Genomic DNA, 114,283 nt, shown 5'->3' with positions numbered 1-114,283 from the left:
TTGGTTTTTTTGAAAGTGAAGAAAGAGATGGGAGAGATAATCCTCGATTGAAATGGATTGCTCTCTTTCAAAGAGGTGATGGAAGAGGCCGCGGCAAAGTTCGTCCAGAAGTAGTTCCTTACTCTCATAGTGACAGTAAAAGGTGGATCGTCCCACATCTGCGAGATCAATGATATCCTGAACGGTAGTGGATTCGTACCCCTTATCGTTTAAAAGTTGTAGAAAAGCTTGATAGATGGCTTTTTTTGTTTTGCTGATACGGCGGTCAATGGTAGTCATATGGACACTTGAGGCAAATTGTTCAGAACTGAATAAAGCTGACGTTTTGCTTCTATCCTTTCTTTGAGTTTTAGTGGATAATGAACAAGGTGTTCATAAATCTATTATAACAAAGGAATGAGAAAGATGAAGGCAAAATATACTGTTTGGGTAGCTTTTTTCTTAAATTTAAGCTATGCTATTGTTGAGTTTATCGCAGGAGGAATCTTCGGTTCAAGTGCTGTTCTTGCTGATTCTGTCCATGACTTGGGAGATGCTATAGCAATCGGCATATCGGCCTTTTTAGAAACAATCTCAAATAGAGAAGAAGATAGGCAATACACCTTGGGTTACAAGCGATTTAGTCTTTTAGGGGCCCTAGTGACTGCTGTGATTCTTATCACAGGATCCATTCTAGTGATCTTGGAAAATATAACTAAACTTTTTAATCCACAGCCCGTTGATGACGAAGGCGTACTCTGGCTAGGAATCATTGCAGTCAGTATCAATGTGCTAGCTAGTCTAGTAGTTCGTAAGGGAAAGACAAAGAACGAGTCAATTCTGAGCCTGCACTTTTTGGAAGATACTCTAGGTTGGTTGGCTGTCATTCTAATGGCGATTATCCTCCGATTTACAGATTGGTATATCCTTGATCCGCTCTTATCGCTTGTCATTTCCATCTTCATTCTAACAAAAGCTATTCCTCGATTTTGGAGCGCACTCAAGATTTTCCTGGATGCTGTGCCAGAAGGACTAGAGACGGGTGATTTGGAGAAGGATTTGGAGGCTCTGACCAATGTCAAAAGTGTCAATCAACTTAGCATTTGGTCCATGGATGGTCTAGAAAATAATGCTATTATCCATATCTGTTTAGAGGATTGGGAGGAGATGACGGAAACAAAGAATCAAGTACGTCAGCTCTTAGAAGAAAGAGGTGTGCAGAATATTACTATCGAAGTGGACACCAGTCAAAGCAATCATGCGCAACATAAGCGAAAGGTAACAGCCTTAGAGCAAGCCCATGGGCATCAACACTAGAAAAAGCAGCTGGGACAAAACTTAATTTCAAGAGAAAATGAAGTAATTCTTCACACATAAAAACGCATAGTATCAAGGTTTCTAAGCATTTGATACTATGCGCTTTTTGCTTTTAAATACGCTTTCCCCAACCTCTTTCTTTGCTTGATGAAAAGGTATGCTGATAAGAGAACTAATCATTAAAAAATGTTCTTCGATTTGGTGCAAAATGCTTGACTTGGAGTCAACTCAAAGTTATATAATGAGATAAGTGAGTTCGAATAGCTTAAACTCAGTAAATAAAATGAGAGGAGGTTAGCCTATGAATATTAAATCTGCCAGTGATTTGTTGGGAATTTCAGCGGATACGATTCGGTATTATGAACGGGTTGGTCTTGTGTCACCGATTACTCGTACCGCAACAGGGATTCGTGATTTTCAAGACCAGGATATCGAAGCGTTGGAATTTATTAAGTGTTTTCGTTCGGCGGGTGTCTCTGTAGACAGTTTAGTTGACTATATGTCGCTCTACCAAAAGGGGGATGAAACGAGAAAGGAGAGGCTTGGTATTTTAGAAGAGGAAAAGAAAAAATTAGAGGAGCGCTTGTCTCAGCTACAGACAGCTTTAAATCGTTTAAATCTCAAAATTAAACTTTATAAGGAAGGAAAATATTAAATGAAATCAGCAGTATATACAAAGGCAGGCCAGGTTGGACTTGCTAGCATTGAACGTCCGCAAATTATAGAAGCAGATGATGCAATTATCAGGATAGTACGTACTTGCGTTTGTGGTTCAGATCTCTGGAGTTACCGGAATCCCGAAATCGAAGAAGGACATAGAAATAGTGGTCATGAGGCGATCGGGATTGTCGAAGAAGTTGGTGAGAACGTCACTACAGTAAAATCTGGTGATTTTGTCATTGTCCCGTTTACACATGGATGTGGTGAGTGTGATGCCTGTCGTGCAGGCTATGACGGGACTTGTGATCGCCATATTGGTAACAACTGGTCAGATGGTGTCCAGGCGGAATATATCCGATTCCATTATGCAAACTGGGCGCTGGTTAAAATCCCTGGACAACCTTCTGACTACACAGAAGGTATGCTAAAGTCCCTCTTGACTCTTGCAGATGTTATGCCGACAGGCTATCATGCGGCGCGTGTTGCTAATGTTCAAAAAGGGGATAAGGTTGTGGTCATTGGTGATGGTGCTGTAGGTCAATGTGCTGTCATCGCGGCGAAGATGCGTGGTGCGTCGCAAATTATCCTCATGAGTCGTCATGAAGATCGTCAAAAGATGGCTCTGGAGTCGGGTGCGACAGCTTTTGTAGCTGAGCGAGGTCAAGAAGGTATTGCCAAGGTGCGTGAAATTCTCAGTGGCGGAGCGGACGCAGCACTTGAATGTGTTGGTACGGAGGCTGCTGTAGAACAGGCGCTAGGTGTCCTTCATAATGGAGGGCGTATGGGATTTGTAGGAGTCCCACACTATAATAATCGTGCTCTTGGTTCGACATTTATGCAAAATATCTCTGTAGCAGGTGGGGCAGCTTCTGCGACAACATATGATAAGCAATTTTTACTAAAAGCCGTCCTTGATGGTGATATCAATCCAGGCCGTGTCTTTACTTCAAGCTATAAATTAGAAGATATTGATCAAGCTTATAAAGATATGGATGAACGTAAGACCATTAAGTCTATGATTGTGATGGCCTAAAAAAGAAAATCCTAATGGAGATTTGAGACTCTCTATTAGGATTTTTTGTCATTTTTAATTTGTGGAGTTATGGCAGAGTACTCTCTCTCAGAGTCAGTCTGGTTCCCAGCATGGTCAGGCTAGGGATTTTGCGACCGTGGAGTACTTCTTTATTAAGAATATCCATGCCTGCTCTGCCCATTTCTTCGGTATAGACGGTGATGCTGGAGAGGGGAGGATAGACTTGCTTGGTCAGGCTGGTGTCGTTAAAGGAAATAAGACTGACGCGGTCTGGCAGGTTGATTCCAGCTTCTTGGAGGGCACGGAGGGCACCGATAGCTAAACTATCGCTAGCTGCAAAAAATGCTGGTGGCAGTTGGTCTCCCAAACTCTGAATAGCCTCCTTCATCAAGTCATAGCCAGACTGGGCAGTAAAGCTTCCTTGAAAGACCAGTTCATCATGATAGATTCCCTTTGCTTGACTGTAGTTTCTAAAATTTTCCAGTCGCTTATCCTCAATGATTTCTTCTTGGTCGGTTGTTTCTTCAAGGCCTGTTAGAATCCCGATGCGGTCCATCCCTTGGCTGAGAAAATAATCGACAACCTGTTTCATGGCAGTGTAAAAGTCTGTGATAATGCAGGTATGTCCCAGGGAAAGTGTATCGCTGTCTAGAAATACAAGAGGCTTTTGGTATTCTTCAAAGGCAGAAATCTGAGCTCGGCTAAATTTTCCGATGCAGAGAATCCCAATTACTTCCTCGCTTAGGGTAAAAGGATGGTCATTAAAATAGCGCAAGATATCGTAGTCCAACTCTTGGGCTCTTTTTTCTATGCCTAGGCGAATCTGGTAGTAGTAGAGGTCGTCCAGCTCCCCTTGTTCGCTGACCCATTGGATAATGGCAATCTTTTGCTTGGGCTTGTGGGACTCGCCTGTCTTGAGATGCTTAGTGTAGCCCAGCTCTTCAGCAACGGTTAAAATACGGTGTCTCGTTTCTTCTGTAACAGATAGGCTCTGGTCGCGGTTGAGGACACGGGATACGGTCGCGATAGAGACAGAGGCTAGCTGTGCAATGTCTTTTAAGGTAGCCATAAATCCTCCTTCTTTAAGGTTAGTATATCATATTTTTCTGCTTTTTTACTGACAGTTTAGTAAAATTTTAGTAAAAAGGATTGACCTTGGGAAATCCCTTGGATACAATAGAAGAAAACGATTACACGTTAAGGTGACTTAACGGACAGTAAAAGGAGAATTCATATGACACAACATCTTACTGCTGAAACTCTTCGCAAAGATTTTTTTGCTGTTTTTGGTCAAGAAGCAGACCAAACATTCTTTTCACCAGGTCGTATCAATTTGATTGGTGAGCACACAGACTACAACGGTGGGCACGTTTTTCCTGCTGCTATTTCCTTGGGAACTTACGGTGCAGCTCGTAAGCGTGACGACCAAATTTTACGTTTCTACTCAGCTAACTTTGAGGAAAAGGGCATTATCGAAGTGCCTTTAGCGGATCTCAAGTTTGAAAAAGAGCACAACTGGACCAATTATCCAAAAGGAGTTCTTCATTTCTTGCAAGAAGCTGGGCACGTGATTGACAAAGGTTTTGATTTTTATGTTTATGGGAATATTCCAAATGGTGCTGGCTTGTCTTCTTCAGCATCCTTGGAACTTTTGACAGGAGTCGTGGCAGAGCATCTCTTTGATTTAAAATTAGAGCGTCTCGATTTGGTTAAAATCGGCAAACAAACAGAAAATAACTTTATCGGAGTCAATTCTGGTATCATGGACCAGTTTGCTATCGGAATGGGAGCGGACCAACGTGCTATTTACTTAGATACTAACACTTTAGAGTATGACTTGGTGCCACTTGATTTGAAGGACAATGTCGTTGTTATTATGAACACCAATAAACGCCGTGAATTGGCGGACTCTAAATACAATGAACGTCGTGCTGAGTGTGAAAAAGCGGTGGAAGAATTGCAAGTTGCCTTAGATATTCAGACCTTGGGTGAATTGGACGAGTGGGCCTTTGACCAATACAGTTATCTGATTAAAGATGAAAATCGTTTGAAACGTGCTCGCCATGCTGTGCTTGAAAACCAACGTACTCTCAAAGCCCAAGTAGCCCTTCAAGCAGGAGATTTGGAAACATTTGGTCGCTTGATGAATGCATCTCACGTTTCCCTAGAGCATGATTATGAAGTAACTGGTTTGGAATTGGATACTCTTGTTCACACAGCTTGGGCACAAGAAGGAGTTCTCGGTGCTCGTATGACAGGGGCAGGTTTTGGCGGATGTGCCATTGCTTTGGTGCAAAAAGATGCTGTTGAGGCCTTTAAGGAAGCTGTTGGTAAATACTACGAGGAAGTAGTTGGCTACGCTCCAAGCTTCTATATCGCTGAAGTTGCAGGTGGCACTCGCGTCCTTGACTAGTCAAAAGGAGGCTTTATGGTGACCTTAGTAGATAAATTTGTAACATATGTCATTTCTGAAAGTTCATTTGAAGAAATGGATCGAATCTACCTGACCAATCGTGTCTTGGCTCGAGTGGGAGATGGTGTTTTGGAAGTTGAGACGGATCTGGATAAAGTGATTGACCTCAAGGACCAGCTGGTTGAGGAAGCCGTTCGATTAGAGACGATTGAGGATAGTCAGACTGCGCGTGAAATCCTTGGTGCTGAACTGATGGATTTGGTGACCCCTTGTCCGAGTCAGGTCAATCGTGACTTCTGGGAAGCTTATGCCCACTCTCCTGAGCAAGCGATAGAGGATTTTTACCAACTCAGTCAGAAAAATGACTACATCAAACTCAAGGCTATTGCTAAAAATATAGCTTATCGTGTTCCATCTGACTATGGAGAACTTGAAATTACCATCAATCTCTCTAAGCCTGAAAAGGATCCGAAAGAGATTGCGGCTGCCAAGTTGGTGCAAGCTAGTAATTATCCACAGTGTCAGCTTTGTCTAGAGAATGAAGGCTACCATGGTCGGGTCAACCACCCAGCTCGCAGCAATCACCGGATTATCCGTTTTGAAATGGCTGGTCAGGAGTGGGGCTTCCAGTATTCGCCCTATGCTTATTTTAATGAGCATTGTATTTTCTTAGACGGCCAGCACCGTCCCATGGCCATTAGCCGGCAGAGCTTTGAGCGTTTGCTGGCTATCGTAGAGCAGTTTCCAGGCTATTTTGCTGGCTCTAATGCCGACCTGCCGATTGTGGGTGGCTCTATTCTAACTCATGACCACTATCAGGGAGGCCGTCACGTATTTCCTATGGAATTGGCTCCCTTGCAAAAGACTTTCCGTTTTACTGGTTTTAAGCAGGTCAAGGCTGGAATTGTTAAGTGGCCAATGTCAGTGTTGCGTTTGACTTCGGCTTCCAAAGAGGATTTGATCAACTTGGCTGATAAGATTTTGCAGGAATGGCGTCAGTATTCAGACCCTGAAGTGCAGATTTTGGCTGAGACTGATGGGACACCGCATCATACCATCACACCCATTGCCCGTAAACGCGATGGACAGTTTGAGTTGGACTTGGTCTTGCGAGACAATCAGACATCGCCAGAGCATCCTGATGGCATCTATCATCCCCACAAGGATGTCCAACATATCAAGAAGGAAAATATCGGCTTGATTGAGGTCATGGGCTTGGCAATCTTGCCACCACGTCTAAAAGAAGAGGTGGAGCAAGTCGCTAGCTATCTTGTAGGAGAAGCTGATACAGTTGCCGATTATCATCAGGAATGGGCAGACCAACTCAAAGTCCAACATCTAGACCTAACAGATAAAGAAAAAGCCCTTGAAATTGTCAAGGACTCTGTTGGTGCTATCTTTGCACGTGTACTTGAGGATGCAGGAGTCTACAAGCAAACGGAACAGGGACAAGCAGCCTTTATGCGCTTTGTGGAGCAGGTCGGAATTTTGCCAGACTAGGAGCTTTCTCCTTGCACAGTCCTATAAAAAGTAGTATCATAGTGTCGTTTGAAATATCAGGAGGAAACGATGAAAGATTTTCATTTTGACGCTATATCTGCCTTTGAAAATTATGAAATTGAAAAAATGAGAGATGGTCACGTTGTGGTGACGACCAAAGTAGTGGACTCGTCGCTCAACTACTATGGCAATGCCCATGGTGGCTATCTCTTTACCCTTTGCGACCAGATCAGTGGTTTGGTGGTTATCTCGCTGGGACTTGATGGGGTGACACTACAATCCTCTATCAACTACCTCAAGGCAGGAAAACTCGACGATGTGTTGACTATTAAAGGAGAATGTGTCCATCAAGGTCGCACAACCTGTGTCGTGGATGTGGATATTACCAATCAAGAGGGCAGAAATGTCTGCAAAGCAACCTTTACCATGTTTGTCACGGGTCAGCGGTCAGAAGAAAGACAGGTAAGGATATAGAGAAACAAAAAAAAAGAGGCTTACACCTCTTTTTCTTATTTCTTTTTATGATTTAATACAGCATTGAGTACAATGGCGAGTAGGCTGGCTACGACGATTCCGTTTGAGAAGAACATTTGGAAGGCTGTCGGCATGCTGACAAAGAGATTACTGTTATTTAGACCGACACCTGCAGCGATTGAAACAGCTGCAATAAGGAAGTTATGTTCATTGTTAGCAAAGTCAACACGAGCGAGAATTTGCATCCCTTGAATGGATACAAAACCAAACATCACCAGCATGGCACCACCGAGGACAGGGCTTGGAATGATTTGGGCAAGGGCGCCAAACTTAGGAAGGAGTCCAAGGAGAACCAGGAAACCAGCTGCGTAGTAGATTGGCAGGCGAGTCTTGATACCTGATAATTTAACCAAACCAACGTTTTGTGAAAATCCTGTGTAAGGGAAGGTGTTAAAGATTCCTCCGAGAAGTACGGCCAAGCCTTCTGCGCGGTAACCGTTGCGAAGGCGTGTGCTGTCGATTGGGTCTTTCGTGATATCAGACAAGGCTAGGTAAACACCAGTCGACTCAACCATAGACACCGTTGCGATGATACACATCATGACAATAGATGAGATTTCAAAGGTTGGCATCCCAAAGTAGAGTGGAGTTGGGACATGGACGAGCGGTGCTGCCGCAACAGGAGAGAAATCAACCAAGCCCATGCTAGCAGCAATGGCAGTTCCAACAACCAGACCAATCAAAATAGAGATAGATTTGATAAATCCTTTGGTAAAGATGTTAATCAAGAGGATAATCAAAACAGTGATAGCTGCAAGCAAGAGACTTTGACCAGTTGGCTCTGGAACGTTATTTCCCATATTTCCAATAGCGACAGGAATCAAGGTTAAACCAATCGTGGTAATAACAGATCCTGTTACGATAGATGGGAAGAGATTGGCAACTTTTGAGAAGATGCCTGAAACAAGAACCACGTAAATCCCTGATGCGATAAGGGCACCAAACATAGCACCACTACCATGGCTTTGCCCAATCATAATCAAGGGAGCGACGGATTGGAAAGCAACTCCAAGAACGACTGGGAGTCCAATTCCAAAGTATTTGTTGAGTTGGAGTTGGAGGAAGGTTGCCACCCCACACATGAAGATATCTGTGGAAATCAGGTAGGTCAACTGCTCAGTTGAATAGCCAAGGGCTGTCGCAATCATGATGGGAACCAGGATAGATCCTGAGTACATGGCTAGTAAGTGCTGCAAGCCAAGAACGGCTGCTTGTGAATGTTTTTCTTGAGTTTGCATTAGAGATCTGCCTCCTTAAATACGACTTGACCATTTTCAAAACGATCCAAACGAGCGAGTGATAGGACAGGATAGCCTGCTTTTTCAAGCAAATCACGGCCATCTTGGAAGGATTTTTCAATCACAATACCGATAGCTTCGACTGTGGCACCAGCTTGTTCGATGATTTGAATCAAGCCTTTAGCAGCTTGGCCATTAGCAAGGAAATCGTCGATAATCAAGACCTTGTCCTCTGGTGAGAGGAATTTTCCAGCGATAGAAACGGTACTGGTCACTTGCTTGGTAAAGGAGTAAACTTCGGCAGTTAAGATTCCTTCGTTCATAGTGATGTTTTTAGCTTTTTTAGCAAAAATCATGGGAACGTTTAAGACTTCAGCTGTAAAAATGGCTGGGGCAATACCTGACGCTTCAATGGTCACGACTTTGGTAATACCAGCAGAAGCAAATTTTTCCGCAAAAACCTTACCAATCTCTCGCATCAAGCTAAAGTCAACTTGGTGGGTTAAAAAGGAATCCACCTTGAGGATGTTATCACCCAAGATATGCCCATCCTTGAGGATGCGCTCTTCTAATAATTTCATAAGACCTCCTAAAGTCTAAAAGCCAATCCATTTGCTTGTTTATGGTTTCTAGCAAGAAATAGAAAAAGAACTTACTTAATCTCTAAGCAAGTCCCCCAAATAGGCATGGCAAAAACGGCCATACCTCACTCTGACTTACTTATTGTTAGGTGTTCCGGCACCTTGTAGAAACGTCGTGCCAATTCACGACATAAACAAGTAAAATGATATTCAATTTTAAATAGGCTTGAGCCAATGTTTTTATTTTACACTAAATAACTTTAGAAATCAAATATTTTGTTAGTGTTTTGGTTTTAAAAACGAACAAATATAATAAAAATAGGCAAAAATCAACTTATTGGCTAACATTTAGAAGGTTTTTCCATCATAAAAGGCATATTATCAAGTTTTTAAACACTTGACAATATGTCTTTTTTACTTTAAAGACTTTTTCCAAATCTTTATTATTCTACTCGCTAAATCTTAAAAAATAGCCATCTGGATCCAAAATCGCAAATTCATGGGGATATATAAAGCTATCTCCTACTCGAAATTCTCTTTTTGTCAGGGGACGATGGATAGGATAGTCAGCTTCCAGCAGTTTTTGGTGGAGCTGAGGAACATCTGCAATGCCAAAGGAAATATTGACACCGCGCCCGAAAGGATAGGTCAGCTGAGCTAATTCTTTTACGCTGCCTTCTTCTAGCATAAGTTGGCAGTCTTCAAGCGAGAGGAAGAGAAATTTCTCCTCTGGACGCTCGTATTCGACAGAGAATCCTAGCAGGTTGCAGTAGAAGTGGCGTGATTTTTCGATGTCAGATACTACAAATTCAGGAATGACAGCTTGATAGTCCATTCGTTTTCTCCTTAGAGTTCAATCTCCATGACAATAGGTGTATGGTCTTGGCGAGCTCCCGAGTCGATCATATCAGACTTAGTCACCTTGTTAGCGATGCGGTTACTTGTGAGCCAGTAGTCAATTCTCCAGCCAGTATTATTGATTTTAGAGGTCTTGCTGCGCTGTGCCCACCAAGTGTAGCGTTCTGGAACATCGCCGTGAATGTGGCGGAAGGTATCAGTAAATCCAGTTGCTAAAAGGTTGGTAAATCCAGCACGCTCCTCGTCGGTAAATCCTGGTGAACGGCGGTTGCTAGCAGGATTTGCAAGGTCAATCTCATTGTGGGCCACATTGTAGTCACCGGTTGCAAGGACTGGTTTTTCTTTGTCTAGTTGAGCCAAATACTCAGCATATTTGACATCCCATACTTGACGTTCTTCCAAGCGTTTGAGGCCGTCTCCAGCGTTTGGAGTGTAAACTTGGGTCACGAAAAATTTATCAAATTCTAGAGTGATGATACGACCTTCCAAGTCCATGGTAGAAGGGGCACCGATTTCTGGGAAAGTGACAGTGGGTGTGAGTTCTTTCTTATAGAGGAACATAGTACCAGCATAGCCTTTACGGGCAGGTTCTTGGGAAGAGCGCCACGTGTTTTCGTAGCCTGGGAAGAGTTCTTCTAAAATTTCCAAGTGTTTCTTTGTAGGGCCTTTGGCAGAAAGCTTGGTTTCTTGGATAGCAATGATATCAGCATTTTCAGCGACCAAGGTTTGTAGGACTTCTTGGGACAATTTGGCACGAGCTGAGTCACTAGTTAGGGCTGCATTGAGGGAATCAATATTCCATGAGATAAGTTTCATAAAGTTACCTTTTTCATTCAGATTATAGATTTTATTATACCAAAAAAAGGTCTATTTTCCCAACGTATGGTTTGAAAAATCACCCTCTTTCGTTTATAATAAAGAATGATTTTATGAAAGGGAGTGAAAATAAATGAAATTTTACTCATATGACTATGTGCTTAGCCAAATCAGTCAACAAAATGGAATCATGATTGGCTTTGGGATTGTGCTCCTAGCTATCACAGGATTTTTTGCTTTTAAGGCTTATCGAGATAAAAAGGGGACTAAGTTTCGGGAATTGGTCATGATTTTGGCCTTGACCTTGGTAGCCATGCTTTTGGTAACAATCTCAAAATACCAGACCAATCAAGCCTCTAACAATCAATTTCAAACCTCACTTCATTTCATAGAGGTTGTTTCCAAAGACTTGGGGGTGGATAAATCAGAAGTTTACGTTAATACTTCAGCTGCCACTGATGGAGCGCTTGTCAAGGTAGGTCCAAATTTCTACCGCGCCATGAACGGGAGCCAACCAGACAAGTATCTTTTAGAGAAATTAGAATTGAATCAAACAGACGCTATTGAATTGGTGGAGGTAAACAAATGACACTCAACTATATGGAAATTTTAATCAAACTGGCCTTGGGTCTTTTCTCTCTTGTTTTTGTTATTAATGTGACAGGAAAGGGGAATCTAGCACCTAACTCTGCTACAGACCAAATTCAGAACTATGTTCTTGGTGGTATCATCGGTGGGGTAATTTACAATAGTTCAATCAGTATCCTGCAATACACAGTGATTTTGATGATGTGGACGATTTTGGTTTTGACCCTAAAGTGGCTCAATAACAATGTTCGCTTTGTCAAACGCTTGATTGATGGGAAACCAACTCTCCTCATCAAAAATGGGCAGATTGACCCAGAAGCCTGTCGTTCAGTTGGCTTGTCTGCATCGGATGTAGCCCTCAAACTTCGTAGCCAAGGGATTTTCCAGATGAAGCAAGTTAAACGAGCTGTGCAAGAACAAAATGGCCAACTCATCGTGGTTCAAATGGGAGATGAAAATCCTAAGTATCCAGTTGTGACTGACGGTGTGATCCAAGTCGATGTCTTGGAATCGATTGGTCGTAGCGAAGAGTGGCTGCTTGATAATCTCAGCAAGCAAGGGCATGACAATGTAGCCAACATCTTTATCGCTGAGTATGACAAGGGTGCTGTTACAGTCGTAACCTATGAATAAGAAAAACCTGGGGTCTTGTACTCTTCAAAAATCAAATTCAAACTGCGTCAACGTCGCCTTGCCGTACTCAAGTACAGCCTGCGGCTAGTTTCCTAGTTTGCTCTTTGATTTTCATTGAGTATTGGCCTCAGGTTTCCATTTGCAATCAGAAAGGGATTTTATGTCCATTATTCAAAAACTTTGGTGGTTTTTCAAGTTAGAAAAACGCCGTTATCTAGTCGGGATTGTGGCCCTGGTCTTGGTTTCCGTCCTCAATCTCATTCCACCTATGGTCATGGGGCGGGTCATTGATGCCATCACATCGGGGCAATTAACCCAGCAGGACCTCCTTCTTGACCTATTTTACTTGCTCCTTGCAGCCTTTGGGATGTATTATCTGCGCTATGTTTGGCGTATGTATATCCTCGGAACCTCCTACCGTTTGGGGCAGATTATGCGGTCTCGCTTATTTGAGCATTTCACAAAAATGTCTCCAGCCTTTTATCAGACCTATCGAACGGGAGACCTGATGGCACACGCTACAAATGATATCAATGCCTTAACCCGTCTGGCAGGCGGCGGTGTTATGTCTGCGGTGGATGCCTCCATCACAGCTTTAGTGACCTTGCTAACCATGCTTTTTAGCATCTCATGGCAAATGACCTTAGTTGCCATTTTGCCCCTGCCTTTCATGGCTTATGCGACCAGTCGTCTAGGGAGAAAGACCCACAAGGCCTTTGGTGAATCACAGGCTGCCTTTTCTGAACTCAATAATAAGGTGCAGGAGTCTGTATCAGGTATTAAAGTGACCAAGTCTTTTGGGTATCAGGCGGACGAGTTGAAATCCTTTCAGACAGTCAATGAATTGACCTTCCAAAAGAACCTCCAAACCATGAAATACGATAGTCTCTTTGACCCCATGGTTCTTTTATTTGTTGGTTCCTCCTATGTTTTAACGCTCTTGGTCGGCTCCTTGATGGTTCAGAAAGGGCAGATTACAGTTGGGAATCTAGTTACCTTTATCAGCTATTTGGATATGCTGGTCTGGCCTCTTATGGCCATTGGCTTCCTCTTTAATATCACTCAGCGAGGGAAGGTTTCTTACCAACGGATTGAGGATCTTTTGTCTCAGGAATCACCTGTACAAGACCCTGAGTTTCCTTTAGATGGCATTGAAAACGGGCGCTTGCAGTACGATATTGATAGCTTTGCCTTTGAAAATGAGGAAACATTGACGGATATTCACTTTAGTTTGGGAAAAGGGCAAACCCTGGGCTTGGTTGGTCAGACAGGCTCTGGAAAAACGTCCTTGATCAAGCTTCTCTTGCGTGAGTACGATGTGGATAAGGGAGCCATTTACCTAAACGGTCACGATATTCGCGATTATCGTTTGACAGACCTTCGCAGTCTCATGGGCTACGTCCCTCAGGACCAGTTCCTCTTTGCGACTTCAATCTTAGACAATATTCGCTTTGGGAATCCTGATTTAACACTTTCAGCTGTCGAGGAAGCTACTAAGCTAGCCCAAGTTTACCAAGACATTGTAGCCATGCCTCAGGGATTTGATACGTTGATTGGCGAAAAGGGAGTCAGTCTTTCTGGAGGTCAAAAGCAGCGTCTGGCCATGAGTCGGGCTATGATTTTAGACCCTGATATCTTGATTTTGGATGATTCTTTGTCAGCCGTGGATGCCAAGACGGAGTATGCGATTATCGACAACCTCAAGGAGACGCGAAAGGACAAAACAACCATTATCACTGCCCATCGCCTCAGCGCGGTTGTCCATGCAGATTTGATTTTAGTCCTGCAAAATGGTCAAATCATCGAACGAGGCAGGCACGAAGACTTGCTAGCTTTGGATGGCTGGTATGCCCAAACCTACCAGTCTCAGCAGTTGGAAATGAAAGGAGAAGAAGATGCAGAGTAAGAAAGAACAATGGACTGTATTGAAGCGCTTGATGTCCTATCTCAAGCCTTACGGCCTCCTGACCTTTTTGGCACTCAGTTTTCTCCTAGCGACGACGGTCATTAAAAGTGTCATTCCTCTTGTGGCCTCCCACTTTATCGACCAGTATCTCAGCAATCTCAACCAACTCGCTGTGACCGTTTTGCTGGTCTACTATGGCCTTTATATCCTTCAAACTCTGGTCCAGTATGTTGGCAATCTTCTCTTTGCGCGGGTATCCTACAGCATCGTTAGAGATATTCGTCGCGATGCCTTTGCCAATATGGAGAAACTCGGCATGTCTTATTTTGACAAGACGCCAGCAGGCTCTATCGTCTCTCGTTTGACCAATGATACTGAGACCATCAGTGATATGTTTTCGGGGATTTTATCTAGCTTTATCTCAGCAGTTTTCATCTTTCTGACAACTCTTTATACCATGTTGGTGTTGGATTTTCGTTTGACTGCTTTAGTCTTGCTCTTTCTCCCCTTGATTTTCCTTTTAGTCAATCTCTATCGGAAAAAATCAGTGAAAATCATTGAGAAAACCAGAAGTCTCTTGTCAGATATCAATAGCAAGCTGGCAGAAAATATCGAAGGAATCAGAATAATCCAGGCCTTTAATCAAGAGAAGCGCCTGCAGGCAGAATTTGATGAGATCAACCAAGAACACTTGGTCTATGCCTACCGTTCTGTAGCCTTGGATGCCCTCTTTTTGCGCCCTGCTATGAGTTTACTGAAACTCCTAGGCTATGCTGTCTTGATGGCCTACTTTGGCTATCGTGGCCTTTATCTGGGAATAACGGCAGGAACCATGTATGCCTTTATCCAGTACATCAACCGCCTCTTTGATCCCCTAATTGAGGTGACGCAAAACTTTTCAACTCTGCAAACGTCTATGGTTTCTGCAGGCCGTGTCTTTTCCTTGATTGACGAGAGGACCTATGAGCCCCTTCAAAAAGATGGGCAAGCCAAAATCCAAGAAGGCAATATTCGTTTTGAACATGTGTGTTTCTCATATGACGGGAAACACCAGATTCTGGATGACATTTCCTTCTCCGTTAACAAGGGTGAAACCATTGCTTTTGTAGGGCATACGGGTTCTGGGAAATCTTCGATTATCAATGTCCTCATGCGCTTTTATGAATTCCAGTCAGGGCGAGTTCTTTTAGATGGTGTGGATATTAGAGACTACAGTCAGGAAGAGCTAAGGGAAAATATCGGGCTAGTTTTGCAGGATCCCTTCCTCTATCATGGAACCATTAAGTCCAATATCGCCATGTACCAAGACATTAGTGATGAGCAGGTCCAGGCTGCTGCAGCCTTCGTCGATGCAGATTCCTTTATTCAAGAACTTCCTCAGGGATATGACGCCCCTGTTTCTGAGCGTGGTTCGAGTTTCTCTACTGGTCAGCGTCAGCTTCTTGCCTTTGCCAGAACAGTCGCTAGTCAGCCTAAAATCCTGATTTTGGATGAAGCGACAGCCAATATTGACTCTGAAACAGAAAGTCTGGTTCAAGCTTCACTGGCTAAGATGAGACAGGGACGAACAACCATTGCCATCGCCCATCGTCTTTCTACCATACAAGACGCCAACTGTATCTATGTTTTGGACAAGGGGCGCATTATCGAGAGTGGAACCCATGAGCAACTCTTGGCTCTGGGAGGAACCTATCACAAGATGTATAGCTTGCAGGCTGGGGCCATGTCCTAATACTCTTTGAAAATCTCTTCAAATCCATGTCAGCTTTATCTGCAACCTCAAAGCTGTACTTTGATTTTCATTGAGTGTAAGAAGGAAATCCTTCAAATTACAGATTTCTTTCACCGCCTTTTCCATTTTGTGGTATAATGAAAAATGTTGACAAATAGTATAATAAAAACAAAGGAGAAACAGCATGCTGAAATGGGAAGACTTGCCCGTGGAAATGAAATCAAGCGAGGTTGAGTCTTACTACCAGCTTGTCTCTAAAAGGAAGGGTTCGCTGATTTTCAAGCGTTGTTTGGACTGGGTTTTGGCCTTGGTTGTACTGGTTCTGACCTCTCCCATCTTTCTCATCTTGAGCATTTGGATCAAGTTGGATAGCAAGGGGCCAGTGATTTACAAGCAAGAGCGTGTGACCCAGTACAATCGACCTTTCAAGATTTGGAAGTTCCGTACCATGGTGACGGATGCAGACAAAAAAGGAAGTTTGGTGACTTCTGCTAACGATAGTCGCATTACCAAGGTTGGCAATTTCATCCGCCGTGTGCGTTTGGACGAACTGCCTCAGCTGGTCAATGTCCTTAAAGGCGAAATGTCCTTTGTCGGTACACGACCTGAAGTGCCACGCTACACAGAGCAGTATAGCCCTGAAATGATGGCGACCTTGCTTTTGCCAGCAGGGATTACCTCTCCAGCCAGCATCAACTACAAGGATGAGGACACTATCATCAGTCAAATGACGGAGAAAGGTCTGTCGGTTGACCAAGCCTATGTCGAACACGTTCTTCCTGAAAAGATGCGCTATAACCTCGCCTATCTCCGAGAGTTTAGTTTCCTTGGAGACATCAAAATCATGTTTCAAACCGTGTTTGAAGTGCTAAAATAAAGTAGTCATGAGAGAATGAGTACAGATAAAAGGAGCAAATCAATGCCAAATTACAATATTCCATTTTCACCACCCGATATTACAGAAGCAGAAATTGCTGAAGTAGCGGATACCCTGCGTTCTGGTTGGATTACAACAGGTCCCAAGACAAAAGAACTGGAGCGTCGCTTGTCTCAATACACACAGACGCCCAAGACTGTCTGTCTTAACTCTGCGACTGCCGCGCTTGAGTTGATTTTGCGCGTCTTGGAAGTTGGACCTGGTGATGAGGTTATCGTTCCAGCCATGACCTATACAGCTTCATGTAGTGTTATCACTCACGTAGGGGCGACACCTGTCATGGTGGATATCCATGCAGATACGTTTGAGATGGATTATGACTTACTTGAGCAAGCTATCACTGAGAAAACTAAGGTTATCATCCCAGTAGAGCTTGCAGGGATTGTTTGCGACTATGACCGTTTGTTCCAAGTTGTGGAGAAGAAACGTGACCTCTTTTCTGCATCAAGCAAGTGGCAAAAAGCCTTTAACCGTATCGTGATTGTCTCTGATAGTGCCCATGCTTTGGGATCTACTTATAAAGGACAGCCAGCTGGTTCGATCGCGGACTTTACTTCCTTCTCATTCCATGCCGTTAAGAACTTTACAACGGCTGAGGGAGGAAGTGCCACTTGGAAAGCCAATCCAGCGATTGATGACGAAGAGATGTACAAGGAGTTCCAAATCCTTTCCCTTCACGGTCAAACAAAGGATGCTCTTGCCAAGATGCAATTGGGTTCTTGGGAATACGATATCGTAACACCAGCCTACAAGTGCAACATGACGGATATCATGGCTTCGATTGGTTTGGTACAATTGGACCGTTACCCTGGTTTGCTACAACGTCGTAAGGACATCGTGGACCGCTATGATCGTGGTTTTACGGGTACTCGTATCCATCCACTGGCACACAAGACTGATACTGTCGAATCTTCACGCCACCTCTACATCACCCATGTAGAAGGAGCAAGTTTAGAAGAACGCAACCTCATCATCCAAGAATTGGCCAAAGCAGGAATTGCAAGTAATGTACACTACAAACCGCTTCCTCTCTTGACAGCCTATAAGAATCTTGGTTTTGATATGGAAGATTATCCAAGAGCCTATGCCTTCTTTGAAAATGAAATTACGCTTCCTCTTCATACAAAATTAAGCGATGAAGAAGTTGATTACATCGTTAAGACTTTGGTGAGAATTTCCGAAGAAATCCTCGGTTCTGGAAAAAAATCATAAAAAAATCTTGACAAAAAGCGGACAATAGCATATAATATTCTCAACAAATCAGAAAAGTAACTATGTTTGATCTTCAGGGAGCCTGTGGTGATTGTGAACAGGTGGTTGAAAGTAGTGAAAGTGGGCTGATTTTAAAAATGAATTTGAAACAATGAAAATTCGGTGCGCACACCTTACAGTGCAACTTGTTGTTAGACAAGGTAGAGATGTAAAGGGAATAGTCCCTTTATAATTGAGGTGGCACCGCGTTACCAACGCCCTCACACAGAATCCAATCTGTGTGTGGGCTTTTTCTTTCGGTCATTTTGTTTATTTTTATTAGGGCGTTAAGTCGCTTTGATGAACTTGAGTTCTATCTGCAGCTCCTTGCCTACTACTAAAAGCAAACAAAAAGCCGAATTAATATGGAAAGAGGAAAAATTTATGACAACTAAAGGTTATTTTGGACAATTTGGTGGTAGTTTTGTACCGGAGCCGATTCAGGCTTTGTTGGATGAGTTGGAAGTGACATTTGACAAATACAAGGATGATCCAGAATTTTTGGCAGAATTTCGCCATTACTTGAAGGATTATTCAGGTCGCGAAACACCGCTTTATTTTGCGGAAAGTTTGACAGACCACCTAGGTGGAGCTAAGATTTATCTCAAACGCGAAGACCTTAACCATCTGGGTTCTCACAAGCTCAACAATGTTTTAGGACAAATTCTTCTTGCCAAACGTATGGGCAAAAAACGAGTGATCGCAGAAACAGGAGCTGGTCAGCACGGTGTTGCGACAGCAGCTGCTGCAGCTAAGTTTGGTATGGCCTGTGATGTCTACATGGGGGCAGAAGATGTGGAGCGTCAACGTCTCAATGTCTTCCGTATGGAGATGATGGGAGCGACTGTTCACGCAGTTGAAACGGGGACACGAACTCTTAAGGATGCGGTTGATGCAGCCTTTGGAGCATGGATGAATGACCTTGAGGCCTTCTACGTTTTGGGATCTGCTGTAGGACCTCATCCTTATCCTACAATTGTTCATGAATTCCAAAAAGTCATCAGTGAGGAATCTCGTCGTCAAATCTTAGAAAAAGAAGGACGCTTGCCAGACTACGTTATTGCCTGTGTAGGTGGTGGTTCCAATGCCATCGGTGCTTTTTCGCAGTATGTGGCTGATGAAGAAGTCAAATTGGTTGGGGTTGAAGCTGCTGGGCATGGACTTGATACAGACAAGCACGCAGCAACTATGACAAAAGGTAGTGTCGGAATTGTTGACGGAATGAAGACCTATGCAGTCTTTAAGGAAGATGGAGAGCTGGCCCCAGTTTACTCTATCTCAGCTGGTTTGGACTATCCAGGGGTTGGCCCAGAACATGCCTACTTTAAAGATTCAGGCCGTGTAGAATACGTAGCAGCGACAGATGAAGAAGCTGTTCAAGCCTTGCTCCTTCTTAGTAAGACAGAAGGGATTATCCCAGCGATTGAAAGTTCGCATGCTATCGCAGAAGCGGTTAAACGTGCACCGAAACTAAGTAAAGATGAGATTATCATCATCAATGTCTCTGGTCGTGGAGACAAGGATGTAGCTGCTATTGCAGACTACCTAGAAGCTAAAAAATAAAAGATGGAAAAATTACAGTCTTTTCTCTCACAGAGAGCTTGTGGTTGCTGGAAACAAGCAGAGAAAGCTGTAAGGTTGGGTCCATCTGAAACGAGAGAAGAAAACATAATTCTCAAGGGAGTGCCCTTTATCGCACAGCCTGTTATAGGAAAGTTCTGAGACAGGAATGAGAGATAGGAGAAATCCTATAATTGAGGTGGCACCGCGAATTTCGTCCTCACGCAAGTTATTTTGCGTGGGGATTTTTCATACAGTCGCCACGGACTAGAAGTAGAACTGAAAGGGAAATTACAATGGAACGAATCATTCATGGAGATGTCTTATCACCAATCTTGGCTTATATGCGCTTAAAAGGGCAACACAAGGTGATCTTAGAAAGTATTCCGAGAGACAAGGAAACCGCTCGTTTTTCTATCCTAGCCTATAATCCTGTTTTTGAGATTAAGTTTGAAAATGGAGTCCTCTATCAAAATGGTCAAGTGATTGATCGGGATCCTTTGGATTTCCTTTATCAAGTGACTCATAAGAGCCAGCACCATTCAGACCTCCCTTTTGGTGGGGGAGCCATTGGCTTTGTGGGTTACGATATGATTTCGCTCTATGAAGAAATCGGTCAAATCCCTCAAGATACCATTGGGACACCAGACATGCATTTCTTTGTCTATGAGAGCTATATGGTTTTTGACCACAAGAAGGAAAAAATTCATGTCATAGAGGATGCTCTCTATAGCGATCGCAGTCAAGAGGATTTGGAAAAAGCCTTGAAGCAAGTGCTTGAGGAATTACGCATTCCTGCTCCAAATGAATTTGAAGACTTGGATTTATCTCCGCTAGACTTCAAACCGCACATCGCTCCTCAGAAGTTTGAGCAAATGGTGGAAACCGCTCGTGACTTGATTCGTAATGGTGATATGTTCCAATGCGTGCTCAGTCAGCGTTTCTCAGCAGAAGTTACTGGAAATCCTTTTGACTTCTACAGAAATCTCCGCGTGACTAATCCTTCTAATTACCTCTATTTCTATGATTTTGGGGATTATCAAATCATCGGTGCCAGTCCTGAAAGTTTGGTTTCTGTCAAAAATGGCATCGTGACAACCAATCCGATTGCAGGTACGCGACCAAGAGGGGCTACGGATGAAGAGGACAAGGCCTTGGCGACTGACCTGCTTTCTGATGAGAAGGAAACAGCAGAACATCGGATGTTGGTAGACTTGGGGCGTAACGATATTGGTCGCATCTCTGAAACTGCTAGTGTTCAAGTCACCAAGTATATGGAAGTGGAGCTCTTCCGCTATGTCATGCATTTGACCAGCGTGGTCAAGGGACGTTTGCTTCCAGAACTCACTGCCATGGATGCTTTGAAAGCTACACTTCCAGCTGGAACAGTTTCAGGAGCACCAAAGATTCGGGCCATGAGACGCATCTATGAACTGGAAACAGAAAAACGTGGTGTATACGCAGGAGCAATCGGCTACTTGTCTGCGACGGGTGATATGGATTTCGCTATCGCCATCCGAACTATGATTCTCAAAAATCAAACAGCCTATGTGCAGGCTGGGGCAGGGATTGTCTATGACTCCATCGCCCAAAACGAATACCAAGAAACCATTAACAAGGCTAAATCTATGACTAGAATTGGAGAACTAAGACCATGATTTTATTGATTGACAACTATGATTCTTTTACCTATAATTTGGCGCAATACATTGGGAATTTCGCAGAAGTACAGGTCTTGAGAAATGATGATCCTAAGCTGTATGAAGAAGCTGAAAAAGCAGATGGTCTGGTCTTTTCTCCTGGTCCTGGTTGGCCGGTTGATGCTGGAAAGATGGAAGACATGATTCGTGACTTTGCAGGTAAGAAGCCGATTCTAGGTATTTGTTTGGGTCACCAAGCCATCGCAGAAGTCTTTGGTGGGAAGCTAGGCTTGGCTCCAAAAGTCATGCATGGGAAACAGAGCAATATCAGCTTTGAAGCGCCATCTGTTCTCTATCAAGGCATTGAGGATGGTCGTCCAGTCATGCGTTATCATAGTATTTTGATTGAAGAAATGCCAGAAGAGTTTGAAGTGACAGCTCGTTCGACTGATGACCAGGCTATTATGGGAATTCAACACAAAAGCCTGCCGATTTATGGCTTCCAATACCATCCAGAGAGTATCGGAACGCCAGATGGCTTGTCTTCTATTCGGAATTTTATCGAGAAGGTTGTAAAGTGAGGAAACTAGGATGAAAGAGATTATTGAAAAACTAGCAAAATTTGAAAATTTATCAGGTGTGGAAATGACGGATGTCATTGAGCGTATCGTAACTGGGCGTGTAACCGAAGCGCAGATTGCTTCTCTTCTCTTGGCCCTTAAGATGAAGGGGGAAACACCTGAAGAACGCACAGCCATTGCTCAAGTCATGAGAGGGCATGCCCAACATATTCCAACTGTAATTCATGATGCTATGGACAACTGTGGTACAGGTGGGGACAAGTCTTTTAGTTTTAATATTTCCACAACTGCAGCCTTTGTCTTGGCTGGTGGCGGTGTTCATATGGCAAAGCACGGTAACCGCTCGATTTCTTCTAAATCTGGTTCTGCAGATGTCCTAGAAGCCTTGGGCATCAACCTAGACCTCAAACCAGCTGAACTAGGTAAGGTCTTTGATAAAACTGGCATCGTCTTTCTCTTTGCTAAAAATATGCACCCAGCAATGAAATACATCATGCCAGCTCGTTTGGAATTGGGAATTCCAACGATCATGAACTTGACTGGTCCACTGATTCACCCAATGGCTTTGGAAACACAGCTTCTTGGAATTAGTCGTCCAGAACTTCTAGAAAGTACAGCTCAGGTTTTGAAAAACATGGGTCGTAAACGTGCCATCGTGGTTGCTGGGCCAGAAGGATTGGATGAAGCTGGTTTGAATGGAACAACCAAGATTGCACTTCTTGAGAATGGCGAAATCACCTTGTCAAGCTTTACTCCAGAGGATTTGGGGATGGAGCGCTACGCTATCGAAGATATCCGTGGTGGCAATGCTCAGGAAAATGCAGAAATTTTGCTCAGCGTTCTTAAAAATGAACCAAGTCCATTCTTGGAAACGACAGTTTTAAATGCTGGTCTTGGTTTCTATGCTAATGGTAAGGTAGATAATATCAAGGATGGAGTTGCCTTAGCTCGTCAAGTCATTGCTAGTGGCAAGGCTCTTGAAAAACTCAGACTGTTACAGGAGTACCAAAAATGAGTCAGGAATTTTTAGCACGAATCTTGGAGCAAAAGGCGCGTGAGGTTGAGCAGATGGAGCTGGAGGAAATCCAGCCCCTGCGCCAGACCTATCGCTTGGCTGACTATCTAAAACAACACCAAGACCGTTTACAGGTAATCGCTGAGGTCAAGAAAGCTAGCCCTAGTTTGGGAGATATCAATCTCGATGTGGATATTGTGCAACAGGCCCAGACTTATGAAGAAAACGGCGCAGTGATGATTTCGGTTTTGACAGATGAAGTCTTCTTTAAAGGGCATTTGGATTATCTAAAAGAGATTTCCAGTCAGGTAGAGATTCCGACGCTCAACAAGGACTTTATCATCGATGAAAAGCAAATCATCCGCGCCCGCAATGCTGGTGCGACAGTCATCTTGCTCATTGTGGCAGCCTTGTCCGAAGAACGCCTCAAGGAACTTTATGACTATGCGACAGAGCTTGGTCTGGAAGTCTTGGTGGAAACTCACAATCTAGCTGAACTAGAGGTAGCTCACAGACTTGGTGCGGAGATTATTGGTGTTAATAACCGCAATTTGACTACCTTTGAAGTTGACTTGCAGACCAGTGTAGATTTGGCTAAACATTTCAAAGATGATTGCTTGTACATTTCTGAATCTGCTATTTTCACAGGGCAGGATGCGGAACGAGTAGCACCATACTTTAATGGAATTTTAGTTGGGACAGCTCTTATGCAGGCAGAAGATGTAGCCCAGAGAATCAAGGAGTTGCAGATTGACAAAGGTTAAGATTTGTGGACTATTTACCAAAGAAGCGGTAGAAACAGCCGTTTCAGCAGGGGCAGACTATATCGGTTTTGTCTTCGCACCCAGTAAAAGACAGGTGAGCTTGGAACAGGCTGTTGAGCTGGCAAAGCTTATTCCTGCAGATGTCAAAAAGGTTGGTGTATTTGTTTCACCAAGTCGGGCAGAACTGCTAGAAGTCATTGACAAAGTTGGCTTGGACTTGGTTCAAGTTCACGGTCAGGTGGCAGATGATTTGTTTGCGGATTTGCCTTGTGCCAGTATTCAGGCTGTGCAGGTGGATGGAGAGGGTCATGTGCCCAATTCTCAGGCAAACTATCTACTCTTTGATGCCCCTGTGGCTGGGAGTGGTCAGACCTTTGACTGGGCTCAACTGGATACGATTGGACTAACTCAGCCTTTCTTTATCGCAGGTGGGCTTAATGAAGACAATGTCGTAAAAGCAATTCAACACTTTACTCCCTATGCAGTCGATGTATCAAGCGGAGTGGAGACAGACGGACAAAAAGATCATGAAAAGATTAGAAGATTTATAGAGAGGGTAAAGAATGGCATATCAAGAACCAAATAAAGATGGATTTTACGGAAAATTCGGCGGACGTTTTGTCCCAGAAACATTGATGACAGCAGTTTTGGAGTTGGAAAAGGCTTATCGTGAAAGTCAGGCAGACCCAAGTTTCCAAGAGGAATTAAACCAGCTCTTACGCCAGTATGTGGGGCGTGAAACTCCTCTTTACTACGCAAAAAACTTGACTCAGCATATCGGCGGAGCCAAGATTTATCTCAAACGGGAAGACCTTAACCATACAGGGGCCCACAAGATTAACAATGCCTTGGGACAAGTTCTTCTGGCTAAACGCATGGGCAAAAAGAAAATTATCGCTGAAACAGGTGCTGGTCAGCACGGTGTGGCAACTGCAACTGCTGCAGCCCTCTTTAACATGGAATGTACTATCTACATGGGTGAGGAAGATGTCAAACGCCAAGCCCTCAATGTGTTCCGTATGGAGCTTTTGGGAGCCAAGGTTGAGGCAGTGACAGATGGTTCGCGCGTGCTCAAGGATGCGGTCAATGCAGCACTTCGTTCATGGGTAGCTAATATCGATGATACCCACTATATCCTTGGTTCTGCCTTGGGGCCTCATCCTTTCCCAGAAATCGTTCGTGACTTCCAAAGTGTCATCGGTAGAGAAGCTAAACAACAGTACCGTGACTTAACAGGTCAAGATTTACCAGATGCCCTAGTAGCCTGTGTTGGTGGTGGTTCTAACGCTATCGGTCTCTTCCATCCATTTGTAGAAGATGAGTCAGTAGCTATGTATGGAGCTGAAGCAGCAGGACTTGGTGTGGATACGGAGCATCATGCAGCTACCTTGACCAAGGGTCGTCCTGGTGTTCTTCACGGTTCTCTCATGGATGTGCTCCAAGATGCCCATGGTCAAATTCTTGAAGCCTTCTCTATCTCAGCAGGTTTGGACTATCCTGGTATCGGTCCAGAACATTCTCACTACCACGATATCAAACGTGCCAGCTATGTCCCTGTGACAGACGAAGAAGCCTTGGAAGGATTCCAACTCTTGTCTCGTGTGGAAGGGATTATCCCAGCCTTGGAATCTAGCCACGCTATTGCTTTTGCGGTGAAATTGGCCAAAGAACTTGGACCAGAAAAGTCTATGATTGTCTGCCTATCAGGTCGTGGGGACAAGGATGTGGTTCAAGTCAAAGACCGCTTGGAAGCAGATGCAGCAAAGAAGGGAGAAACTCATGCCTAAGACACTAACAGAAAAATTAAACGCTATTAAAGCAGCTGGAAAAGGAATTTTCGTTCCCTATATCATGGCTGGAGACCATGAGAAAGGTTTGGATGGACTTGGGGAAACGATTCACTTTTTAGAAGATTTAGGTGTTTCGGCCATTGAAGTGGGTATTCCTTTTTCAGATCCTGTCGCAGATGGACCTGTTATCGAAGAAGCTGGTTTGCGTAGTTTAGCCCATGGGACTTCGACACAAGCTTTGGTTGAAACCTTGAAAACTATTGAAACAGAGGTTCCGCTGATCATCATGACCTACTTCAACCCCCTCTTTCAGTACGGTGTGGAGAACTTTGTCAAAGATTTGGAAGATACAGCGGTTAAGGGCTTGATTATTCCAGACCTGCCTCATGAGCATGCCAACTTTGTAGAACCATTTTTGGCAGATACAGACATTGCTTTGATTCCTTTAGTAAGCTTGACAACAGGGATTGAGCGCCAAAAAGAGTTGATCAAGGGAGCAGAAGGCTTCGTCTATGCTGTTGCTATCAACGGGGTGACAGGGAAATCAGGCAATTACCGCGCAGATTTGGACAAGCACTTGGCACAACTTCATCAAGTGGCCGATATCCCAGTCTTGACAGGATTTGGCGTATCTAGTCAAGCTGATGTAGAACGTTTCAATGCGGTGTCAGATGGCGTTATCGTCGGTTCGAAAATTGTAAAAGCTCTCCACCAAGGAGAGCCGATTCAGGACTTTATCACACAAGCAGTAGCTTACCAAAAATAATCACACAAGCAGCAAACAAGAGGAAAGGCACGAAAGGAAGTCTTTCCTTTTTCTTTTGCAGGAGAAAGGCTAGAATTCCCATCGTAGAAGCAAACTGAATCAAGATGAGTAATTCGGTCGCACTAAAGACGAGAGCGCAAGAAGCTAGAAAGAGAAAATCCCCTGCGCCCATGCGAATATTGATAAAATGAGCCACAATTCCAAGGACAAGGAAGAAGACCATGACCAGATTCCAGCCAGATCCGGCCATTAGGATTAGGTGGAAAGTCATCCAGACTAGTAAGGGATATTCCTGATGGCGAAAGTCGTAGATGCCCAAGGTCAAACCAGCGGTGATTAGGACGACTTGCCCCAAGGAAAGCAATTCCCAAGACCAAGCCAGAAAGAGGAGTCCTAAGCCCAATTCAAAAAGGGCATACCAGACAGGATATGTAGCCTTGCAGTAGCGACAGCGAAAGCGATTGAAGACCTGTGAGAGAATCGGAATCAAATCTAAGGGAGGCAAGCGAGTCTGACAGGAATCGCAGTGACTAGCAGGTTGGATAATGGATTGCTCTGGAAAACGGTCAATGACCAAACCAAGAAAGGAAGCGAGAATGCTCCCGACAAGAAAAAAATAAAAATCAATCATACTTATCTATTCGTAAAAAATAGGAGAAGTAGTATAATGGAGAAACATAGATAAGATTGTGAGGCAAAGATGATAATTCGTTTTGAAGAAAAGGTGAGCACAGAAAACGCTCAGCTTGTATGCCAATGGTCCAACTCCCTTGGCAAATCCTTTCAAGAACAATGGATGGGACCAAGGATTCCTTTTCCCTTGACCATTCAAGTTTTGCAAGATTTGGAAGGAATCTTTTCAATCTTTGAAGGACAAGAGTTTGTGGGGCTTATCCAGAAAATCAGGCAAGAAGACAGCAATCTTCATATTGGACGCTTTTTTATCAATCCCCAGAAACAGGGACAAGGCTTAGGTAGGCAGGCTTTAAGGAAATTTGTTAGTTTGATCTTTGAAAATGGAGACATAGGTAGTATTTCTTTAAATGTCCTCGAAGCAAATCAAGCAGCCCAGCACCTTTATCAAAAAGAAGGATTTGAAATCGTTCAAATGGTTGAAGCACCTGTACGAAAATACATCATGAAAAAGAGTAGATAGAAAGTAAAAATCCTTGAAATCAATGTTGACTGCGATTATGAACCTGAATCAGCTCCTCAAAAGGGACTGTATATGAATGAACGTTACCAGTGTTTAAAAACTAAAGAATATCAGGCATTTTTATCTTCCAAGGGTAGACAAATTTCCGCTAAACGTAAGATTGATATGAAATCTGTCTTTGGGCAGATAAAGGTTTGTTTGGTTATAAGAGATGTCATCTGAGAGGTAAGCGTAAAGTGAGAATTGACATGGGATTCGTACTCACGGTCAACAACCTGCTGAAATATAATAAGAGAAAGAGGTGAAATTAAAAAGCTAGAGTTCCGCAATTGGAAATCTCTAGCTTTTTGTTTTCTGAGAATCATCTTGACTCAGACTCTTTTGACTAATGTTACTAAAGAGATAAAGTAACTTTTAGCCTTATTTATTGTCGCCACTCAACATGTTTTTGATACCTTCTACAGCACCTTCTACAGCGTCTTTGGCATCTTCAGCAACTTCTTTTACTTTAGAAACAACTTTTTCAGCTGCTCCTTCTTTTTCCATTTTTTCATCACCGATGACTTTCCCAACACCTTCTTTAATAGAACCTTTAGCTTGATTTAATTTTTCTTCTACTGACATGATAATTTCTCCTGTTATATTTATTTTATCTTAGTTTACACGAGTTTTTTCGTGAGATACTACACCAGTTGCTGCACCTTTAACAGCTTCTACACCTTCGCTAACTTTTTCTTGAACAGTTGAGAAACCAGATCCAAGACCAGATTTAGCTTTTTCGAATTGTTCTGAAGCGAATTCTCCTGTTGATTCAGCAACGTCAGATACGCGATCTTGAAGGCTTACTGAGTCTGCTTCATGTTGTTCTTTAGTTTTGATGTCGACAACGTTTACGTTGATTTCAACAACTTCCAAGTCAGTCATTTTAGCAACTTCTGAAGATACGATTTCTCTGATTTCTGAATATAAAGCTGGAACATTTTTTTGGTACTCAACAATAACGTTTAAGTCAACTGCAACTTGTGTTTTACCAACTTCTACGTTGACACCACTTGTTACGTCATCGCTGTTAACGATTTTTTCTTTAAGATTTGAGAAGAAACCACCGTCGATTCCCAAAAGACCTGAAACGTTTTCTAGTGACAGACCAATGATTTTTTGGATAACTTTATCTTCGTAAGTAAGTTCTCCTTTGATTTCGTGAGCTACAGCAGTAGCATCTTTCTTTTCTACGTTAGTGTTAATGTTTTTTTCGTTTGACATATGAAACTCCTTTAATTAAATTAGTAATTTTTATTTTTTTTATTTATCTATATAGTTTTTTTCGATATATAATCCAGCTGCAACTCCCAGTGCTCCTAAAATCAATACAAATATTGTTTTGAAGAAGCCAAAGGAGACAATCAAACAAGCGAGAAATACGCCTATGAGACCTGCGATTATTGGATATCGATATTGTTTAAGCCATTCCATTTTTACTTCCTTACTTTACACGACTAGCAGTTTTTTTCTTTTGAGCTTTAGGCTGTGGCTGATAGTCTTTTACCAAGACGTCCAATTTCACCTGACGCTCAATACCAAAGAATTGCTTTAATCCATTAGCTATTTCATTTTGAATTAGTTGGCATCTGTCAGCGATGTTGTCCGAAGGAAGAATTTTACCTTCTACATGAACGAAACATTTATTTTTTCGTAAATTTACATGAACAGTTGGGTTCTTGATCAATCCATGATCACTCACCAAACTTCTAACAAAACCTTCGATTGCTGAATTCTTTAATTTCAATGTATCGTTTTTAGTTTCAAGTTGAATTTCCAAATAACGTTTAGGATAAAACAACACAACTAACATCGATAACAAAACTAAAGTTGATAGAGCCACTATCCCCCAGAATATATATCTAGAGAGATAGAATTCAACGAAATGATTCTGTCTCCAGCTAAATAGCTGAATGCCTAGATCACTAACTTGATGATAATCTATCAAAACAGGAAGGAAAATTGTCAAGATTAAAATACAGAAAATAATTAAACATATTTTCTTTGCTTTTGACATATACAATCCTTTCGATTTAACATTAAACTATTTTTACCCGTCTAATCTATTTAAAAATAGTTTATTCTACAAGTAATTATTTTTTACCTGTAAAGAATGACACTACAGTAATCACAATAGCTGCACCTACAATAGATGGGATCAAAGCCATTCCAGCGATTGATGGGCCCCAACTACCTAAAAGGGATTGTCCTACAGATGCCCCGACTAAACCAGCGAATACATTTGCGATGATTCCCATAGAACTACCTTTTTTAGTGATTTTACCTGCCAAGAGACCAATAAGACCTCCTGCAATAATTGACCACAACATTGCTTACCCTCCTTTTTTATTTTAATCTCAAAAAATCAATTTTTTTGATTGTTGCTATTATATAATTTTTAAAATTAAAAATATAATCTTTCGACTTGAATTTGATTCTGTATTCACGCCCTCAATAGACGCTAAAATAAGAAAATTGTTTATATATTGCCTCCGTAGTGTTATTATACGAGATAAAGGATCTTAGTAAAAGTCGTTATAGCATGCTATACCTTTTCTTTGTGGTATAATTGCAAGAGGTTTAATCCGATAATTTATAAAGAGAGAAAGACATTCATGAGAGATTTATTATCTAAAAAAAGTCATAGGCAATTAGAATTATTAGAATTATTATTTGAACATAAACGATGGTTTCATCGTTCTGAACTAGCAGAGTTACTAAATTGTACAGAACGTGCAGTCAAAGATGATCTATCCCATGTTAAATCTGCTTTTCCTTACTTGATTTTTCATTCTTCTACTAATGGTATACGCATTATTAATACCGATGATAGTGATATTGAAATGGTTTACCATCATTTCTTTAAACATTCAACTCATTTTTTGATTTTAGAATTTATCTTCTTTAATGAAGGGTGTCAAGCTGAGAGTATTTGTAAAGAATTTTATATCAGTTCTTCCTCTCTTTACCGTATCATCAGTCATATTAATAAAATTATTAAGAAACAATATCGTTTTGAAATTAACCTTAATCCAGTTCGAATCACAGGAAATGAGATTGATATCCGTTACTTTTTTGCTCAGTATTTTTCAGAGAAATATTATTTCTTTGAATGGCCTTTTGAAGATTTTTCAGTAGAACCTTTGTGTAAGCTGTTAGCACTGGTCTATAAAGAAACAGCATTTCCTGTCAATTTCGCAACTCAAAGAATGCTAAAGTTGCTCCTCGTTACGAATTTATATCGAATAAAGTTTAGTCATTTCTTGGAAGTTGAGAAAAATTCTTTTAACGACCAAAGTTTGAATGCTTTGATGCAGGCAGAAGGAATAGAAGGTGTTGCACAGAGTTTTGAATCAGAATACAATCTCTCTTTAGATGAAGAAGTTGTTTGCCAATTATTTGTGTCTTACTTTCAAAAAATGTTTTTCATAGATGAAAGTCTCTTTATAAAATGCGTAAAAAATGATAGCTATGTTGAAAAATCTTACCATCTATTGAGTGATTTTATTGATCAGATTTCAGTCAAGTATCAGATTGAGATTGAGAATAAGGATAATCTGATTTGGCATCTGCATAATACCGCACATCTGTATCGTCAAGAGTTGTCCACTGAGTTTATTCTATTTGATCAAAAAGGGAATACAATCAGGAATTTTCAAAATATTTTTCCTAAATTTGTTTCAGAGGTGAAGGAAGGAATTGAACATTATCTAGAGGTTTTAGGTATGGATTGTAATTCGATGAAAGTCAATCATTTGTCCTATACTTTTATCACCCATAGCAAACACTTAGTTCTAAATCTTTTACAAAATCAACCTAAATTAAAGGTTTTAGTCATGAGCAATTTTGATCAGTATCATGCAAAATCAGTAGCGGAAACACTTTCTTATTATTGCAGCAACAATTTTGAACTGGAAGTTTGGAATGAATTAGAGTTATCACTTGAGTCTCTAAAAGATTCACCTTACGATATCATTATTTCTAATTTTATTATTCCTCCTATTGAAAATAAGAGACTAATCTATTCCAATAATGTCAATACAGTCGCTCTCATCTCTTTGCTTAACGCAATGATGTTTATTCGATTAGATTAGTAACCTAAAATAACAAAAAAACGCTATTTAGCGTTTGAACTGTACCTCAAAAGTTAGACAGAAAAAATCTAATTTTTTGGGTGTTTTTGTTAAGAAAATACCTTCAATCATTTAAGCAAAATGTACATCTAGATTCATAGCCCTCTAAAACTCTTGCTTTTTTGTAGAAGATACGAAAAAAGCCATGAAACCAAGGCTTTTCCTGTTTTATGTAGATGTTTACACATGAAAATTGAAGTATTTTCAAAAGCTAATTGGAGTGATTTTATTAATGATGGGATAAATGATCTGGCCAAAAATGATTGAGAAATAGTTGCCAAAAAAACGTTTGCATGATACTATATATTGAAAGGAGGTGATAATATGGTAGAACGAAAAAAATCAATTACCATGAAAGATGTTGCTTTAGAAGCAGGAGTTAGTGTTGGAACAGTTTCACGTGTGATTAATAAAGAAAAAGGCATTAAAGAAATAACTTTAAGGAAAGTTCAAAGGGCTATAAAAACATTGGACTATATCCCTGATAATTATGCTCGAGGTATGAAAAAGAATAGAACAGAAACTATCGCTTTGATTATTCCGAGCATATGGCATCCATTTTTCTCGGAGTTTGCCTATCATGTTGAGAAAGAGTTATTAAAATATAATTATAAATTATTTATTTGTAACGCTGATAGTGATTCACAAAATGAAATCGAATATATCGAAATGTTGAAACAAAATAAAGTGGATGGAATTATTGGTATTACATATTCTGATATTGACAAATATATTTTATCTGATTTACCGTTTGTAAGTATAGATAGACATTTTTCGGAAAATGTATGCTATGTTACTTCAGCAAATTACAAAGGAGGACAAACTGCAGCAGAGGAACTGGTTAGAAGGGATAATAAGCACCTTGCTTTTATTGGTTCAATTAATATGTATGAGAATGAGACTATACTCAGAAGTAAAGGATTCAGAGAAAAAGCTAAGGAATTAGGAGTAGATGTCTATAATTTTGAAATGAAAGAACCTTTAATAAATCCTGAAGATCAGATAAGAATTTTTTTGCAATCTCATAAAGAAATTGATGGTATATTTACAATAAATGATATGATGGCTCTGAGAGTTATTAGTATTATGAAGGAACTGGGGAAAATAGCACCTGATGATTACCAGATAATTGGGTTTGATGGTTTAAAAACTTCTGTCGATCAATCTTATCTAGTGTCTACAATAGTTCAAGATATTGGTATGATGGCAAAAGAATCTGTTGCAATGATACTGAAAATGATTAAGCGAGAAGAGATTCTAGAAAAACGAATCGTAATTCCCACATATTTTTGGGGAGATAAAACAACAAAAAAAATTTAAACAGCACTTGACAAATAATGAAAGCGCTGTTATAATATAAACTATAAATGAAACGTTTCAAAAACAAGTTGAAAAACTTGTTTAAAAATAAATAAAAAATGAAACGTTTCAAAAAGGAGGAAAAATATGCGTAAAGGTACAATGTTATCTGTTGTTGCGGGGCTATCGTTAGCTATACTTGCAGGTTGTAGTGGAGGAACTAACTCAAAACAAGCGAGTTCTTCAAATGATATTAAAGTCTGGGTACAATTCTCTGACGAAACCAATGAAGGAAAAGCTTGGCAAAAAGTTGTTGATAACTTTAATCAATCAGGAAAAAGTAAGTACAAGGTTGTAACTGAGTATATTCCTCGTAGTGGTAGTGGTGGAGGATATGAAGACAAGGTTAATGCTGCTATCACGACTAATAGTCTTCCAGATGTTATTACCCTTGATGGACCAAATACGGCAGCTTATGCAAAATCTAAAGTGATTACTCCGCTAGATGATTATCTAAAAGATAATAATATGGATGATGTTTTGGACAGTATTAAACAACAAGGAACTTATGATGGCAAATTCTATGCATTTGGATTTTCTGAATCGAATGTTGGTGTTTATTACAACAAAAAAATGTTCAAAGAGGCCGGAATTGCGGAATCAGAGCTTCCAACGCTAGAAAAGCCATGGACATGGGATGAATTTAATACGATTGCTAAAAAATTGAAAGATCATTATAACAAACCGGCAATTGATTTTCGTATTAATTCAAACGATGAAATGTTACCATATGCTTATATGCCGTTGATTTGGTCAAATAATGGTTCTGTCGTAAACGAAGATGGAACAAAGGCAGAAGGATACTTCAACTCAAAAGAGAGTGTAGAAGCAGTTCAATTCATTCAAAATCTTGTAAAAGAAGGTTACACAACTGTTAGTCCAGTCGAAAAAGGTTTTGAAACAGGAGAGTATCCAATGCTTTTGAGTGGTTCTTGGACGATTGCTGACATGAATACAAACTACAAAGATATTGATTTTGGTATCCTTCCTTACCCAGTATCTAGTAAGACGAAAAAATTAGTATCCCCTTCAGGTAGTTGGCAATTAGCTGTTACGACAAAATCTGATAAAAAAGAGGCAGCATCTGAATTTGTTAAATTTGCTACAAATACAGAATCAAGTGAAATTATTAGCTTGGGGAATTCGGTCCTTCCGATTCGTAAATCTACAATTGAAAATATCAAAGATAAAGTGTCCGAACCAATGCGTTTCTTGATGGAACAAAATTCAAAAACAGCTCATGCTCGCCCAGTTGTCGTAGCATATCCTCAGGTTTCTCGTGCTTTTCAACAAGCAATGCAAGATATTAGCTATTATGAAGAAAATCCAAATGTGCAAAAAGTCTTGGATACTCGTACAAAAGAAATGCAAACTGCTATTGATCAGTCGCTCAAATAATCTGTAAAAAGGAAGGAGGAAGGAAAATGTTTGGAACTACCTTCCCCTTTCTTGTTAATAGCCTAGTTTGATATATATGATTAAAGGAGATGGATATGAGTAAAGAAACTGTTGTGGATACAAAAAGACGTGAAAAAATAAAGGATAACATACTAGGTTATAGTTTTTTAGCTCCAGCTTTAATTTTATTAGGTATCTTTTTAGTAATTCCAGTTGGAATGGTCATTTATTACGCTTTTACAGATTATTATTTGTTGACACCAGATGAAAGAAAATTTGTTGGACTTGAAAATTTTATTCGATTAATAAAGGATCCGATTTTCTTAAAGAGCTTCTTGAATACGTTGAAATTTGTTGTTTGGATTATTCCAGTTCAATTGGGAGCAGCCTTAGGAATGGCTTTGATTGTTAATAAAAAGCGCAAAGGGAATATGTTTTTTAAAGTGGCTTTTTTTGCTCCAGTTGTCATGTCCTTGGTAGTTATTTCTATTCTTTGGCTTTATCTTTTAAATCCAAATAGTGGCTTATTAAATGCTATTTTAAATAAGGTAGGTATTGCTTCTCAACCTTTCTTGACTAGTCCTAAACAAGCTATGTATGCAATTGTTTTTGTTTCTGCTTGGCAGGGTGCAGGTTATCAGATGCTTTTATTTTTAGGAGGAATGCAGAATATTCCACAAGATGTCTATGAAGCTGCTGAATTAGATGGATTCTCAAAATGGGCTCAGTTTCGTTATATCACGATGCCTCTACTAAAACCAACAGCCCTGTTTGTATTGTTAACAACTTTAATTTCTGCTTTTAAGCTGATTGTACAACCAATGGTTATGACGCAAGGTGGGCCATTAAACTCAACAATTACTATGGTGTACTATATTTATCAACAAGGTTTTACTGATCGTCTTGTAGGATATTCTAGCTCAATCGCTTTAGTATTTACAACGTTAATTGGTATGATTAGCTTAGTACAACGTCGCGTTCTGAAGGAGGATGACTAAGATGAAACGATTTAAACCAACAACAATCTTAGAATATATTCTGTTAACTTTATTGGCAGGACTCTTCCTTTTTCCTATGGTTTGGATGGTAGTTTCAGCTATGAAGCCAGAAGCGGATGTTTATAAAAATTTGACTAGTTGGCAAGCCTTCTTACCAAGTTTAAATCCCGCTGATTGGTTTAAACCTTATCAGGAAGTATTTGAGCGCTTTAGTATTTTTACATATCTAGGGAACAGCATTTTTTATGCTGGAACGTTTGCTATTGGTTCTATTATTGTCAATGCACTGGCCGGTTTCGCTTTTGCAAAAGTAAATTTTTCAGGTAAGAAAATTTTGTTTGGTTTCTTACTTGCTTTACTTATTATTCCAGTAGAAACTGTGTTAATTCCACAATTTACCATTATCAATTCCTTAGGTTTGGTCAATAATCGTCTTGCAGTTATTATTCCAGGATTGGCGAGTGTATTTAATATTTACTTATTTAGGAATTTCTTTATTGCAATTCCAGAAGAGATTCTTGAGTCTGCAAAGATGGACGGAGCAAGTATCGTTAGAATTTTCTTTAGAATTATGCTTCCAATGTCTAAACCTGCAGTTGCTACAGTTGGTGTTTTATCATTTATTTCAAGCTGGAATGATTATATTTGGCCATTGATGGTTTTGACAGATTCTTCTAAATTTTCAATGCAGGTTGCAATTACAACTATTAATACAACTCAACCAGTTTATATCAATCAGGTAATGGCTGTATTAACTATTTCAACGATTCCGTTGATTTTGGTCTATGTAGTCGCTCAGAAATATATTGTTCAAGGTCTGGGTGGTTCCGGAACTGGAATAAAATAGGATATACTTATGATAAATAAAACATTTACAGTAGAAAAAGCCAATCGTTTTATAGCAGAAAATAAACATCTCGTAAATACTCAATATAAGCCTGAAGAACATTTTTCAGCTGAGATTGGTTGGATCAATGATCCAAATGGATTTGTCTATTTTCGTGGAGAATACCATCTCTTTTATCAATTCTATCCATATAATAGTGTTTGGGGGCCTATGCACTGGGGACATGCTAAAAGTAAGGACTTGGTGACTTGGGAGCACTTGCCAGTGGCACTTGCTCCTGACCAAGATTATGACCGAAATGGTTGCTTCTCAGGCTCTGCCATTGTCAAGGATGATCGCCTCTGGCTCATGTACACTGGACATATCGAAGAAGAAACAGGTGTTCGTCAAGTTCAAAATATGGCATTTTCAGATGACGGGATTCACTTTGAAAAGATTGAACAAAATCCAGTCGCAACTGGAGCAGATTTGCCAGATGAGTTGATTGCTGCTGATTTCCGTGATCCAAAACTCTTTGAAAAAGATGGACGCTATTACTCCGTAGTAGCTGCCAAACACAAGGATAATGTAGGCTGTATCGTTCTACTAGGGTCCGATAACCTAGTAGAATGGCAGTTCGAATCCATCTTTTTAAAAGGGGTAGAACATCAAGGCTTTATGTGGGAATGCCCAGATTACTTCGAGTTAGATGGGAAAGATTGCCTTATTATGTCACCCATGCGTTATCAGCGTGAGGGAGACTCATATCATAACATCAACTCATCGGTTTTGTTCACGGGTAAGGTAGATTGGGGAGAAAAACGTTTTATCCCAGAATCAGTTCAAGAAATTGATCATGGTCAAGACTTCTATGCGCCTCAAACATTGTTGGATGATCAAAATCGTCTTATCCTGATTGCTTGGATGCAGACATGGGGGCGTACCCTTCCAACCCATGACCAAGAACACAAATGGGCATGTGCCATGACTTTACCTAGAATTCTAAGATTGGAAGATGGCAAACTAAGACAATTCCCTGTTAAAAAAGGCCAATATCAAATCCAAATAGATAAAAATTGTCATTACCACTTAGGAAATGATACAGATTATCTTGAATTTGGTTATGACAGTAATGCGCAGCAAGTTTACATTGATCGTAGCCATCTTGTTCAAAAAATTCTAGGTGAAGAAGAAAAGGACACTAGTCGACGGTATGTAGATATTGAAGCTAAAGAATTGGAAGTTGTTCTAGATAAAAATTCCATCGAGATTTTTGTCAATCAAGGTGAAGCAAGCTTGACTGCAACTTATTACTTAACAGTGCCAGCTGAGCTATCACGAATTGATTAAAAATTAAGTTATTTCTCCTAAAGAAAAAGTTCTCTTTCTAGCAAAATGGAAAGAGAACTTTTTTCTAATTAAGCAGAGCAGATTTCTGTTTAAATAACTCAATTTTATCATCACAGTAATCGATTAAATCTCGAGCTTTCTCAAAAGTATAGCCTTTTTCAGATACAGATTTCACTTTCTTCTCATCAAAATAATAGCCTGTCAAACCAGTGACTTCTTCTGATAAGGTGAGGTAGTAGCCTGTTTTAATTCCCTAGTCTAGATTTTTGGAAAATGACTTCATCAAGCGTCCAAAGAGAGACTTTTTCGTCTTTTCATCACTGGAATCATTCCCTAAGTTGGTTGAAATCAAGCCAGGATGGTAAGAATTGACGGTGATGCTTGAACCACTTAAAAAGAAGTCTCTGGACAGATAACGTGTCATCCAAATAGTGTAAAGTTTGGAATTATTGTAGGCCAATCCGGGATTATAGTTGTTCTCAAATCCAAAGTCTAAATCCTTGACCTTGGCAAAATGATGCATATAGGAAGAAGTATTAATGACACGGCCGTCAGCCGCTTTTTCTAACAAGGGACTTAGCTCAGTTGTTAAAATATAAGGAACCAGAACAGATAGCATAAAAGTCAACTCGACATTTTCAGCACTCGCTTTTCGTTCTTTTCCGGCATACAGGCCTGCATTGTTAAACAAGACATCAATACTTTGAAATTCTCTCTTGATTTCCTCTACAAATCGATAAACATCGTCTAATTTTGAAAAATCTGCCAAGTAGCTAGAAACTCTCCCTCTCAAGGAAACTGCCCGAACCTCTTGAAGCACCAGCTCAAGTTTTTGGGGATTTCGACCATGGAGGATGACATGATGCCCTTTACTGGCCAATTTCTTTGCCAAATGTTTACCGATACCGTCAGTAGCACCTGTAATCAGAATCGTTTTGACCATATTAGTCCTCCAAGAAAGCCAGTAGTTCTTTTGAAAATTCGTCTGCATATTGGAAAATCGAACCGTGGCCAGCATTTGGATAGATGATGAGTTTACTATTTTTGATTTTTTCATGCATGTGATAAGAATTTTCCGTTGGAACCTGCATACCCTTATCCCCGTTGACGATTAAGGTTGGTTGGGTGATGAATTGAAGGTCGTCCTGCGAATCTTTTCCCCAACGTTTAATAGCTTTGAGTTGAGTTAGGAATCCTGGTAGGTTCATGTCTTTATCCGCAAATTCCTTTGTTCTTATAACCCATTCGTCCTAGGACTTTCAAAGCTTCAATTTTCCCTTGTTCATCATGATTATAGAAGATATAGCGTTTAGGATCGATGCGCTCGAGTCCCGCTTTAAACATATAGTTAAAGGTTTTCCCTGTGACCTTATCGACCTCTTTTCCGCCTCGAGGTCCTGTTCCAGCCAAGATTAAACGATTGACTAGAGTAGGATTTATTCTGATGATTTCTTGGGCAATCATATCTCCCATAGAAAGGCCAAGAAGATTGATTTTATCGTAACCAAGCGCTTTTACAAAGTCAATTGTCTGCTTAGCCATTCCAGGAATCGTCGGAGCAACTTTGCCCTGACTGGCTCCTACTCCAGGAAGATCGACTACAATGACATGGTGCTTTTCAGCAATCAAGTCTAAGAGTTTAGGATCCCAGTTATCGAGAGTTGCTGTCAAATGGACCAGCATCAGAAGAGGTAGTTTTGATTTACTTTTACTAAGTTCGCGATAAGCTATTTTGTTCCCGTCGACTGTGATGTATTGATTTTTAGTTGTAAGATATGACATTGTGTTTTCCTTTTTATTTCTTAAAGCTGAGGACTGTTTTTCCACGTGAGCGACCATTAGCGACCTTGTCTAATGCGCTATTTACCTCTTCAAATGGATAAACTGTATCGATAGAGGGTTTGATTTCTAATTTACTAAAGAGGTCAGCTACCTCTTGTAATTGAGCGCCATTGCTTTCTACAAAGATAAAATGGTAGTGGACGCCATATTTTTCCGCCATCTTATCAAATTTGCGACCTGCTAGGCCTAGAATAATCTGTTTCCATTTTGGTAGATTCATGCGTTTGGCAAAGGCACCGTTTGGCATGGCACGAAGTGAAACAAGATGACCACCTTTTTTCATGATAGACATTTGTTTTTCAGTTTCAGCTCCACCGAGAGTATCGAGGACATAATCCACCTGACTAACAGTTTTTGTATAATCCTCTGTTTTGTAATCGATAAATCTATCTGCTCCTAGTTTCAACACACGCTCAGCACTATCTCCAGAACCGTTTATAATGACCTTCAAACCTTTGGCCTTGGCAATTGGAATGGCCATTCCACCAACTCCTCCAGTACCACCAGAAATAAAGATCGTTTTCCCAGCTTGAGCGCCCATGAGGTCAAGAGCCTGCATGATAGTCAAGGCAGTAAGAGGAACAGCAGCAGTTTCCTCGTCTGATAGATAGTCTGGAGCCTTGGCTAAGGCTTGGCTATCGACAGCTACGTATTCTGCAAAGGCGCCGATATGATCAAGTGGCAGACGGCCAAAAACTCGGTCTCCGACTTTGAAATTTTTGACTTGTCTACCTGTCGCCTCAACGATTCCAACCACTTCGTTACCTGCAGTTTGAGGAAGTTTGTAAGGAACAATCATCTTAACCTCACCACGAGAGATCATGTTATCGAGAGGATTAACCCCGGCTGCGGTGACTTTAACTAAAACTTCTTTTTCTGTAATACTTGGTTTAGCGATTTCTGTGATGTTCAGTGTGATATTATTTTTGTTATAAGTAGTGTGTTGTGCGGCTTTCATGTGTTTTCTCTTTTCTTTTTTAATATGATTATTATACCTGTATCTGATACAAGTATATGTTATTTCCAGTAAAAACTGACTTGTTATCAAATCAGTTTCGGACTTGTTTGGCTTGTTTATATAGATTGTCAATGACATCTTCTAAAGTTTGATTTGCTAATTCCTCCTCTAATTGAGATTCGGCACTAGCGAAAAGCGGTGAAACTGCTCCTTGGATATGTTTTCCAACGGGACAATCGGGATTACTATTTTGATGAACAGGGAATAAACTAATATGATTGATTTCTTGAGTAGCATAGTAGATCTCTAGTAAAGTCATTTTCTTTGGAGGCTTACTGAGTTGATAGCCTGTTTTTCCTTGCTGGGAATGAATCAAATTTGCATTTTTCAATAAGGAAATCACCTTTCGAATATAACTAGCGTTAGTCCCAACACTAATAGCTAGTGCTTGAGAACTTAATGTTTCCTTGCTTTCATTAATCATTGTTAAGATATGCAAAGCAACTGAGAATTTTGTATCCATATGAATCCCTCTCTTAATAAACTTGTATCAGATACAAGAACAAGTATATCAAAAATAAAAAGAAAAGCAAGACTTTTGTTTTAAATTTTTTAAAATTTTAAGTGCAATCAGATTAGAGCTGTCTGGAAAGGGTGTTCACAAAATTATATCTTTACTATCCATTGGTAGAACAAAAGTAGAACAGATACACAAAAAAGCCTAGTAAATCAAGGCTTTTTCCTGTTGTATTTAGATGCCCCCTACAGGGATTTGGAAAGGACTTTCATATTGAGAGCAATTAAAAATATTGAAATATAAGTGATTTTAGGTATTTTCAATGTCATGATTTAAAAATGGGACAAAAGTGGGGCAAAAACCATACAGATTCTAAACTGTATGGTTCTTTTTTTATCTAACCAAGAAAGGTTAAAACTTATTAAAACAAATGCAATCAACTGTTGAAAACTTTTTAGTCCGTGTAATATAAAAACAAGTAAAAAGTTGAACTATAGGGAATATTGTGTCATAATAGGTAATAGATGAATAATTAATAGATTGGAAATAATGCTTTCTTACCTTAACAAGTTGAATTGGTTATACATTTTTTCGTCGCAATTGTGTCTATCTCTCGAGTTTAGCTAGTTTTTATAAGCTCTGGTTTCTAATCAATATAACAAATTTTAGAAGTGCATAAGACAAGATGGTGACATTACTACAGTCATTTCTAGTCACCATATGTTGCTGGCACAGGCTGTTTGTAGTGTTGGCTATTTACTAGTCAGTTTAATCGGAGTGTTTAATTTTTATTGTTGAAAGGTTTTTATATGGCGAAAATTCTATCTTTAGGTCTGACAGGTAAGAAATTACTTGCTCAGGGGTTCTTGTTTGTTCTGCTAGGTCTCATCTTGATGGTCACGGGGACTTGGTTGCCAGTAACAGTTATTCGCCTGGTTCTGTTTTTAGCTTGGATAGCAACGGTCGTAGATTTGCTATTAAGAGTTTTCAAAAAAAGCCAGTCAACGGATACCTTGGGAGTTGCACTGGTTAAATTGTTAGTGCTGGGATATTTGCTTGGCTCCAATCTTGCGACGGATGTGCCGATTTATATTTTGGCTCTTGTGATTGGAGTTTATCAGATTTTTCATGCTAGTATTAACCTTGTCACCTATGTTCTCTACCGCAAAAACAAAATTCGACCTCGTTTTCGTCTCTTACTAGATGGACTCGTACTAGTTTTTCTTGGTGGGACTAGTCTTTTGTCCTCTACAGGAAATTCTGTCTTTCAACTCTTTGTATTAGGGGCTTATTTTTTCCTTTATGGTCTGTCCAATATCCGTGACGGTTTCTTATTTGAAGGGGAAATTGGGAAAAACCATCTCAAACGTCGTATTAGAATTAGCTTACCTATTGTCCTAGCCGCTCTCATCCCTGCAAGAACTTTAGCAAAAATCAACAAATTCATGCAGGAAAATGCTGATGAGAGAGAGGATATCCATCTTGGAATGGTGAAGTCTGGTAAGACAGCGGAGCTTGAAATTTTTGTTCATACAGCTGAGACCTCTCTGTTTTCGGCAATTGGTCATGTGGATATCTGCTATCAAGGCCGTGTTATTTCTTATGGCAACTATGATCCGTCTTCTGAGACCTTATTTGGCATGGTAGGAGATGGTGTCTTATATTTCTGTGATCGTGACAAGTACATTGACCTATGTAAACGTGAGAGTCAAAAAACGCTTTTTGGTTATGGGATAGATTTGACGCCTGAAATGGAAAAAGCAGTTCAGAAAAAGTTGGCTGAATTGAAACAACTGACGATTCCATGGGAGCCAAGTGCAGATAAAATCATGACAGGTGATGGTAAGGAAGACTACACCTACGCTTATAAAATCAGACATGAGACAGATGGGGAACTTTATAAATTTATCAAATCTAAGTTTAAATCCTACTTTGTCTTATCTACAAACTGTGTGCTCTTGGCTGATACCATAGTCGGTCAGGCTGGCACCGATATCCTCTCACCCAAAGGATTTATCGCACCAGGAACTTACCAAGCTTACCTTGACCGAGAGTTTGAAAAACCAAATAGTATAGTCGTATCTAAACATGTTTATTAAGGAGAATTTATGAATTTAGTAAAAAAATACACCCCATTAATACTTTTTATAGGGCTGGTTACTCTTGTAATTCTGAATGCATCAAGCTTTATATCAGGGGCAGTATCTCTCTTTGAAGTAACTTCTACCTTGATTTATGGTGCTGTCATTGCTTTTGTGCTTAATGTTCCTATGAAAAAAATTGAACAGTACTTAGTTAAATTGAAGGTAAAGGCAGGGTTGCGCCGTCCGATTGCTATGGTGCTTGTTTTCCTATCTCTTATCTTAATCGTGATCTGTCTTTTGGTTTTGGTGCTTCCAACCCTTGCTCAGACTATTAGTCAGCTGGGAGCAGTCCTTTCAACAGTCCTGACTCAACTTGGGAAATTGCTAGACAGCTCGGAATTTGTAACCAAAGACATGCTGTCAACTATCGTATCAGGAATTCAGGGACAGTCTAGCTCTATTAGTCAAGCTTTGATAACCTTCTTATCCGGTCTGACTAGTAATATCGGCAATATTTTTTCAAGTATAATGAATGCCTTTCTGATTATAGTATTTACCTTTTTATTTTTATCCAGTAAGGAACATCTGGCAGCGATGACGAGTAGACTTCTAAAAGTTATATTTCCAGAGAAAGTGGTGACAAAGTTAACTTACATTGGACAAGTAGCACTAGAGACTTATGACCAATTTTTGATGAGTCAGCTGATTGAAGCAGTCATCATAGGAGTTATGATAGCGGTTGGCTACAGCCTGTTTGGACTACCTTATGGGGTAATGACAGGTATATTTGCAGGAGTGCTATCGTTCATTCCTTATGTAGGGCCTATGATTGCTTGTGTTGTGGGAGCGATTTTTATCTTCACAGTGAGTCCTACTCAAGCCTTACTTTCTCTTCTTCTATATCAAGTTATACAGCTGATTGAAGGAAACCTTATTTATCCTAGAGTTGTAGGTCAATCTATTGGTTTGCCAGCTATTTTCACGCTTGCGGCTGCTAGTATTGGAGGCAATCTCTTTGGCTTACTTGGGATGATATTCTTTACACCGATATTTGCTGTTATCTATCGACTGGTTAAAGAATTTGTCGTTGCAAAGGAAAATCAGCTAGATTAAGAAAAACTAAATTTAATAAGATATACTGAGAAGAGAGTGAGAGATTCTCTTCTCTTTTATTTTTAAATACTTTTCTACAAAAAGCTATTAGACGTTAAAAAAAGCCTTGGTTTCAAGGCTTATTTCTGTTGATTTAGATGTGCCCCCTGCAGGGCTCGAACCTGCGCCCCATAGCTTAAGAGTCTACTGCTCTACCAACTGAGCTAAGGAGGCAACAGAAAAAGCTGAGAATGTAACTTCCCAGCTATTTTAATATGCCCAAAATGGCAGCTAGATTATTTACGAAAGGCATCAAGGATATAGGTGAAACCAACAATTAAAAATGCAAAGGCAACGACATAAACGACAAAGACACTTGTAGCTACTGGATTGAACAAAATCACTAGACCTAGTAAAAATGCAAGCAACGCTATCCACATGATATGGTTGCCAATAATAGGGAAAATCAATCCCAGACGATTGCCTTTAAAGAAAACTATAATGGCTTCTACAATTAACCAAATTCCTAAAATAGTTGGAATGACAACTGGCAGCGTCACAAAGCCATAGGCAACGAGGTAAAGAGCTAAGAGAAGATTAACAATCCCTTGGAAAAGATGAGCTGGTGAGCGAAGCTCTTTTGGTACAGAGAAATAGCCTAAAATAGCTGCTATAGAAGAAACCAGTAAACCAAATGCAATCCACCAGCTGTAAGCAACAAGATTAGCTACTGGGTTTGTAAATAGGAAAAGTCCTAAAAGGACAAAAACAACTCCTGCAAGGAATAGCGATAAACGATTAGAAAATTTCATTTCAATACCCCCTATATAGTATAGTATAGTTTGATAATAAAAATATTATACACCTTTTTAGAGGAAATATCAATAAACAAAATGGAAAATTTGGAAGTTTCAGTCTGATTTATGAAAAGAAAATCAGTTTTTATTATTTTGAAAATAAAAAGAGAAGATAAAATTTGTCTTCTCTACATGAAAATATTGTATGGCATCAAAGCAAAAGTAACTGGCTTTACACTATTTGTAAAGATGTAATTTGATTCAAAAAGAAAAGATAGATTTAAAATGTGGGACAAATGATGGGGTAAATCAGTTATAGACAAGCAAAAAAAGCCCTGAAATCAAGGCTTTTTCCTGTTGATTTAGATGCCCCCTACAGTCGATTTAGAGTTAAAATAAGTAAAAATGAGTAACAAAAATATTGATAAATCAAGGTTTTGCCACTCTCTAAATTGCCTGTAAAAATAAAAGGTAGAACAAAAGTAGAACATTTTCTATCTTATTTCTTTAAGGATAAGTATCAAGGCATCTAAGACTCGGGAGCGTTGTTCAGTTGGAAGAGTTTTTAATTCATCAACAAGTATAGAAATTTTTGGGTCTTCTTCTTTTAACTGTATATCAAAGAATGTATCTAAATCTACTTCTAATGCTTCCATTACTTTCTCTAGCGTTTGAATCTTTAAGTTAGTTGAAAGATTTTCTAATTTGTAGATATAATTAGTACCCAAATCAGCCATCTCTTCTAGTTGTTCTTGAGTATATCCTCTTTCTAAACGTAATAGACGGATTCTTTTAGAGATGTAATCTTGAAGATTGTTTTTGTTATTTGTCATGTAGTACCTCGCTACTTACATGATACAGTCAAAATGGTACAAATTTTAGACTTTTTAAAGTTATTTTATATATAAAAAACCTTTAAAGGTTGTTTTGTGGTATAATAAGTTTATAAAGAAAAAAGAGGAAACAATATGAAAAAATCAACAATCGCAATGACAGCAGCCGCAGCTGCTACAGTTTCTCTATTTAACACAGTAGGCGCAGAAGAAGTCGCTCCAAAATCAGTGAATGTGGAAGCGCCAAAGGCGGAAGTTGTGGAAACAACTGCTCCTGCGGTAGCGACAAAAGAAGAGGTTGCTACAAAAGAAGCAGAAGCTAAGAAAGCGGATCAAGATGTTGTAGAAGCAAAACAGGCGGTCAAAGATGCCAAGCGTGCTACAAATGAAGCGGATTCTCTTGTCAATGAGAAAACAGAAGCTGTGAAAAAAGCAGAGGATTTTGCGAAAAAGGCAAGCCCAGCAGTTATTACAGAAGCGGAGAAAGCAGTAGTTAAGGCAGAAGCAAAAGTTCCTGCAAAAGCAGAAGCTCTTAAAAATGCAGAAGCAAAAGCTACAGAAGCAAGTCAAGCGGTATCTGCACAAGAAGCGGTTGTAGCAGAAAAAGAAGATACTCAAGCTACAAAAGAAAAAGCACTTACAAGTGCTACAGAAGCGGTTCAAATCGCCACAGACGCGGTTAATGGCAAAGGCTTGGAAAATGCCAAAGAAGCACAAAAAGAAGCCGTAGAAGCCGAAAAAACAAGCAAACAAGCGCAAACAGATGCAGAAACTGCTCTTAAAGAAGCAGAAAAAGCAAATCAAGCTACAAAAGCGCAAATCAAGAATACACAAGCAGATATTGCTACAAAAACCCAAGCGGTATCAGATGCTAAGGCAGAACAAGAAAAGGCAGACAAAGCAGTAACAGACCTAACTGCTGAGTATAACCAAGCGGTATCTGCTTTGAAAGCTATTCAAAATACAAAACAAGGTACAATTACTTTAGCTCCTAAGTTTATTGAAGCTGTAAAAGCTCGTGTAGCTCTCTTGAAAGCAGTTGAAAATGGAGAATACAACGATCGTTTAGATGAAGTTCCTGTTAAGTTTAAAGAAACTCGTGCAGAAATTTTGAAAACTCAATTGGAAAATGCTCAAATCAATCATTTTGTACCTGTAGAATCTGATTCTAAAGATACTAAGAAATATGATTTGAATAGTCTACCAGAAGATTTTAAACGTGATTTGACTCTCTATGCAGCAGACCTAACAAATCAAATGCGTCGTCAACTTGGTTTGTCTGATGTGAAAGTGACTGAGGATTCGTTCCATTTTGCAGATAAAATTGCACGTGAATACGAAAAAGACGGTGTTACTCCTGAGTTGCTAGATAGCTACCGTGCTAAGAAAAATGGTCATGGTCACTATGCTGTTGGTATCAATAAAGTTGCTAAAGAGTATGGTTTGAATGATGGCATGTCTGAAACTGACCGTAAAGAGGGAGAAGGTCGAGGGCTTCAAAGTTATGAGAATTCAGTAAACTTTATTGAAACTAATCCTAAGAAGAAGTTTGAATTAGAATACTTAACTAAGTCAGAAATTCGTACTAAACTCTATGAGTCTTTGGTTATGTTTGTATCTACAGAAAATGATTATGGACATACTCGTGGTACACTTGGTTTTGAAAAAGGTGACACTACTCTTTATTACGGAGGTTTTGGTGCTAGTCAAGTAGCAGGTATGTATACTTTGCACACAGTACCGGGTATCCCAGAAACATTCATGGCTAACTCAACTTTTAGTCGTACAGAAGTGGAAAATCCATATACTAAAGCTAGAGACACAGATAGTGTTAAAAAAGCTGAGGATTTGGTAGCTACTAAAAAAGCAGAAAAAGCACAAGCAGAAGAAACTCTTAAAACTGCTAACCAAACTGTAGCTGAAGCAGAAACTGCATTGCAAACTGCAAACTCAAACTTGAAAGCACAAGAAGCGAAGTTGGTAGATACAGTAGCCTTGAAACAAGCTCTTCAATCTGCTACAACAACTCATAATCAAGCAGTTGTTGCTCTTTCAAATGCCAATGCCTTGGTTGCTACCTTGTCTGCTACAAAGGCAGATAAAGAAGCGAAGTTGGCAGAGTTGAAAGCAACTGCAAAACAAGCAGAGAAAGAGTTTAACCAAGCAAAAGCAGAAACAAAAGCAGAGAAAGCAACTCTTTCTTCTCTTCAAGCAAAAGCAGAAGAAGCTACCAAAGCGGTATCCGTTGCCAAAGAAGCACTTAACCAAGCAAAAGCACAAGTTGTTTCTTCAAAAGAGTTGGTTCAAGATTTGAAAGTTGCTGCAAAAGAGCTTGAAACTCGCAAGGCAGAGTTGAAAGATGCAGAAGAAGCGCTCAAAGAAGCAAAAGCAAACCAAGCAACTGCGCAAGAAACACTTGAAGCAAAAGAAAAAGAAGCCAAAGAAGCGAACAAGGCTTATGCGACAGCAAAAGCAAGTTATGAAGCAGAAGAATTGAAGAAACATCCTGTAACAGATAAGGGTATCCCTGAAGTTCGTCCAGCTCTTCCAGAGTTTGTACTTCCAACAACTCCATCTGTTCCAAGTGTTCCTAATGCACCTGTTTCTCCTGTAGCTCCTGTTGTTCCTGTTGTTTCAACAACTTCACGTGTTGAAGTTCCTGTTGTGAATAACAATGGTGGGGTGTCTGGCCAAGATAAAGCCAAAGTAGATGTAGTTGCCAAACAAAAAACGGAAACTAAGAATACAAAAGATTCTCAAGCTGGTAACTGGATTGAGTCAGCTGGTCGCTGGTGGTATCAGCACGAAGACGGTTCCTACACTAGCAACGGTTGGGAACAAATCAAGGGTACATGGTATTACTTTGACAATACAGGCTGGATGCAAACTGGCTGGGTCAAAACTGGTGGCTCATGGTATTACTTGAATGAAACAGGTTCACTGGCTACAGGCTGGGTCAAAGACAATGGCACATGGTACTATCTTAAAGAAAATGGTAAAATGGCTACTGGTTGGGTAAAAGATAATAATACATGGTATTATCTTGATAGCGCTGGAGCTATGAAAACAGGCTGGTTTACAGTTTCTGGTAAATGGTACTATGCCTATAGTTCAGGAGCTTTAGCAGTGAATACTACTACACCAGATGGCTATACGGTCAATGCCAATGGTGAGTGGGTATAAAGATAAAATTGTAATAATAAAAAGAGAGAGCCAAATCGCTCTCTTTTTTTTTGAATTTAGTAGTAAATTACGCTAAGTGATATGATTATAAAAATAAATATTTTAATAATTATTTATTGTTTTCTACATCTTCAATTATACTTATCAAACCCCTCTCTCTCATATATACTTCAAAATCTTCCATACTCATCATATGTTCTATATATTCAATTATGCTTGTAAAACCCATCTTTCTCATATATACTTCAAAATCTTCCATACTCATCATATGTTCTGTATATTCAGTTATGCTTGTAAAACCCATCTTTCTCATATATACTTCAAACTCTGCCTCTTCATCTATAATAGCAAGTAAATAAGTTTTAAACTTGATAAGTAATTTATGGGGTGAAGGTGATTTAATTTCTGTTTGAAGTGTATCATTAATCTGATTAATTACATTAGAGGTTAAAAATTTCTTATTTCTTATCTCTTTAGGTAATTTATTTTGTAGTTTTGGTTCTAGTTCAATTTTTAGGTATTTTTTAAGATTAAAAACTAGTTCAAGTATTTCCACTAGGATAAGTAGAGACTGTGTAGGGAGTATATTTAAAAAATTATAGATTGTATTTAGTGATTTTTCTTTATTAAAAGATGCACTATTAAAATCTTTACTAGACTCAACATTTTTAAAGTTTTCAATTAATCCATCAATTAGCTTAGCCCATGATTTTATATCTAAGTCTACTATTGTTTGATTGATATCAAGAAATAAATGTAGTGTTAGATTTTTTCCAGATAATTCAGAAGAATATTGAATAATAGAATTAGATATTATTTCCAAATTCCTTGGTTCTAATTCTTTAAAAAATGATTGCAGTAAATCTAGTTTATTACTTCTATTTATAGGATAACTGAGACTTTTTGGCAAATCGGTTAATCCTTCATAGATACGAAATTCATCGAACAGTTTGAAAGACGTTGGTATGTTACGTATATGTTTTATGTAAACTTCCTTTGTTGTTCTCGTTCTAACTTTATTTTGGAAATTTTTAGAACGTTGAATCCAGTTATATAACGTTTTTTCAGAATTCGGAGCATCTCCTTTAAAATATTCATCAAGAAATGCTTTATCCGTCAGATCTTTATTGTCTTCTCTCAGTATTCTGACTATAGTATAGAAAATATTGACGTTGCTAATAAATTTAGAAAATAATTCGTTGTTTTCTAAATTACGGTAGTCACTTTTTTTTTTCATCTTATTGAATAAGTGATTAAGCAAAATTCTATTGCTTTCATCACTTCTATATAGTAAAAATTCATTAAAAATATTTTCTTGGGAAATCATGACCGATACTCCTTGTTTATTATTTTGCTTATTATAACATAATATGAATTGGATTCAATGTAAAATAAGAGAAGTATTTTTATATAAATAAATTTTTATTTTACCGAATCTCGTTCTTGTTTTGGGTTAAAATAAACTTGTAAAATACATTTAGCGTTTTACACAATCTATAGTAAAGAGGATGTGGTTAATATGAAGTAGAAGAACTATATAATTTCACTAATACGTGCTTCTATATAATAGAATGTTTTGATTATAACATAAGCTGAATTGAATGCAATGTAAAATAAGAGAAGTATTTTTATATAAATAAATTTTTATTTTACTGAATTACGTTTTTGTTTTGGGTTAAAATGAACTTGTAAAATACATTTAGTGTTTTCAAGATTTATAGAAAGGATGTGATTAATATGAAGTAGAAGAGGTATGTAATTTCGCTATTTTCACTACTATGTGATTCTCTACATATATTAGTAGAAATGTTAATGAATAGAGATAGAAAAGAGAACAATCATGAATTGTTTAACATTACAGACAGCAGGTTTACTACTTGGTGTCTCAGATAGTAAAGATTTTGAGACAGCTGTTGTAGTTGGTGCGACTTTCCAGATTGGGAGCCGGACAGCAAATGGAAGGTTTACAACACATTCAATTAAAGTTATGAATGTAAATGCTAGCGACTTTATAAAGTATTTAGATAGTGTAGTTACATTAACACTTTCAAATACTACAATTAGCTCGTATATTTCAGGGAATAGTGCTTCTTTATCAATTAAAGCAGACTCTGTAAAAGTCTCTCAAGCCAGCTGAGGTACTTAATATGTTTAAAAACAAGTATAGAGTAGCAATAGATTATTTCAAAAAACGTACAGAGTTAGAGAAGTTTTTACTAATTCTTGTGTCGTTAGCTTTATTGATTAGCTTTATTTATGCTTTACCAGCTATTTTGGATCTTTTATTAAAAATGGTTGTTTTACTGCTTATAGCGTTACCGTTTGCTGTGTGGGTTGGTTTGAATACAAAACGAGAAGAAGTTTACTATGATAATAGCAAACTCTCTCTGTGTTTCAAACAAATTGTAAGTAGATTGGATTCAGACTCTAAAAATCGTTATCTTTTTCAAAAATGGCAAGCAGTTCGAGCGAGCAAGAAAAAAACTGCAAAAATTATTGAAGTAGTGTGTGTGACAGATTCAAATGTAAAAGACTTCAACTCTAATGAAGTTGAAGCTCAAATAAATATTTATTTGTCAGAGTTTCTTGAAAATCATGCTATGACATCAACAAACGCTGAAAGCTTTTCGTGTCAATCAGTAGCAGTAGCCGAGTATAATAACGTGAACTATCTATTTATACGCTTTTTGCTTGCTGTTAATGGGAATGAAGCTAGTTCTTTCAAGAAAGAATTAGATGTATATAAAGCTAAACAAGAAAAAATAGTGCAGGTAGAGGATAGTGATTTCAGTAATTAATGCTGTACTAGATGCTGAGTTATTGAAGAGAGGAATTCACTTTCCTCTCCCAATAGATGTAAAAAAACCACATTTAGCAATTTTTGGTTCGAGTGGAAGCGGTAAGACATATGCAAGTCAGTTACTACTTGCAAAAGCAGTTTTGAGCTCTGCAAAATTAGTTGTCGCAGACTTCAAAGGAGATTTAGAGTTTTCATTTCTTGAGAATCAGGAGCATTTTTATAGATTTGAAAGAGTAGGATTGTTCTTTGATTTTGTATCTGATACTTTGCTGAAAAACAGGCAATCTGGACAAGATGAAAGTAGAAGTCTAATCATATGTTTTATTGATGAGATGAGTGCGTATTTTACGATGCTAGAAAAGAAGGAACGTGATACTAGGATTAGACAACTTTCAAGGATTTTGATGCTTGGTAGATCTTTTAATATTCATGTTTGGATTAGTCAGCAAAGACCAGATGCGGAATATTTTGGTAAGTCGAGAGAAAATATACATAATATTCTACTTCTTGGGTCATTCAGTAAAGAAGTATTAAATATGTTAATAAGCGATGAGAAAGATGTAGTAAATCGTAAACATTCTAGAGGTAGGGGATATCTCATTAGTTCTGGAGAAGCAACTAAAGAAATAGTTGTTCCGATTTATAATGTAGCTAAAGTTCAGAGCAAGATTTTAGAGGGTATGTATAAGAGTAGTGAGGCAGTTGACTCTGAGTAGCCCGTGGCGAAGCAGAATGTCTTACTGCCTCGCTCGGCTCTGCCGAGCAGTAGGGGGATATGTAATAACCCCCGTTCCATTGTCACCTAAATTCTTTGCTTTAGAAATCCCACTTTAGGGAAAGAACTTCTCTCTACTTTAAAAAGCTCTCAAATCAAGTCTTTTCGTACTTGATAAAACTTAGGGTGCTTATTCCTTGAAATAGTGGAATAATTAAAATATAGAAATTTCGCTACTCAAGTAATAGTTAACAAAAATAATCCACCGCCTTGTTAATTTTCACTTATTAGGCGAACTGAAAGAAGGAGATTATGTCTTATAAAAATGAAATTGAAGAGTATCTTCAAAAAAACAATAACCGCAAGCCAGTCATCATGACTAGTATCGATGAAGCTACGTTTGTCATCAAACCGACAGAAGATACTGTAGGAGAATATCCAGATAATTGGCATCAAATTGCTTTATCTCTATCTGAAACAGTAGCAGAAAAGCTATCCCTCCCAGTTCTATTTGGAGATTATATTCCACTGAAAACCTCACCAGCAGGCTATACTGACGGCTTTACCTTTCAGAATCTCCCTTATTACTTTGCGATTGCTTGGCATCAAACTAATTTTACTATGGGAATTATCCTGAAATTTTCTGCATCGGCTTTGTCTCACTATAAAGCCTCCTATCAAGACTATTATAGTGAAGCAATTGACGTTCACAATATAGCACAACTGCTGTACGCTGACTATTATGACTTGCGCCTCTCTCGTATTGACCTTGCTGTTGATTACTTTAATTATCCAATGTCTGTCAGTGAGCTTTACCAAAGTATGAAAGGTAAGCGATATATCATTACCAATCACAAGGGACGTAAAAATGTTTCTAACATTAGCGCTCAAGAAGTAAATGGTCAGGCGCAAACGATATATATTGGTAGCAAGAAAAAGAATGTAAATGCTCTGTTGCGGATCTATAACAAGTATCAGGAACAATTAGACAATCAAGGTCGCTATATGCACTTAACTAAGTATTGCAATTCTTGGGTCCGTATGGAAGCTTCTTACAAAGGAACTTATAGCAATCAAATACTAGCCTTACTTCTTGATATTGATAGCCCTCAAGATTTGAGCAAGCTCATTGTTAATAAAATGATTGACAAGTATTGTTTTCATGACACCAAGACTGGTCAACTGTTGCCATTCACTAGTGATTTACTTAAAGGATTTGGTAGCTTCCCAGAGCTTGAATCCTTAAACTCTCGAAATAATGATTTATTAGCAACCATTTCTTATTTGTTAAAAGGTAGCGGATTTTATCCACTTCTAAAGAAAATTGAGGAAATTTGGGGTACGCAAGCCCGTAATCACTTTATCATTAGGCTAATTCAAGAGTATGAGTGGAACTACCTACCAAACCAAGATGTTGAGCTATGGATTAACAAATTTGGTTCAGAGCTCTCTCAATTAAATTATAAAGAGTATTTTGAAGATAGTTTTAATTTATTCTATCAAAAAAACAATATTACTCCGAAACGACCTAAAAATAAAGAGTAATATTGCGTGAAAAATAGTATAGGGATGATTTTCACCATCTCTATACTATTGTCTCATAAAAAAGGAGAATTTTCTATGACTGAGATAAATAAAATTACTGTTGATTTAATCAATATAGAGATACAATTGCCAGAAGATAAAATTATCGTTGATAGAAAAGAATATGATAATTTACAACATAACTCTTCTCAAGGTAGGTATATGACCTTATCTGATGTTCTACAACTTTTATCAGTTTCAAGACCGTGGTTACTTGATAATGTATTGTATAACCCAAAAATCCGTAGAGAAATTGATGTTGAATTAAATCCAAATGGGTTTGTTAAATATCCTGAGAACCAAGGTGGACGCTATTTCTTTTTGGCGAGTAAAACAAAACAATGGTTTGAAGAAAACTTTAGAGAAATTATGATATAATAGCCTTGGCAAAAACCTTGGTTATCTAATGAAAGAGGTAACTATTGGCAACTTTTAGACAACGTACAAAAGGTGGTACATGGGATTATAGAATTGTAGATAGTGACAAAAAACTTGTTGCATCAAAAGGTGGTTTCCGAACGAAGAAGGAAGCAGAAAAAGAAGCTTTAGCTATCGAATTGAAGTTGATGTCAGGTGCAAAAATTAATTCGCAAGCTAGTTTATATGAGTTATGGGAAGAGTGGTTTGATGTTGTTGTAAGACCACTTGGAAAAAGTGAATCAACGCTTTTTAAGCATATGAAGAGAGGGGACTTGATAAAGGAACTTTTTCAAGATAGATCGGCAACTTCTATTCGTTTTAGTCAATATCAACGAGCTTTAAATTCGTATGCTGAGAGGGTTACAAAAGATACTGTAGCACGACTAAACTCAGAAATCCGAAAAGTCATTCAGTTTGCTCAACGTGACCAATTAGATATAGTTGATTTTACTGATGGTGCGATTATTTCAGGGATGAAGAAAAGCAAGACAACAGACGAAAAATATATTGATAATATTGAAGACTATTATAAGATTTTAGTTCATTTAAAAAGTCATCTTAATTACAGTAAATCTGTGATTCCTTATCTTTTGTTTGTTTCCTTTAAAACAGGGATGCGTTTCGGAGAGATTTTAGGTTTAACTTGGGATTGCGTTGATTTTGAAAATCAAGTAATTCACACTTATAGGCGCTACTATAATTATAAATGGAGACCACCCAAAACGGATACATCTGTTCGAGATGTACCTATAGATGAAGAAACATCTGAGGTTTTGAAATTATTAAAGAAAGAACAAAAGATTGTCTATAAAAATCAAGGGATTAAGGAAAAAGAAAATTTCCTCTTCTATGATACTGTGTATGGAGTTCCTAGTAACAATGCTGTAAATCAAAGTTTACAAACGATACTAAAAAAACTAGAAATTTTTCCATATAATTTAACTGCTACGGGTATAAGGCATACTTATGCTAGCATGTTGCTTGCAAAGGGAATTGATATCTGGGTGGTTGCTCATGTAATGGGTCATAAAAATATAAAACAGGTAACAGAAACATATGGTCATCTTTTAAAAGAGAAGAAAGAAAAAGAACATCAGATTATTCGAAACCTTTTAAGTGAGTATCCGTTGGTAGAACAAAAGTAGAACAGATACGAAAAAAAGCCTTTAGAATAAGGCTTTTAGGCACTAAATTATGCCCCCTACAGGGATCGAACCTGTGACCCACGGATTAAGAGTCCGCTGCTCTGCCAGCTGAGCTAAGGAGGCAAAGAAAAAAGCTGTATTGGTGCCGAAACTTCACGGTTTGTATTGAACCCGCGCAATTAAGCAGGTGGGCAACTCGCTCTAACTGAAGCTGTTTCCGTGTGAGACGGCCTACATGCTGTTAGAAGACTTTTGTTTCCCTAATAATACAAAAAATAGTCGGTCAACACTTAAGTGTGAAGTCGTACACCACAGCGTTTCTATGTTTATATAATACCACTTTTTCAAAAAAAATCAAGAGGAAAGTGCAATTTTTTGAAAAGGATTTCAGATTTTTCGCAAACGGTCGATAGCTTCCTTTCTTTGAGCCAAAGCCCGTTCATATTTACCAGTATCTTCTGCTTGGAAATAGTGATGATTACGAATTTTTTCTGGTAGATAGTCTTGCTTGACCCAATTTCCAGGATAGTTGTGTGGATAGAGATAGTCTTGGGCATTCCCTAGTTCCTTGCTTCCGCTGTAGTGTCCATCACGCAGGTGTCGCGGAATAGGCAAGTGCCCTGATGTTTTGAGGTCAGCAAGTGCCTTATCCATAGCTACATAGGCTGAGTTGGATTTTGGAGAAAGGGCCAAATCAATCACGACATTGGCAATGAGAATGCGGGCTTCTGGGAACCCAATCTTCTGGGCAGCATCCAGAGCAGTCACGGTATGAATCTGGGCTTCAGGGTTGGCCAAACCGATATCTTCATAGGCGATAACGGTCAAGCGACGAGCGAGACTTGGCAGATCCCCAGCCTCAATCAAGCGGGCAGCATAGTGAAGACTGGCATCAACATCTGAGCCACGGATAGACTTTTGCAGGGCAGATAGAACATCATAGTGACCGTCTCCATCCTTGTCCATAGTGATGTAGCTTCTCTGAAGACTATTTTCCATGATGTCTAGAGTGATATGGCGAATGCCCTTATCATTCTCAGGGGTAGAAAGAACAGCCAAATCCAGTGAGTTAAAGGCAGAGCGCAGGTCTCCGTTTGTAGAGGTTGCGATGAAGTCCAGCGCATCCTCATCTAGTTCTACTGGAAAATCAAAACCACGCTCAGGGTTACTTAGAGCTATCTGTAGAGCCTCTTTGACTTCTTGGTTAGACAGAGGTTCCAACTCAAAAATTTGAACGCGACTGCGAATGGCAGGAGTGACAGAGAAGAAAGGATTTTCAGTCGTAGCGCCAATCATGATGACCAGACCACTTTCCAAGAGAGGCAAGAGGAAGTCTTGCTTGGTTTTATCTAGTCTATGAATCTCGTCAAGGAGTAGTACAAGTCCACCTGAAAATTTAGCCTCTTCCGCAATTTCTTGCAGTCGCTTTTTACTATCAACTGTCGCATTGAAAGTTCGAAAGGCATACTTAGTAGTCCCAGCGATGGCTGAAGCAATACTGGTCTTGCCGATTCCAGGAGGTCCATATAGAATCATGGAGGACAGGCGGTTGGCTTCCACCATGCGACGGATGATTTTTCCTTGTCCGACCAGATGTTCCTGACCGATGACCTGATCGATGGTTTTAGGGCGCATGCGAAGTGCGAGATTGTCTGGCATAGCAGTCCTTTCTAACGTGGATTTTCTGATGTATATGTGGTAAGATGGTAGTATCTATTTTAGCATATTTCCGAGCAATCGGGGCGATTAAAGAGTCGCATAGAAAGAGGACAAAATGGCAACATACGGATTTTTAGATGTTTTAGAGGAAGAGTTGGAGAAGAATTTTCCCTTTGACTTTGAGATTAGTTGGGACAAGCGTAACCACGCGGTTGAAGTGAGTTTTCTATTGGAAGCGCAAAACGCTGCAGGTGTGGAGATGGTAGATGAAGACGGAGAGGTTTCGTCAGATGACATTCTCTTTGAGGAAGCAGTGCTTTTTTACAATCCTGCCAAATCAACAGTCAATGAGGAAGACTATTTGACGGTTATTCCTTACCTACCTAAAAAAGGTTTTTCTCGTGAATTTTTAGCTTATTTTGCTCTATTCCTTAAAGACACTGCCGAGGTTGGACTAGATGCCCTCATGGACTTTTTGGAAGACCCAGAAGCAGAAGAATTCGTCATGGAATGGAACCAAGAAGTCTTTGAAGAAGGAAAAGTTGGCTTGGAAGAGGGAGAATTTTATCCTTATCCGAGATATTAGGAGTTGGTTGGAGATTTTATGAAGAAAATTGGGATTTATTTGGTTTATGTGCTAGCTGTTGTCTTTATTATGCTAGCTTTTGCTTGTGGAACCATCGCATTTGCAGAGTTGGGCTATTCTGCATTATTAGTTTTTAGTTTTGGTTATGCTTTTGCTTTTCTAAGCATGTATGTAATCTTGATTCTTCATGAGCTTGGTCATGCATTTTGTGGTTATCTGACAGGCTATCGTCTGGTGGCTTTTGGGTTAGGACATTTTATTTTGACCAAAAAGTTAGGCAGGTTTCATCTTAGTAGAACAGCCATTCTGAAAAATGTTGGTGCTCAATACATTGGTTTAAAAGAGGATGAAAGTGATCAAAGAATCATCCTGATGCTTTCAGGAGGCTTGATGGTTCATCTCAGCTTGATATTATTGGCGATAGTGTTTGGATTTTTGACAAGAAGCTGGTATTTTGCAGGGACTTGGATTTTTCTTAATTTGTCTTTCTTCCTAAATAACATTTTGCCAGTCGGCATCACCGATGGAGCAAAAATTTGGGAATTGCTACAACACCCTGAAAATACGAAATACGCCTACCTGATGTTGAGGCATTCTGCCCAGACCTTGCTAGCTCCTCAAGAATATGATTTAAAAGACTTTATCATGCCTGTTGATGAGGAGGTGAGAGGGAGTTTTGCAGAAAGTGTTCAGACTCTTCAGGGGTTGGTATTCATATTGGATGATAATATAGAACTTGCAAAGCAACAGTTTCAGTCTGTGTTAGATAAAACAGACAATCCAATGTCTAAAACTAGTTCTCAATTATACCTTCTTCAAGTTGCTCTGATGGAAGGAGATAATAAGAAGGCGGAAGAATATGCAAGTATTCGAGGAGTCAAATCCTTTTTATCTCTAAAAACAGCAGATATGCAGGTCATTCAAGCTTGGTATCAATTTAAGGTAAAGAAAGATGTAGTTCAAACTCACAAGGCTATGAAGATTGCTAGACAGAAAATGAATAGCAGTCGGATGTTACGGGATGAGAAAAGCTATTATCAAAACTGGTTAGAGGAGCTGGAGAAGGAAATCCATGAAGAAAACTCTGTTGTAAGCTGACAAGCTAGGTTTGTTTCAATCGGCTTGATTGCTTGATATAAATGAGAAGGGGATCTAACTGGTGTTTCTGAAGAGGGTTTGAAGTCTAGAAAAGAGGTAAAAATGTTTCATATTTTCAAGCAGCTATTTAGGAAAATAAGCCCAAACTCGCAAGAGTATGGGATTTCTCTACCACGCAATCGATTTGAAAATTTAGATTTTGAGAGAGTGTTGAAGTGTGAAAGCCGCCGATTTTTTAATGAAGGGGGACTTTATGACGAGAGCGCAAAAATCATGGAACTTGAGTTTTCTGAAGGCTTTGGAGAATTTGAGTTTTTGATTTACTTTAAGACTGGTGAAGAGAAACAGTTTGAGCAGTTGATAGCTTCTTTAAACGACTTTGATAATGCCATCCAGTCCAGTTTGGAAAGGGAGTTTCAAAACTCCATTCCTCAGAACAAGAAAAAGTTGAACAATAGTCGAGAGAGGCGAGAGAAATATTTTTATTTTCATCCATGGATACTGAGTTGCGAGGAGGCTCCACCTAGTCTTCGCTATGTTGCAGATAATGTAAACGATGAGTTTACGGTTTATTTTAGTAAGAATCAGGGGAGATGGCAGGCATATTGGGATCTAGATTGTCAAAAATTGATTCAAGAATAGCTAAGTAGAATGCTAGCATAGAGCAGTTTGTTATCATAGGAAGAGACTTAATCATGGAATTATTGAATAAAAGAATTAATTTCACAGGCTGTAAAATTGCCCTCTTTTGTGAGGATAGGATTTTAACTATCTTACGCGATGACAAGCCCAGCATTCCTTGGCCCAATATGTGGGAGTTACCAGGTGGTGGCCGTGAGGGGAATGAAAGTCCTTTTGAGTGCGCGGCGCGTGAAGTTTATGAAGAGCTGGGCATTCATTTGACTGAGGATTGCCTGCTTTGGAGTAAGGTTTATCCAAGTATGCTTTTTGAGGGGAAGGATTCCGTCTTTCTAGTTGGCAAGTTAAGGCAGGAACAGTTTGATAGTATCGTCTTTGGCGATGAAGGGCAGGGCTATAAACTGATGAGCATTAATGAGTTTCTTGGATCAGATAGGGTTGTACCCCAGTTGCAGGACAGGGTGAAGGATTATATGGAGAGTAACTATGATTAGACTAGAACGAGCAGGAGCAGAGGATTTAGAAACGATTATTGCGATTCAAAGAGCCAGTTTTAAGGCGGTCTATGAGAAATATCAAGATGAGTATGATCCCTACCTAGAGGACCGTGAACGAATCAAGTGGAAATTGGTTGAGCGTGCCAATAGTTATTACTACTTTTTGAAAGAAAAGGACGAAAATATAGGATTTTTACGAGTTCAGACCAATGAAGAGTTGACGGAGGCTTGGTTGGGAACGGCAGCGATTTTACCCCAATATCAAGGAAAAGGTTATGGTTCTGAGGGATTGAGATTACTGGAAAAGGAATTTTCGACTATTAAACAGTGGGATTTGTGTACGGTATTACAGGATGAAGGTATGGTTGCTTTCTATGAGAAGAACGGCTACCATCAAACCCATATTGAACCTGAAAAAGAAGGCATGGATATGGTATACATGAAAAAATGCATAGAGAAATAGAAAGGATAGTTCAGTTACATTTCTAAACTGAACTTGCCCTAAACACTGTGCCAAAAAGATAAACTTCTTTTAGACTCAAGCGTCTTCAGAGAATTTCCTATTTTGGCTTTGTGTTTTATGGGCTTGGTATCTTAATTATGGAAACATGGCAAGAGTTAAAAGTAACGGTTAAGCGTGAGGGAGAGGAATTGGTTTCCAACCTCCTGATTGAGCTGGGGGCGCAAGGTGTTGCGATCGAAGACAGCATGGATTATGTGGGAAATGTGGATCGCTTCGGTGAGATTTTCCCAGAGGTCGAGCAGCAAGAAGAAATCGTGGTGACAGCCTATTATCCCGAAACGGTTGATGTAGCGGCAGTTGAGGCAGACTTGCAGGCACGTCTGGCAGAATTGGCAGATTTTATGGACTTAGGAGAAGTCAAGATGGGGACGACTGCCTTGGCTGAGGAAGACTGGGCGGACAACTGGAAGAAATACTATGAGCCAGCCCGCATCACTCATGATTTGACCATTGTGCCGTCTTGGACGGACTATGAGGCGACTACGGGAGAAAAGATTATCAAGCTGGATCCTGGTATGGCCTTTGGTACGGGTACTCATCCAACGACCAAGATGAGCCTTTTTGCCTTGGAGCAGGTTCTTCGTGGTGGCGAAACGGTGCTAGATGTGGGGACTGGTTCAGGTGTTCTCTCCATTGCCAGCTCACTTCTTGGCGCTAAGGAAATTTTCGCCTATGACCTGGATGATGTAGCGGTTCGTGTTGCTCAGGAAAATATTGAGCTCAACCCTGGTATGGAAAATATTCATGTAGCGGCAGGAGATTTGCTTAAGGGTGTGGAGATTGAGGCAGATGTGATTGTAGCTAATATCCTGGCGGATATTCTCATTCATCTGACAGAGGATGCTTATCGCTTGGTCAAGGATGAAGGCTACCTCATCATGAGTGGCATTATCAAGGACAAGTGGGACATGGTGCGCGAGTCGGCTGAGTCAGCTGGATTTTTCCTTGAAACCCATATGATTCAAGGGGAATGGAATGCCTGTGTCTTTAAGAAGACTAAGGATATTTCAGGTGTGATTGGAGGCTAGCATGCAGCAGTATTTTGTCAAGGGCTGTGCAGTCTCTCCTGTCACTATTGAGGACAAGGAAACCAGCAAGCATATGTTTCAGGTCATGCGCTTGAAAGAAGATGATGAGGTGAGCTTGGTCTTTGATGATGGTATCAAGCGCTTGGCGCGCGTCTTGGATGTGGAAAATCGTCAGTTTAAATTGGTTGAAGAATTAGTTGACAATGTGGAACTGCCCGTTCAAGTAACCATCGCATCCGGCTTTCCCAAGGGAGACAAGCTGGAGTTTATTACTCAGAAAGTAACAGAACTAGGAGCTAGTCAAATCTGGGCCTTCCCTGCCGATTGGTCAGTTGCCAAATGGGACGGCAAGAAACTAGGCAAAAAGGTTGAAAAACTTGAAAAAATTGCCCTTGGAGCAGCCGAGCAAAGCAAGCGTAATCTGGTGCCGAGTGTAAAACTTTTTGAGAAAAAAGCAGATTTTCTAGCGCAGCTGGACCAGTTTGACTCTATCATCGTGGCCTACGAAGAGTCGGCTAAAGAAGGAGAAACCGCTGCGTTTATCCAAGCAGTCGCTGGTCTTGAAAAAGGAGCCAAACTGCTCTTTATCTTTGGTCCAGAAGGCGGTCTCTCACCAGCAGAAATTGAAAGTTTTGAAGCTAAAGGAGCAGTCTTGGCAGGCCTAGGACCTCGCATCTTGAGAGCAGAGACAGCACCACTTTACGCCTTATCAGCCCTTAGTGTTTTAGTAGAATTAGAGAAATAAGAGGAAGAAAATGGAACAAAAACACCGTTCAGAATTTCCAGAGAAGGAACTTTGGGACTTAACAGCCCTATACCAAGACCGTGAGGATTTCTTGCGTGCAATTGAGAAAACGCGCGAAGACATCAATCAATTTAGCCGTGACTACAAGGGCAAGCTTCACACTTTTGAGGATTTTGAGAAGGCCTTTGCGGAATTGGAGCAAATCTATATCCAGATGAGTCATATTGGCAATTATGCCTTTATGCCTCAGACGACAGACTATAGCAATGAAGATTTTGCTAATATCGCCCAAGCTGGGATGGAATTTGAAACAGACGCCAGCGTAGCCTTGACCTTCTTTGACGACGCCTTGGTGGCTGCAGATGAGGAGGTCTTGGACCGTTTGGGTGAGCTGCCACACTTGACGGCAGCCATTCGTCAGGCCAAAATCAAAAAAGCGCACTACCTAGGTGCGGATGTGGAGAAGGCTTTGACTAATCTTGGCGAAGTTTTCTACAGTCCACAGGATATCTACACCAAGATGCGAGCTGGGGACTTTGAGATGGCTGACTTTGAAGCCCATGGCAAGACCTACAAAAACAGCTTTGTTACTTATGAGAATTTCTACCAAAACCACGAGGACGCTGAGGTTCGTGAGAAATCTTTCCGCTCCTTCTCAGAGGGACTTCGTAAGCACCAAAATACAGCTGCAGCAGCCTATCTAGCTCAGGTAAAGTCTGAAAAACTCTTGGCAGATATGAAGGGCTACGACTCAGTCTTTGATTATCTCCTAGCTGAGCAAGAAGTGGACCGTGCCATGTTTGACCGTCAGATTGACCTCATCATGAAGGACTTTGCGCCAGTTGCTCAGAGATACCTCAAGCATGTTGCCAAGGTGAATGGTCTTGAAAAGATGACCTTTGCAGACTGGAAATTGGACTTGGACAGTGCCCTCAATCCTGAAGTGACTATTGATGACGCCTATGATTTGGTCATGAAGTCAGTAGAACCTTTGGGGCAAGAATATTGTCAGGAAGTTGCGCGCTATCAAGAAGAGCGCTGGGTGGACTTTGCAGCTAATAGTGGCAAGGATTCTGGCGGTTATGCGGCGGATCCATATCGTGTGCACCCTTATGTCCTCATGAGCTGGACAGGCCGTTTGAGCGATGTCTATACCTTGATTCATGAAATTGGGCATTCTGGTCAATTCATCTTTTCAGATAATCACCAAAGTTACTTCAACGCCCACATGTCAACCTACTATGTTGAGGCCCCATCAACCTTCAATGAATTGCTTCTCAGTGATTACTTGGAACACCAGTCTGATGACCCACGTCAAAAACGCTTCGCTCTTGCCCATCGCTTGACAGACACCTACTTCCATAATTTCATCACCCACCTCTTGGAAGCAGCCTTCCAGCGTAAGGTATATACATTGATTGAAGAAGGGGAAACCTTTGGAGCAAGCAAACTCAACAGCATTATGAAGGAAGTTTTGACAGATTTCTGGGGAGATGCTATTGAAATTGATGACGATGCGGCACTGACTTGGATGCGCCAAGCTCACTACTATATGGGCTTGTATAGTTACACTTACTCAGCAGGACTAGTTATCTCGACTGCTGGTTACCTTCATCTAAAAAATTCAGAAACTGGAGCTGAAGACTGGCTCAAACTTCTCAAATCAGGTGGTAGCAAGACACCGCTTGAGTCAGCTATGATTATCGGAGCAGATATTTCAACAGACAAACCACTCCGTGATACCATCCAATTCTTGTCTGATACGGTTAATCAGATTATCGCTTACAGTGCCCAGTTGGGAGAGTAAATTAAAAGAGTCTGGGATAAAAGTCTAACCTTAAATATAAAAAACGAACAAAACGAGTTATCTGACACTCAGAATTCTGTCTTGTTCGCTTTTTTTCTAATCTATCGATTTTAAAAATTTATAATAAAGAATTCTAAAATCAAAATTTTTTGTTCTGGCCTCTTAAATTATCCCCAAAAGCTATCTTCTTCAGCTTGATCTGAAGAGAAGAGCCAAACTTCTTTGATTTTTCCGTCTTCAATACGGAAGAGGTCAATCCCGTTCATATTGAGTTCAGTACCATCAGCCCGTGTTCCAAGAAAAGTAACATTGGCTGCGATTAAATCCTTATTGTCAGAAACCCAATTTGTTATCACCTTAAAGGTTCCATTAGTTTTCTCAGCAAATGTAGCCAGGTGAGGCCCTAGCTTGTCCTTACCAACAACTGTACCAGATATACTATGAGTACCAGGTTGATGCCAGATAATATCGTCTGCCATCGTTTTAAAGACACCAGGAAAGTCACCAGCAATTAAAGCTTGGTTATAAGCGTTGAAAATTTCTAAGTTTGTTGACATATCTATTCTCCATTTCTTTTTTATGATATAATTGTAACAGTTACAAACAAAAAAACAAGTAGACACTTTTTCGATAGCTAGTATCAAAAGTAGTACTATTATTGATACTAAAAGATAAATTTTTTTAAAAAATAGAAAGAGGATATTTTATGACAAATAAAGTGAGTGAGTATGGTATTTGTCCATTTGCGACAACGCAGAGGGTTTTAACGGGGAAATGGGCACTGGTAATCATTTATCAGTTGAGTACGGGTACCAAACGATTTAAAGAATTGCAAAGATTATTGCCTGGGATTACTCAAACTATTTTGACCCGTCATCTCCGTCAATTAGAAAAGGATAAGATTGTTCAACGAAAGGTCTATGCCGAAGTTCCACCACGAGTTGAGTACAGCTTAACTGAAATGGGGCAGGAATTTAGAGTTGTTTTAGATGCTGTCGAGAAATGGGGTCTAGATTATATCAAGTTGCTAGAAATGTAGAGGTATTGCCCATGTATCAAGAGTTACTAAGAAAAATAGCAGTTGAAAAACCAAGTTATCATCAGGAGGAAATCCAGTGGTTGCTTGACCATTTGGGAGATCCTTCTCCAGAAATTCGCGATGACCTTGTTTTTACAAGCTTTGCTAGAGGGATTCAGGAAGAGCTATTTACACAGGAACAATTTTATTTCATTGCTGAGGTGGTCTCAGCTGATGGAGGACTAGATAAAGAGATTGATAAGGTAGGTCTGCCAACACTTGAACGTTCTTTTAGGGCACTTGTTTATGCAAACCTCTTGTTTGCGGATGCCAACCAGCAATCGGTTTTTTATCAGGGATTAAAAGCAGAAATTCGCAATGTCCTTTTAAATCATGGTTTGTATTATCTTTCAAAAGAAAAGGATACGACTGGTTTTTCAAGTCAGTATGGTTGGGTTCATGCTTTTGCACATGGAGCCGATTTACTGACAGAGGTGGTTTGTCATCCAGACTTTCCTAAAAACAGAGTTCATGAAGTATTTGATATACTTGGCCAACTATTTAAAAGAGTTTCGATTCGCTTTACAGATGATGAGGATTGGCGTTTAGCAAGAGTGATCTATGAACCTATTTTACAAGGGAAGTTGGAGCAAGAGCAAGTAGCTTCTTGGATAAAAGCTGTTGACTTTCCGATAGAAGAAAGGGAAGATTTTTATAAATTTTCCAACTTCAGATCCTGTCTGTTGGAAGTCTATGTCCAACTTGACCAGAGAAATAGTTTACAAGATGACTTGAAAGAAGCTATCCAGTCTTTTCAATACTAGGGATAAGCTAATATTACTTATTGAAAGAGTTTCTATTGTGTCCTCCTAACTAATAATGAAAACTAATAAAAGAGGTTGAATCATTTTCCAACCTCTTTTTGTGTATCTTAATGGAATTGCATACCACCATCAACGATAATGGTTTGTCCTGTAATGTAGTTTGAATCTGGTCCTGCAAGGAAGCTGACAGCAGCAGCCACATCTTCTGGTTCAGATAGACGTTTTAGGGTAATATCTTTTGCAAATGTCTGCATACCCCACTCGTCATCTTTTCCTGCATTTTTACCAACTTCATGAGCGATGTCGTACATCATTGGTGTTTTCACGATACCTGGTGCGTAGGCGTTAACAGTGATGCCTGAGTCTGCTAAATCACGCGCCAATGTTTGAGTAATACCACGAACAGCGAATTTTGTACCACCATAAACAGTCAAGTTTGGATTGCCCACTACACCGGCTTGAGAGGTTGCGTTGATAATTTTACCTCCGTGGCCAAGTGCTTTAAATTGCGCTTGTGCAGCTTGTGAACCCCAAATGACACCACCAACGTTGATACCGAAAGTGCGTGTAAATTGTTCCTCAGTAATTGTATCAAGAGGAGTAGTGGGAGCAACACCAGCGTTATTTACGACAACATTCAAATCACCAAAATGGTCAACAACTTTTTGAAATGCTTGTGCAACTTCGGCCTGTTTCGAAACATCGGCCACGACAGCAAAGGCATTTTCAGCTGATAATTCAGCAACAGCTTTTTCAGCTGTTTCGGGATTGTAGTCTAAGACACCTACCTTAAAGCCATCTTGAACCAATCGTTTTGCGATTGCAAAACCGATTCCTTGACCTGCACCTGTGACAATAGCAACTTTAGACATATGATTCCTCCTTGGTATCCACGATACCATTCAAACGTTCATAAAAGAACAGCAAAGTTGTAAAAATTAGTTCAAATTAGGGAATAAATAACTTATTAGAACTATATTGACATTATATACCTTTAGAAAAAATGTTTCAAATAAACACTACCGTTTTTACAGGATTCTAGCCTGAAAATTTCCAATCAATTTTCTTGAAACCCTTTCCTACTTTTGATAGACTAGTATCTAGTTTTTAAAAAAAGGAGAAAGAAAATGAAAAAATTTGTCGCTGAGTTAATCGGTACGTTCATGCTTGTGTTCATCGGAACAGGAGCTGTTGTTTTTGGGAATGGTGTTGAGGGACTTGGACACCTTGGAATTGCTTTTGCCTTTGGTTTGGCAATCGTAGTCGCAGCTTTCTCAATCGGAACTGTTTCAGGTGCTCACTTGAACCCAGCTGTTTCTATCGCTATGTTTGTTAACAAACGTTTGTCATCTTCAGAGCTTGTAAACTACATCCTTGGACAAGTGGTTGGAGCCTTCATCGCTTCTGGCGCTGTCTTCTTCCTCTTGGCGAATTCAGGTATGTCAACTGCTAGTCTTGGTGAAAATGCCTTGGCAAATGGTGTCACTGTCTTTGGTGGTTTCTTGTTTGAAGTCATCGCAACCTTCTTGTTTGTTGTGGTTATCATGACAGTGACTTCAGAAAGCAAGGGCAATGGTGCGATTGCTGGTTTGGTGATTGGTTTGTCCTTGATGGCGATGATTCTTGTGGGATTGAACATTACTGGACTTTCAGTAAATCCAGCCCGTAGCTTGGCACCAGCTGTTTTGGTAGGTGGCGCAGCCCTTCAACAAGTATGGATTTTCATCCTTGCGCCAATCGTTGGTGGGGTTCTTGCAGCCCTCGTTGCTAAAAACTTCCTTGGAACAGAAGAATAATTGAAACTCAAAAAGCCTTGCTCCTCATCTCGAGGAACAGGGCTTTTTCGTATTATACTCTTCGAAAATCTCTTCAAACCACGTCAGCTTCACCTTGCCGTAGGTATATGTTACTGACTTCGTCAGTTCTATCTGCAACCTCAAAACAGTGTTTTGAGCTGACTTCGTCAATCTTATCTACAACCTCAAAGCAGTGCTTTGAGCAGCCTGTGGCTAGTTTCCTAGTTTGCTTTTTGATTTTCATTGAGTATGAGTTTAACGGTTGTCAATTTTTTCTGGATAGAGATCGTGTTGGAAGAGGCGTTGTTCTGCCAAGCCTTCATACTTAGTTCCTGGCTTACCGTAGTTGTAGTAGGGATCAATTGAGATGCCACCGCGCGGAGTGAATTTTCCCCAGACTTCTAAATAGCGAGGATCTAGCAAGTTGACCAAGTCTTTCCCAATGGTGTTGATACAGTTTTCGTGGAAATCTCCGTGATTTCGGTAGCTAAAAAGGTAGAGTTTGAGGGATTTTGATTCGACACAGAGCTTGTCAGGGATGTAGGAAATATAGATAGTTGCAAAGTCTGGCTGAGCAGTGATTGGGCAAAGTGAGGTAAATTCAGGACAGTTAAATTTGATAAAATAGTCATTTTCCACATGACGATTGTCAAAGGATTCGAGGACTTCTGGTTGATACTCGAAAATGTAGTTAGTTTCTTTGTTGCCGAGGAGGCTGAGGTTTTTCATTTCTTCTTGTTGTGACATGATTTTTTCTTTCTAATCTTAAACTCCACGTTGGTTATCGTAGAGGAGGGTATGGAGTTGAGGAAGGACTCGGACATTGCCCCAGCTATCGTCGGCAGCGATGCGTTCCCAGAGTTCTTTGAGACGGTCCAGTTGATCTTGGATAATATTTCCTGTAGCCTTGGGTTCAGGATTTCCAGCAGATAAGAAAAGGACATCTGGTTGGTAGCGTTCTTGTATTCCTTTAGCAAAGGCTAAATCTGCATCATCAAAGACAGGTATTTTAAAGGTGACCTTGTCTGGATCCAGTTGGGAAACGATAAAGTCCAAGGTCTCAAAGTTGACTTCCATCTTGGATGAAGGAGGTTTTGGGCTCAGAGTGACCTGGTCGATGTCTTTCAACCAATTTTGCCAGCGGGAGCCTTGGGTCTCAACAGCTAGAGTGACACCACGTTCCTTGAGCTTGGTGACCAATTCAGCCATGTTGGCTGCTAGGATAGCAGGATTTCCTCCAGATAGGGTTACATAGTCGTAGTTCCCTAATTTATCCAACTCAGCAATGACTTCGTCAGCAGTCATACGAGTTGGCTTTTCAGAGCCATCCCAAGTAAAGGCAGAATCGCACCAGTCGCAGTGGTAGTCGCAACCTGCAGTGCGGACAAACATGGTTTTCTGCCCGATTGCACGGCCTTCGCCTTGAAAGGTTGGGCCAAAAATTTCCAGAACTGGTAGTTTGAGGATTCGTTCCCTAGTCATCTAACCACTCCCGTCTAAACTCCGCAAAGGCAGTCGGAGTCTCATAGAGGCGAACGTATTCCAAACGGAGACCACGTTCGTCTGGCAACTCTTGGTTCATGGTTTGGAAAATCCAGTAAACCATATTTTCAGCAGTCGTGTTCATATAAGGCAAAGTTTCATTGAGATAGCGATGATCCAAGTGGGGTTCTAAGTAGTTCTTGTAGATCGCTTTGATGTCTCCGAAATCGTAGGTCATTCCACGTTCATCTAAAAATCCACTGACAGCAATCTGCAGATGATAGGTGTGACCATGAAGGGATTTGCATTTTCCCTCATAGTGAAAGAGGTGGTGGGCAGCATCAAAGGTAAATTCTTTTGATACCAAGGTTCTGTGAGGATTGTAGACCAGAGACTCTCCAGTTTCCTGTTTGATTTCTTTGGGTGCAAAAAACATTAGGCCTCTCCTTTCTGTGAGAGATAAACATCTAAACCATGTTGACGTAGGTGGCAGGCTGGGCAATCTCCACAGCCACTTCCGATAATCCCGTTGTAGCAGGTTAAGGTCTTTTCACGAACATAGTCAAAGGCACCGAGTTGGTCGGCTAATTCCCAAGTTTCAGCCTTGTCTAGCCACATGAGAGGTGTTTGGATAACAAAGTCGTAATCCATAGCAAGGTTGAGGGTAACATTAAGAGATTTGACAAAGACATCTCGACAATCGGGGTAGCCTGAGAAGTCTGTCTCGCAGACACCTGTCACGATATCTTTAATACCTCGTTGCTTGGCAAGAACTGCCGCAAAGGACAGAAAGAGGTGGTTGCGACCGTCAACGAAGGTATTGGGAATCTCCCCCTCTTTTTGCTCAATCTCTAGATCAGAAGTCAAGGCATTTTCAGTGATTTGCCCCAGCAGAGACATATCTAGGATGTGATGACGAATCCCCTGTTCCTTAGCGATTTCTCTAGCAACTTGAATTTCGAGATAATGGCGTTGACCGTAGGCAAAGGTAACGGCTTCGACCGTTTCATAGTGTTCTTTAGCCCAAAAGAGGCAGGTTGTAGAATCTTGACCGCCGCTAAAGACGACCAAGGCTGATTGACGTTTCATAGTACTCCTTCCAAAATGGGAAATGTTCAGAACACGCAAAAAGCTCCCTTGAGGGAGCTAAAAAATACCAAGTAGAGGTTTTTTTTAGCGATGGCATGTCCCAAACATCGTAATATTCTACTTATAGTCTAGCATATTTTTTGAAAAATGGCAAAGGGCAAGAAAAAAGAGACCAAAGAAAGTACTTGGTCTCTAATGTGATTAGCTCAATTCAGCAACGATGGCCTTGATTTGTTCTGCTGTGTGAACACCAGCAACTTGTTTCACCACTTGGCCGTCTTTTTTGAAGAGAAGAGTTGGGATAGACATGATTCCAAAAGCACGAGCTGTGTTTGGATTTTCATCAACGTCCATTTTAACGATTTTCAAAACATCTTCTGAAAGTTCTTCAGACAATTTATCCAAGATTGGACCTTGCATACGACATGGACCACACCAAGTCGCCCAGAAGTCTACCAAGACCAAACCGTCTTTTGTTTCTTGTTCGAATGTTGCATCTGTAATTGCTTTTGCCATTGTATTTCTCCTTTTTTAGTTATATTGGCTTAAATCTTGTTTCATGAGATAGAAGAAGACATCTCCATAAGTCCCATGGTAGTCCAAATCATGACCGTTGTAAGTTAATTTTTGGACAGGGTAGTAGTCTGCGACGCCGATAAGGCAAGCTTGTTGTGAACGATCAAAGTCTTCATAAGAATCGAAGGTTACAGTTCTTTCGTTCTTGCTGGCATCTAGATAGGTAATTTCAATCATGTTTAAAACTCCTTTGTTTAATGATGACTTTATTTTACTCCTTGTAAAAGAGAATGTCAAGAAAAATGATTGCGCACGCAACTTTTTTCTAAAATCATCTTAAATCAAGAAATCCAAACTAGTTTCCAAGCTTGATTCGACAGCCTTTTGTAGAGAGGCCAGTGTCTTTTGCCCATCACTTGTCAGGCAGATAAAGCTAGAACGCCTATCTTGATCACAACACCTGCGACTAAGTAGACCGCAATTTTTGGCTTCCAAGCGAGCCACCATCCGAGAAACAGCGCTCGGGCTCAGATGAAGCTTATCTGGCAGGTCAATCTGGCGTAGAGATTTTTCTTGAGCCAAGTTCAGATAGTAGAGCAGGTAGAACTCTTTCAAGGTCAGACTTTGCTCGCTCTGCTGGGCAATAGTCTCTTCCAAGAGACTTTCAATTTCTTTCTGACGACGATTGAAGTCAAACCATTTTTCCAAATAGGTCATAGTATCTCCTTTCTTTTTAGAGTTATAGATAGAAGAAGGTCCATTCACGGACAGTCTCTGCATCACAAGATGATTGCGCATGCAATAATTATACTACTTTTCAAGAATACTGACAAGAAGGACGCTGGAATATTTTATCCTAAATCATGCCTGTTTTCACAAGTCAAGAATTGTTTGTATCCCCTTTCCTTTCTAATTTTCATTATCCCTTGTGTATTTCCTTGAAATTTTCTGAAAAAAGAGTAAACTGGTATGCAAGAAGTCTATTTCGTGGAGTATAGGATGAAATTATATGTTCAATTAATGATTCTCTTTGTGATTTCTCTAATCGGAGAGGGGATTTCTAGTTTCTTTCATTTGCCCATCCCAGGCAGTATTATCGGCTTGATCATTCTCTTTCTAGCCCTACAATTCAAGTGGCTGAGAACTAGGCATGTCAACATGGTGGGGAATTTCTTGCTGGCCAATATGACCATTCTCTTTTTGCCGCCAGCAGTGGGAATAATGGAGAAGTTTGATGTGATTGCTCCCTATCTTTTGCCAATTGTTTTGATTGTCTTTTTTGCAGCAGTCATCAATATTATCCTCATAGCATTGGTGGTTCAGTTTATCAAACGACGGTTTGAGGGAGATTATGAGAAAGGAGATGCCAAATGAGTGAATTTGTTTCCAATCCCCTGTTTGGGCTTGCCCTGTCTATCCTAGCTTATCTAGTGGGAATGCTGATTTACAGACGTTTTCCCCATCCTTTGACAACGCCCTTGCTTTTGTCAGCTGTTTTTATTATTATCATTCTAAAAGTAACGGGTATTTCTTACCAAGATTACTACCAGGGTGGGGTTTATCTAAACAACTTGATTGTCCCATCGACCGTGGCTCTAGGGATTCCGCTTTATAAGAGTTTTCACTTGATGAAGCACCATGCACGGAGTATTCTCTTTGGTAGTCTGTTAGCAGTAGTTGTCAATACTTCTTTCACAGCCCTTGTAGCTAAGATTTTTGGAATGGACTTTTTCCTAGCCATTTCTCTCTTTCCGAAGTCAGTGACAACCGCCATGGCAGTGGGAATTACAGAAAAATTGCAAGGTCTGACGACCGTGACCTTGGTGGTTGTAGTGGCGACTGGGATTTTAACCAGTGTCATCGGCCCAACCCTCTTGAAGTGGTTGAAAATTGATGACCCAGTAGCTGTTGGTCTTTCCCTTGGAGGAACAGGCCATGCAGTCGGAACAGGGACAGCCTTTCGATATGGCTCTGTAGCAGGAGCCATGGGTGGCTTGGCTATCGGTGTCACCGGTATTCTCTATGTCTTTGTTAGCCCTATCGTAGCCAGTTTGATATTGAGTTAAAAAGAGGCTGGGACAAAAAGATTTTGATTTTAGGAATTCTTTATTATAAAATTTTAAAATCGATAGATTAGATAAAAAAGCGAACAAAACAGAATTCTAAGTTTCAGATAACTCGTTTTGTTCGCTTTTTATATTTAAGGTTAGACTTTTGTCCCAGCCTCTTTTGATACCGAAAGTTCTATAATGAAGTTAGAAGATTAGAGAAATTTGCCAACATACTTGATAAAATAAAACCTCAAAATACCACTAATTTATGAAGTGAATTTGAATCAAGCTGGTTATTAGCTTTAGGGGTTATTCAAAGTTTAAGAAGAATTCTAATGATAGGATAAATTAAACAGTATCTAATTCCTTCAAATAATTTTCTATCTTCATCAACATTAAAGGATTGTTATAAATCTTACATAACTCTCTTGCTTCTATATAATAATTTTTGACTTGTTCTTTGTCTAGAAATTTGGCTCCAGCATTTCCTACAAGAATAAGTAGAGGAGCCAGTTGGTAGCTTGTCTGTCTTTGTTTACAGAGTTCAATCGTCTCAAGAGCTTCTTGGATGGCTTCATTATATTTTTCCTTTGATACTAGGTAGTGAGCGTAGTTGTAACGAACTCTGATGTAGCCAAATAAAAACTCTTGATGCTCAAAATTTTTTGTCTGATATAACTCCATCAAATGAGAGTAGTTTGCCTCATATTCTTGTTCACGACCCACTAAGGAATAGAAATTAGCTAGAGTATTCAACGCCTTTAAATAAATCAGAGTATTTGAGGAGACTTTTAATAATATATTTTCCAATGAAGAAATTGCCTCACACTTACTGTCATATTGATAGAAATCAATAATAGCTTTAATCCATTCAAGGTAAGTTCGGTCTTCTAGTGTTAGAAAAGTACTTCGTTCAATCTCTATTCTATAAATATATTCCAAATCGTCATAATTTCTATCATCTAATAGTCGAGCAGATAATTGCTTGAAATTAGAGAGGTTAGATTTAATTTCAATTTGTTCATTAAAAAAATAATCTAATGGCACTTCAAGTCGTTGAGAGAGTTTGAATAACAAGTCTGCGGAGGGAATAAAATGACCTCTTTCAATTTTACTAATCTGACTTTGTTCACAAATTCCTTCTGCAAGAGTTTGTTGGGAGAGACCAAGTTCCTTTCGCTTTAACCTAAGTTTTTCGGCGAGTGTATTCATAAAAAATATGTCCTTTCAGTAATTGTACTACTTAATAGTATACGACTTTTAGACTTTATTAGCAAATTTTAAAAGCAAGATATGCTATATAAGAATAAAAAAAAAAAAAAAGTACAAAATGTTATAAAATCATTGACAAATCATATATAATTTGATAGAATTAGATTATAAAAAGGAAAGGGGATTCAAAATGATGAAGAAAGTTTATGGAATTAAAAGATTGTTATCATTTTTATTATTAGGCATAATTTCAGTTAGTGCTATTTTCCCATATCGACAAGTTATACAAGATGGTAAATTCCACGAAGTGAGGATTCAAGTACAAAATAAATCTACAGGTCTTGATGTTGGCAAAGCAGATTAGTAAGTTTATGCTAATAATTAAGATTTTCATGTTTTTTGCAGATAGAAAATTCGCGTAATGACAGATGTGTCTTATATCTAGAAAGAGAGATAAAGTACATCTTGAAAATATCTTGTTTAATATAATTTTAAGAGAAGGAGTGATTCCAATGTGCTAGTAATTTTATTATTTTGATAATATGATCATTTATTGTAACGGAGTTTATTAACAAGGAGGTAAATAAAATGAACAATAGTATCATGGCATCAGAATTCGGTCTTAATAAAATTGAGAAAGCATTTCTATTTAGTTTGTTAGTATCTGTAGTAACTATTGTCGCTGTAGGTAATATCTACTGGGTTTGCGGAAAATTCGGAATCGAATTAGCACCAGGATGGTATCAAGATATTGTGGACTTTGTTTCCTCGGGAGGGACAATTGTAGAGGCGTTTGCAGCTGTTGCTGGTGTTACACTTCCTGCTTGGGTAGGTCCTATTTTGGCTGCTTTTGGTCTTGCAAGTGCATAATAATATTTTGAAAAATTGGGGAAGACACTAACTTCCTCAATTTTTCAAAATTTTCTATACGAAATTGATGAGGGCAAATAATGGTCAAAAAGTATATGTTTTCAATCTATCTTTGTAGTGCTATAATTATGCTGTGTTTTTCTCTTTCATCTGAAAAGCAATTTATAACAAATGCAAGTGTAGTTTTCGGCTTTGATGATTTTATACAAATCTTGTTAAAAAATACTGTCGCAAGTATATGGCTACTTTCAGCTTATCTATTGGGGGATATGATTATATATATTTTTTTCATCACTAATGGTATTGTTTTAGGAGCGTTGCTTTCCTCTTTCCCAAATATGTTCTATTTATTATTAGTAATACCACATGGTGTTATTGAGGTTTTTTCTTATATTTATCTATCTGATACGATAATCAATCATCGAAAAGGATGTTACGATAAACAGGATTTTATTAAACGTTTAAAGATATCCTTTTTGCTATTAATACTTGGGGCAGGAATTGAAGCATTTATTACACCCTTAATGATTAATTTTATTGAGTAAGGAGTGAATATATGATAAAAAATATTAAATTATTTGTATTGAGTATATTTGCAGTATTTATATTTGTTGTTAGATATATTTTGATTTCAAAAGATATACTTCAAGATAAATTTCGGTTTGAGTTTAATGTTTATACCATGTTCATTTTTATTGTGATATCACTAATAATAACTATAGGTGTTTTTATATTAAATATCCATATAAATTATTATGTAATCAGTAAATTGTTAAATAAATTTTGCGATATTAATGTAAGTAGATCATATTTAAAAAATTCACTTTACTATACATATATATCCGCTTATTCTATTGCTAATTTTGTGTTAATAATATTAGGATTAGGAACGAAAATAACTGACCAGTATTTTATATTTATTAGTGTTATTAACTATGTTCTAGTTTCTTTGCTGTTGTTACTGGAATTAAAAAAACTTAATGTGCCAAATAAAGTTAATATTTTATTGGCGAGTCTTATTTTTTTAGGGAATAGCTTAACGATTTTATACATGATGTTATAATTTAGATGAGGTGTTAACATGAGAGCCAGATCAATAGTTAATATAAAAAATTTAACCAAGCAGTATGGGGATTTTCAATTGCAAGTCCGTAACTTAGAGATTCCGGAAGGTAAGGTTATTGGACTGATTGGTGAAAACGGAGCTGGTAAATCTACTTTACTGAATCTGATTTTAAATCAACTACAGATTGAGAAGGATAGTATAAGGGTTTTTGAACAAACTTATTCAGAGCATGAGCAAGATATTAAATCGAAACTAGGGGTTGTCTTAGAACAAAACTTTTTTCCAGTTTCATTTTCGGTGGAGCAAGTTGAAAGAATGATGAGCATGATTTATCCTAGTTGGGATAAAAAGTTATTTTACACTTTTATTCAAAAGTTTAACTTACCATCTCAAAAACAGATGAAAGAATTTTCCAGAGGAATGGTGGTGAAACTTAATTTTGCGTCTGCACTCGCTCATCGCCCGAGACTATTAATTGCAGATGAGGCCACAAGTGGCTTGGATCCTATTGTTAGGCGAGAGATCTTATCTATTTTAGAAGAGTATGTTAAAAAAGAGAATATGACCGTAATCTTATCTTCACATATTTTGAGTGACTTAGAACAGGCGGCAGATTATTTTATTTTTATCCATAATGGGGAGATTCTTCTAGAGGGAGACAGAGAAAATTTACTGAACCGATTTATGATTAAAACAGAAATAAAGAACAATATGGATCAAGTAGACATTTATTATAAATTAGAAGAGGGTGATAGTGTTCGATATTTAGTAGTTGTATCTGACAAGAGTAAGGACGAGAGTAATTATGCAACGCTTTGGGAAATTTTATTATTTTTAGTCAAAGGAGAACGAATAAATGAAAGGACTACTATATAAAGATGCGCAACTTATTTTAAATAAAGTAAAGATAATTAATAGAATATTTATTGCCTTAGCCTTATTCTTAATTACAATCTTTGCAAGAGAATCGGGGACAATTTTTTTACTAATAGTGTTACCAATAAGTTTAGCTTCTCTTCCCACAGCTTTAGTTGTATCAGATAGTGAGAATGGTTGGAATCAATTTGTAGGAGTTTTTCCAATTTCAAAATCTAAGATAATTTTAGCGAGGTATCTCTCTTGTATTTCTTTTATTCTTTTGGTAAGTTCTATAGTATTGAGTTTAAGTCTTGCTACCCATGTCATGTTTAATCAATACAGTCTCAATCTACATTTAATTATGGCATTGATTGGAATAATCTTTGGAATCATGTATGTAGCCTTATTGCTTCCTTCCGTATATGCCTTTGGTGCTTTTGGAAATACGATTGTCAATATACTGGTACTATCGTTAGTTATGGGATTAGTGTATGGTCTTCAGAAAACGACTTTCGGCATGATTTTCATTAACTGGATTAGTTCAGCTAATCATTTCCTTCTAGTTATAAGTATCATAATTTTGGCCAGTATCATGATTGGGGTTTCTTTTATACTTTCAACTAAAATCTATTGTAAAATATTTATTAAGTAAAGGAGCAGTGCTATGAATAATAAGAAAATATGTCGTCTAATATCTATATGTTTAGCAATCTTTTCAGCTGTTCTTGCAGTCGTTTTATTTGCATGGGGAGAAAGAGGGCAAGTTTTTATAGCTATGGTACCTCTCTTTTTATCAAAGTTCGTAGATAATATTGGAAAAAATAAATGACGAATGACTGTGCTTGGTAGGTAAAATGAAGTTGGTGTTTTGAGGCTGGGCAAAAACTCAATTAGAGGAGAAAATAAAGCAAATTTTCTAACAATAAAACGCATAATATCAAAGATTTTTAACACTTGATATTATGCGTTTTCTGATTTTAAAGACTTTTTGTCCTATGAGTATGTTATATATCTAGGTAAAAATTATTTAAAAACTATTGCAAATTAACCTTGTTTTTCAAAATATAGTAGGTTCCGAGGTAAAAGATAGCTATGAATATGAGTTCTTCAACAATGCCTACGCTTGCTCCCATATAGAAATTATCATTGAATCCTGCAAGTGAATTAATATAGAAGTTAGTACTGGTATTGAAGAAAACTTCAATAAATCCAATGACGATTTGGATACCGATGTAGGCTGCAACAGCGAGTGCTGTACGGTATTCATTGAAAAGTTGTCCGATGGAAATAGCCAAGTAGATGCAGAGGATTCCAGAAATGGTATTTAGTAGGAAGGATAAGACAGTAAGACCAAAGCCGGTAAAATGTTCTGCAACAAATGACAGAAGAGTAGAAAGTTGAACTTCATCAGAATTTGTTGACAATAAGATAATATAGATACATAGGAGTAAGACAGCAGTGCTAATCAACGACCAGATAAAGGCACCGATTAGTTTGGCTGTGATGATATGGTGTTCAGAAACTGGCAAGGTTAAAGTCAGATAGCCTTGTCGGTCATAGACACTTCCTTTGAATCGTTTAATAATCAAGAAGATAGTTGAAATCACAAGTGTAACCATCAAACCACCAAAGACAGTAGATAGAAAAAAAAGTAGAACAGATAGATTTTTTTCAGGTAGTTTGATTAAGGATTGTGTCTGAATTCCAATAAGAACAGAGAGGAAGAGAACAGCACCATAAAGAGCTAAATACCACTTGTTAACATTTTTAAATTCGTAGCGAACTAAATTCCAAAACATAATAATCTCCTTTGCTTAGGCCTTAAATTCCTGACGGAAGAGCTGGTCAATGGATTCACCAGACTCATAGCGAATATCATCTACATTTCCTTGACGGACGACTTTTCCGTCCTTAAGGAAGACAATTTCATCCAAGATTGGCTCGATATCAGAAATCAAGTGGGTAGAAATCAAAACGGTAGAAGTTGGGGAGTAGTTGTTGATAATAGTATTGAGGATATACTCACGGGCTGCTGGGTCCACTCCACCAATAGGTTCGTCCAAAACATAGAGGCGGGCATCACGGCTCATAACCAAAATCAGTTGTACCTTTTCCTTGTTTCCTTTTGATAGTTTCTTGAGACGACTATTTTCATCAATGCCGAGGTCTGCAAGTAGATGATGGGCGCGTTCAAGATTGAAATCTTTATAGAAGGTCTTGAAGTAGGTTAGGGCTTCTTTGACCTTCATTTGTTCATTGAGATAGGTCGTATCCGGCAAATAAGCTACGATAGCCTTGGTTGCTGGGCTTGGGTCCATGTCGTTGATAAGGACACGTCCTTGATCTGGTTGTAAGAGGCCATTGATTAGTTTAATCAGGGTTGTTTTTCCTGAGCCATTTGGCCCAAGGAGACCAACAATTTTTCCAGCTGGGATGTCAAGAGAAACATTTTCAAGGGCTGGTGTTGCTCCATAAGATTTGGATACATTTTCAAATGCTAGTAATGACATAGGCTTAAACTCCTTTAATATAATCGCTGACTACGCATGGTAGTTCTTCTTTTTCATAGCCAAAATGGGTCATGGAGGAAACGAAGTGTTCCAATTCTTCTTCCGATAATTGTTTGCGCGATTGGGCGATCAGTTCCTTATCCTCAGTCACAAATCGTCCAGTTGTTCGCTTGCTGTAGACAAATCCTTCTCGTTCAAGGTCTGACAAGGCTCTTTGGATGGTGTTGGGATTGACACCGGCCTCGCTAGCTAGCTCTCTCACGGTTGGAAGTTGTTGATTGGGTTCCAGTGTATGGGAAACAATCTGAAGCTTGATTTTCTCCATAATCTGTAAATAGATGGGTTTTTTGTTGTCAAATGTCCAGGACATCTTGGTCTCCTTTCTTTTATCTCTTTGTCTTAATTAAATAATACAACAAAACAAAAAACTTGTCAAGCAAAAAGAAGAATTGTTTTGGGAATCGCTTAAAAAATGGTATAATGAAAAGAAAACGATAAGGAGGGAAAGGATGCGTTGTCCAAAATGTGGGGCTACCAAGTCAAGTGTTATCGATAGTCGCCAAGCAGAAGAAGGGAACACTATTCGTAGAAGACGTGAGTGCGACGAATGCCAACACCGTTTTACAACCTACGAACGAGTAGAAGAAAGAACCTTAGTGGTTGTTAAAAAAGATGGCACACGGGAACAATTCTCCAGAGATAAAATCTTTAATGGGATTATCCGCTCAGCCCAGAAACGTCCTGTGTCAAGTGATGAAATCAACATGGTAGTCAATCGTATCGAACAGAAACTCCGTGGTCGAAATGAAAATGAAATTCAAAGTGAGGACATTGGTTCACTCGTCATGGAGGAGTTGGCTGAGTTGGATGAGATTACCTATGTACGTTTTGCCAGTGTCTATCGTAGTTTTAAGGATGTGAGTGAGTTAGAGAGCTTGCTCCAACAAATCACCCAGTCCTCTAAAAAGAAAAAGGAAAGATAAATGAAGCCAATTGACCGTTTTTCTTATCTAAAGAATAATCGGGTGTCGCAAGATACCTCATCTCTGGTACAGTGCTACCTCCCGATTATCGGTCAGGAGGCACTGAGCCTTTATCTTTATACAATCAGTTTTTGGGATAACGGCAGAAAGGAATATCTTTTTTCAAGCATTCTTAACCATCTCAACTTTGGGATGGACAGACTCTTAAAATCCTTGAAAATCCTATCTGCTTTCAATCTCTTAACCCTCTATCAAAATGGGGATACCTATCAGCTAGCCCTCCATGCTCCTCTTTCAAGTCAAGATTTCTTGGAACATCCTGTTTATCGTAGACTTTTAGAGAAAAAGATTGGTGATGCAGCTGTGGAGGATTTGAAAGTTGAGAGTGCTGAGGGAGAAGAAATACCTGTCTCACTCAATCAAGTCTTTCCAGACTTGGCAGAACTGGGAAGTCAAGAAGACTTTGGTCTCAAGAAGAAAGTGGCCAACGATTTTGACTTAGACCATTTTCGTCAGCTTATGGCTCGAGATGGGCTTTGTTTTGCGGATGAGCAGTCCGATGTCTTGAACCTCTTTGCCATTGCCGAGGAAAAGAAATGGACCTGGTTTGAGACCTATCAATTGGCCAAGTCAACAGCTGTTTCCCAGGTTATTTCAACCAAACGCATGCGGGAAAAAATTGCTCAAAAACCTGTTTCCTCTGACTTTAGTCCTAAGGAAGCAACCATTATCAAGGAAGCCAAAAGTAAAACGGCCTTGCAGTTCTTGGCAGAAATCAAGCAAACACGTAAGGCAAGTATTACCCAAACAGAAAGAGAACTTTTGCAACAGATGGCTGGGTTGGGCTTGCTGGACGAAGTCATCAATATTATTCTCTTATTGACCTTTAATAAGGTAGATTCGGCAAACATCAATGAGAAATATGCCATGAAGGTAGCCAATGATTATGCATACCAAAAGATTCATTCGGCAGAAGAGGCAGTCTTGCGCATCCGTGAACATGGGCAAAAGAGTCAGGCTCAAAAAAGCAGTAAACCCAGTCCTACCAAGTCCAATGTACCCAAGTGGAGCAATCCAGATTATAAGAATGAAACCAGCGAGGAAACTCGTCTGGAACTAGAACGTAAGAAACAAGAACTATTAGCTAGATTAGAAAAAGGAGGAGATTAGATGGAAAGTGTCGGAGACGTACTCAAACGTCAACCTAGCCGTTTTCATTATCAAGATTTGGTCCAGAAAATCATGAAGGATCCTGATGTTGCGGCCTTTATCCAGCAAGAATCCCTTACTCCAGAGGAATTGAATCGCAGTATCTCCAAATTTAATCAGTACATTACCGAGCGTGACAAGTTTCTCCGAGGAGATACAGATTATATTGCCAAAGGCTACAAGCCTATACTAGTCATGAATCATGGCTATGCGGACGTTTCATATGAAGAAACTCCTGAACTAATCGCGGCGGAAAAAGAAGCGGCTATTAAGAACCGCCTCAAGTTAATCAATCTGCCAGCTAGTCTCAGGAAAGCTAGTTTGGCTCAAGTAGACTTGGATGATTTGGGGCGCTTGCCAGTTTTTGAAAAGCTATTAGCCTTCGTGGAGCAATATCCAGCTATTCGAAAAGGACTTTACCTATATGGAGACTTTGGTGTGGGTAAAAGTTTTATGGTGGCGGCCTTAGCTCATGATTTATCAGAAAAACGTGGTGTTTCATCCACTCTCCTCCACTATCCTAGCTTTGTCATCGATGTCAAAAATGCTATCGGTGATGGCAATGTCAAGACCTTGGTGGATGAGATTAAGCTTTCTGAAGTCCTGATTTTAGATGATATTGGCGCCGAGCAATCAACACCTTGGGTGCGTGACGAAATCCTGCAGGTCATTCTCCAATATCGGATGCAGGAAGATTTACCGACCTTTTTCACCTCCAACTTCAACTTTGAAGAATTGGAGCTGCATTTCGCTAAAGGGAAAAATGGAAATGACGAAACCTGGGAAGCCAGACGGGTCATGGAACGCATCCGTTATTTGGCCGAGGAGACTCGTTTAGAAGGAGTGAACCGTCGATGACAGAAATAATCAAATTAATGAAGGCTCATACTTCAGTGCGCAGGTTTAAAGAGCAAGAGATTCCTCAAGCAGACTTAAATGAGATTTTGAAATCTGCACAAATGGCTTCGTCTTGGAAGAATTTCCAATCATACTCTGTGATTGTTGTAAAAAGTCAAGAGAAGAAAGATGCCTTGTATGAATTGGTGCCTCAAGAAGCAATTCGCCAGTCTGCTGTTTTCCTTCTCTTTGTCGGAGATTTGAACCGAGCAGAAAAGGGAGCACGACTCCATAGGGATACCTTCCAACCCCAAGGTGTAGAAGGTCTCTTGATTAGTTCGGTCGATGCGGCCCTTGCTGGTCAAAATGCCTTGCTGGCAGCTGAAAGCTTGGGCTATGGTGGTGTCATTATTGGCTTGGTGCGATACAAGTCAGAAGAAGTAGCAGAACTCTTTAATTTGCCTGACTACACCTATCCTGTCTTTGGGATGGCACTGGGTCTTCCAAATGAAGAACATGAAGTCAAACCTCGCTTGCCATTGCATCAAGTGGTGTTTGAGGAAGAATACCGAGAACAGTCAACTGATGCAATCGAAGCTTATGACCGTGTACAGGCGGACTATGCTGGAGCGCGTGCGACCACAAGCTGGAGTCAGCGCCTAGCAGAACAGTTTGGTCAAGCAGAACCAAACTCAACTAGAAAAAATCTTGAACAGAAGAAGTTATTGTAGAAAGTGAGAAATTATGGCCCTACCAACTATTGCCATTGTAGGACGTCCCAATGTTGGGAAATCAACCCTATTTAATCGGATCGCTGGTGAGCGAATCTCCATTGTAGAGGATGTCGAAGGAGTGACACGTGACCGTATCTATGCAACGGGTGAGTGGCTCAATCGTTCGTTTAGCATGATTGATACAGGAGGAATCGATGATGTCGATGCTCCTTTCATGGAACAAATCAAGCACCAGGCAGAAATTGCCATGGAAGAAGCAGATGTTATCGTCTTTGTCGTATCTGGTAAGGAAGGAATTACCGATGCAGACGAATACGTAGCCCGTAAGCTTTATAAGACCCATAAACCAGTTATCCTCGCAGTTAACAAGGTGGACAACCCTGAGATGCGAAATGATATCTATGATTTCTATGCTCTTGGTTTGGGTGAACCATTGCCTATCTCATCTGTCCATGGTATCGGTACAGGGGATGTGCTAGATGCCATCGTAGAAAATCTTCCAAATGAATATGAAGAAGAAAATCCAGATGTGATTAAGTTTAGCTTGATTGGTCGTCCTAACGTCGGAAAATCAAGCTTGATCAATGCTATCTTGGGAGAAGACCGTGTCATTGCTAGTCCAGTTGCTGGAACAACGCGTGACGCCATTGATACCCACTTTACAGATACAGATGGTCAAGAGTTTACCATGATTGATACGGCTGGTATGCGTAAGTCTGGTAAGGTTTATGAAAATACCGAGAAATATTCTGTCATGCGTGCCATGCGTGCTATTGACCGTTCAGATGTGGTCTTAATGGTCATCAATGCGGAAGAGGGTATCCGTGAATACGACAAGCGTATCGCAGGATTTGCCCATGAAGCTGGTAAAGGGATGATTATCGTAGTCAACAAGTGGGATACGCTTGAAAAAGACAACCACACTATGAAAAACTGGGAAGAAGATATCCGTGAGCAGTTCCAATACCTGCCTTACGCCCCGATTATCTTTGTATCCGCTTTGACCAAGCAACGTCTCCACAAACTTCCTGAGATGATCAAGCAAATCAGCGAAAGTCAAAACACACGTATTCCATCAGCTGTCTTGAACGATGTGATTATGGATGCTATTGCCATCAACCCAACACCGACAGACAAAGGGAAACGCCTCAAGATTTTCTATGCGACCCAAGTGGCAACCAAACCACCAACCTTTGTTATCTTTGTCAACGAAGAAGAACTCATGCACTTTTCTTACCTGCGTTTCTTGGAAAATCAAATCCGCAAGGCCTTTGTCTTTGAAGGAACACCAATCCATCTCATCGCAAGAAAACGTAAATAAAAAAGTAGAATCTGGAATGACATTTCCAGATTTTTTTGATAGAATGAAGTTGAAGAAAACGCTATCAAAAAGAGGTGTCGATGATGGAACATTTGTTTAAATTCTTACTTTTAGCACCTTACTTTTATTTTGATAACTGGATTGAAAAGGCCAACAGAAATAGTAAATTTTTCCCAATTTTTTACTATTTTTACTGGGTTTACATCCCCCTCTATTCTCTTTTTAGCCTTGCTTGGACAGTTGTTTCAGTTCTGTTTTTCAATATCGTCTTGAGAAATGTGACAGATATCAAGTTTTGGGTCATTTGGTTTCTTTTTATTCTGCTAGCTATTGGTCTGAATTGGTTAACTTATTCCTGTTTCAAAAAAATGTTTCGCTTGAGACGGGAACTAGGGAAGTCTAAAGGTGGAAGGCATTGATTTATATTGGTAATAACACTTAATAGAACGAAACTAAAGAAAACAATTTTAAAGAGGAGGTGTCGATGATGAAACTGTCGTTTAATTGGTTTCATTTAATACTCTTATTTCCTTGTTTTTATTTTTTCTATTGGATAGACAATGCTGATAGAAACAGTAAGTTTTTCCCCATTATCTACTATTTCTACTGGATTTATATTTCCCTTTTAGCTCTGTTTAGCTTGGATATGACAATTTTTTCATTCTTATTTTTCCCTTTTGTTCTAAATCATGAATCAGATGCTAGTACTTGGGGTGTTTGGTTGCTTTTGATAGTCTTATCTCTAGGCAGTGACTGGTTAGACTATATCTTTTTCAAAAACATGTTTCGCTTGAGACGGGAACTAGGACAATCTAAAGGCGAAAGGCATTGATTTATATGGTTTTTATTGATAGGAGGTAGCTTATGGCACATCTAAAATCATTTATTACACGCTATTCCAAGATTTATATTGGGTTAGTTCTGCTTATCTGGCTTGCTTTCTTCTTTGTTCCTTGGGATAAACCAGTTCTGGGAATATCTATCAATCTCTTAATCATGCAGAAAATCTTGCTAGTTTTTGGAATTCTGTCCATTTTGATGGCCTTGTTATCCAAGAAAGTCAGTCTTTTTGTTTTTGGACTTATCTGTTGTCTTTCTTTTTGGATAAATCTATTTATCCTATTTGCGATTTTGCCGATTTTTGTTGGCAATTAAATCATCATAAAAGTCAGAGAGGTTAGCTTGGAAACTAGCCTCTTTTTCCTTTTCAAAATGGGGATTCTTCCTTGAAAATAATCAGTAATTGTGCTAAAATTAAAAGAACATTCTAAAATATTCGGAATTTAAAGTAAGGAAAAACATGGCTAATATTTTAAAAACAATTATCGAAAATGATAAAGGAGAAATCCGTCGTCTGGAAAAGATGGCTGACAAGGTTTTCAAATACGAAGACCAAATGGCTGCTTTGACAGATGACCAACTAAAAGCAAAAACAGTTGAATTTAAAGAACGTTATCAAAATGGAGAATCACTGGATTCATTGCTTTATGAAGCATTTGCGGTTGTCCGTGAGGGTGCCAAACGTGTCCTAGGACTTTTTCCATATAAGGTTCAGGTTATGGGGGGAATCGTTCTTCACCATGGTGACGTGCCAGAGATGCGTACAGGGGAAGGGAAAACCTTGACTGCGACTATGCCGGTTTACCTCAATGCCCTTTCAGGTAAAGGGGTTCACGTAGTTACGGTAAATGAATATCTATCAGAACGTGACGCGACTGAGATGGGTGAATTGTACTCATGGCTTGGTTTGTCAGTAGGGATTAACTTGGCTGCCAAATCTCCAATGGAGAAAAAAGAAGCCTATGAGTGTGATATTACCTACTCAACCAACTCAGAAATCGGATTTGACTACCTTCGTGACAACATGGTCGTTCGTGCTGAAAACATGGTACAACGCCCGCTTAACTATGCCTTGGTCGATGAGGTTGACTCTATCTTGATTGACGAGGCCCGTACACCTTTGATCGTATCAGGTGCTAACGCAGTTGAAACTAGTCAGTTGTATCACATGGCAGACCACTATGTAAAATCTTTGGACAAAGACGACTACATCATCGATGTGCAATCTAAGACTATTGGATTGTCTGATTCGGGTATTGACAAGGCTGAAAGCTACTTCAAGCTTGAAAACCTCTATGATATCGAAAATGTGGCTTTGACTCACTTTATCGATAATGCCCTTCGTGCCAACTATATCATGCTTCTCGATATTGACTATGTGGTGAGCGAAGAGCAAGAAATCTTGATTGTCGACCAATTTACAGGTCGTACTATGGAAGGTCGTCGTTATTCTGATGGATTGCACCAAGCGATTGAAGCTAAAGAAGGTGTGCCAATTCAGGATGAAACTAAGACATCTGCCTCAATCACGTACCAAAACCTTTTCCGTATGTACAAGAAATTGTCTGGTATGACAGGTACAGGTAAGACTGAGGAAGAAGAATTCCGTGAAATCTACAACATTCGTGTTATTCCAATCCCAACAAACCGTCCTGTTCAACGTATTGACCACTCAGACCTTCTTTATGCAAGTATCGAGGCTAAGTTTAAGGCGGTTGTCGAAGACGTTAAGGCTCGTTACCAAAAAGGTCAGCCTGTCTTGGTTGGTACAGTAGCGGTTGAAACCAGTGACTACATTTCTAAGAAATTGGTCGCAGCTGGCGTTCCTCACGAAGTCTTAAATGCTAAAAACCACTATAAAGAAGCCCAAATCATCATGAATGCTGGTCAACGTGGTGCTGTTACTATCGCAACCAACATGGCCGGTCGTGGTACCGACATCAAGCTTGGTGAAGGAGTTCGCGAATTGGGTGGACTTTGTGTGATTGGTACAGAACGCCATGAAAGCCGTCGTATCGATAATCAGCTTCGTGGACGTTCAGGTCGTCAAGGAGACCCAGGTGAGTCACAATTCTACCTATCTCTTGAAGATGACTTGATGAAACGTTTTGGTTCTGAACGCTTGAAGGGAATCTTTGAACGTCTCAACATGTCTGAAGAGGCCATTGAGTCTCGTATGTTGACACGTCAGGTTGAAGCAGCGCAAAAACGTGTCGAAGGAAATAACTACGATACCCGTAAACAAGTCCTTCAATATGATGACGTCATGCGTGAACAACGTGAGATTATCTATGCTCAACGTTACGATGTTATCACTGCAGACCGTGACTTGGCACCTGAAATTCAGGCTATGATCAAACGCACGATTGGTCGTGTCGTTGATGGTCATGCGCGTGCCAAACAAGATGAAAAACTAGAGGCAATTTTGAACTTTGCTAAGTACAACTTGCTTCCAGAAGATTCTATTTCAATCGAAGACTTGTCAGGTTTGTCTGATAAGGCTATTAAGGAAGAACTCTTCCAACGGGCCTTGCAAGTTTACGATAGTCAGGTTTCAAAACTACGCGATGAAGAAGCAGTTAAAGAATTCCAAAAAGTCTTGATTCTACGAGTGGTAGATAACAAGTGGACAGATCATATCGATGCCCTAGATCAATTACGTAACGCGGTTGGACTTCGTGGCTATGCTCAGAACAACCCTGTTGTCGAGTATCAGGCAGAAGGTTTCCGTATGTTTAATGACATGATTGGTTCGATTGAGTTTGATGTGACACGCTTGATGATGAAAGCACAAATTCATGAACAAGAAAGACCACAAGCAGAACACCATATCAGTACAACAGCGACCCGCAATATCGCTGCCCACCAAGCAAATATACCAGAAGATTTGGATTTGAGTCAGATTGGACGGAATGAACTTTGCCCATGTGGTTCTGGTAAGAAGTTTAAAAACTGTCACGGTAAAAGACAATAAAATGAGATAGTTTAGAGGCGGATACCTTGTGAAAAGTAAATTTTTACTTGGTATCCGTTTGATTTATAAGGAGATGAGTTATGGTATTTACAGCAAAAAGTCCTAAAATTAATATTGAAGAAGTTCGTGCCTTATCAAAATTAGAAGGTCAAGCTTTGGAGAGAAAATCTCAGCGCGATCAAGAGCTAGAAGCCATTATACGTGGAGAAGACCAGCGAATTCTCTTGGTAATCGGGCCATGCTCATCTGACAATGAAGAAGCTGTTCTTGAATACGCTAAGCGTTTGGCAGCTTTGCAAGAAGAAGTGGCAGACCGTATCTTTATGGTTATGCGTGTTTACACTGCCAAACCTCGTACTAACGGAGATGGCTATAAGGGCTTGATTCACCAGCCTAATGCGACAGAAGCACCTAGTCTTATCAACGGAATCAAAGCTGTTCGCCATCTTCACTATCGTGTTATCACAGAAACAGGTATGACGACAGCTGATGAAATGCTTTATCCTGAAAATCTTCCGCTTGTAGATGATTTGATTTCTTACATGGCGGTTGGTGCCCGTTCAGTTGAAGACCAGCAACACCGCTTTGTGGCAAGTGGAGCAGATTTCGCGACTGGGTTTAAAAATCCAACATCTGGAAATCTCAATGTTATGTTTAATGGGATTTATGCTGCTCAAAACAAACAAAGTTTCCTTTTCCTAGGGAAAGAAGTGGAAACAACTGGGAACCCGCTTTCGCACGCTATTCTTCGTGGAGCAATCAATGAGTATGGTAAGAATATTCCTAACTACTACTATGATAATTTGATGGATACCATTGCCCAATATGAGAAAATGGGCTTGGAAAATCCTTTTATCATTGTGGACACCAATCATGACAATTCTGGTAAGCAATACATGGACCAGATTCGAATTGTCCGCCAGACCTTGATTAACCGTGATTGGAATGAAAAAATCAAGCAGTACGTTCGTGGCTTTATGATTGAATCTTATCTAGAAGACGGCCGTCAAAACGAACCGGAAGTATTTGGCAAGTCTATCACAGACCCTTGCCTTGGCTGGGAAAATACGGAAGCCCTCGTCAGAGAAATCTACCAAACGCTAGGAGAATAAGATGGCATTTATTGAAAAAGGTCAAGAAATCGATATTGAAGCAATCAAAGCAGAAACTCAATTGTCTGCGGAAGCCTTGCGATTAAAGGAGCGTCGTGATAGAGAAATGGCAGACATCATTTCAGGAGAAGATGACCGGATCCTTTTGGTGATTGGTCCTTGCTCGTCTGACAATGAAGAGGCTGTCTTGGAATATGCCCGCCGTTTATCCGCCTTGCAAAAGAAGGTGGCGGACAAGATTTTCATGGTTATGCGTGTTTATACAGCTAAACCTCGCACCAACGGAGACGGCTATAAAGGTTTGGTTCACCAACCAGATACCTCTAAGGCTCCAAGTCTGATTAACGGCTTGCAGGCTGTGCGCCAGTTACACTACCGCGTGATTACAGAGACTGGTTTGACAACGGCAGATGAGATGCTTTATCCGTCAAATCTGGTCTTGGTAGATGATTTGGTCAGCTACCATGCTGTTGGGGCTCGTTCTGTGGAAGACCAAGAGCACCGCTTTGTGGCTTCAGGGATTGATGCACCAGTGGGGATGAAAAATCCAACCTCTGGGAATCTTGGGGTTATGTTTAACGGTATCTATGCTGCTCAGAACAAACAGACCTTCCTCTTTCATGGCCAAGAAGTTGAGACTTCAGGAAATCCCTTGGCTCACGTCATCCTTCGTGGCGCAGTTAATGAATATGGGAAAAATGAGCCTAACTTTTACTATGAAACTTTGCTAAATGCCATTGAACGCTATGAAACCATGGGACTTGAAAATCCCTTTATCCTCATTGATACCAACCATGATAACTCAGGCAAGCAATATATGGAACAGATTCGAATTGTTCGCCAGACTTTGCAGAATCGTGATTGGAATGAGAAGATTAAAAAGACAGTTCGAGGCTTTATGATTGAATCTTACCTAGCAGATGGTCGTCAAAATCAACCAGAGGTCTTTGGTTGCTCTATTACTGACCCTTGCCTAGGTTGGGAAAATACAGAGGCCTTGGTAGAAGAAATCTATGCTACCTTGACAAAATAAGTGAAAAGGATGGAGTTGGGGAATCTCAACTCCTTTTGATGAGAATGATAGTTGGACACGGAATTGACATCGAAGAATTGGCTTCGATAGAAAGCGCAGTTACACGACATGAAGGTTTTGCTAAGCGCGTGCTGACCGCTAAGGAAATGGAGCGGTTTAACAGTCTTAAAGGGCGCAGACAAATCGAATATTTGGCTGGTCGTTGGTCGGCTAAGGAGGCCTTTTCTAAGGCCATGGGAACTGGTATTGGCAAGCTCGGTTTTCAGGATTTAGAAGTCTTGAACAATGAACGCGGGGCGCCTTATTTTAGTCAGTCACCATTTCCAGGAAAGATTTGGCTGTCTATCAGCCATACCGATCAGTTTGTGACAGCCAGTGTCATTTTGGAGGAAAATCATGAAAGCTAGTCCACATAGACCAACCAAGGCTCTGATTCATCTGGGAGCTATTCGACAAAATATTCAGCAAATGGGGGCTCATATCCCTCAAGGAACGCTCAAATTTGCAGTAGTCAAGGCTAATGCCTATGGTCATGGGGCTGTTGCTGTTGCGACGGCTATTCAAGATGATGTTGATGGCTTTTGCGTTTCGAATATTGATGAAGCCATTGAACTCAGACAAGCTGGACTCAGGAAGAAAATCCTCATTTTAGGAGTTTCTGATCTAGAAGCTGTTTCTCTTGCTAAAGAATACGATATCACCTTGACTGTGGCTGGACTGGAGTGGATTCAAGCACTCTTAGATAAGGAAGCGGACCTAACTGGATTGACAGTCCACCTTAAGATTGACTCAGGAATGGGACGGATTGGTTTTCGAGAGGCCGGTGAGGCTGAGCAGGCTCAAGTTTTGCTCCAACAACACGGTGCTCGTGTTGAAGGAATTTTTACCCACTTTGCTACTGCAGACGAGGAATCAGATGACTACTTTAATGCCCAGTTAGAACGGTTTAAAACTATTTTGGCTAGTATGAAGGAAGTTCCAGAGCTGGTTCATGCCAGTAATTCGGCAACGACTCTTTGGCATGCAGAGACTATTTTTAATGCGATCCGTATGGGAGATGCCATGTATGGTCTTAATCCTAGCGGAGAGGTTTTGGACTTACCCTATGACTTGAAACCAGCCTTGACCTTGGAGTCTGCTTTAGTTCATGTTAAGACAGTTCCAGCTGGAGCTTGCATGGGCTATGGAGCTACTTATCAGGCGGATAGCGAGCAAGTCATCGCGACGGTACCAATCGGCTATGCGGATGGTTGGACACGAGACATGCAGAATTTTACTGTCTTGGTAGATGGCCAAGCTTGCCCAATCGTTGGGCGGGTTTCGATGGACCAAATCACCATTCGTCTGCCTAAGCTTTATCCCTTAGGAACAAAAGTCACCCTCATTGGTTCTAACGGGAACAAGGAAATCACAGCTACTCAGGTAGCGACCTACCGTGGGACTATTAACTATGAGGTGGTTTGTCTTCTCAGCGACCGCATTCCGAGAGAATATTATTAGAAAAGAAAGGAGTGGAGCATGAATCTACATCAACCCTTGCATGTCTTACCTGGTGTGGGACCAAAGTCAGCAGAAAAATACGCCAAACTAGGAATTGAAAATTTGCAAGACCTCTTGTTCTACTTTCCTTTCCGTTATGAAGACTTTAAGACTAAGCAGGTGCTTGAATTGGAGGATGGTGAAAAGGCGGTTCTTTCTGGTCAAGTTGTGACTCCTGCCAGTGTCCAGTATTATGGTTTCAAGCGCAATCGCCTGCGTTTTAGCCTCAAGCAGGGAGAAGTCGTTTTTGCGGTTAATTTCTTTAACCAGCCCTATCTGGCTGATAAGATAGAGTTGGGAGCAACTCTTGCCGTCTTTGGAAAATGGGACCGTGCCAAGGCTAGTCTGACAGGGATGAAGGTCCTGGCTCAGGTGGAAGATGACCTCCAGCCTGTCTATCGTTTGGCTCAAGGAATCAGTCAGGCCAGTCTGGTCAAGGTCATCAAGACGGCTTTTGATCAGGGACTGGACCTCTTGATTGAGGAAAATCTTCCCCAGTCTTTGCTGGACAAATACAAACTCATGTCCCGTTGTCAGGCCGTTCGTGCCATGCATTTCCCCAAGGATTTGGCAGAATACAAGCAGGCCCTTCGCCGTATCAAGTTTGAGGAACTCTTTTATTTCCAAATGCAATTGCAGATGCTTAAGTCTGAAAATAGAGTTCAGGGAAGCGGTCTGGTTCTGGATTGGTCTCAGGAAAAGGTGACAGCTGTCAAAGAAAACCTGCCTTTTGCCCTGACTCCAGCTCAAGAAAAGAGTTTGCAGGAAATTTTGACCGACATGAAGTCGGACCACCACATGAATCGTCTCTTGCAAGGAGATGTGGGGAGTGGAAAAACAGTCGTCGCTGGCTTGGCCATGTTTGCGGCGGTGACAGCTGGCTATCAGGCAGCCCTCATGGTGCCAACAGAAATTCTCGCAGAGCAACATTTTGAGAGTCTACAGAGTCTCTTCCCAGACCTAAAACTTGCTCTCTTGACAGGTTCCTTGAAAGCTGCAGAAAAGAGGGAAGTTTTGGAGACTATTGCCAAGGGTGAGGCTGATTTGATTATCGGAACCCACGCTCTGATACAAGATGGAGTGGATTATGCTCGTCTGGGCTTGATTATCATCGATGAGCAGCACCGCTTTGGTGTGGGGCAAAGGCGTATTTTACGGGAAAAAGGCGACAACCCAGATGTCCTCATGATGACGGCGACTCCTATCCCACGGACGCTTGCTATCACAGCCTTTGGCGACATGGATGTGTCCATTATTGACCAGATGCCAGCAGGGCGGAAGCCTATTGTGACACGTTGGATCAAACATGAGCAACTAGCTCAGGTCTTGACTTGGTTAGAGGGGGAAATCCAAAAAGGTTCTCAAGCCTATATCATCTCTCCCTTGATTGAAGAATCAGAAGCTCTGGATCTGAAAAATGCCATTGCTTTATCAGAGGAGCTGACAGCTCATTTTGCAGGTAAGGCAGAAGTGGCTCTTCTACATGGTAAGATGAAGAGTGATGAAAAAGACCAGATTATGCAGGAGTTCAAAGAGCAAAAAACGGATATTCTAGTTTCGACAACGGTTATCGAGGTCGGGGTCAACGTTCCCAATGCGACCGTCATGATTATCATGGATGCGGATCGCTTCGGGCTAAGCCAGCTTCACCAGCTCAGAGGTCGTGTGGGTCGGGGAGATAAGCAGTCTTATGCAGTTCTCGTTGCCAATCCTAAGACGGATTCTGGGAAAGACCGCATGCGCATCATGACAGAAACCACCAATGGATTTGTCCTTGCTGAGGAAGATTTGAAAATGCGTGGTTCAGGTGAAATTTTTGGAACCAGACAGTCAGGACTCCCAGAATTCCAAGTGGCTGATATTATTGAAGATTTTCCGATTTTAGAAGAAGCCAGAAAGGTTGCTAGTTACATTAGTTCGATAGAAGCTTGGCAAGAGGATCCAGAATGGCGCATGATTGCCCTTCATTTGCAGAAGAAAGAACATCTAGATTAAGCTTTTTCTAAGGAAATCTTAAGCTAGCTTTCAGGTTTGGCCCTTATACTAGAGTCATCAAAAAGAAACGAGGACTCTCACATGACAGTAACGATCAAAGTAAATTACCAAACCACTTTCCAAAAGAAAGAAGCGACAAACTGATATAAATAGAAGGAAGAAAGAGCGGAAATGCTCTTTTTTTGTTCCTAAAAGCACAATTTATTGAATCTAAAATAGCACACTGCGGATTCTAAAAAATTTCTAGAAATTATAGTAGATTGAATCCGAAATAGTCCACCGAGTTTTCTAAAACCTTGCTAGAAATTAGCTTGAATTCCGTAATCAATTTGTTCAGTTTTTATTTCATTTGATTATAATTTGACTTTCCTAATTTCTTTGTTCATATCTTATTTCAATACACCATATCTTACTATTTCAGAGCCCACATCTAGCATAACTAAAAAAGCAGATTCTTCCATCTATTACGGAAAAATCTGTCATTGATTAAATGATTTACAAAAACTCCAACCAAGGCTTGCGAACCTCGTCTTTGCTGGTTCCTCTACATTTTTTAATTCCAAAAATGCCATCTTGACTAGATGATGTTCTTGACAGTTAGTGCTGGTCTTATAACAATGCCTCAAACTCAGCGACAGTCATGCCCAATTGCTCACTCGCAAATTCGGAAGTTAAAACATGTTGGCGTACTAAATCTAGAAAGGTAAAGACTTTCCCACGCTCCAGTCCCTGTTCAATCCCTTCTGCCCTAGCAGTTTCCAAGGCATAGTCCTGTGCTAACAAGGCTTGTTCTTCACGCATACGTAGTTGACTAAACATTTTCCTGTCCTCCTCGGACCAGCTCTTGTAGTCTAGCAGTTGGTCTGCCTGGCTGATGGCTCGCTCGGGTTCCTGAGTAAAGGGTTTATTCCCAAAAAACTCCAACCACGGTTTGCGAACGCTATCCTTGCTGGTTTCTTTGTATTTTTTTAGTTCCAAGAACGCCATCTTGACTAGATGATTTTCTTGTCCATTGTTTGTGATGGTTAAGACCTCACCTGTCGTGTCTTCGCGCATACTAAAGCTATGAAAAGCCAAATCATCTGAGAAGTAATTGCTATCCACGATAGCAATAGCATAAACTGGTGCGATATGTTTGTAACTCTGGTGTGTATCACCTTCTCGCTGACGAATTTTTTCTAGATTTTGATTGACCTGACTGCACAGGTAAGCCCACAGGCGATTGATGAAAAAATTCTGATGATGTACCTGAATCTCAATAATTACTTGAGTGCCATTGTCCAACTCCGCCAAAACATCTATACTGGTATAAAAATCCTGTGCTGAGTACGGCAGGGAAGGTAAGACGTGAATGTTACTTCCCTCCAAAATCGTCACATTTTTTGCTGGCAAGTCCAGCATATCGCGAATAAATTGACAAGTGATTTCTGGATTGCTAAAGATTTTCTTAGCAACCAAGTCATTGGTTGGACTGATGCCCGGATGTCTGAGAATCATCCATTCCCTCCTTCTATTATACCATATTTTAAAATCTAATTTTGCTAGATTCGATGGTTCTATCTATTTATTCGGAAAAAAGAGGATAAATGAAATAGTAAATAAAAAATAAGAACAGCGGATAAGCAATAAATTTTAAGCTTATATGTCTTCTCCGCTTATCTGATAATAAATAAGGTCCGCAATATAGCCTTTTCTCTCTACCCCATTTGCTACAGTCTTTAGATAGAACATTCCAGCCTTCTCCATGACACGGCCTGAAGCTAGGTTGAGACTGGCATATCGAGCTTTGACTTTTTGAAATCCTGCTTGAGTAAAACAAAAGTCCAACACAGCTTTTAAGGCCTCTGTCATAAGACCACGACCCCAATAGTTTTTTCCTAAAACATAGCCAATTTCACAACTTAAATCTTCCTCGTGCATTTCAACGATGCTGATATCTCCTATCACTTGTTCTGGGTTTTCTTTGAGGTAAATGGCCCATTTGTAATAGTTGGGATTGGCATAGGAAGCAACCCAATTACGAATCGAGTTTCGAGTGACCTCAACATCAGGATGCGGATCCCAGGTGACGTAGGTTAGATTCTCAGCAGACGAAGCCCAATTTTGAAACATAGCTTCTGCATCACTCTCCACAAATCTTCTCAAAATCAAACGTTCTGTCTGTAACATTTGCGTACCGATTGCTTTCATGATGTTACCTCGCTTTCTGATAAATGATTCTCTGTCCAATCGCCATTGAAACTATAGTATATCGAGATAAGCTGTAGACAAATCAACTGGGACATTCACATTAATTTCTAAAAATACTTTAGAAGTTAATTGGTACTATTCTAGATTCAATTGATTATACTTTCTGTCAGTAGGTTTGAAGAAAGGAAAGCTAAATTCACTTTCTATTTACCCTTCTTTCTTGCAATGCTTTTCTAGATATGCTACAGTTGTGATAGCGATTACAAAATAAAAGGAGCATGTTATGAAAAATCTAGCTTTGTTAGAAGAAATCAAGACTTATAGAGGACGGGATGAGGTTCCAGAAGACTTTGATGCTTTCTGGGATGAGGAAGTGAAAAAAGTTTCAACTCTTCCAGCCTACCAGTTGGAGGAAAGAAATTTCCACATTCCTCAAGTTAAGTGCTATGAGTTAACGTTTGAAGGAACCAATGAAGGCAAGGTTTATGCACGCGTCGTTCTTCCAAAGAGTGAGGAGAAGGTTCCACTAATCTTCCATTTCCATGGTTATATGGGACGTGGTTGGGACTGGGCAGACATGCTAGCCTTCACCGTAGCCGGTTATGGTGTTGTTTCTATGGATGTGCGGGGGCAGTCGGGTTACTCACAAGATGGCTTGCGTTCTCCACTAGGAAATACGGTCAAGGGTCACATTATCCGTGGTGCCGTTGAAGGTCGAGACCAGCTCTTTTATAAGGATGTTTATCTGGACATTTACCAGTTGATCGAAATTGTTGCTAGTCTGCCTCAGGTAGATGAGAAGCGCCTTTCTAGCTATGGTGCCTCACAAGGAGGGGCTCTAGCCTTGGTTGCGGCAGCTCTCAATCCTCGAATTGAGAAAACTGTTGCCATCTATCCTTTCTTGTCAGACTTCAGACGGGTGCTTGAGATTGGGAATACTAGCGAGGCTTACGACGAACTTTTTCGTTATTTCAAGTTTCATGACCCCTTCCATGAAACTGAGGAGGAGATCATGGCGACCCTTGCTTATATCGATGTGAAAAATCTTGCCCATCGTATCAAGGGTGAGGTTAAGATGATTACGGGCTTGGACGATGATGTTTGCTATCCTATTACCCAGTTTGCGATTTACAATCGGCTGACCTGCGATAAGGCCTATCGTATCATGCCTGAGTATGCTCATGAAGCTATGAATGTTTTTGTCAATGACCAAGTCTACAACTGGCTCTGTGGCAGTGAGATTCCTTTTAAGTATGTAAAATAATGAATGAGAGAGCCTAGTAGCTCTCTTTTTGTGTAAGGGAGTTGAAAGTACTTTCAAAAAAAGCCAGAAAAGCAAAATATTTCTAAAAATAGAATCTATTATAGATCAACATAGAGAGAAATGTATTATTTTATTATATAATAAAGAAAAGTCTAGATTTTAAGAAGTAAAATAATTATTTAGGGAGTTATGTATTAATTGAGAATAATAAATTGCATTAATTATATTACTTCCTTATTTTAATTTTTCAACTAATTAAAAAATTTTAACCAAAAAAGAAAGCGCTTACCAAAAGTGTAGGAGGAATTATATGAATCAAAGTTATCTTAATCGTAAAAACCGATATGGTATTAGAAAATTTACCATTGGTGTTGCTTCGGTAGCTATTGGATCAGTTTTATTTGGTATTACACCGGCTTTAGCACAAGAAACTACAACTAATATTGATGTAAGTAAGGTAGAAACTCCTTTAGAAAGTGGAGCACCTGTATCAGAACCTGTAACTGAGGTAGTTTCTGGTAACTTAAATCACCTAGATAAGGATTTAGCTGATAAATTGGCTTTAGCGACTAATCAAGGAGTTGATGTTAATAAGCATAATTTGAAGGAAGAGACCTCGACACCAGAAGGAAACTCTGAACATCTTCCTGTAGAGTCCAATACAGGAAGTGAAGAAAGTATAGAGCATCATCCAGCAAAAATTGAAGGTGCAAATGATGCAGTCGTTCCTCCACGTGATTTTTTTGCCAGAGAGTTGACAAATGTAGAAACTGTTTTTGAAAGAGAGGATCTGGCTACTAATACTGGGAATGGGCAGAGAGTTGACCTAGCAGAAGAATTGGATCAGTTGAAACAACTTAAAAATGCTACCATTCATATGGAGTTTAAACCAGATGCCAATGCACCTCAATTTTATAATCTTTTCTCTGTGTCAAGTGATAAGAAGAAAGATGAATATTTTAGTATGTCTGTGAACAAGGGGACTGCAATGGTGGAAGCACGTGGTGCTGATGGAAGTCACTTTTATGGCAGTTATTCAGATGCATCTCTTAAAATAAAACCAGGACAATGGAATTCAGTTACTTTTACGGTAGAGAGACCAAAAGCAGATCAGCCAAATGGGCAGGTTCGTTTATATGTAAATGGAGTTTTATCTAGAACGAACACGAAATCAGGTCGCTTTATTAAAGATATGCCAGACGTCAATAAAGTACAGATTGGAGCTACTAGAAGAGCAAACCAAACAATGTGGGGGTCGAATCTTCAAATCCGTAATCTAACTGTATATAATCGTGCTCTAACCATCGAGGAAGTAAAAAAACGTAGCCAATTATTTGAAAGAAATGATTTAGAGAAAAAATTACCTGAAGGCGCTGAAGTTACTGAAAAGAAAGATATTTTTGAGAGTGGGAGAAATAACCAGCCAAATGGTGAAGGAATTAATAGTTACCGAATTCCAGCTTTATTAAAAACAGATAAGGGAACCTTGATCGCTGCGGGTGACGAACGACGTTTACACCATTTTGACTATGGTGATATTGGTATGGTAATTCGTCGCAGTCAAGATAATGGAAAGACTTGGGGAGATAAACTAACTATTTCTAATCTTCGCGATAATCCAGAAGCTACTGATAAGACTGCTACATCACCCCTTAATATTGATATGGTTCTAGTTCAAGATCCAACGACAAAACGGATTTTTTCAATTTATGATATGTTTCCAGAAGGGCGAGCTGTTTTTGGAATGCCAAATCAACCTGAAAAAGCTTATGAAGAAATAGGAGATAAAACTTATCAGGTTCTTTACAAACAAGGGGAGACGGAACGATATACACTAAGAGATAATGGTGAGATTTTCAATTCACAAAATCAAAAAACAGACTATCGAGTCGTGGTTAATCCTACAGAGGCTGGATTTAGAGATAAGGGAGATCTTTATAAAAATCAAGAATTAATTGGAAATATCTATTTTAAACAAAGCGATAAAAATCCATTCAGAGTAGCGAATACGAGCTATTTGTGGATGTCATATAGCGATGATGATGGAAAAACATGGTCTGCTCCAAAAGATATCACACCAGGTATTCGGCAAGACTGGATGAAATTCCTTGGAACAGGTCCTGGAACAGGAATTGTACTATGCAATGGCGCTCATAAAGGACGTATTTTAGTGCCAGCCTATACAACGAACAATATTTCGCATTTAGGCGGATCACAGTCTTCACGTTTGATTTATTCAGATGACCATGGACAAACTTGGCATGCTGGAGAGTCACCAAATGATAATCGACCTGTTGGAAATAGCGTTATCCATTCATCAAATATGAATAAAAGTAGTGCTCAAAATACAGAATCAACGGTTCTGCAATTAAACAATGGGGATGTAAAACTCTTTATGCGTGGATTGACTGGAGATCTTCAGGTTGCTACCAGTAAAGATGGTGGGGTTACTTGGGAGAAGACAATCAAACGTTATCCAGAAGTAAAAGATGCCTATGTTCAAATGTCAGCTATTCATACGATGCATGATGGTAAAGAGTACATTCTTCTTAGCAATGCTGCTGGACCAGGCCGTGAACGTAAAAATGGTTTAGTTCACTTGGCTCGTGTTGAGGAAAATGGTGAGCTAACTTGGTTAAAACACAATCCAATTCAGAATGGAGAATTTGCTTATAATTCATTGCAAGAGTTAGGTGGTGGTGAATACGGCTTATTGTATGAACATCGTGAAAATGGACAGAACTATTATACTTTATCCTATAAAAAATTTAATTGGGATTTTGTGAGTAAGGATTTGATTTCTCCGACAGAAGCAAAAGTTAGCCAAGCTTATGAGATGGGGAAAGGTGTTTTTGGTCTAGAATTTGATTCAGAAGTCCTGGTAAATCGAGCACCTATTTTGCGATTGGCAAATGGAAGAACAGCTGTCTTCATGACTCAGTATGATAGCAAAACTCTTTTATTTGCTGTAGATAAGAAAGATATTGGACAAGAAATTACTGGTATAGTTGATGGCAGTATTGAAAGTATGCATAATTTGACAGTCAACCTTGCTGGAGCAGGAATTCCTGGTGGGATGAATGCTGCGGAGAGTGTCGTGCATTATACTGAAGAATATACAGGTGCTTTGGGAACATCAGGTTTAGAAGGAGCTCCAACAATATCTGTTCCAGAATATGAAGGAGGAGTAAATTCTGAACTTGCCCTTGTTTCGGAGAAAGAAGATTATCGAGGAGGAGTAAATTCTGCTTCTTCTGTTGTAACAGAGGTTCCAGAGTATACTGGTCTTCTATCAACAGTAGGCTCAGAAGACGCTCCAACGGTATCAGTTCTAGAATATGAAGGAGGAGTAAACATTGACTCTCCGGAGGTAACAGAGGTTCCAGAATATAAAGAGCCAATAGGTACATCAGGATATGAGCTAGCTCCAACTGTTGACAAACCAGCATATACTGGAACTATAGAGCCATTGGAAAAAGAAGAAAATTCAGGAGCAATTATAGAAGAAGGAAACGTAAGTTCTATCACAGAAAACAATAATAAACCATTAAAAAATAACAATGTTACTACTAGTTCTATCATTTCAGAATCTTCCAAATTAAAACATACTTTAAAAAATGCAACAGGAAGTGTTCAAATTCACGCTTCAGAAGAAGTGTTGAAAAATGTTAAAGATGTTAAAATTCAAGAAGTTAAAGTCAGTTCTTTAAGTTCATTAAACTATAAAGCATATGATATCCAATTGAATGATGCAAGTGGTAAAGCTGTTCAGCCTAAAGGAACAGTAATTGTTACTTTTGCAGCGGAGCAGTCTGTGGAGAATGTTTATTATGTTGACTCTAAAGGAAACTTACACACACTTGAATTCCTACAAAAAGATGGGGAGGTCACTTTTGAGACAAATCATTTTAGTATATATGCTATGACTTTCCAACTTTCTTTGGATAATGTGGTACTTGATAATCATAGGGAAGATAAAAATGGTGAGGTTAATTCAGCATCTCCTAAGTTGTTATCAATAAATGGACACTCGCAATCTAGTCAACTGGAAAATAAAGTAAGTAATAATGAGCAGTCCAAGTTACCAAATACAGGTGAGGATAAGTCGATATCAACAGTTTTGCTAGGTTTTGTGGGTGTTATTTTAGGAGCCATGATTTTCTATAGACGAAAGGATAGTGAAGGTTAGTTATAAAATAATAGATATTACTTTTAAAAAGAAAATAAACCAGTCTAGAGTTCAGTAAAAAGATGGGAATTCTAGACGGGTTTAATTGATAGCAATGAATGGAAAATATTTAGATGTTGGTAAAAACTCAATTCCCAAACTCTCTGAAACTACTTTCAGAAACTGCTGTTCTATAAAGTACTTTTGAAACTGAAATCTATTATACTACAAAGTGTTGAAAGCGCTTTAAAAATAATATATAATAAACCCATAAGAACAAAGAAAAGGAGGAAAGAGGATGCCACAGATTACTAAAGAAGCCTTGATTGCACAAATCAAAGATGGAATCATCGTTTCTTGTCAGGCTCTTCCTCACGAACCGCTTTACACAGAAGCGGGAGGAGTCATTCCCTTGCTGGTCAAAGCGGCTGAGCAAGGTGGAGCAGTCGGTATCCGAGCAAACAGTGTTCGCGATATCAAGGAAATCAAGGAGGTTACAAACCTTCCAATCATTGGGATAATTAAACGAGATTATCCACCGCAAGAGCCCTTCATCACGGCTACGATGAAAGAAGTTGATGAATTGGCAGAACTGGACATCGAGGTGATTGCTCTAGATTGTACCAAGCGTGAACGCTATGATGGTTTGGAGATCCAAGAGTTTATTCGTCAGGTTAAGGAGAAATATCCTAACCAGCTCTTGATGGCTGATACAAGTACTTTCGAAGAAGGATTGGCAGCTGTTGAAGCAGGAATTGACTTTGTCGGAACAACCTTATCAGGATACACATCTTACAGTCCAAAAGTGGATGGTCCCGATTTTGAATTAATTAAAAAACTATGTGATGCCGGTGTAGATGTCATTGCAGAAGGGAAAATTCATACACCAGAACAAGCCAAACAAATCCTGGGATATGGAGTGCGAGGCATCGTTGTAGGTGGCGCTATTACTAGACCAAAAGAGATTACAGAACGCTTCGTTGCTGGTCTTAAATAACACAATTTAAAAACAGAGGAGAGTGGTGGATGCGTCGGATGAAATGAAAACGTATACAAATGCAATCTTACTCATTATCCAATATGGATACGCTTATCAATTAGGAGAATAAAAATGAAATTTAGAAAACTAGCTTGTACAGTACTTGCGGGTGCTGCGGTTCTTGGCCTTGCTGCATGTGGTAATTCTGGCGGTAGCAAAGATGCTGCTAAATCAGGTGGAGATGGCGCTAAAACAGAAATCACTTGGTGGGCATTCCCAGTCTTCACTCAAGAAAAAACTGGTGACGGTGTTGGAACATATGAAAAATCAATCATCGAAGCGTTTGAAAAAGCAAATCCAGATGTAAAAGTGAAATTGGAAACCATCGACTTCAAGTCAGGTCCTGAAAAAATCACAACAGCTATCGAAGCAGGAACAGCTCCAGACGTACTTTTTGACGCACCAGGACGTATCATCCAATACGGTAAAAACGGTAAATTGGCTGAGTTGAACGACCTCTTCACAGATGAATTCGTCAAAGATGTTAACAACGAAAATATCGTACAAGCAAGTAAAGCTGGAGACAAAGCTTACATGTATCCAATCAGTTCAGCTCCATTCTACATGGCTATGAACAAGAAAATGTTAGAAGAAGCTGGTGTTGCAAATCTTGTAAAAGAAGGTTGGACAACTGATGATTTTGAAAAAGTTTTGAAAGCGCTTAAAGCAAAAGGATATACACCAGGTTCATTGTTCAGTTCTGGTCAAGGGGGAGACCAAGGAACACGTGCCTTCATCTCTAACCTTTATGGAGCTTCTGTAACAGATAAAGATGTAACAAAATATACAACTGATGATCCTAAATTCGTCAAAGGTCTTGAAAAAGCAGCTGGCTGGATTAAAGATGGTTTGTTGAACAATGGTTCACAATTTGACGGTGGAGCAGATATCCAAAACTTTGCCAACGGTCAAACATCTTACACAATCCTTTGGGCACCAGCTCAAAACGGTATCCAAGCTAAACTCTTGGAAGCAAGTAAAGTAGAAGTGGTAGAAGTACCATTCCCATCAGATTCAGGTAAACCAGCTCTTGAATACCTTGTAAACGGATTTGCAGTATTCAACAACAAAGACGACAAGAAAGTTGCAGCATCTAAGAAATTCGTTCAATTCATCGCAGATGACAAAGAATGGGGTCCAAAAGACGTTGTTCGTACAGGTGCCTTCCCAGTTCGTACTTCATTTGGCAAACTTTATGAAGACAAACGTATGGAAACAATCAGTGGTTGGACTAAATACTATTCACCATACTACAACACTATCAATGGTTTTGCTGAAATGAGAACACTTTGGTTCCCAATGTTGCAATCTGTATCAAATGGTGACGAAAAACCAGCGGATGCTTTGAAAGCCTTCACTGAAAAAGCTAACGAAACAATTAAAAAAGCTACAAAACAATAAGCACTAAATCAGATTGATCCCTCCCTTTTCCCTGTGCAAAGTCTATGTAAGAAAAGGGAGGATTTTGTTTGAAATGTAAGGAACTGTCACGAAATTAAAATGAAGTTCTTACATAAGCGAATCTTAAAAAATTTCATTTTGATTTTAAAACAGTTCAAGAAAGTCAAAAAATTATTCTATTTGAAAGAGAGGTGCCGACTGTGAAAGTCAATAAAATTCGTATGCGGGAAACAGTGATTTCCTACGCTTTCCTAGCACCAGTATTATTCTTCTTTGTCATCTTTGTATTGGCTCCTATGATTATGGGATTCATTACAAGTTTCTTTAACTACTCAATGACGAAATTTGAGTTTGTGGGCTTGGACAACTACATTCGTATGTTTAAAGATCCTGTCTTTATGAAGTCTTTGATCAATACCGTGATTCTGGTTATCGGATCTGTACCAGTTGTTGTTCTATTCTCACTCTTTGTAGCATCTCAGACCTATCATCAAAATGCCATTGCCAGATCCTTCTACCGTTTCGTCTTCTTCCTTCCTGTTGTAACAGGTAGTGTTGCCGTAACAGTTGTTTGGAAATGGATCTATGACCCACTATCAGGGATTCTAAACTTTGTCCTTAAGTCAAGCCACATCATCAGCCAAAACATTTCTTGGTTGGGGGATAAAAACTGGGCGTTGATGGCGATTATGATTATCCTTTTGACTACATCTGTTGGTCAGCCGATTATCCTTTATATCGCTGCTATGGGGAATATTGACAATTCATTGGTGGAAGCAGCGCGTGTTGATGGTGCGACTGAATTGCAAGTGTTCTGGAAGATTAAATGGCCTAGCCTTCTTCCAACAACTCTTTACATTGCAATCATTACAACCATCAACTCATTCCAGTGTTTCGCCTTGATTCAGTTGTTGACATCTGGTGGTCCAAACTATTCAACAAGTACACTTATGTACTACCTTTACGAAAAAGCCTTCCAATTGACAGAATACGGTTATGCAAACACTATTGGCGTCTTCTTGGCAGTCATGATCGCTATCGTAAGCTTTGTTCAATTTAAAGTACTTGGAAACGACGTAGAATATTAAAGAAAGGAGACAGCTATGCAATCTACACAAAAGAAACCTTTAACAGCTTTCACTGTTATTTCAACTATTATCTTGCTCTTGTTGACCGTGCTGTTCATCTTTCCATTCTACTGGATTTTGACAGGTGCCTTCAAATCACAACCGGATACAATCGTTATTCCACCACAATGGTTCCCTAAAATGCCAACTATGGAGAACTTCCAACAACTTATGGTGCAAAACCCTGCTATGCAGTGGATGTGGAACTCTGTGTTTATCTCATTGGTAACCATGTTCTTAGTTTGTGCAACCTCTTCTCTAGCAGGTTATGTTTTGGCTAAAAAACGTTTCTATGGTCAACGTATTCTATTTGCCATCTTCATCGCTGCCATGGCACTTCCAAAACAAGTTGTCCTTGTGCCATTGGTACGTATCGTCAACTTCATGGGAATCCATGACACTCTTTGGGCAGTTATCTTGCCTTTGATTGGATGGCCATTTGGGGTCTTCCTCATGAAACAGTTCAGTGAGAATATCCCTACAGAGTTGCTTGAGTCAGCTAAAATCGACGGTTGTGGTGAGATTCGTACTTTCTGGAGCGTAGCCTTCCCGATTGTGAAACCAGGATTTGCAGCCCTTGCAATCTTTACCTTCATCAATACATGGAACGACTACTTCATGCAGTTGGTTATGTTGACTTCACGTCAAAACTTGACCATCTCACTTGGGGTTGCAACCATGCAGGCCGAAATGGCAACCAACTATGGTTTGATTATGGCAGGTGCAGCTCTTGCTGCTGTGCCAATTGTAACAGTCTTCCTAGTCTTCCAAAAATCCTTCACTCAGGGTATTACTATGGGAGCTGTTAAAGGATAAGAAAAGTAAACTGGTGTGTTAAGATGGCGGAAGTAGTCTTGGCATACTATGGAAATATAGAGTTATAAGTGTCTACAAAATGGAGGGTATGCAGTTACTTTATGAAGTTTTGTTAGACACTTATCAACTTAAGAATGATTTTAGTTAACTATCAGAAACGAAGGAAAGAGTATGATTTTTGACGATTTGAAAAATATTACCTTTTACAAGGGGATTCATCCTAATCTAGACAAGGCTATCGACTATCTCTATCAACATCGTAAAGATTCTTTCGAGTTAGGAAAGTATGAGATTGACGGGGACAGAGTCTTTCTAGTTGTTCAGGAAAATGTCCTCAATCAAGCTGAAAATGATCAATTTGAGCATCATAAAAACTATGCAGATTTGCATTTGCTGGTAGAAGGACATGAATATTCGAGCTACGGTTCACGTATCAAAGATGAAGCAGTAGCATTCGACGAAGCAAGTGACATTGGCTTTGTTCATTGTCATGAACACTACCCACTCTTGTTGGGTTATCACAATTTTGCGATTTTCTTCCCAGGAGAACCGCACCAGCCGAATGGCTATGCAGGTATGGAAGAGAAGGTTCGCAAATATCTCTTTAAAATTTTGATTGATTAAAAAATCAGGAGGAGCAAATATGGCACAAAAAGGAGTAAGCCTTATCAAGGCAGCATTTGATACAGATAACTTTCTCATGCGTTTTAGTGAGAAGGTCTTGGATATCGTGACAGCCAATCTTCTTTTTGTCGTCTCTTGTTTGCCCATCGTGACGATTGGAGTGGCTAAAATTAGTCTCTACGAGACTATGTTTGAGATTAAGAAGAGTAGACGTGTGCCTGTCTTTAGAATCTATTTAAGAGCTTTCAAGCAAAATCTGAAACTAGGTCTTCAGTTAGGTCTGCTTGAGTTGGGCATTGTCTCATTAAGCCTTCTAGACCTCTATCTCTTCTGGGGTCAGACAGCTATGCCTTTCCAAATGGTGAAAGCTATCTGTCTAGGCGTTCTTATCTTCCTCACTATCGTGATGTTGGCTAGCTATCCCATCGCTGCACGCTATGATTTGACTTGGAAAGAAGTCTTACAAAAAGGACTTATCTTGGCAAGTTTTAACTTTCCTTGGTTCTTCCTCATGTTAGCTATTCTCTTTCTTATTGTGATGGTTCTTTATCTGTCCGCCTTCACTTTACTTTTAGGTGGTTCAGCCTTCCTGCTTTTTGGGTTTGGGCTCTTGGTCTTTCTCCAGACTGGATTGATGGAGAAAATTTTCGCAAAATACCAATAGGATGGCTTGTCTATGAAACTACTTTCAAGCCATAAACATTTCAAAATTCATATCGAAACTAAAATCTAAGTGTACACAAGATATTGAAAGCGTTTTTCATAAGGTGTATACTAAACACGTAAAGAATAAATCCTGCTTTTAGCAGAAAAAAAGAAATCTTAGGAGAAAATCTATGTCAGATTTAAAAAAATACGAAGGTGTCATTCCAGCCTTCTACGCATGTTATGATGATCAAGGAGAAGTAAGTCCAGAGCGTACGCGTGCCTTGGTTCAATACTTCATTGATAAAGGTGTTCAAGGTCTTTATGTCAATGGTTCTTCTGGTGAATGTATCTACCAAAGCGTTGAAGACCGCAAGTTAATCTTGGAAGAAGTCATGGCAGTTGCCAAAGGTAAATTGACCATCATTGCTCACGTTGCTTGCAACAATACCAAAGATAGTATGGAACTTGCTCGTCATGCTGAAAGCTTGGGTGTAGATGCCATTGCAACGATTCCACCAATTTACTTCCGCTTGCCAGAATACTCAGTTGCTAAATATTGGAACGATATCAGTTCTGCAGCTCCAAAAACAGACTACGTGATTTACAACATTCCTCAATTAGCTGGTGTTGCTTTGACGCCAAGTCTCTACACTGAAATGTTGAAGAATCCACGTGTTATCGGTGTTAAGAACTCTTCTATGCCAGTTCAAGATATCCAAACCTTTGTGAGCCTTGGTGGGGAAGACCATATCGTCTTTAACGGTCCAGATGAACAGTTCCTAGGTGGTCGTCTCATGGGAGCTAAAGCTGGTATCGGTGGTACATATGGTGCGATGCCAGAACTCTTCTTGAAACTCAACCAATTAATTGCTGACAAAGACTTGGAAACAGCGCGTGAATTACAATACGCTATCAACGCTATCATTGGTAAACTCACTTCTGCACATGGAAATATGTATGGTGTGATTAAGGAAGTCTTGAAGATCAATGAAGGACTGAACATTGGCTCTGTTCGTTCACCATTGACACCAGTGACTGAAGAAGATCGTCCAGTTGTAGAAGCAGCTGCAGCCTTGATTCGTGAAACCAAGGAGCGCTTCCTCTAATCCATAAGGAGGTATTTATGACACACTACGTTGCAATTGATATCGGTGGAACAAATATCAAATATGGTTTGATCGACCAAGAAGGCCAACTTGTTGAATCGCATGAAATGCCAACAGAGGCGCATAAAGGTGGACCTCATATCTTACAAAAGACCAAAGATATCGTAGCCAGCTATTTAGAAAAAGGCCCAGTAGCAGGAGTTGCTATTTCTTCTGCTGGGATGGTGGATCCAGATAAGGGGGAAATTTTCTATGCTGGCCCTCAGATTCCTAACTATGCTGGAACTCAGTTTAAAAAAGAAATTGAGAGTACCTTTGAAATCCCTTGCGAGATTGAAAATGACGTCAACTGTGCAGGTTTGGCTGAGGCAGTATCTGGTTCAGGCAAGGGAGCGAGTGTGACACTTTGCTTAACCATTGGAACCGGTATCGGTGGTTGTTTGATTATGGATGGGAAAGTCTTCCATGGTTTTAGTAATTCAGCCTGTGAAGTCGGTTATATGCATATGCAGGATGGAGCTTTCCAAGACTTGGCCTCTACAACAGCCTTGGTGGAGTATGTAGCAGCAGGTCATGGAGATCCAGTTGACCATTGGAATGGTCGACGTATCTTTAAGGAAGCCACTGAAGGAAACAAGATCTGTATGGCTGGCATTGACCGTATGGTAGATTACCTTGGGAAAGGTCTGGCAAATATTTGTTACGTTGCTAATCCAGAAGTGGTCATTCTCGGTGGCGGTATCATGGGGCAAGAGGCTATCCTCAAGCCTAAAATTCGAAAAGCTTTGAAAGATGCCTTGGTACCAAGTCTAGCTGAAAAAACACGATTAGAATTTGCCCATCACCAAAATACGGCAGGGATGCTCGGTGCCTATTATCATTTTAAAACAAAACAATCCTAGTTTGGTTCAACCAAACTAGGATTTTCTAGGTACGACGGGCATGTAGTTCATCTGAGGTGTAAGTCCTCCGTGGGCACCTGCTACCAGTGAAGTCAATAACAATTTCCAAGCCTAACTATTGTGAGGTAGCGGATTAAAACGGTTTGGGGATAAACCGTTTTAAGTCTGATTCTGGAAATAAGAATCGGAAGAGGAAGGAATAGCGAAATCGTGTTTATACGAACAGGAACGTGATAGTATAGTCATTTAGTTTTAAAAAAGCAATCTAAACATTCAAAAATATTTGGGACTTCCCTTAATAAATCCGTTAATTTCTTTTTTAAGATAGCCCAAGCTTGCTCAATAGGATTCAAATCTGGTGAATAAGGTGGTAGAGGTAAGAAAAAGTGTCTATCTTGGATGCAGAGTTCATCCAAAATGTTCTTGGGATGAAAACTAGCATTGCCCATGACAATGATATGAGGTGTCTTCAAAGCAGGTAGGAGTTGCGTTTTGAACCATTTCACAAAGAAGTCGCTCGTCATACTTTCTTTGTAAATCATGGGAGCTATAAACTCTCCATCTACTTGTCCTGCAACAATTGAACTCCGCTCAAAACGCCGTCCTCTAATCTTTTCATAGACTTTCTTGCCTCTAGGAGTCCGTGCATAAGGATGATAGAGATAGCGGCCGATTCCCGTTTCGTCAATAGACTTGTTCGATACTATTTGAAGTAAGATTAGCTGGTTAAAAATTCAATAAGATGCCGAACAAATCTAGTATTAATATAAAAATTTTAAAAGATAATTTTTGTTAAATTTAAACTCCAACAGTAACTATTCTTACTGTTTTTATTGTATAGACAATCTTTTCTCTGAATAAAATCTGAATTTTCTCTGATATAATCTCAAATGTCAATGTTCAATAATTGTTTCTTCAGTAGGTGATAGTAAATAATCAAGAATCATTGAAACATTACCTTGGAGAACTTAAGGGGAAGGATTATTCACATATAGATGGAAAAGTTATGGATATTCCTGCGGGATTAGACAATGTTGTAACAGTAGGGTCAGTAAATGATAACGATTTTGTATCTAGTTTTTCAAATAAAGGAAATAATGTAATAGATATATATGCAACAGGAGGAGGAAGTCATAAACTAGCAACAGTTGGATATGAACAGTGGGCAAATGATAAAACATTTGAAAAAGAATGGGTTATTGTACCGACACTTGAAGGGAAATATACTTATGCTTATGGGACATCCATTTCAACACCAAAGGTTTCAGCAGCACTTGGGTTAATCATTGAGAAATATCATTTGAAAGATCAACCAGATGAGGTAATTAAATTATTGTATGATAATTGCTGTATAGGTAATGACATTGACGGCACTCAAATTAGATTATTAAATATTACGAATTTTGTTCAAGATAGTGTAAAATAGATTTGTACTAGTTTCTAAAAATTTAATTTAATAAATAAGAAATATTACAAACTGATGTATTGAGACTATTCTTTGTCAAAAATACGGAGCATTGCAGGTAGTTCTCTAAAATATTTTGAGGTGATAGAATGTATAAGATATTAGTTGTAGATGATGATTTTGAAATTTTGAAATTGATGCGAACTATTTTAGAGATGAAAAACTATCAGGTAACGACGTATCAAGAAGTGACCGTACCAATCAATATTAATAATTTCAAAGGATTTGATTTGATTTTATTAGATGTAATGATGCCTAATATAGATGGTATGCAAATTTGTAAGCAGATTAGAAATAAAGTAAGCTCCCCTATTATTTTTGTTAGTGCAAAAGATACCGAAGAAGATATAGTATCAGGATTGAATTTAGGAGGAGATGACTATATTACAAAACCTTTCAGCATCAATCAATTAATTGCTAAAGTTGCTGCAAATCTCAAACGAGAAGAACGATACAAACAAGGTGAATTAAGTAATCAAATTGTTCGAGAATTATCTCCAATAACAATTTATTTACAAGAAAAAATTGTTTGTATTAATGGAGATAGTCTTGCCTTTACAAGTAGGGAATATGATATCATAGAGCTATTATCTAGCAATCCAAGAAAAATTTTTACTGTACAAGATATATATGAAAACGTTTATGATGATGATGCTGAAACCCTCTTTCGTTCAATATCTGAGTATATCTATCAAATAAGATTAAAATTCTCATCCTATGGAATTAATCCTATAAAAACAGTTAGAGGTATGGGATACAAGTGGCATGATTAAGAAGAATAGTACAATTAGAGGACGTATAATAAGGACTGTTTTAGAACTAGTAACAGGTACGTTACTGAGTATACTTTTATTTTTTATATTTACTTATTTACTTGTTTTTACAGGACAATTAAATGTATACGACTCTAAAATTGAAATTTCAGTGAGTGATACCAGCAATTTAAGTGATGTAGTTCAAGCAATGAATAACTCTATATTTGACTATGTTGTATTTAATCGCAAGACAGGTACAATTGAAGCGGGTAATTATCAAAAAAAGGATTTGCCTGCCTATCGAGAAGTTTTTGCTAAAAATGAATCTGTAAGTAATAGTGAGGTGTATTATGTGTATTATGCTAATTCAGAGATTGTACTTACTGTCAGGCAACCCATGATACCTGAGTTTGTTAATCCGAATTTGCGTCACATTTCATTTAATCTATTTTCTTATTTATTTTTCTTCGTTTTCGAAACGATTTTACTCATTTGGTCACTTACTAGATTAATAAAAGAATTTTCAAAAAATTTTCTCCTCATACAAAAAAAAGCTTTAAACATGGGGCAGTTAACATTTAAAGAAAAAAAGATTCCCGCTCAAATACAAGAGTTCGATGAAATTCTCTCTGTATTATATCAAAAGGACGACGAGTTAACTAATTTACTCAAATCAGAGAGAAGGGAGAAGGAAGATTTATCTTTTCAAGTTGGTGCATTAGCTCATGATGTAAAAACTCCTTTAACAGTACTAAAGGGAAATTTAGAGTTGCTTGAATTAACTAACCTGACTGATCAACAGAAGGAATATACTCAGTCAATGAATAACAGTATAGTGATTTTTGAAAGATACTTTAGTTCAATGATTGATTATTCAAGATTACTAATTGAAGATAAAGATTATGGGGAACAGATATATTTACCTGATTTTTTAAGTGATCTGTCAGTAGAGGCGAAATCTGTAATGAATAATGCAAAGGTTGATTTCAAAATTATTAATACTACAAAATTAATGTTTTTTAAGGGAAATCGTTTTAATTTAAATAGGGCATTAATTAATATTTTAGCAAATGCAGCAAGATATAGTTCTGGAGAAAAAAAAGTTACTCTTACTATCATTGAGGAAACAGAGTATATTAATTTTGGAGTGTGGAACAATGGTCTCCCTTTTACTGAACAGTCCTTATTAAATGCAGATAAGTTATTTTATACTGAGAATAAAGGTAGGAATAATAAGCACTATGGTTTAGGGTTAGCATTTGCTAAACAAGTTGCAACTAGACATTTAGGAGAATTGTTTTTATCAAATCCAGATAGAGGTGGCGCTCAAGTGACGTTGCTTATTAAAAAATAATTCTGTAAGGATATATTAGATAGCTTCCATATAATAGTTATGTATAAAAATAGATGGTTTTCTAAATTGAGGACTGTCTATTTTTTTAATTTTGTAAAATTGGAAATTCTGAACAAATTTTGAAAAATAAAGTATAACATACAAGTATAAAACAAGGAGGAATTATAGTTATGAATATACAAGTTCAAAAACTTAGAAAATCATATAAGGATAGAGAAGTACTGAAAAATATTTCTTTTGAAATAAAAGAGGGGAGTATTTGTGGATTATTAGGTATTAATGGTGCAGGAAAATCAACAATTATGAAGATTATTTTTGGTCTTGAAAATGCTGATAGTGGTACGGTTATTTTTAATGGGAAAAAAAATGCGGGTATATATGAGATTGGAGCGCTTATTGAAACTCCAGCTATCTACATGAACTTATCTGCTTATGATAACTTAAAAACAAGAGCATTGTTATATGACATTTCTGACGAACGAATTAATGAAGTATTAAACTTGATTGGGCTATCTAATACGGGAAAGAAAAAAGCAGGGAGCTTTTCTTTAGGTATGAAACAACGTTTGGGATTAGGTATGGCAATAATTACTAGTCCAGATTTGCTCATTTTAGATGAACCTACCAATGGATTGGATCCAGATGGTATAAAGGAATTGTTGAATTTAATGATTTCTTTAAAGAAATCAGGAATGACAATTCTTTTATCTAGCCATCAACTGTATGAAGTTAGTAAAGTGGCAGATAAAGTTGTTATTTTACATGATGGTCAAATTTTTTACGATGGTTCGAATGTTCAAAGTGATGATTTAGAATCTTTATTTATAAGAATTGTTCATGGAGGTGACGCAATATGATAAAAATATTTAAATCAGAATGGTTAAAACAGCGAAAAAATACATCCAAAAAATTCTTGATAATAGCTCCTGGATTGTCGATTTTAATAGCGGTATTACTTGTTGGACCGAGTATTCTAGAAAGTTTTTCAATATATTGGTGGGAAGCCGTCTTTTTGTACACGCTTATTGGCTTGTTATTTTTATATGATTATAAAGCAGAAGAAGCTGCAGGAAACTTCCAGAATATATACTTTCGAAATGATAGCATAAAAATATATATCGTAAAGATACTTTTAAAATTAAAAGATTTACTCATTTCGAACGTATGGTTTTTAGCTATATTATTATTTACAAGTAATTTTTTGTATGGCGACTTAATATCATTGAATATAATTGGTGACTTAATTTGTTTAGTACTTATTTCGATAACATCCATATGGGTATTGCCACTCTTGTATCTATTTTCGAAACGGATCAACCCCTATATCTTAGTATCTATTAACTCCTTGATTTGTTTTTTGGTTGCACCTTTTATCGCTCAAAGTAGCTTTTGGTTCTTCTTTCCTTTTACATATCATTATAAAATTGCTTATAGTCTTATGTATATAAAACCGTCAGGAGATTTAGATTTAACAAATCATGTAACAGACGTTAAAATGGTAGTATTTACCGTATTTCTATCATTGATTCTATTTATTGTTTCTTTGTTAATGTTAAATTGGAGGTTAAGTAATGATCCAATTGCTAAAAAGTGAAATGATTAAATTTAAAGGTTCGTATCAACTATACATTATTTTGATTTTGTCTACTATA

General features: G+C 39.3%; 118 protein-coding genes, 2 tRNA genes, 6 pseudogenes, 1 riboswitch and 2 other annotated features (2 of these 129 running past the window's edge). Of the genes and pseudogenes, 87 read left to right on the top strand and 39 right to left on the bottom strand.

What is annotated here, in order from left to right:
- Positions 1–279: the 5' portion of a TetR/AcrR family transcriptional regulator gene (locus tag RN80_RS09310; RefSeq protein WP_060628723.1), read on the bottom strand. It extends 258 nt beyond the left edge of the window; only the first 279 of its 537 coding nucleotides appear in the window; its start codon is at positions 277–279; its stop codon lies off the left edge, out of view.
- A 126-nt stretch (positions 280–405) separates the two neighbouring features.
- On the opposite strand from RN80_RS09310, the gene RN80_RS09305 reads away from it, so the two are divergent.
- The 3 genes from RN80_RS09305 to RN80_RS09295 all read left to right on the top strand — a co-directional run bounded on the left by RN80_RS09305 (position 406) and on the right by RN80_RS09295 (position 2,989).
- Entirely contained in the window at positions 406–1,296 is an 891-nt protein-coding gene (locus RN80_RS09305; RefSeq protein WP_060628722.1) for a cation diffusion facilitator family transporter, read from the top strand.
- Positions 1,297–1,597: 301 nt separating this feature from the next.
- A complete protein-coding gene (nmlR, locus tag RN80_RS09300) occupies positions 1,598–1,951 on the top strand; it encodes a stress response transcriptional regulator NmlR (protein WP_060628721.1) in 354 nt (117 codons plus the stop codon).
- Positions 1,952–2,989, top strand: coding sequence for a zinc-binding dehydrogenase (locus RN80_RS09295; protein WP_060628720.1), 1,038 nt, complete (start codon positions 1,952–1,954; stop codon positions 2,987–2,989).
- 67 nt (positions 2,990–3,056) lie between these two features.
- Here the strand turns inward: RN80_RS09295 and galR are convergent, their stop codons facing one another.
- On the bottom strand, positions 3,057–4,058 hold the full coding sequence (gene galR, locus RN80_RS09290; protein WP_004259105.1) for a DNA-binding transcriptional regulator GalR: 1,002 nt from the start codon (positions 4,056–4,058) through the stop codon (positions 3,057–3,059).
- 165 nt (positions 4,059–4,223) lie between these two features.
- On the opposite strand from galR, the gene RN80_RS09285 reads away from it, so the two are divergent.
- The 3 genes from RN80_RS09285 to RN80_RS09275 all read left to right on the top strand — a co-directional run bounded on the left by RN80_RS09285 (position 4,224) and on the right by RN80_RS09275 (position 7,376).
- On the top strand, positions 4,224–5,402 hold the full coding sequence (locus RN80_RS09285; protein ID WP_060628719.1) for a galactokinase: 1,179 nt from the start codon (positions 4,224–4,226) through the stop codon (positions 5,400–5,402).
- 18 nt (positions 5,403–5,420) lie between these two features.
- Positions 5,421–6,902, top strand: a complete 1,482-nt coding sequence (locus tag RN80_RS09280; RefSeq protein WP_060628778.1) for a UDP-glucose--hexose-1-phosphate uridylyltransferase — start codon at positions 5,421–5,423, stop codon at positions 6,900–6,902.
- 69 nt (positions 6,903–6,971) lie between these two features.
- Positions 6,972–7,376 (top strand): PaaI family thioesterase, encoded by a 405-nt coding sequence (locus RN80_RS09275; protein WP_000651199.1) that lies wholly within the window; start codon positions 6,972–6,974, stop codon positions 7,374–7,376.
- 35 nt (positions 7,377–7,411) lie between these two features.
- On the opposite strand, the gene RN80_RS09270 is transcribed toward RN80_RS09275, so the two are convergent.
- From RN80_RS09270 to RN80_RS09255, 4 genes are all read right to left on the bottom strand, one after another.
- Positions 7,412–8,674: a nucleobase:cation symporter-2 family protein gene (locus RN80_RS09270; RefSeq protein WP_004256021.1), complete on the bottom strand. Its 1,263-nt coding sequence runs from the start codon at positions 8,672–8,674 to the stop codon at positions 7,412–7,414.
- Complete coding sequence (locus tag RN80_RS09265; protein WP_042750555.1) at positions 8,674–9,255, bottom strand: xanthine phosphoribosyltransferase; 582 nt, start codon at positions 9,253–9,255, stop codon at positions 8,674–8,676. The genes RN80_RS09270 and RN80_RS09265 overlap by 1 nt, the downstream gene beginning before the upstream one ends.
- A 122-nt stretch (positions 9,256–9,377) precedes the next feature.
- Positions 9,378–9,473, bottom strand: a riboswitch (purine riboswitch).
- Between the two features lie 230 nt (positions 9,474–9,703).
- The gene (locus RN80_RS09260) at positions 9,704–10,090 is read right to left on the bottom strand and encodes a bleomycin resistance protein (protein ID WP_042750557.1); all 387 of its coding nucleotides are present in this window, start codon (positions 10,088–10,090) and stop codon (positions 9,704–9,706) included.
- Between the two features lie 11 nt (positions 10,091–10,101).
- The gene (locus RN80_RS09255; RefSeq protein WP_049509837.1) at positions 10,102–10,929 is read right to left on the bottom strand and encodes an exodeoxyribonuclease III; all 828 of its coding nucleotides are present in this window, start codon (positions 10,927–10,929) and stop codon (positions 10,102–10,104) included.
- 133 nt (positions 10,930–11,062) lie between these two features.
- Between RN80_RS09255 and RN80_RS09250 the strand changes: the two genes are divergently transcribed.
- The 14 genes from RN80_RS09250 to trpA all read left to right on the top strand — a co-directional run bounded on the left by RN80_RS09250 (position 11,063) and on the right by trpA (position 26,092).
- The gene (locus tag RN80_RS09250; RefSeq protein WP_000675332.1) at positions 11,063–11,518 is read left to right on the top strand and encodes a DUF3290 family protein; all 456 of its coding nucleotides are present in this window, start codon (positions 11,063–11,065) and stop codon (positions 11,516–11,518) included.
- The gene (locus RN80_RS09245) at positions 11,515–12,150 is read left to right on the top strand and encodes a DUF421 domain-containing protein (RefSeq protein ID WP_020901636.1); all 636 of its coding nucleotides are present in this window, start codon (positions 11,515–11,517) and stop codon (positions 12,148–12,150) included. The genes RN80_RS09250 and RN80_RS09245 overlap by 4 nt, the downstream gene beginning before the upstream one ends.
- 160 nt (positions 12,151–12,310) lie before the next feature.
- On the top strand, positions 12,311–14,056 hold the full coding sequence (locus RN80_RS09240; RefSeq protein ID WP_060628718.1) for an ABC transporter ATP-binding protein: 1,746 nt from the start codon (positions 12,311–12,313) through the stop codon (positions 14,054–14,056).
- A complete protein-coding gene (locus RN80_RS09235; protein WP_060628717.1) occupies positions 14,046–15,788 on the top strand; it encodes an ABC transporter ATP-binding protein in 1,743 nt (580 codons plus the stop codon). The genes RN80_RS09240 and RN80_RS09235 overlap by 11 nt, the downstream gene beginning before the upstream one ends.
- A gap of 184 nt (positions 15,789–15,972) precedes the next feature.
- The gene (locus RN80_RS09230) at positions 15,973–16,665 is read left to right on the top strand and encodes a sugar transferase (RefSeq protein ID WP_000922210.1); all 693 of its coding nucleotides are present in this window, start codon (positions 15,973–15,975) and stop codon (positions 16,663–16,665) included.
- Between the two features lie 42 nt (positions 16,666–16,707).
- Positions 16,708–17,937, top strand: a complete 1,230-nt coding sequence (locus RN80_RS09225) for a DegT/DnrJ/EryC1/StrS family aminotransferase (protein WP_060628716.1) — start codon at positions 16,708–16,710, stop codon at positions 17,935–17,937.
- A gap of 40 nt (positions 17,938–17,977) precedes the next feature.
- Positions 17,978–18,202, top strand: a binding site (T-box leader).
- Positions 18,203–18,360: 158 nt separating this feature from the next.
- Positions 18,361–19,539, top strand: a complete 1,179-nt coding sequence (gene trpB / locus RN80_RS09220; protein WP_045592556.1) for a tryptophan synthase subunit beta — start codon at positions 18,361–18,363, stop codon at positions 19,537–19,539.
- Positions 19,536–19,761: a binding site (T-box leader), on the top strand. It overlaps the preceding gene by 4 nt.
- A 71-nt stretch (positions 19,762–19,832) precedes the next feature.
- A complete protein-coding gene (gene trpE / locus RN80_RS09210; protein WP_060628715.1) occupies positions 19,833–21,194 on the top strand; it encodes an anthranilate synthase component I in 1,362 nt (453 codons plus the stop codon).
- Positions 21,191–21,757, top strand: a complete 567-nt coding sequence (locus tag RN80_RS09205) for an aminodeoxychorismate/anthranilate synthase component II (RefSeq protein WP_060628714.1) — start codon at positions 21,191–21,193, stop codon at positions 21,755–21,757. The genes trpE and RN80_RS09205 overlap by 4 nt, the downstream gene beginning before the upstream one ends.
- A gap of 10 nt (positions 21,758–21,767) precedes the next feature.
- Entirely contained in the window at positions 21,768–22,772 is a 1,005-nt protein-coding gene (gene trpD, locus RN80_RS09200) for an anthranilate phosphoribosyltransferase (RefSeq protein ID WP_060628713.1), read from the top strand.
- Positions 22,769–23,536, top strand: a complete 768-nt coding sequence (trpC, locus tag RN80_RS09195) for an indole-3-glycerol phosphate synthase TrpC (protein WP_060628712.1) — start codon at positions 22,769–22,771, stop codon at positions 23,534–23,536. Before trpD ends, trpC begins: the two co-directional genes overlap by 4 nt.
- Positions 23,523–24,122 carry a phosphoribosylanthranilate isomerase gene (locus tag RN80_RS09190; protein ID WP_060628711.1) on the top strand — a complete coding sequence of 200 codons (600 nt, stop codon included), beginning with the start codon at positions 23,523–23,525 and terminating at the stop codon, positions 24,120–24,122. The genes trpC and RN80_RS09190 overlap by 14 nt, the downstream gene beginning before the upstream one ends.
- A complete protein-coding gene (gene trpB / locus RN80_RS09185; RefSeq protein WP_049522041.1) occupies positions 24,100–25,323 on the top strand; it encodes a tryptophan synthase subunit beta in 1,224 nt (407 codons plus the stop codon). The genes RN80_RS09190 and trpB (RN80_RS09185) overlap by 23 nt, the downstream gene beginning before the upstream one ends.
- Positions 25,316–26,092, top strand: a complete 777-nt coding sequence (trpA, locus tag RN80_RS09180) for a tryptophan synthase subunit alpha (protein ID WP_049522040.1) — start codon at positions 25,316–25,318, stop codon at positions 26,090–26,092. Before trpB (RN80_RS09185) ends, trpA begins: the two co-directional genes overlap by 8 nt.
- Here the strand turns inward: trpA and RN80_RS09175 are convergent.
- Entirely contained in the window at positions 26,064–26,723 is a 660-nt protein-coding gene (locus RN80_RS09175; protein WP_049522039.1) for a prepilin peptidase, read from the bottom strand. The two genes, trpA and RN80_RS09175, sit on opposite strands and share 29 nt — an antisense overlap.
- 69 nt (positions 26,724–26,792) lie before the next feature.
- Here RN80_RS09175 and RN80_RS09170 point away from each other — a divergent pair, with 69 nt between their 5' ends.
- Both RN80_RS09170 and RN80_RS10265 read left to right on the top strand, forming a co-directional pair.
- The gene (locus RN80_RS09170; protein WP_060628710.1) at positions 26,793–27,248 is read left to right on the top strand and encodes a GNAT family N-acetyltransferase; all 456 of its coding nucleotides are present in this window, start codon (positions 26,793–26,795) and stop codon (positions 27,246–27,248) included.
- Positions 27,249–27,287: 39 nt separating this feature from the next.
- Positions 27,288–27,553: pseudogene (locus RN80_RS10265) on the top strand (transposase); the annotation flags it as partial.
- Between the two features lie 115 nt (positions 27,554–27,668).
- Here the strand turns inward: RN80_RS10265 and RN80_RS09160 are convergent.
- The 5 genes from RN80_RS09160 to RN80_RS09140 form a co-directional block, all read right to left on the bottom strand.
- On the bottom strand, positions 27,669–27,872 hold the full coding sequence (locus RN80_RS09160) for a CsbD family protein (protein WP_060628708.1): 204 nt from the start codon (positions 27,870–27,872) through the stop codon (positions 27,669–27,671).
- A gap of 30 nt (positions 27,873–27,902) precedes the next feature.
- Entirely contained in the window at positions 27,903–28,511 is a 609-nt protein-coding gene (locus tag RN80_RS09155; protein ID WP_060628707.1) for an Asp23/Gls24 family envelope stress response protein, read from the bottom strand.
- Positions 28,512–28,550: 39 nt separating this feature from the next.
- The gene (locus tag RN80_RS09150) at positions 28,551–28,721 is read right to left on the bottom strand and encodes a DUF2273 domain-containing protein (RefSeq protein WP_000455066.1); all 171 of its coding nucleotides are present in this window, start codon (positions 28,719–28,721) and stop codon (positions 28,551–28,553) included.
- 10 nt (positions 28,722–28,731) lie between these two features.
- Complete coding sequence (gene amaP, locus RN80_RS09145; RefSeq protein ID WP_060628706.1) at positions 28,732–29,304, bottom strand: alkaline shock response membrane anchor protein AmaP; 573 nt, start codon at positions 29,302–29,304, stop codon at positions 28,732–28,734.
- Between the two features lie 76 nt (positions 29,305–29,380).
- Positions 29,381–29,617, bottom strand: a complete 237-nt coding sequence (locus RN80_RS09140) for a GlsB/YeaQ/YmgE family stress response membrane protein (protein ID WP_060628705.1) — start codon at positions 29,615–29,617, stop codon at positions 29,381–29,383.
- A 285-nt stretch (positions 29,618–29,902) separates the two neighbouring features.
- Here RN80_RS09140 and RN80_RS09135 point away from each other — a divergent pair, with 285 nt between their 5' ends.
- The 6 genes from RN80_RS09135 (at position 29,903) to RN80_RS09110 (ending at position 37,351) form a co-directional block, all read left to right on the top strand.
- Entirely contained in the window at positions 29,903–31,381 is a 1,479-nt protein-coding gene (locus tag RN80_RS09135; RefSeq protein WP_060628704.1) for an AcpB/EbpR/MafR family transcriptional regulator, read from the top strand.
- 363 nt (positions 31,382–31,744) lie between these two features.
- On the top strand, positions 31,745–32,740 hold the full coding sequence (locus RN80_RS09130; protein WP_060628703.1) for a LacI family DNA-binding transcriptional regulator: 996 nt from the start codon (positions 31,745–31,747) through the stop codon (positions 32,738–32,740).
- Between the two features lie 126 nt (positions 32,741–32,866).
- Positions 32,867–34,177 (top strand): ABC transporter substrate-binding protein, encoded by a 1,311-nt coding sequence (locus RN80_RS09125; protein WP_060628702.1) that lies wholly within the window; start codon positions 32,867–32,869, stop codon positions 34,175–34,177.
- A 95-nt stretch (positions 34,178–34,272) separates the two neighbouring features.
- The gene (locus RN80_RS09120) at positions 34,273–35,175 is read left to right on the top strand and encodes a carbohydrate ABC transporter permease (protein ID WP_000032530.1); all 903 of its coding nucleotides are present in this window, start codon (positions 34,273–34,275) and stop codon (positions 35,173–35,175) included.
- Position 35,176: 1 nt separating this feature from the next.
- Complete coding sequence (locus RN80_RS09115; protein WP_000819520.1) at positions 35,177–36,022, top strand: carbohydrate ABC transporter permease; 846 nt, start codon at positions 35,177–35,179, stop codon at positions 36,020–36,022.
- 9 nt (positions 36,023–36,031) lie between these two features.
- Positions 36,032–37,351 (top strand): glycoside hydrolase family 32 protein, encoded by a 1,320-nt coding sequence (locus RN80_RS09110; RefSeq protein ID WP_060628701.1) that lies wholly within the window; start codon positions 36,032–36,034, stop codon positions 37,349–37,351.
- A 64-nt stretch (positions 37,352–37,415) separates the two neighbouring features.
- Here RN80_RS09110 and RN80_RS09105 read toward each other — a convergent pair.
- The 4 genes and pseudogenes from RN80_RS09105 to RN80_RS09090 all read right to left on the bottom strand — a co-directional run bounded on the left by RN80_RS09105 (position 37,416) and on the right by RN80_RS09090 (position 40,674).
- Positions 37,416–38,294 (bottom strand): annotated as a pseudogene (locus RN80_RS09105) (SDR family NAD(P)-dependent oxidoreductase).
- A gap of 1 nt (position 38,295) precedes the next feature.
- Positions 38,296–39,133: pseudogene (locus tag RN80_RS09100) on the bottom strand (alpha/beta fold hydrolase).
- Positions 39,134–39,146: 13 nt separating this feature from the next.
- On the bottom strand, positions 39,147–40,151 hold the full coding sequence (locus RN80_RS09095) for an NADP-dependent oxidoreductase (RefSeq protein ID WP_060628700.1): 1,005 nt from the start codon (positions 40,149–40,151) through the stop codon (positions 39,147–39,149).
- Between the two features lie 91 nt (positions 40,152–40,242).
- On the bottom strand, positions 40,243–40,674 hold the full coding sequence (locus RN80_RS09090; protein WP_060628699.1) for an Rrf2 family transcriptional regulator: 432 nt from the start codon (positions 40,672–40,674) through the stop codon (positions 40,243–40,245).
- Positions 40,675–41,477: 803 nt separating this feature from the next.
- On the opposite strand from RN80_RS09090, the gene RN80_RS09085 reads away from it, so the two are divergent.
- Together RN80_RS09085 and RN80_RS09080 are read left to right on the top strand one after the other, a co-directional pair.
- Positions 41,478–42,767, top strand: coding sequence for a hypothetical protein (locus tag RN80_RS09085; protein WP_001062791.1), 1,290 nt, complete (start codon positions 41,478–41,480; stop codon positions 42,765–42,767).
- Positions 42,768–42,776: 9 nt separating this feature from the next.
- On the top strand, positions 42,777–43,865 hold the full coding sequence (locus RN80_RS09080; protein ID WP_060628698.1) for an AI-2E family transporter: 1,089 nt from the start codon (positions 42,777–42,779) through the stop codon (positions 43,863–43,865).
- Positions 43,866–44,005: 140 nt separating this feature from the next.
- Here RN80_RS09080 and RN80_RS09075 read toward each other — a convergent pair.
- The 3 genes from RN80_RS09075 to RN80_RS09065 form a co-directional block, all read right to left on the bottom strand.
- A tRNA-Lys gene (locus tag RN80_RS09075) sits at positions 44,006–44,078 on the bottom strand.
- A 62-nt stretch (positions 44,079–44,140) separates the two neighbouring features.
- Positions 44,141–44,656 (bottom strand): DUF308 domain-containing protein, encoded by a 516-nt coding sequence (locus tag RN80_RS09070; protein ID WP_000672744.1) that lies wholly within the window; start codon positions 44,654–44,656, stop codon positions 44,141–44,143.
- A gap of 479 nt (positions 44,657–45,135) precedes the next feature.
- Positions 45,136–45,474 carry a helix-turn-helix domain-containing protein gene (locus RN80_RS09065; protein WP_060628697.1) on the bottom strand — a complete coding sequence of 113 codons (339 nt, stop codon included), beginning with the start codon at positions 45,472–45,474 and terminating at the stop codon, positions 45,136–45,138.
- A 135-nt stretch (positions 45,475–45,609) separates the two neighbouring features.
- On the opposite strand from RN80_RS09065, the gene RN80_RS10185 reads away from it, so the two are divergent.
- Positions 45,610–48,657, top strand: coding sequence for an SEC10/PgrA surface exclusion domain-containing protein (locus RN80_RS10185; RefSeq protein WP_060628696.1), 3,048 nt, complete (start codon positions 45,610–45,612; stop codon positions 48,655–48,657).
- Between the two features lie 109 nt (positions 48,658–48,766).
- Here the strand turns inward: RN80_RS10185 and RN80_RS09055 are convergent, their stop codons facing one another.
- Positions 48,767–49,984, bottom strand: coding sequence for a hypothetical protein (locus RN80_RS09055; RefSeq protein ID WP_060628695.1), 1,218 nt, complete (start codon positions 49,982–49,984; stop codon positions 48,767–48,769).
- 513 nt (positions 49,985–50,497) lie between these two features.
- On the opposite strand from RN80_RS09055, the gene RN80_RS09050 reads away from it, so the two are divergent.
- From RN80_RS09050 to RN80_RS09025, 6 genes are all read left to right on the top strand, one after another.
- Positions 50,498–50,794, top strand: coding sequence for a hypothetical protein (locus RN80_RS09050; RefSeq protein WP_060628694.1), 297 nt, complete (start codon positions 50,498–50,500; stop codon positions 50,792–50,794).
- A gap of 10 nt (positions 50,795–50,804) precedes the next feature.
- On the top strand, positions 50,805–51,455 hold the full coding sequence (locus RN80_RS09045; RefSeq protein ID WP_060628693.1) for a hypothetical protein: 651 nt from the start codon (positions 50,805–50,807) through the stop codon (positions 51,453–51,455).
- The gene (locus tag RN80_RS09040; RefSeq protein WP_060628692.1) at positions 51,439–52,173 is read left to right on the top strand and encodes a type IV secretory system conjugative DNA transfer family protein; all 735 of its coding nucleotides are present in this window, start codon (positions 51,439–51,441) and stop codon (positions 52,171–52,173) included. The genes RN80_RS09045 and RN80_RS09040 overlap by 17 nt, the downstream gene beginning before the upstream one ends.
- A 311-nt stretch (positions 52,174–52,484) precedes the next feature.
- Positions 52,485–53,717: a replication initiation factor domain-containing protein gene (locus tag RN80_RS09035; protein WP_060628691.1), complete on the top strand. Its 1,233-nt coding sequence runs from the start codon at positions 52,485–52,487 to the stop codon at positions 53,715–53,717.
- A 75-nt stretch (positions 53,718–53,792) separates the two neighbouring features.
- Positions 53,793–54,134, top strand: a complete 342-nt coding sequence (locus tag RN80_RS09030) for a DUF771 domain-containing protein (protein WP_060628690.1) — start codon at positions 53,793–53,795, stop codon at positions 54,132–54,134.
- A gap of 44 nt (positions 54,135–54,178) precedes the next feature.
- Complete coding sequence (locus RN80_RS09025; protein WP_060628689.1) at positions 54,179–55,321, top strand: tyrosine-type recombinase/integrase; 1,143 nt, start codon at positions 54,179–54,181, stop codon at positions 55,319–55,321.
- 50 nt (positions 55,322–55,371) lie between these two features.
- Here the strand turns inward: RN80_RS09025 and RN80_RS09020 are convergent.
- A tRNA-Lys gene (locus RN80_RS09020) sits at positions 55,372–55,444 on the bottom strand.
- Positions 55,445–55,708: 264 nt separating this feature from the next.
- Positions 55,709–56,980, bottom strand: a complete 1,272-nt coding sequence (locus tag RN80_RS09015; RefSeq protein WP_001113233.1) for a replication-associated recombination protein A — start codon at positions 56,978–56,980, stop codon at positions 55,709–55,711.
- A gap of 115 nt (positions 56,981–57,095) precedes the next feature.
- Between RN80_RS09015 and RN80_RS09010 the strand changes: the two genes are divergently transcribed.
- The 8 genes from RN80_RS09010 (at position 57,096) to pepF (ending at position 63,903) form a co-directional block, all read left to right on the top strand.
- The gene (locus RN80_RS09010) at positions 57,096–57,566 is read left to right on the top strand and encodes a DUF3013 family protein (protein WP_000257122.1); all 471 of its coding nucleotides are present in this window, start codon (positions 57,096–57,098) and stop codon (positions 57,564–57,566) included.
- Between the two features lie 18 nt (positions 57,567–57,584).
- Positions 57,585–58,664, top strand: a complete 1,080-nt coding sequence (locus RN80_RS09005) for a M50 family metallopeptidase (protein ID WP_060628688.1) — start codon at positions 57,585–57,587, stop codon at positions 58,662–58,664.
- A 102-nt stretch (positions 58,665–58,766) separates the two neighbouring features.
- On the top strand, positions 58,767–59,306 hold the full coding sequence (locus RN80_RS09000; protein WP_049537159.1) for a hypothetical protein: 540 nt from the start codon (positions 58,767–58,769) through the stop codon (positions 59,304–59,306).
- A 53-nt stretch (positions 59,307–59,359) separates the two neighbouring features.
- The gene (locus tag RN80_RS08995) at positions 59,360–59,797 is read left to right on the top strand and encodes an NUDIX hydrolase (protein ID WP_060628687.1); all 438 of its coding nucleotides are present in this window, start codon (positions 59,360–59,362) and stop codon (positions 59,795–59,797) included.
- Positions 59,790–60,263, top strand: coding sequence for a GNAT family N-acetyltransferase (locus RN80_RS08990; protein ID WP_060628686.1), 474 nt, complete (start codon positions 59,790–59,792; stop codon positions 60,261–60,263). The genes RN80_RS08995 and RN80_RS08990 overlap by 8 nt, the downstream gene beginning before the upstream one ends.
- A gap of 137 nt (positions 60,264–60,400) precedes the next feature.
- Entirely contained in the window at positions 60,401–61,351 is a 951-nt protein-coding gene (prmA, locus tag RN80_RS08985; RefSeq protein WP_080998539.1) for a 50S ribosomal protein L11 methyltransferase, read from the top strand.
- 1 nt (position 61,352) lies between these two features.
- Positions 61,353–62,096 carry a 16S rRNA (uracil(1498)-N(3))-methyltransferase gene (locus RN80_RS08980; protein WP_060628685.1) on the top strand — a complete coding sequence of 248 codons (744 nt, stop codon included), beginning with the start codon at positions 61,353–61,355 and terminating at the stop codon, positions 62,094–62,096.
- Between the two features lie 10 nt (positions 62,097–62,106).
- The gene (gene pepF / locus RN80_RS08975; protein WP_060628684.1) at positions 62,107–63,903 is read left to right on the top strand and encodes an oligoendopeptidase F; all 1,797 of its coding nucleotides are present in this window, start codon (positions 62,107–62,109) and stop codon (positions 63,901–63,903) included.
- Positions 63,904–64,070: 167 nt separating this feature from the next.
- Here the strand turns inward: pepF and RN80_RS08970 are convergent, their stop codons facing one another.
- Entirely contained in the window at positions 64,071–64,460 is a 390-nt protein-coding gene (locus RN80_RS08970) for a nuclear transport factor 2 family protein (protein ID WP_060628683.1), read from the bottom strand.
- Between the two features lie 149 nt (positions 64,461–64,609).
- On the opposite strand from RN80_RS08970, the gene RN80_RS08965 reads away from it, so the two are divergent.
- Positions 64,610–64,942 (top strand): winged helix-turn-helix transcriptional regulator, encoded by a 333-nt coding sequence (locus tag RN80_RS08965; RefSeq protein WP_000182730.1) that lies wholly within the window; start codon positions 64,610–64,612, stop codon positions 64,940–64,942.
- Positions 64,943–64,953: 11 nt separating this feature from the next.
- Positions 64,954–65,745, top strand: a complete 792-nt coding sequence (locus tag RN80_RS08960) for a DUF2785 domain-containing protein (RefSeq protein ID WP_060628682.1) — start codon at positions 64,954–64,956, stop codon at positions 65,743–65,745.
- 107 nt (positions 65,746–65,852) lie between these two features.
- Here RN80_RS08960 and RN80_RS08955 read toward each other — a convergent pair whose 3' ends face one another.
- Entirely contained in the window at positions 65,853–66,617 is a 765-nt protein-coding gene (locus tag RN80_RS08955) for a (S)-acetoin forming diacetyl reductase (RefSeq protein ID WP_000048147.1), read from the bottom strand.
- A 255-nt stretch (positions 66,618–66,872) separates the two neighbouring features.
- Here RN80_RS08955 and RN80_RS08950 point away from each other — a divergent pair, with 255 nt between their 5' ends.
- Positions 66,873–67,541, top strand: coding sequence for an MIP/aquaporin family protein (locus RN80_RS08950; RefSeq protein WP_060628681.1), 669 nt, complete (start codon positions 66,873–66,875; stop codon positions 67,539–67,541).
- Between the two features lie 255 nt (positions 67,542–67,796).
- Here the strand turns inward: RN80_RS08950 and queF are convergent, their stop codons facing one another.
- The 7 genes from queF to RN80_RS08915 form a co-directional block, all read right to left on the bottom strand.
- Positions 67,797–68,288: a preQ(1) synthase gene (gene queF / locus RN80_RS08945; RefSeq protein ID WP_000082587.1), complete on the bottom strand. Its 492-nt coding sequence runs from the start codon at positions 68,286–68,288 to the stop codon at positions 67,797–67,799.
- 18 nt (positions 68,289–68,306) lie between these two features.
- Positions 68,307–69,023, bottom strand: coding sequence for a 7-carboxy-7-deazaguanine synthase QueE (gene queE, locus RN80_RS08940; protein WP_060628680.1), 717 nt, complete (start codon positions 69,021–69,023; stop codon positions 68,307–68,309).
- Positions 69,016–69,459 carry a 6-carboxytetrahydropterin synthase QueD gene (gene queD, locus RN80_RS08935; RefSeq protein WP_000464573.1) on the bottom strand — a complete coding sequence of 148 codons (444 nt, stop codon included), beginning with the start codon at positions 69,457–69,459 and terminating at the stop codon, positions 69,016–69,018. The genes queE and queD overlap by 8 nt, the downstream gene beginning before the upstream one ends.
- Complete coding sequence (gene queC, locus RN80_RS08930; RefSeq protein WP_060628679.1) at positions 69,459–70,112, bottom strand: 7-cyano-7-deazaguanine synthase QueC; 654 nt, start codon at positions 70,110–70,112, stop codon at positions 69,459–69,461. The genes queD and queC overlap by 1 nt, the downstream gene beginning before the upstream one ends.
- A 201-nt stretch (positions 70,113–70,313) precedes the next feature.
- Positions 70,314–70,628, bottom strand: a complete 315-nt coding sequence (gene trxA / locus RN80_RS08925; RefSeq protein ID WP_001029581.1) for a thioredoxin — start codon at positions 70,626–70,628, stop codon at positions 70,314–70,316.
- A 15-nt stretch (positions 70,629–70,643) separates the two neighbouring features.
- Positions 70,644–70,865, bottom strand: coding sequence for a DUF4649 family protein (locus RN80_RS08920; protein ID WP_033687231.1), 222 nt, complete (start codon positions 70,863–70,865; stop codon positions 70,644–70,646).
- Positions 70,866–70,964: 99 nt separating this feature from the next.
- Positions 70,965–71,345 carry a MarR family winged helix-turn-helix transcriptional regulator gene (locus RN80_RS08915; RefSeq protein ID WP_060628678.1) on the bottom strand — a complete coding sequence of 127 codons (381 nt, stop codon included), beginning with the start codon at positions 71,343–71,345 and terminating at the stop codon, positions 70,965–70,967.
- A 282-nt stretch (positions 71,346–71,627) separates the two neighbouring features.
- Between RN80_RS08915 and RN80_RS08910 the strand changes: the two genes are divergently transcribed.
- Both RN80_RS08910 and RN80_RS08905 read left to right on the top strand, forming a co-directional pair.
- A complete protein-coding gene (locus tag RN80_RS08910) occupies positions 71,628–72,002 on the top strand; it encodes a CidA/LrgA family protein (RefSeq protein ID WP_000781325.1) in 375 nt (124 codons plus the stop codon).
- Entirely contained in the window at positions 71,999–72,694 is a 696-nt protein-coding gene (locus RN80_RS08905) for an LrgB family protein (protein WP_001288954.1), read from the top strand. Before RN80_RS08910 ends, RN80_RS08905 begins: the two co-directional genes overlap by 4 nt.
- Positions 72,695–73,027: 333 nt before the next feature.
- Here RN80_RS08905 and RN80_RS08900 read toward each other — a convergent pair whose 3' ends face one another.
- Positions 73,028–73,891, bottom strand: a complete 864-nt coding sequence (locus RN80_RS08900) for a helix-turn-helix domain-containing protein (protein ID WP_060628677.1) — start codon at positions 73,889–73,891, stop codon at positions 73,028–73,030.
- A gap of 190 nt (positions 73,892–74,081) precedes the next feature.
- Between RN80_RS08900 and RN80_RS09995 the strand changes: the two genes are divergently transcribed.
- The 7 genes from RN80_RS09995 (at position 74,082) to RN80_RS09950 (ending at position 77,514) form a co-directional block, all read left to right on the top strand.
- Positions 74,082–74,255, top strand: a complete 174-nt coding sequence (locus tag RN80_RS09995) for a PhrA family quorum-sensing system peptide (RefSeq protein ID WP_080998538.1) — start codon at positions 74,082–74,084, stop codon at positions 74,253–74,255.
- Between the two features lie 224 nt (positions 74,256–74,479).
- Complete coding sequence (locus tag RN80_RS08890) at positions 74,480–74,761, top strand: class IIc cyclic bacteriocin (protein WP_060628676.1); 282 nt, start codon at positions 74,480–74,482, stop codon at positions 74,759–74,761.
- Positions 74,762–74,841: 80 nt separating this feature from the next.
- Positions 74,842–75,306, top strand: a complete 465-nt coding sequence (locus tag RN80_RS08885) for a stage II sporulation protein M (RefSeq protein WP_060628675.1) — start codon at positions 74,842–74,844, stop codon at positions 75,304–75,306.
- An 11-nt stretch (positions 75,307–75,317) separates the two neighbouring features.
- Positions 75,318–75,824: a hypothetical protein gene (locus RN80_RS08880; protein WP_060628674.1), complete on the top strand. Its 507-nt coding sequence runs from the start codon at positions 75,318–75,320 to the stop codon at positions 75,822–75,824.
- An 18-nt stretch (positions 75,825–75,842) separates the two neighbouring features.
- The gene (locus RN80_RS08875) at positions 75,843–76,703 is read left to right on the top strand and encodes an ABC transporter ATP-binding protein (RefSeq protein ID WP_001202678.1); all 861 of its coding nucleotides are present in this window, start codon (positions 75,843–75,845) and stop codon (positions 76,701–76,703) included.
- Positions 76,684–77,337 (top strand): ABC-2 transporter permease, encoded by a 654-nt coding sequence (locus RN80_RS08870; protein WP_060628673.1) that lies wholly within the window; start codon positions 76,684–76,686, stop codon positions 77,335–77,337. Before RN80_RS08875 ends, RN80_RS08870 begins: the two co-directional genes overlap by 20 nt.
- A gap of 12 nt (positions 77,338–77,349) precedes the next feature.
- Positions 77,350–77,514 (top strand): hypothetical protein, encoded by a 165-nt coding sequence (locus tag RN80_RS09950; RefSeq protein ID WP_153198681.1) that lies wholly within the window; start codon positions 77,350–77,352, stop codon positions 77,512–77,514.
- Between the two features lie 205 nt (positions 77,515–77,719).
- Here RN80_RS09950 and RN80_RS08865 read toward each other — a convergent pair whose 3' ends face one another.
- The 3 genes from RN80_RS08865 to RN80_RS08855 are packed head-to-tail and all read right to left on the bottom strand — an operon-like array spanning position 77,720 to position 79,565.
- On the bottom strand, positions 77,720–78,484 hold the full coding sequence (locus RN80_RS08865) for a hypothetical protein (RefSeq protein WP_060628672.1): 765 nt from the start codon (positions 78,482–78,484) through the stop codon (positions 77,720–77,722).
- Positions 78,485–78,499: 15 nt separating this feature from the next.
- Positions 78,500–79,195, bottom strand: coding sequence for an ABC transporter ATP-binding protein (locus RN80_RS08860; RefSeq protein WP_000054197.1), 696 nt, complete (start codon positions 79,193–79,195; stop codon positions 78,500–78,502).
- A gap of 4 nt (positions 79,196–79,199) precedes the next feature.
- Positions 79,200–79,565, bottom strand: coding sequence for a GntR family transcriptional regulator (locus RN80_RS08855; RefSeq protein ID WP_060628671.1), 366 nt, complete (start codon positions 79,563–79,565; stop codon positions 79,200–79,202).
- Between the two features lie 139 nt (positions 79,566–79,704).
- Between RN80_RS08855 and nrdR the strand changes: the two genes are divergently transcribed.
- From nrdR to recG, 14 genes are all read left to right on the top strand, one after another.
- The gene (gene nrdR, locus RN80_RS08850; protein WP_001203672.1) at positions 79,705–80,178 is read left to right on the top strand and encodes a transcriptional regulator NrdR; all 474 of its coding nucleotides are present in this window, start codon (positions 79,705–79,707) and stop codon (positions 80,176–80,178) included.
- Positions 80,179–81,348 (top strand): replication initiation and membrane attachment family protein, encoded by a 1,170-nt coding sequence (locus tag RN80_RS08845; protein ID WP_060628670.1) that lies wholly within the window; start codon positions 80,179–80,181, stop codon positions 81,346–81,348.
- The gene (gene dnaI / locus RN80_RS08840; RefSeq protein WP_060628669.1) at positions 81,349–82,245 is read left to right on the top strand and encodes a primosomal protein DnaI; all 897 of its coding nucleotides are present in this window, start codon (positions 81,349–81,351) and stop codon (positions 82,243–82,245) included.
- Entirely contained in the window at positions 82,242–82,955 is a 714-nt protein-coding gene (locus tag RN80_RS08835) for an NADPH-dependent oxidoreductase (protein ID WP_060628668.1), read from the top strand. The genes dnaI and RN80_RS08835 overlap by 4 nt, the downstream gene beginning before the upstream one ends.
- A gap of 13 nt (positions 82,956–82,968) precedes the next feature.
- Entirely contained in the window at positions 82,969–84,279 is a 1,311-nt protein-coding gene (gene der / locus RN80_RS08830; RefSeq protein WP_001207696.1) for a ribosome biogenesis GTPase Der, read from the top strand.
- Between the two features lie 83 nt (positions 84,280–84,362).
- On the top strand, positions 84,363–84,698 hold the full coding sequence (locus RN80_RS08825) for a hypothetical protein (protein WP_045612523.1): 336 nt from the start codon (positions 84,363–84,365) through the stop codon (positions 84,696–84,698).
- A gap of 65 nt (positions 84,699–84,763) precedes the next feature.
- Positions 84,764–85,111, top strand: coding sequence for a hypothetical protein (locus RN80_RS10165; protein ID WP_060628667.1), 348 nt, complete (start codon positions 84,764–84,766; stop codon positions 85,109–85,111).
- Between the two features lie 32 nt (positions 85,112–85,143).
- On the top strand, positions 85,144–85,434 hold the full coding sequence (locus RN80_RS08815; RefSeq protein WP_060628666.1) for a hypothetical protein: 291 nt from the start codon (positions 85,144–85,146) through the stop codon (positions 85,432–85,434).
- Positions 85,435–85,579: 145 nt separating this feature from the next.
- Positions 85,580–88,093 carry a preprotein translocase subunit SecA gene (secA, locus tag RN80_RS08810; protein WP_023943775.1) on the top strand — a complete coding sequence of 838 codons (2,514 nt, stop codon included), beginning with the start codon at positions 85,580–85,582 and terminating at the stop codon, positions 88,091–88,093.
- Between the two features lie 80 nt (positions 88,094–88,173).
- Entirely contained in the window at positions 88,174–89,205 is a 1,032-nt protein-coding gene (locus RN80_RS08805) for a 3-deoxy-7-phosphoheptulonate synthase (RefSeq protein ID WP_049500894.1), read from the top strand.
- 1 nt (position 89,206) lies between these two features.
- On the top strand, positions 89,207–90,238 hold the full coding sequence (locus RN80_RS08800) for a 3-deoxy-7-phosphoheptulonate synthase (protein ID WP_049500897.1): 1,032 nt from the start codon (positions 89,207–89,209) through the stop codon (positions 90,236–90,238).
- A 44-nt stretch (positions 90,239–90,282) separates the two neighbouring features.
- Positions 90,283–90,645, top strand: a complete 363-nt coding sequence (acpS, locus tag RN80_RS08795) for a holo-ACP synthase (protein WP_060628665.1) — start codon at positions 90,283–90,285, stop codon at positions 90,643–90,645.
- Positions 90,635–91,738, top strand: a complete 1,104-nt coding sequence (gene alr / locus RN80_RS08790) for an alanine racemase (RefSeq protein ID WP_060628664.1) — start codon at positions 90,635–90,637, stop codon at positions 91,736–91,738. The genes acpS and alr overlap by 11 nt, the downstream gene beginning before the upstream one ends.
- 18 nt (positions 91,739–91,756) lie before the next feature.
- On the top strand, positions 91,757–93,772 hold the full coding sequence (gene recG / locus RN80_RS08785) for an ATP-dependent DNA helicase RecG (RefSeq protein ID WP_060628663.1): 2,016 nt from the start codon (positions 91,757–91,759) through the stop codon (positions 93,770–93,772).
- 501 nt (positions 93,773–94,273) lie between these two features.
- Here the strand turns inward: recG and RN80_RS10305 are convergent.
- From RN80_RS10305 to RN80_RS08775, 3 genes and pseudogenes are all read right to left on the bottom strand, one after another.
- A pseudogene (locus tag RN80_RS10305) lies at positions 94,274–94,377 on the bottom strand (Rpn family recombination-promoting nuclease/putative transposase); the annotation flags it as partial.
- Positions 94,378–94,381: 4 nt separating this feature from the next.
- Positions 94,382–95,269, bottom strand: a complete 888-nt coding sequence (locus tag RN80_RS08780) for an Rpn family recombination-promoting nuclease/putative transposase (RefSeq protein ID WP_060628662.1) — start codon at positions 95,267–95,269, stop codon at positions 94,382–94,384.
- Between the two features lie 141 nt (positions 95,270–95,410).
- The gene (locus RN80_RS08775; protein WP_060628661.1) at positions 95,411–95,962 is read right to left on the bottom strand and encodes a GNAT family N-acetyltransferase; all 552 of its coding nucleotides are present in this window, start codon (positions 95,960–95,962) and stop codon (positions 95,411–95,413) included.
- A gap of 283 nt (positions 95,963–96,245) precedes the next feature.
- Between RN80_RS08775 and RN80_RS08770 the strand changes: the two genes are divergently transcribed.
- From RN80_RS08770 to RN80_RS08725, 10 genes are all read left to right on the top strand, one after another.
- The gene (locus RN80_RS08770; RefSeq protein ID WP_060628660.1) at positions 96,246–97,226 is read left to right on the top strand and encodes an acetylxylan esterase; all 981 of its coding nucleotides are present in this window, start codon (positions 96,246–96,248) and stop codon (positions 97,224–97,226) included.
- Between the two features lie 310 nt (positions 97,227–97,536).
- Positions 97,537–101,415, top strand: a complete 3,879-nt coding sequence (locus RN80_RS08765) for an SIALI-17 repeat-containing surface protein (protein WP_080998536.1) — start codon at positions 97,537–97,539, stop codon at positions 101,413–101,415.
- A 277-nt stretch (positions 101,416–101,692) separates the two neighbouring features.
- Positions 101,693–102,391 carry an N-acetylmannosamine-6-phosphate 2-epimerase gene (locus RN80_RS08760; RefSeq protein WP_001135679.1) on the top strand — a complete coding sequence of 233 codons (699 nt, stop codon included), beginning with the start codon at positions 101,693–101,695 and terminating at the stop codon, positions 102,389–102,391.
- Positions 102,392–102,505: 114 nt separating this feature from the next.
- Positions 102,506–103,834 (top strand): ABC transporter substrate-binding protein, encoded by a 1,329-nt coding sequence (locus RN80_RS08755; protein ID WP_060628659.1) that lies wholly within the window; start codon positions 102,506–102,508, stop codon positions 103,832–103,834.
- A 221-nt stretch (positions 103,835–104,055) separates the two neighbouring features.
- The gene (locus tag RN80_RS08750) at positions 104,056–104,922 is read left to right on the top strand and encodes a carbohydrate ABC transporter permease (protein ID WP_161683542.1); all 867 of its coding nucleotides are present in this window, start codon (positions 104,056–104,058) and stop codon (positions 104,920–104,922) included.
- A 15-nt stretch (positions 104,923–104,937) separates the two neighbouring features.
- Positions 104,938–105,777, top strand: coding sequence for a carbohydrate ABC transporter permease (locus tag RN80_RS08745; protein WP_033676563.1), 840 nt, complete (start codon positions 104,938–104,940; stop codon positions 105,775–105,777).
- A 171-nt stretch (positions 105,778–105,948) separates the two neighbouring features.
- The gene (locus RN80_RS08740) at positions 105,949–106,401 is read left to right on the top strand and encodes a NanQ anomerase/TabA/YiaL family protein (protein ID WP_060628658.1); all 453 of its coding nucleotides are present in this window, start codon (positions 105,949–105,951) and stop codon (positions 106,399–106,401) included.
- A gap of 19 nt (positions 106,402–106,420) precedes the next feature.
- A complete protein-coding gene (locus tag RN80_RS08735) occupies positions 106,421–107,065 on the top strand; it encodes a YesL family protein (protein WP_060628657.1) in 645 nt (214 codons plus the stop codon).
- A 172-nt stretch (positions 107,066–107,237) separates the two neighbouring features.
- A complete protein-coding gene (locus RN80_RS08730) occupies positions 107,238–108,155 on the top strand; it encodes a dihydrodipicolinate synthase family protein (protein WP_060628656.1) in 918 nt (305 codons plus the stop codon).
- A gap of 17 nt (positions 108,156–108,172) precedes the next feature.
- Positions 108,173–109,057: an ROK family protein gene (locus tag RN80_RS08725; RefSeq protein WP_060628655.1), complete on the top strand. Its 885-nt coding sequence runs from the start codon at positions 108,173–108,175 to the stop codon at positions 109,055–109,057.
- A gap of 242 nt (positions 109,058–109,299) precedes the next feature.
- Here RN80_RS08725 and RN80_RS09835 read toward each other — a convergent pair.
- A pseudogene (locus tag RN80_RS09835) lies at positions 109,300–109,749 on the bottom strand (transposase); the annotation flags it as partial.
- 236 nt (positions 109,750–109,985) lie between these two features.
- On the opposite strand from RN80_RS09835, the pseudogene RN80_RS08715 reads away from it, so the two are divergent.
- The 6 genes and pseudogenes from RN80_RS08715 to RN80_RS08690 form a co-directional block, all read left to right on the top strand.
- A pseudogene (locus tag RN80_RS08715) lies at positions 109,986–110,483 on the top strand (S8 family serine peptidase); the annotation flags it as partial.
- A gap of 128 nt (positions 110,484–110,611) precedes the next feature.
- On the top strand, positions 110,612–111,295 hold the full coding sequence (locus RN80_RS08710; RefSeq protein ID WP_000276749.1) for a response regulator transcription factor: 684 nt from the start codon (positions 110,612–110,614) through the stop codon (positions 111,293–111,295).
- On the top strand, positions 111,288–112,631 hold the full coding sequence (locus RN80_RS08705) for a sensor histidine kinase (protein WP_060628652.1): 1,344 nt from the start codon (positions 111,288–111,290) through the stop codon (positions 112,629–112,631). Before RN80_RS08710 ends, RN80_RS08705 begins: the two co-directional genes overlap by 8 nt.
- Positions 112,632–112,801: 170 nt before the next feature.
- Positions 112,802–113,488, top strand: a complete 687-nt coding sequence (locus RN80_RS08700; protein WP_001025883.1) for an ABC transporter ATP-binding protein — start codon at positions 112,802–112,804, stop codon at positions 113,486–113,488.
- Positions 113,485–114,225: a lantibiotic immunity ABC transporter MutE/EpiE family permease subunit gene (locus RN80_RS08695; RefSeq protein ID WP_000590350.1), complete on the top strand. Its 741-nt coding sequence runs from the start codon at positions 113,485–113,487 to the stop codon at positions 114,223–114,225. Before RN80_RS08700 ends, RN80_RS08695 begins: the two co-directional genes overlap by 4 nt.
- Positions 114,203–114,283: the 5' portion of an ABC-2 family transporter permease gene (locus RN80_RS08690; RefSeq protein WP_049502160.1), read on the top strand. 582 nt of this gene lie beyond the right edge of the window; only the first 81 of its 663 coding nucleotides appear in the window; its start codon is at positions 114,203–114,205; its stop codon lies beyond the right edge, outside the window. The genes RN80_RS08695 and RN80_RS08690 overlap by 23 nt, the downstream gene beginning before the upstream one ends.

The organism is Streptococcus mitis, assembly GCF_001281025.1.
In the GTDB taxonomy this organism is placed as follows: domain Bacteria; phylum Bacillota; class Bacilli; order Lactobacillales; family Streptococcaceae; genus Streptococcus; species Streptococcus mitis_AK.
This window is presented reverse-complemented; position numbering and strand designations above follow the sequence as displayed.

Bases quoted from the DNA above. Each gene is read 5' to 3' on its own strand.
- RN80_RS08890 (WP_060628676.1), top strand. From the start codon at position 74,480: ATGAACAATAGTATCATGGCATCAGAATTCGGTCTTAATAAAATTGAG.
- RN80_RS08745 (WP_033676563.1), top strand. From the start codon at position 104,938: ATGCAATCTACACAAAAGAAACCTTTAACAGCTTTCACTGTTATTTCA.
- amaP (WP_060628706.1), bottom strand. From the start codon at position 29,304: ATGTCAAAAGCAAAGAAAATATGTTTAATTATTTTCTGTATTTTAATC.
- RN80_RS09225 (WP_060628716.1), top strand. From the start codon at position 16,708: ATGCCAAATTACAATATTCCATTTTCACCACCCGATATTACAGAAGCA.
- RN80_RS08770 (WP_060628660.1), top strand. From the start codon at position 96,246: ATGAAAAATCTAGCTTTGTTAGAAGAAATCAAGACTTATAGAGGACGG.
- RN80_RS09205 (WP_060628714.1), top strand. From the start codon at position 21,191: ATGATTTTATTGATTGACAACTATGATTCTTTTACCTATAATTTGGCG.
- RN80_RS09030 (WP_060628690.1), top strand. From the start codon at position 53,793: ATGACTGAGATAAATAAAATTACTGTTGATTTAATCAATATAGAGATA.
- prmA (WP_080998539.1), top strand. From the start codon at position 60,401: ATGGAAACATGGCAAGAGTTAAAAGTAACGGTTAAGCGTGAGGGAGAG.
- RN80_RS09125 (WP_060628702.1), top strand. From the start codon at position 32,867: ATGCGTAAAGGTACAATGTTATCTGTTGTTGCGGGGCTATCGTTAGCT.
- RN80_RS08740 (WP_060628658.1), top strand. From the start codon at position 105,949: ATGATTTTTGACGATTTGAAAAATATTACCTTTTACAAGGGGATTCAT.
- dnaI (WP_060628669.1), top strand. From the start codon at position 81,349: ATGGAAAGTGTCGGAGACGTACTCAAACGTCAACCTAGCCGTTTTCAT.
- RN80_RS08780 (WP_060628662.1), bottom strand. From the start codon at position 95,269: ATGATTCTCAGACATCCGGGCATCAGTCCAACCAATGACTTGGTTGCT.
- RN80_RS09235 (WP_060628717.1), top strand. From the start codon at position 14,046: ATGCAGAGTAAGAAAGAACAATGGACTGTATTGAAGCGCTTGATGTCC.
- RN80_RS08730 (WP_060628656.1), top strand. From the start codon at position 107,238: ATGTCAGATTTAAAAAAATACGAAGGTGTCATTCCAGCCTTCTACGCA.
- RN80_RS08955 (WP_000048147.1), bottom strand. From the start codon at position 66,617: ATGTCTAAAGTTGCTATTGTCACAGGTGCAGGTCAAGGAATCGGTTTT.
- RN80_RS08970 (WP_060628683.1), bottom strand. From the start codon at position 64,460: ATGTCAACAAACTTAGAAATTTTCAACGCTTATAACCAAGCTTTAATT.
- RN80_RS09010 (WP_000257122.1), top strand. From the start codon at position 57,096: ATGGCAACATACGGATTTTTAGATGTTTTAGAGGAAGAGTTGGAGAAG.
- RN80_RS08735 (WP_060628657.1), top strand. From the start codon at position 106,421: ATGGCACAAAAAGGAGTAAGCCTTATCAAGGCAGCATTTGATACAGAT.
- RN80_RS09285 (WP_060628719.1), top strand. From the start codon at position 4,224: ATGACACAACATCTTACTGCTGAAACTCTTCGCAAAGATTTTTTTGCT.
- recG (WP_060628663.1), top strand. From the start codon at position 91,757: ATGAATCTACATCAACCCTTGCATGTCTTACCTGGTGTGGGACCAAAG.
- RN80_RS09155 (WP_060628707.1), bottom strand. From the start codon at position 28,511: ATGTCAAACGAAAAAAACATTAACACTAACGTAGAAAAGAAAGATGCT.
- RN80_RS08855 (WP_060628671.1), bottom strand. From the start codon at position 79,565: ATGTCCTGGACATTTGACAACAAAAAACCCATCTATTTACAGATTATG.
- RN80_RS08990 (WP_060628686.1), top strand. From the start codon at position 59,790: ATGATTAGACTAGAACGAGCAGGAGCAGAGGATTTAGAAACGATTATT.
- RN80_RS08860 (WP_000054197.1), bottom strand. From the start codon at position 79,195: ATGTCATTACTAGCATTTGAAAATGTATCCAAATCTTATGGAGCAACA.
- RN80_RS09115 (WP_000819520.1), top strand. From the start codon at position 35,177: ATGAAACGATTTAAACCAACAACAATCTTAGAATATATTCTGTTAACT.
- RN80_RS09110 (WP_060628701.1), top strand. From the start codon at position 36,032: ATGATAAATAAAACATTTACAGTAGAAAAAGCCAATCGTTTTATAGCA.
- RN80_RS09230 (WP_000922210.1), top strand. From the start codon at position 15,973: ATGCTGAAATGGGAAGACTTGCCCGTGGAAATGAAATCAAGCGAGGTT.
- RN80_RS08870 (WP_060628673.1), top strand. From the start codon at position 76,684: ATGAAAGGACTACTATATAAAGATGCGCAACTTATTTTAAATAAAGTA.
- RN80_RS10165 (WP_060628667.1), top strand. From the start codon at position 84,764: ATGATGAAACTGTCGTTTAATTGGTTTCATTTAATACTCTTATTTCCT.
- pepF (WP_060628684.1), top strand. From the start codon at position 62,107: ATGGAACAAAAACACCGTTCAGAATTTCCAGAGAAGGAACTTTGGGAC.
- RN80_RS09265 (WP_042750555.1), bottom strand. From the start codon at position 9,255: ATGAAATTATTAGAAGAGCGCATCCTCAAGGATGGGCATATCTTGGGT.
- trpD (WP_060628713.1), top strand. From the start codon at position 21,768: ATGAAAGAGATTATTGAAAAACTAGCAAAATTTGAAAATTTATCAGGT.
- RN80_RS10185 (WP_060628696.1), top strand. From the start codon at position 45,610: ATGAAAAAATCAACAATCGCAATGACAGCAGCCGCAGCTGCTACAGTT.
- RN80_RS08900 (WP_060628677.1), bottom strand. From the start codon at position 73,891: ATGAATACACTCGCCGAAAAACTTAGGTTAAAGCGAAAGGAACTTGGT.
- RN80_RS08960 (WP_060628682.1), top strand. From the start codon at position 64,954: ATGTATCAAGAGTTACTAAGAAAAATAGCAGTTGAAAAACCAAGTTAT.
- RN80_RS09175 (WP_049522039.1), bottom strand. From the start codon at position 26,723: ATGATTGATTTTTATTTTTTTCTTGTCGGGAGCATTCTCGCTTCCTTT.
- RN80_RS08805 (WP_049500894.1), top strand. From the start codon at position 88,174: ATGGTATTTACAGCAAAAAGTCCTAAAATTAATATTGAAGAAGTTCGT.
- RN80_RS08825 (WP_045612523.1), top strand. From the start codon at position 84,363: ATGGAACATTTGTTTAAATTCTTACTTTTAGCACCTTACTTTTATTTT.
- RN80_RS09005 (WP_060628688.1), top strand. From the start codon at position 57,585: ATGAAGAAAATTGGGATTTATTTGGTTTATGTGCTAGCTGTTGTCTTT.
- RN80_RS08845 (WP_060628670.1), top strand. From the start codon at position 80,179: ATGAAGCCAATTGACCGTTTTTCTTATCTAAAGAATAATCGGGTGTCG.
- trpE (WP_060628715.1), top strand. From the start codon at position 19,833: ATGGAACGAATCATTCATGGAGATGTCTTATCACCAATCTTGGCTTAT.
- RN80_RS09045 (WP_060628693.1), top strand. From the start codon at position 50,805: ATGTTTAAAAACAAGTATAGAGTAGCAATAGATTATTTCAAAAAACGT.
- RN80_RS08880 (WP_060628674.1), top strand. From the start codon at position 75,318: ATGATAAAAAATATTAAATTATTTGTATTGAGTATATTTGCAGTATTT.
- RN80_RS08710 (WP_000276749.1), top strand. From the start codon at position 110,612: ATGTATAAGATATTAGTTGTAGATGATGATTTTGAAATTTTGAAATTG.
- RN80_RS09085 (WP_001062791.1), top strand. From the start codon at position 41,478: ATGGCGAAAATTCTATCTTTAGGTCTGACAGGTAAGAAATTACTTGCT.
- RN80_RS09095 (WP_060628700.1), bottom strand. From the start codon at position 40,151: ATGAAAGCCGCACAACACACTACTTATAACAAAAATAATATCACACTG.
- RN80_RS09135 (WP_060628704.1), top strand. From the start codon at position 29,903: ATGAGAGATTTATTATCTAAAAAAAGTCATAGGCAATTAGAATTATTA.
- RN80_RS08695 (WP_000590350.1), top strand. From the start codon at position 113,485: ATGATAAAAATATTTAAATCAGAATGGTTAAAACAGCGAAAAAATACA.
- queE (WP_060628680.1), bottom strand. From the start codon at position 69,023: ATGACTAGGGAACGAATCCTCAAACTACCAGTTCTGGAAATTTTTGGC.
- nmlR (WP_060628721.1), top strand. From the start codon at position 1,598: ATGAATATTAAATCTGCCAGTGATTTGTTGGGAATTTCAGCGGATACG.
- RN80_RS09275 (WP_000651199.1), top strand. From the start codon at position 6,972: ATGAAAGATTTTCATTTTGACGCTATATCTGCCTTTGAAAATTATGAA.
- RN80_RS08775 (WP_060628661.1), bottom strand. From the start codon at position 95,962: ATGAAAGCAATCGGTACGCAAATGTTACAGACAGAACGTTTGATTTTG.
- RN80_RS09035 (WP_060628691.1), top strand. From the start codon at position 52,485: ATGTCTTATAAAAATGAAATTGAAGAGTATCTTCAAAAAAACAATAAC.
- queC (WP_060628679.1), bottom strand. From the start codon at position 70,112: ATGAAACGTCAATCAGCCTTGGTCGTCTTTAGCGGCGGTCAAGATTCT.
- RN80_RS09055 (WP_060628695.1), bottom strand. From the start codon at position 49,984: ATGATTTCCCAAGAAAATATTTTTAATGAATTTTTACTATATAGAAGT.
- RN80_RS08950 (WP_060628681.1), top strand. From the start codon at position 66,873: ATGAAAAAATTTGTCGCTGAGTTAATCGGTACGTTCATGCTTGTGTTC.
- RN80_RS09240 (WP_060628718.1), top strand. From the start codon at position 12,311: ATGTCCATTATTCAAAAACTTTGGTGGTTTTTCAAGTTAGAAAAACGC.
- RN80_RS09015 (WP_001113233.1), bottom strand. From the start codon at position 56,980: ATGCCAGACAATCTCGCACTTCGCATGCGCCCTAAAACCATCGATCAG.
- RN80_RS08965 (WP_000182730.1), top strand. From the start codon at position 64,610: ATGACAAATAAAGTGAGTGAGTATGGTATTTGTCCATTTGCGACAACG.
- der (WP_001207696.1), top strand. From the start codon at position 82,969: ATGGCCCTACCAACTATTGCCATTGTAGGACGTCCCAATGTTGGGAAA.
- RN80_RS08875 (WP_001202678.1), top strand. From the start codon at position 75,843: ATGAGAGCCAGATCAATAGTTAATATAAAAAATTTAACCAAGCAGTAT.
- RN80_RS08995 (WP_060628687.1), top strand. From the start codon at position 59,360: ATGGAATTATTGAATAAAAGAATTAATTTCACAGGCTGTAAAATTGCC.
- nrdR (WP_001203672.1), top strand. From the start codon at position 79,705: ATGCGTTGTCCAAAATGTGGGGCTACCAAGTCAAGTGTTATCGATAGT.
- RN80_RS09305 (WP_060628722.1), top strand. From the start codon at position 406: ATGAAGGCAAAATATACTGTTTGGGTAGCTTTTTTCTTAAATTTAAGC.
- acpS (WP_060628665.1), top strand. From the start codon at position 90,283: ATGATAGTTGGACACGGAATTGACATCGAAGAATTGGCTTCGATAGAA.
- RN80_RS09995 (WP_080998538.1), top strand. From the start codon at position 74,082: ATGATGAAGAAAGTTTATGGAATTAAAAGATTGTTATCATTTTTATTA.
- trxA (WP_001029581.1), bottom strand. From the start codon at position 70,628: ATGGCAAAAGCAATTACAGATGCAACATTCGAACAAGAAACAAAAGAC.
- RN80_RS09080 (WP_060628698.1), top strand. From the start codon at position 42,777: ATGAATTTAGTAAAAAAATACACCCCATTAATACTTTTTATAGGGCTG.
- RN80_RS08725 (WP_060628655.1), top strand. From the start codon at position 108,173: ATGACACACTACGTTGCAATTGATATCGGTGGAACAAATATCAAATAT.
- RN80_RS09295 (WP_060628720.1), top strand. From the start codon at position 1,952: ATGAAATCAGCAGTATATACAAAGGCAGGCCAGGTTGGACTTGCTAGC.
- RN80_RS09260 (WP_042750557.1), bottom strand. From the start codon at position 10,090: ATGGACTATCAAGCTGTCATTCCTGAATTTGTAGTATCTGACATCGAA.
- RN80_RS09150 (WP_000455066.1), bottom strand. From the start codon at position 28,721: ATGGAATGGCTTAAACAATATCGATATCCAATAATCGCAGGTCTCATA.
- RN80_RS08910 (WP_000781325.1), top strand. From the start codon at position 71,628: ATGAAATTATATGTTCAATTAATGATTCTCTTTGTGATTTCTCTAATC.
- alr (WP_060628664.1), top strand. From the start codon at position 90,635: ATGAAAGCTAGTCCACATAGACCAACCAAGGCTCTGATTCATCTGGGA.
- RN80_RS09250 (WP_000675332.1), top strand. From the start codon at position 11,063: ATGAAATTTTACTCATATGACTATGTGCTTAGCCAAATCAGTCAACAA.
- secA (WP_023943775.1), top strand. From the start codon at position 85,580: ATGGCTAATATTTTAAAAACAATTATCGAAAATGATAAAGGAGAAATC.
- trpB (WP_045592556.1), top strand. From the start codon at position 18,361: ATGACAACTAAAGGTTATTTTGGACAATTTGGTGGTAGTTTTGTACCG.
- RN80_RS09170 (WP_060628710.1), top strand. From the start codon at position 26,793: ATGATAATTCGTTTTGAAGAAAAGGTGAGCACAGAAAACGCTCAGCTT.
- RN80_RS09950 (WP_153198681.1), top strand. From the start codon at position 77,350: ATGAATAATAAGAAAATATGTCGTCTAATATCTATATGTTTAGCAATC.
- RN80_RS08815 (WP_060628666.1), top strand. From the start codon at position 85,144: ATGGCACATCTAAAATCATTTATTACACGCTATTCCAAGATTTATATT.
- RN80_RS09140 (WP_060628705.1), bottom strand. From the start codon at position 29,617: ATGTTGTGGTCAATTATTGCAGGAGGTCTTATTGGTCTCTTGGCAGGT.
- RN80_RS08700 (WP_001025883.1), top strand. From the start codon at position 112,802: ATGAATATACAAGTTCAAAAACTTAGAAAATCATATAAGGATAGAGAA.
- RN80_RS09245 (WP_020901636.1), top strand. From the start codon at position 11,515: ATGACACTCAACTATATGGAAATTTTAATCAAACTGGCCTTGGGTCTT.
- RN80_RS08750 (WP_161683542.1), top strand. From the start codon at position 104,056: ATGCGGGAAACAGTGATTTCCTACGCTTTCCTAGCACCAGTATTATTC.
- RN80_RS08760 (WP_001135679.1), top strand. From the start codon at position 101,693: ATGCCACAGATTACTAAAGAAGCCTTGATTGCACAAATCAAAGATGGA.
- RN80_RS09130 (WP_060628703.1), top strand. From the start codon at position 31,745: ATGGTAGAACGAAAAAAATCAATTACCATGAAAGATGTTGCTTTAGAA.
- RN80_RS08755 (WP_060628659.1), top strand. From the start codon at position 102,506: ATGAAATTTAGAAAACTAGCTTGTACAGTACTTGCGGGTGCTGCGGTT.
- RN80_RS08905 (WP_001288954.1), top strand. From the start codon at position 71,999: ATGAGTGAATTTGTTTCCAATCCCCTGTTTGGGCTTGCCCTGTCTATC.
- queF (WP_000082587.1), bottom strand. From the start codon at position 68,288: ATGTCACAACAAGAAGAAATGAAAAACCTCAGCCTCCTCGGCAACAAA.
- RN80_RS08765 (WP_080998536.1), top strand. From the start codon at position 97,537: ATGAATCAAAGTTATCTTAATCGTAAAAACCGATATGGTATTAGAAAA.
- RN80_RS09270 (WP_004256021.1), bottom strand. From the start codon at position 8,674: ATGCAAACTCAAGAAAAACATTCACAAGCAGCCGTTCTTGGCTTGCAG.
- RN80_RS09070 (WP_000672744.1), bottom strand. From the start codon at position 44,656: ATGAAATTTTCTAATCGTTTATCGCTATTCCTTGCAGGAGTTGTTTTT.
- RN80_RS09255 (WP_049509837.1), bottom strand. From the start codon at position 10,929: ATGAAACTTATCTCATGGAATATTGATTCCCTCAATGCAGCCCTAACT.
- RN80_RS08865 (WP_060628672.1), bottom strand. From the start codon at position 78,484: ATGTTTTGGAATTTAGTTCGCTACGAATTTAAAAATGTTAACAAGTGG.
- trpB (WP_049522041.1), top strand. From the start codon at position 24,100: ATGGCATATCAAGAACCAAATAAAGATGGATTTTACGGAAAATTCGGC.
- RN80_RS08885 (WP_060628675.1), top strand. From the start codon at position 74,842: ATGGTCAAAAAGTATATGTTTTCAATCTATCTTTGTAGTGCTATAATT.
- queD (WP_000464573.1), bottom strand. From the start codon at position 69,459: ATGTTTTTTGCACCCAAAGAAATCAAACAGGAAACTGGAGAGTCTCTG.
- RN80_RS09090 (WP_060628699.1), bottom strand. From the start codon at position 40,674: ATGGATACAAAATTCTCAGTTGCTTTGCATATCTTAACAATGATTAAT.
- RN80_RS09065 (WP_060628697.1), bottom strand. From the start codon at position 45,474: ATGACAAATAACAAAAACAATCTTCAAGATTACATCTCTAAAAGAATC.
- RN80_RS08920 (WP_033687231.1), bottom strand. From the start codon at position 70,865: ATGATTGAAATTACCTATCTAGATGCCAGCAAGAACGAAAGAACTGTA.
- trpA (WP_049522040.1), top strand. From the start codon at position 25,316: ATGCCTAAGACACTAACAGAAAAATTAAACGCTATTAAAGCAGCTGGA.
- trpC (WP_060628712.1), top strand. From the start codon at position 22,769: ATGAGTCAGGAATTTTTAGCACGAATCTTGGAGCAAAAGGCGCGTGAG.
- RN80_RS08980 (WP_060628685.1), top strand. From the start codon at position 61,353: ATGCAGCAGTATTTTGTCAAGGGCTGTGCAGTCTCTCCTGTCACTATT.
- RN80_RS08705 (WP_060628652.1), top strand. From the start codon at position 111,288: ATGATTAAGAAGAATAGTACAATTAGAGGACGTATAATAAGGACTGTT.
- RN80_RS09000 (WP_049537159.1), top strand. From the start codon at position 58,767: ATGTTTCATATTTTCAAGCAGCTATTTAGGAAAATAAGCCCAAACTCG.
- RN80_RS08800 (WP_049500897.1), top strand. From the start codon at position 89,207: ATGGCATTTATTGAAAAAGGTCAAGAAATCGATATTGAAGCAATCAAA.
- RN80_RS08915 (WP_060628678.1), bottom strand. From the start codon at position 71,345: ATGACCTATTTGGAAAAATGGTTTGACTTCAATCGTCGTCAGAAAGAA.
- RN80_RS09050 (WP_060628694.1), top strand. From the start codon at position 50,498: ATGAATTGTTTAACATTACAGACAGCAGGTTTACTACTTGGTGTCTCA.
- galR (WP_004259105.1), bottom strand. From the start codon at position 4,058: ATGGCTACCTTAAAAGACATTGCACAGCTAGCCTCTGTCTCTATCGCG.
- RN80_RS09160 (WP_060628708.1), bottom strand. From the start codon at position 27,872: ATGTCAGTAGAAGAAAAATTAAATCAAGCTAAAGGTTCTATTAAAGAA.
- RN80_RS08835 (WP_060628668.1), top strand. From the start codon at position 82,242: ATGACAGAAATAATCAAATTAATGAAGGCTCATACTTCAGTGCGCAGG.
- RN80_RS09120 (WP_000032530.1), top strand. From the start codon at position 34,273: ATGAGTAAAGAAACTGTTGTGGATACAAAAAGACGTGAAAAAATAAAG.